The sequence below is a fragment of the Neorhizobium sp. NPDC001467 genome (assembly GCF_050275975.1).
Classification (GTDB): domain Bacteria; phylum Pseudomonadota; class Alphaproteobacteria; order Rhizobiales; family Rhizobiaceae; genus Neorhizobium.
The window spans coordinates 114,321-229,663 of the sequence record NZ_JBNNPS010000002.1 but is presented as its reverse complement, the minus strand read 5'-3'; the positions used below and the strand labels follow the sequence as shown (position 1 = coordinate 229,663).

Sequence of the window (115,343 nt, the reverse complement as noted above, 5' to 3'; positions counted from 1 at the left end):
GCCATCGCATCAGGCGTGAAATAGAAGCCGGCGAGATATTGCACGCCTTCCTTGACGATCAGTTCCTGCGCCAGCGCCTTGGATTGGGCGGGATCGGCCTGCGGCACGTCGCGGTAGATGATCTCGACGTCGTTATCGCCGGCCTTGGCGCCATTGACCGCCATATAGGCGTCGATGCCGGCCTTGAAATTCTTGCCCTGCAGGGCGAACGGACCCGAAAACGGACCAATGACGCCAACCTTTATCGTGGCGGCTTCAGCGCTGACGCCCAAAGCCAATGTGGCGATGGCCGCATAAAAAAATTTCTTCATGTCACCCTCCCTGATGCGGAAGATCTCCGCACTCCAATTTGCAGTCTGTCATATGGTTCGGCCAAGTAAAGTGAATTGGCCGAGATGCGAAGCACATATTCGGCGGTCGCGCCGCCACATCAATCCCGTCCGAGCGAACGGATATTGCCGGCCAGTTCCAGGGCAAGCCTCAGCGACGCCCCGGTGGCGACTGCCATCTGCGGCAGCGTCAGCCATTCCAGGGTCCAGGCCGCGCCGGAGCGTTCCTGTTCATGCACGAGCGCCTGATGCATGCCGGAGAGCTGCGCGGCATTGAACCGCGCAAGCGACACGAGAACTTCCGCCGCTACCGGATTCTGCTTATGCGCCAAAGCCGAAGACGCCCCGCCGCCGGCCAGCACGATTTCAGATGCCGCTTCCGCCAGAAGCGCGATATCCTGACCGAATTTGCCGAGACTTCCGGTAATAAGGGACAGAAGGCTGGCAAGTTCACCCAGGCGGTCGCGCTGGCTCTGCCACTGCGCGTGATTGCCGAGACCAAGATCTTCCGCCAGCGCCTCGCGCACCACGACACCATCCTCGCCCAACGCATCCAGCGTTCCGGCAGCGCCGCCAAACTGCAGCACAAGTGCGCTTTCGGCAAAAGCCTCCAGCCTCGCGCGGTGGCGGGCCAGCGGCTCGCACCATGCGCGGATGCGATCGGAGACCTTGATCTCGATCGCTGCCTGCATGCGGGTGTGACCCATCATCACGCGATGGCCGAAACGGCTGTCGAGGTCGGCGAAGGCGGAATCGAGCCTTTCCATCCGGTCCTCGAGGAGCGCGGCGACACCGCGCAGGCGCAACATCAGGCTGGTATCGATCACATCCTGGCTGGTCGCGCCCTTATGAACATGCCGGCCGACATCCGGCCCGCAAGCCTCACGGAGTTGCCGGATCAGCTCCGGCACGACGACGCCATCGCGCGCCGTCGCAACCCTCAGCGCTTCCATGTCCGGTTCGAAATGCGCGCAGACCTCGGCAATGCGCTCGGCCGCGCGCACAGGAATCGAGCCCTCGGCGGCTTCGCTGGATGCCAGCGCCATCTCGAAATCCAGCATGGCCTTGATATCGGCTTTCGCGGTGAAGAAGGCCGCCGTTTCCCGATCACCCACCAGGCCGGACAGAAAGGGATGGTCGAAGGCGGATACGCTCATGAGATGCCGTTGCCCTTGTCACAATCAAATGTCGAAGAAGACCGTTTCGTTTTCGCCCTGGAGATGAATATCGAAGCGCACCGTGTCACCTTCGCGACTGCCGATCAAGGTTTTCACCCGGCTTCGATGTTCCAGCCGCATCAGGATCGGGTCCTCTTCATTGGCCTTTTCCTCATCGGAGAAATACATGCGGGTGTGCAGCCCGATATTGATGCCGCGCGCGACGATCCACAACGTCACATGCGGCGCCATCATACGCCCGTCCGGAAACGGCACCCGGCCGGGCTTGATCGTTTCGAAGTGGAATTCGCCGGTTGCCATGTCCGCGGGACAGCGGCCCCAGCCGAAGAAGTTCGGATCGGCCTTGCCACGCGTTTCCGACGGGCTGTTATAGAACCCGTCCGAATCGGCCTGCCAGATTTCGATCAGCGCATCCTTGAGCGGCGTGCAGGCGCCATCAAGAACGCGGCCGCGGATGGTAATGCGCTCGCCACGGGTCCCCTCCGAAGCCAGCGGGCCGGAACCCAGATCGGTTTCGTAAACGCCTTCGATACCGGTGAAATTCGGCGTACAGCCGATATGGACATAAGGGCCGGCGGTCTGCGAGGCGGATTCCTTCAGGTAACCGAGAGGCTGGGGCATGTCAGTTGCCCTCCCTGCGGTTTTCGAAGAGGGTCGAGCGACGGCCACGCAGGACAATGTCGAACTTGTAGGCGCGCATATCCATCGGGATCGCCGCCTTCATGTCGAGCGGCGCAATCAGCTGATGGATCGCCTGCTCGTCAGGAATCGTCTTGACGATCGGACATAGCCAGATCATCGGATCGCCCTCGAAATACATCTGGGTAATCAGACGCTGCGAAAATCCATGCCCGAACACGGAGAAATGGATATGCGCCGGGCGCCAGTCGTTGACGCCGTTGGGCCAGGGATAGGCACCCGGCTTGATGGTCTTGAACCAGTAATAGCCGTTCTCATCGGTGATCGTGCGGCCGAAACCTCCGAAATTCGGATCCATGGCGGCGAGACAGGTTTCCTTCTTGTGGCGATAGCGTCCGCCGGCATTGGCCTGCCAGAATTCCACCAGCGCACCATCGACACCGCGGCCGCGCTCATCGAGCACGCGACCATGAACGAGAATGCGCTGGCCGATCGCCATCTCGCCGGGGCGGGCATAGTTGACGATCAGGTCGTTATCGAACTCGCCCAGAATGTTGTGGCCGAAGACCGGGCCGGTAATTTCGCTCTTCGTGCCGTCCAGCGAGATCAGTGCCTTTTGCGGCGAACGCAGCACGGATGTCTTGTATCCGGGCGTGTAGGCCGGCGGATGGATCGAGCGGTCACGGGCGAAAAACGCACCGGCTTCTGGTCTTTCGTTCTTCACCCTGCCTCCTCACCCGCGTCGCCACCACGCGCATCCATCTCGGCATAAGCTGCCTTGACGATCTTGAACGCGTGGTTGGCGGCCGGCACGCCGGCATAGACCGCCACGTGCAAGAGCGCCTCGCAGACATCCTCCCGGCTCGCGCCAGTATTTTTCGTGGCGCGCACATGCATCGCCACTTCCTCATGCTGACCGAGTGCCGCAAGCAGCGCGATCGTAACGATCGAGCGTTCGCGTTTCGACCAGGTCTCCCTCGACCAGACATTGCCCCAGGCGGTTTCGGTGATCAACTCCTGAAACGGCTGGTCGAACGGGGTTTCATTGGCCAGCGCCCGGTCGACATGGGCATCGCCGAGAACGGCGCGCCGCGTCGCGAGACCCGTTCTATAGCGCTCGGAAAATGGTGGGGTTTCAGCCATTGTTCACTTTCCGGGCAATTGGGTGAGGAAATCGCGAAGGACGGCGGCAAACGCCGCTGGCGCCTCGACGCAAGGAATATGCGCGGTGTCTTCGATGACGTGGTAGCGGCTGCCGGGCACCAGATCGGCAAGGGAGCGCACGAGCGCGGGCGATGTCGAGCCATCTTGTGCGCCGGTTATGCAAAGCGTCGGCACGGCAATCTTGCGCGCCACTTCGGTGAAATCGGCATCGCGAAGGGCCGCGCAGGTGCCGGCATAACCGGCCACAGGCTGGCGCAGCAGCATGTTGCGATAGCCGCGATAGCTCGCATTTTCCGGCGTACGATAGGCGGCCGTGAACCAGCGCGCCATCGTGCCATCGACGATGGCGGCCAGCCCCTCAGCCTCGACACGGGCGATCCGCTCGGCCCACATCTCGGCCGTACCGATCTTGTGCGCCGTGTTGGAAAGGATCAGTGCGCGCACCAGGTCCGGCCGCGACGCATAAAGCGACTGCGCGATCAACCCACCGACCGACAGGCCGCAGAGGATGACGTTGGAATAGCCAAGATAGTCGATCACTCCCGCAAGATCGGCAGCGTGATCTTCGATACGGTAAGGCGGGTTGCCGAGGTCCGAAAGGCCGTGGCCACGCTTGTCATAGGTGACGACCGTATAGTCGTCGATCAGTTTTGGCAGGACGAGATCCCAGATGCGGGCATCGGTGCCCACGGAATTGATAAGGACTATGACGGGCTTTGCGTCGCCAGCATCCGTCACCTCGTAACGGATGACAATGTCGTTGATCGAAACGAACTGCATGCCAAATCTCCTCCGAAACGGAGATTGTCACCGTCATATGGTTATGTAAAATGATTTTTGAAGCAATATTGTTAATTCAGGGGTTATTGGTTGAGAGCCAGTCGCATCAAGTTTCGGCATTTGCAGACCTTTCTCGAAGTCGCGCGCCAGAAGAGCGTGGCAAAGGCCGCCGGTCTTTTGGGCGTCAGTCAGCCGGCCGTGACCAAGACCATTCGCGAACTGGAGGAGGCGCTTGGCGTTGCGGTCGTGGAGCGTGACGGGCGTGGCATTCGCCTGACGCGCTATGGCGACGTCTTCCTTCGACATGCCGGTGCTGCGCTGACCGCGTTGCGGCAGGGCGTGGACAGCGTATCGCAGGAACTGTTCGAGGCTGCCCCACCGGTGAGGGTCGGCGCCCTGCCGACCGTTTCCACCGGCATCATGCCGCGCGCCATGTCGATGTTTCTGCAAGAAAAGACCGGCAGCCGCATCAAGATCGTGACCGGCGACAATGCGGTTCTCCTGGAACAGTTGCGGGTCGGCGATCTCGATCTGGTGGTCGGGCGGCTGGCGGCGCCGGAAAAGATGGCTGGATTTTCCTTCCAGCACCTGTATTCGGAGCAAGTCGTGTTCGTGGTGCGCACCGGCCATCCGCTCCTGGCGAGCCAAAAATCCGTATTCGATGGATTTGCCGATTATCCGGTGCTGATGCCGACGCGCGGCTCGATCATCCGGCCCCATGTCGAACAGTTTCTGATCGCCAACGGCGTCCCCAACCTGCCGACGCAGGTGGAAACGGTGTCCGATGCCTTTGGCCGCGCCTTCGTGCGCCAGAGCGATGCAATCTGGATCATTTCGCGGGGCGTGATCGCCACCGACCTGGCCGACGGTTTTCTGGCCGCCTTGCCGATCGATACATCGGAAACGCGCGGGCCGGTGGGATTGACCATCCGCGCCGATGCCACGCCATCCTTGCCACTGACGATCCTGATGCAGACGATCCGGCAGGCAGCAGAGGAATTGGTTGCCGGCGCATAGAGTCAACGCCGGCAACCGCAAGAGATCAGAGCCGTTTCACACCCGACGAGATGATGTCGAGGTAAACGGCGATGACGAGGATGATGCCCTTGATTATCTGCTGCCAGAACGTATCGACGCCCATCATCGACATGCCGTTATCAAGGCTTGCCATGATGAGCGCACCGACCAGCGCGCCGATAACCGAGCCGACGCCGCCGCGCATCGACGTGCCGCCGATAAAGCACGAGGCGATCGCATCCAGTTCGCCGCCGAAGCCCGCCGATGGCGTGCCGGCCGCAAGGCGGGCCGTGGTCGTGAGACCGGCCAGCGCCGCCATCAGCCCCATCATGCCGAACACGGCCATCTTGACGAAATTCACGTTGACGCCTGACAGGCGCGTGGCTTCAGCGTTGGATCCCGTGGCATAGATATAGCGACCGAAGACCGTGCCCTTGGCAATGACAGTGAATATGGCCAGCACCACGAGCAGCAAAAGAACCGGCACCGGAATGCCCTGATAGGAATTCAGGACCAGCACGAAGCCGAGAATAAGAAGCCCGGTGCCGAACAATCTTGCGGCCTCCATGGCCGGTGTCGGCACTTTGAGATCATGCTGAAGGCGCTTTCGGCGCGTTCTGACCGCCATGAAAAGCAGGACGGCGAAGAGCAGGATCGCGCAGCCATTGCCGAGCCAGCCCGGCAGGTAGCCCTGGCCTATATATTTGAGGCCAGGCGAGACCGGCGCAATCGTGATGCCGCCGGTAATGCCGAGCACGGCGCCGCGAAAGGCGAGCTGCCCGCCGAGCGTGACGATGAAGGAGGGGATGCCGAGATAGGAGGTCAGCCAGCCGTTCATCAGGCCGAGAACGGCGCCGGCCAGGAGCACGAAGGCGATCGTTCCCGCCAGCGGCCAGCCATAGACGACATCCAGAATAGCGGCGACACCGCCCAATAGGCCAAGCAGCGAGCCAACGGAAAGGTCGATTTCGCCTGCTACAATGACGAAAACCATCGCCGCCGCCAGCATGCCTGTAATCGCCATCTGCCGCAGCAGGTTAGAAAAATTGCGGGCAGTGAGGAAGCCGGACACGCCGGTATCGGCATTGTAGGTCAGGTATCCGAACAGGGCCCATATCAGCGCCACCACGATCAGCAGTGCGACGATCTTGTTCTCGGAAAGAAATTTTCTGAAACGTCTGCCGGTCATGTCGAGGCCTTCGTCAGCGATGAGATTGGGATCAGGCGACCTGCGCGGCCTGGCCGATGGCGGCCGCCAGCACCTGTTCCTGGGTGAGGTTGTCGTTGACGAAATCGCCGCGCAGCTGCCCCTCGCCGATCACGAGGACACGATCGGAAATGCCGAGAACCTCGGGCAATTCGGAAGAGACCATCAGGACCGCCACGCCGGTCTTGGCGAGCGCGAAGATGAGCTTGTAGATCTCGTATTTGGCACCGACATCGACGCCGCGTGTCGGTTCGTCGAGGATCAGGACGCGCGGTTCCGGCAGCATCATTTTCGACAGCACCGCCTTTTGCTGGTTGCCGCCCGAAAGCGACGCGATCGGCAACATCGGATCGGCGGTCTTGATCTTCAACGCCAGAATTTCCGCCTGGATCTGGGCTAGTTCCGCATGTTCGTCAATCAGGCCGAAACTGGAGAACCGGCTGACAACAGAGACCGTCATGTTGTGGCCGACCCCGATGATCGGCAGGATACCGCTCTTCTTTCGATCCTCCGGCACCATGCAGATGCCGGCCCGGACGGCGTCGCGCGGCGTCCTTATCGTGATCTCCCGGCCGTCGAGATGGATCGTGCCCCTATGGGCGGTCGGATAGGCGCCGAACAGGGTGGAGACCAGTTCGGTGCGTCCCGCGCCCACGAGACCGGCAATGCCGAGGATTTCTCCTTTGCGGATTGTCAACGAGACGTCGTCAACGACCTTGCGCTGCGGGTTGTTGACATCCCAGCAGGTGATGTTGCGCGCCTCGAGAATGACCTCGCCGATGGTATGGTCTTCCCTCGGGTAGAGATTTTTCATCTCCCGGCCGACCATCATCGTCACGATACTGCCAGTGTCGAGCGCCGCCATCGGTTTCGTGCCGATATGCGTGCCGTCACGGATGACGGTGACGGTGTCGGCTATTTCCGCGACTTCTTCCAGCTTGTGGGAAATGTAGACGCAGGCCATGCCCTGCGCCTTGAACTGCTTGATGAGATCAAGCAGCGTGCGGATTTCCGTGGAGGTGAGCGCCGAGGTCGGCTCGTCCAGGATCAATAGCTTGGCGTTCTTGTTGAGCGCCTTGGCGATCTCGATGAGCTGCTGCTTGCCGCCGGAATAGTTCAACACCGGCAAAGCCGGATTGATGTCGTGGACATTGAGTTTGGCCAGCAGTTCCTGAGCGCGCGCATTCATCGCGTCGTAATCCAGAAAACCGCGATTGCTGATCTCGTTCCCGAGGAAGATGTTTTCCGCCACCGAAAGATGCGGCACCATCATCAGTTCCTGGTGAATGATAGCGATGCCGGCCTTTTCGGTTTCGCGTATGGAGGTCGCTTTCAGCGCGCGCCCCTCCCAGAAAATTTCACCTTCCCATGTGCCGTGGGGATAAACGGCGGATAGGACCTTCATCAGCGTTGATTTGCCCGCACCGTTTTCGCCGCACAGCCCCACGCATTCGCCGGGACGGACCTGCAGATGAATGCCGTCGAGAGCCTTCACGCCTGAAAAGCTCTTCGAAATGTTCTTCATCTCAAGAAGATAATCGCTCATGACACCTCGCAAACAGACGGAGGCCCCGGAACCGAGAGGTCCGGGGCCGACCGGCGTGATCATTTCATGCCGATCTGCTCCTTGGTGTAGAAGCCGTCCTTCACGTAGATATCGACATTGTCCTTGGTGACGGCGGTCGGCGTCAGCAGGACCGTATCGACATCCTTGGTGCCGTTGTTGATCTTCGACGTGAAGGCCGGTTTTTCGCCCTTGACCATCTGCACAGTAAGCTTCGCAGCTTCCGACGCGATCAGCTTCAGCGGCTTGTAGACGGTGACCGTCTGCGTGCCGTCCAGCAGGCGCTTGACGGCGGCAAGGTCGGAATCCTGGCCGGAGACAGCGGTCTTGCCGGCAAGGCCCTGAGCTGCCAGCGCCTGAATGGCGCCGCCGGCGGTGCCGTCATTGGAAGCGACCACTGCGTCGATCTTGTTGTCGGCCGCCGTCAGCGCGTTTTCCATGATCGACAGCGCTTCGGTCGGGCTCCATTCCTTGACCCATTGCGAGCCGACGATCTTGACCTTGCCGGAATCGACCGCGGCCTTGAGCGCCTTTTCCTGGCCCTCGCGAAGGTATTTGGCATTGTTGTCGGTCGGCGAACCGCCGAGCAGGTAGTAATTGCCCTCCGGCTTTGCCTTCAGCACGTTTTCGGCCTGCATGAAGCCGACCCGCTCGTTGTCGAACGAGATATAGGCATCGACATCCGCGTTGAGGATCAGGCGGTCATAGGACAGGATCTTGATGCCGGATGCCTTGGCATCGGCCACGACCGCATCGAACACCTTCGAGTTCATCGGCACGATGACAATGGCATCGACGCCCTGCGCGATCAGGTTCTCGACCTGCTTGACCTGCTTTTCCTCATTGCCATCGGCCGACTGCACGCTGACCTTTGCACCGAGTTCTTCGGCAGCCGCGATAAAGTAATCGCGGTCGCGTACCCAACGCTCGACACGCAGGTCGTCGATCGAGAAGCCGATCACCGGCTTGTCGGGCGATGCGTTTGCTGTACCGCTCCAGGCCCCGGCCAGAAAGCCGACGGCTGCGCAGGTGACCATAAGTGACTTCATCATGATATACCCTCCTCCTTTGTCGCCGCCAGCATGGCGTGCGTTCGCGCCGCATGCCCCATGAGCATGCCGAACTGCGGCGAGCTTCCGCCCGACCCGCAGCACCCTCCTCCTCGCACGGCTCTCGCCATGCCCGTGACCGACAGCCCTCAAGGCGGCGGAAACAGCTCCGGCATGATTGATACGACGAACCGTCATGGTTGCAAAGTCTTTTTGACTTACGTACCTCACGCTTGATGCGAGAACGCGTTTTTTCCACCGCTGGCTTTCTGTGAACGGTCTGTTTGCGCCCGCGTGAACAGCCTGCGCTTAAATAGCGACGTCCACCTCTTGCTTTTTGAGGGGTGAAGATCTTATCTTTGAGCTGTTCTCAGGGCGGGGTGCAATTCCCCACCGGCGGTATCGGAAGACATTCCGGAGCCCGCGAGCGCCCTCAACTCGTTGAGGGGTCAGCAGATCCGGTGAGAGGCCGGAGCCGACGGTATAGTCCGGATGGAAGAGGATATGCAGAAGGCACCATTTCCGGGTGCGTAATGCCTGTTCGCCCAAGGGATGTCTGCGTCCGTCTGTCAGTGACACGGTCGCGAGTCTGGTGTCGGTTCGCCGGCATAACCCTTGAAAGGCCGTAGTATGACTATTTCAAAAATCGAAGACGCGATCGAAGCCATCCGCCGTGGGGAGATGGTGATCGTGGTAGACGACGAGGATCGTGAAAACGAGGGCGATCTGGTAATCGCGGCCGATGCCGCCCAGCCGAAGGATATCGCGTTCATGATGAACCACGCACGCGGCCTCATCTGCGTGGCGATGGAAGGCGAGCGGCTGGACGCGCTCGATATCCCGTTGATGGTGGCGCGCAACACCGAATCGTTGAAGACCGCCTTCACCGTGTCCGTCGATTACATCCCCGGAACCACGACCGGCATCTCGGCCGCTGACCGCGCTGCCACCGCGCGGGCGCTTGCGAGCGGCGATGCGAAGCCGGACGCGTTCGCACGGCCGGGCCATATCTTTCCGTTGCGCGCCCATCCCGAGGGCGTACGCGCACGCCCCGGCCATACCGAAGCGGCCGTCGAACTGGCGCGGCTTGCCGGCCGTGCCCCGTCCGGCGTGATCTGCGAGGTCGCCAATGACGACGGCACGATGTCACGCCTCCCTCAGTTGGAACAGTTTGCTGACAGGCACGGATTGCCGGTGGTCACGATCAAGGACCTGATTGCCTATCTGGGCACGACGGCGAAGGTAGACGTCGCCGCCTGACGAGAGGGTTGGGGATCGCGAGATCGCGAGCCCCTCATACACCACCCTATCCCGCCACCGGATTTTGCACGGAGCAGCCGATCCTGAAAAAGAGGATTGCGGTTGACTTTTGCCGGCGCGCGTAGAAATCCAAGCCAAGACGTGAGATGGGTCTTGCCGTGAAGGCGGGCCCGCCTTTCCAGCCTTCCGGGAGTAAGAATGGCAATGGCATGGACCCGTAATATTCGCAGGCCAGTACGCATCGGCCCGTTCCTGGCCGGCATGTTCGCCCTTCTCGCCGCAGCCCTTTTTGCAGGCTCCGGCGCCTCGGCGCAGGGCGAAAAGCCGCTGCGCATTGCGCTTGCCACCAGCATCTCGAACGAGGCCGTGGAGATTGCAGCTTCCGAAGCCGAAGCCGAGGGATTGAAGGTCGAGCTCATCGAGTTCAACGACTGGAACACGCCTAACCGCGCCGTAGCGGACCGCGAGGCGGACGCGAACCTGTTCCAGCACATTCCCTTTCTCGCCTTCACCAACGCCAATACCGGTGGTGACCTCGTGGCCATCGCGCCCGCCTTCAGCACGCCCTTCGGCCTCTATTCCAAAAAGGTGAAGACGCTTGCCGAACTGCCGGACAATGCCGAGATCGTGTTTTCCGGCGACGCCGTGAACACCGCCCGATCCCTGCTTCTTTTGCAGCAGGCAAAGCTTCTGGACCTGAAAGCCGGTGTGGGCACCCAGGCGACACTGGAGGACGTGGTCGTCTGGCACAAACCGCTGAAGATCACCCTGCTCGATGGCCCGCAGATCGCCCGCGTGCTTGACGATGTGGATGCGGCTGCCACCTATCCGACCTTCGCCAAGCTGGCGGGCCTCGATGCGTCCTCCGGGCTGATTTTCGAAAATGACCCGATTTACGCCTTCCAGTTCGTGACGCGACCGGATATGCGCGACGACAAGCGGCTGCGCCGTTTCGTGGACATCTATCGCAATTCGGCCGCCGTCAAGGACAAGCTGCGGTCGCTCTACGGCACGATGGTGTCCTTCCCCTGAAGGCCGGCTGCAGCGCATCATCGAACAGGACAATATCCATGCATGGTGAATACAAGGTCCAGGGTGGCAAGCTCGTCGTTGTCGATTTCGATACCGCCGATAGCCGGCTTTCCAACGTGCAGGTGTCGGGCGACTTCTTTCTCGAACCCGCAGAAGCACTGGAAGACATAGGCGGCGCGCTGGAAGGCCTGCCCATCACCGTCAAGGTTGAGGACATTACCGCGGCGATCCGGCAAAATCTGCGTCCGGGCGCGGAAATGATCGGGTTCAGCCCGGAAGCTGTGGCCATTGCCGTACGCCGTGCGCTGGGCATTTCCGGCACGTGGCGCGATTACGAATGGCAGATCATCGAGGCGCCGCCGCAGCGACCGGCCATGCACTTGGCGCTTGACGAAGTGCTGGCCCGCGAAGTGGCGGCCGGACGGCGCGGACCCTGCCTGCGGTTCTGGGAATGGGAACGTCCGGCCATCATCATCGGCGGTTTTCAGTCCCTGCGCAATGAAGTCGATCTCGAGGCCGCCAACCAGTTCGGGGTCGAGACCGTGCGGCGCATAACCGGCGGCGGCGCAATGTTCGTCGAACCCGGCAGCGCCGTCACCTATTCGCTTTATGCGCCTGCCGAACTGGTGCGCGACATGAGCTTCGCCGACTCATACGCCTTCCTCGACGACTGGGTCTTGAAGGCGCTGAACGAACTCGGCATCGACGCCTTCTACAAGCCGCTCAACGACATTTCGAGTTCCAAGGGCAAGATCGGCGGCGCGGCGCAAAAGCGTTTCTCCTCGGGCGCCGTGCTGCACCACGTCACCATGTCCTACGACATGGATGCCCAGAAGATGGTGCAGGTTCTGCGCATCGGCCGCGAAAAGCTTTCCGACAAGGGTACGGCCAGCGCCGTCAAGCGGGTCGATCCTCTCCGCAGCCAGACGGGCCTACCCCGCGAAGAGATCATCCGCCGCATGAAGGAAACGTTCGTGTCGCTGAATGGCGGTACGCCTGGCGGCATTTCTGAAGAGGAATATGCGGCTGCCGAAAAGCTCGCGGCGGAAAAGTTTTCAACCGAGGAATGGCTGCGGCACATTCCGTGAGGGGCAGCGGGACAGAGATTCACGCACCAAACAGATGACGAAGGCTTTATACCCCGCCTCCGTCATCCTCGGCCTTGAGCGAGGATCTGCTGTCGGTTCATGTCATCACGTGATCAGATCCTCAGGACGGACCCGAGGATGACGCCTGACGAAAGGCCTTGATCAGACTGGCTGCTTGGTCTTGCGCAGATACGGCAGAACCGTATCGAATTCACCAAATCGCTGAACGGCGTCCTCGTTGGAAACAGCGGCGGTAATGATGACGTCGTCGCCCTGCTTCCAGTTGGCGGGTGTCGCCACCTGATGTTTCGCCGTCAGCTGGATACTGTCGATGGCGCGCAGAATCTCATCGAAATTGCGGCCGGTCGTCATCGGATAGGTGAGGATCAGCTTGATCTTCTTGTCGGGCCCGATAACGAAGACCGACCGCACCGTGGCATTATCGGCTGGCGTGCGGCCTTCGGAACTTTCGCCCACGCCTGCGGGCAGCATGTCGTAGAGCTTGGCGACCTTGAGGTCCTTGTCACCGATCAGCGGATACTCGACATCGTAGCCGGTAGCGGTTCGGATATCGGCCTTCCACTTTTCGTGACTTTCGACCGGGTCGACAGAAATGCCAATGATCTTGGTGCCGCGCTTGTGAAACTCGGCTTCGAGACCCGCCATTGTTCCAAGCTCGGTGGTGCAGACCGGGGTGAAATTTTTCGGATGCGAAAACAGCACCGCCCAATTGTCGCCGATCCACTGATGAAACGAGATCGGGCCCTGGCTGGTATCCGCCTCGAAATCCGGTGCGATATCGTTGATGCGCAAGCTCATGTCGGTTCTCCTTTTACCATCAAGTAGATCGCAAAACCGGCTCGGAAAGGAGCGCTGGCATTCTCAATTGTGTGAGGGATGGAAAATAACCGGCTTTGAGCGCCTGCGCGGGCGAGAAGATTTTATCGATCGCCGGCAAGATCGCGATTTTGTTCGAACATCAATCCGATGAGTTGTGCCGCCGGCCACGAGCAGCCGGCGACAGGTTCAGCGGATTTAAATTGCGCACGAAATGGCGTGCGGCAGACCGTGTTTCCTGCCCGCAGGGCATGAGTCAAGACGCCCGAAGGCCCATGCCCCTCTCAGGAAGGCGTTCGGGCGATCACGAATGGCCGCCCGACGCTTTTCAGCCACGCAGATCGGCCGGCAGCAGGGCTTCCGGGAAGTTCTGGTAGGAGACCGGGCGCAGGAAGCGGCGGATCGACATCGTGCCGACGCTGGTCGCGCCGAAATTGGTCGAGGCCGGGTAAGGGCCGCCATGGACCATCGAATCCACCACTTCGACACCGGTCGGGAACCCGTTGACCAGAACGCGGCCGGCCTTGCGCTCCAGAACCGGCAGCAGTGCCTGTGCAAGAGGCAGATCGCTGTCGTCCATGTGGATGGTGGCCGTGAGCTGACCTGCGAATTTTTCGGCAAGTTCCACCATCTCGTTGGTCGAGCCGACGCGCACGACAAGTCCGAGCGGACCGAACACTTCCTCGCCGAGCGAGTGATCGGCAAGCCATGTCTCGCCGGTCGTTTCGAACAGATTGGGTGTGGCGGTGCGGCCTTCGCTCTGCGTCGAAAGGACGGCGGACACAGCATTGCTTTCCCGCATGCGCTCGACACCGTTCTTGTAGGCGGCGGCAATGCCATCGGTCAGCATGGTCTGTTCCGCGACCTTTTCCAGGCCGGCCTTGGCGGCCGCCACGAAAGTATCGGCATCCGGGCCTTCCACCACGACGGCAACGCCGGGATTGGTGCAGAACTGGCCGGCGCCCATGGCGAGCGAACCGGCCCAGCCGGTGCCGATGTCCTGCCCGCGCGCCGCGGTGGCGTCGGGCAGCAGGAACATTGGGTTGACGCTGCCGAGCTCGCCGAAGAACGGGATCGGTTCGGGACGCTGGGCGCAGAGATCGAACAGTGCGCGGCCACCCGCCAGGGAACCGGTAAAGCCGACCGCCTTGATGGCCGGATGGGTGACAAGCGCGGCGCCGACGTCACGGCCCCCGCCCTGGATCAGGCTGAATACGCCAGCCGGCATGCCGGTGCGCTCGACGGCGGCAGCGACAGCTTCGGCAATGATTTCGCCGGTGCCGGGGTGCGCGGAATGTCCGCGGACCACGACCGGGCAGCCGGCGGCGAGCGCTGCAGCCGTATCACCACCAGCCGTGGAAAAGGCGAGAGGGAAGTTGGAGGCGCCGAACACGACAACCGGACCGATCGGCCGCTGCACGAGGCGGATCTCGGGACGGGCTGCCGGCTGCCGATCCGGCTGGGCAGCATCGACACGGACATCGAGATGGGAACCCTTGCGAATATGGTCGGCAAACAGTTTCAACTGCCCGGTGGTACGCCCGCGTTCACCATTGAGGCGACCTTCCGGCAGACCGGTTTCCTGCGTGCCGATCAGGGTTACGGCTTCGCCACGCTTGTCGATTTCCTCGGCAATGGTCTCGAGAAAGACGGCCCGTTCCTCGCGTGATTTCGCGGCATAGGCTGCAAAAGCAGCTTCAGCGGCACGGCAGGCCTGATCGACGAGATCATTGGTGCCCTCAGCGAAATCGTGAGCCGGGCCATGTGCCGGCTCCGACTTGAACGTCGAGGCACCGGCGACCCACTGGCCGGCGATAAGGTGTTTTCCCGAAGGGGTCCAGGTCATCATGCTCTCCTTCCGAAGACTGCGCTTCGGTTTCCTGTGATCTGTTGCGAAAGAAGGCGTACCACGCGGATGCGCCAGTCTCCATGCCGGAAGGCGCGAAATGCGCCAGTTGGTTCTTGTTGTCAGCCGCCAAAGCTGCGGGTCTCGACCGTCCAGTCGCACGCCTGACCTGTGAGGCTGCAGCCAAGGCCGGGGCGACCGGGAACGATCATGCGGCCGTCCCGGATTTCCAGTTCCTCGTTGAACAGCGGCGCAAGCCAGTCGAAATGCTCGACCCAAGGCTCATGCGCATAGGCGGCAGCCAGATGGACATGGATTTCCATGGCGAAATGCGGGGCAAGCCGCATGCGCTTGGCTTCCGCCTGCGTGCAGATACGCAGAAAGGGTGTGATACCGCCGACACGTGGCGCATCTGGCTGGATGAAATCAACCGCATCGGCGCGGATCAACGCCATATGCTCCTCTGCGCTGGCAAGCATTTCCCCGGTCGCGATCGGAGTAGCGAGTTCGCGCGCAAGCGCCGCATGCCCTTCGGCATCATAGGCGTCGAGCGGTTCCTCGATCCATTCGAGGTTGAGCGGCTCGACCAGCCGGCCGAAACGAAGCGCGGTGGTGCGATCCCATTGCTGGTTGGCATCCACCATCAGCGGCACACGGCCACCCAGATGCGTGGTGATGGCGTCAAGCCGACGGATATCCACCATCGGATCGGGCTGGCCCACCTTGATCTTGATGCCGCCGATACCCGAGGCCAGCGAATGATCGATCGCATCCCGAATTTCATCGACGCTGGAGGACAGGAAGCCGCCCGACGTGTTGTAACATGCGACGCTGTCGCGATGCGCGCCAAGCAGTTTGGCAAGGGGCAAACCGGCGCGCTTGGCCTTCATATCCCACAGGCAGATATCGATGGCGGCGATCGCCTGGGTCGCGATGCCGGAGCGCCCCACCGAAGCACCGGCCCAGCACAGCTTGTCCCAGAGACGGGCATTGTCATTAGGATCTTCACCGATCAGATTATCGGCGATTTCGCAGGCATGGGCATAAAGACCGGGGCCGCCGGCGCGCTTGGAATAGCTGAAGCCGAGACCACTATGGCCGGCCTCGGTAGTGATTTCACAAAAGAGAAAAGCGACCTGCGTCAGGGGGTTCTGGCGGCCGGTTAGCACTTTGGCATCGCTGATCGGCCGCGCCAAGGGCAGATAGGCAAGGGAAAGCGTGACCGAGCGAATGGCATCCAGCTTCGACGGACCCGCGGCAAGACCTGCTTTCGGCGGCTGGGCGGGAATCAGACGTTTTTCCAGATCGAACATTGGCTTCCTCCTCCGCTCTGCGTCAGTCGGATGGTGTCGCAAAGTTGCGACAGGCGAATGCGACCGACGCCCGCCCTAACTGATATTTCAGTTGGGCTCGTATATCAATGTCAATTTGGTATTCTTGCGGCCCGGCGTTGTCACCGCTGGAACAACGAAAAAGGACCATGCCCGATGACCTCGCAGCTTGCCGCAACCTTTGGCCTCCCAGCGACGGCATCCTCGGCTAACTGGGGAGGCACGGTGCAACGGGTTTACGATGACCTGCGCCAACGCATCATCACCATCCAGCTGCCGCCTGACACCACGCTTTTCCGGGCTGACCTTACCCAGACCTACGGGGTCAGCCAGACACCAATCCGCGAGGCATTGCAGCGCCTCAGGCAGGATGGCCTCGTGCGCATCTACCCACAGTCGCGCACGGTGGTGACCCGTATCGATGTCACGCAGATCTACGAGGCCCATTTTTTGCGCGTGGCGCTGGAGACCGAAGTGTGCCGGCATCTCGCCAGCGACCCGGACCGCGATCCGGCGACGCTTTCCCGCGCACGGGAGATCATCGACATGCAACGGACCGTTATCGACGATCCGCAACAGATCGGTGTCTTTCAGGAACTGGACGAGCTTTTTCACCAAACCCTGTTTGCCGGCGTCAGACGCGCCAACCTGCACGGACTGGTGCGTGAGCGCTCCGGCCATCTGGACCGGATCCGCCGACTTCATCCGCCGCAAAAAGGCAAGATCGCCAGCATTCTCGCCGGCCATGATGCCATTGTGGAAGCGATCGACGCCGGTCACGAAGCCGCGGCGGTGAATGCCATTCGCGAACACCTGAGCCGCACAGTCGACAAGGTGGAAGACATGCGGGAGGAGTTTCCGGATTATTTCATCTGACGCCTCGTCGTCAGCAGGATAGGCCGCGCGATTGCTTCGAGGCGGATTGCAGGCCCCGACGTCCTTCAGGACATTGCCAAATGCGGATGTGAAAATCCCCGGACGCGAGGATCGCGTCCGGGGATTTCGGTTCGATCAGCGAAGATCGAAACGGTCGGCGTTCATCACCTTGTTCCAGGCGGAAACGAAATCGCGAACGAATTTTTCACCGGCATCCTGCTGCGCATAGACTTCCGAAATCGCTCGCAGCTGCGAATGCGAGCCGAAGATGAGATCGACCCGGGTACCGGTCCATTTCAGCTCCTGGCTCTTGCGATCGCGGCCCTCGTAGATGCCTTCCTTGCCGGCAAGGGGGCTCCAGACCGTGTCCATGTCGAGCAGGTTCACGAAGAAATCGTTCGACAGGATTTCGCGCCGCGCGGTGAACACGCCGTGTTCGGGCTGGCCGACCGTCAGCACGCGCAGGCCGCCAACCAGAACCGACATTTCCGGCGCGGTCAGGGTCAGCAGTTGCGCCCGATCCACCAGAGCCTCTTCCGCCTTCATGAACTGGATGCGTTTCTCGTTCACATAATTGCGGAAGCCATCGATGCGCGGTTCGAGCGCCGCGAAGGAATCCACATCCGTCTGCGCTTCGGACGCATCGGTTCTGCCCGGCGTGACGGGCACGACGACGTCGTGGCCGCCGGCCTTGGCAGCCTTTTCCACACCTGCCGCACCGGCCAGCACGATAAGGTCTGCGAGCGAAACCTTCTTGCCCCCCGTCTGGGCGGCATCGAATGCCTGCTTGATGCCCTCGAGCACGTCCAGAACCTTGGCAAGCTGCGCCGGCTGGTTCGCTTCCCAATCCTTCTGCGGCGCAAGGCGGATGCGCGCGCCATTGGCACCGCCCCGCTTGTCGGAGCCGCGGAAGCTGGAGGCCGAAGCCCATGCGGTCGATACCAGTTCCTGCACGGAGAGACCCGACGCCAGAACCTTTTCCTTGAGGGCGGCGATATCGGCATCATCGACAAGCGGATGATCGACGGCGGGAACCACGTCCTGCCAGATCAGGTCTTCCGCCGGCACTTCCGGGCCGAGATAGCGGACCTTGGGACCCATGTCGCGATGGGTCAGCTTGAACCAGGCGCGTGCGAAGGCATCGGCAAACTCCTCCGGATTTTCCAGGAAACGCCGCGAGATCTTTTCATAGATCGGGTCGACGCGTAGCGCGAGATCCGAGGTCAGCATGGTCGGCAGGCGATTGGGTGAATTTGCCGCCGGACCGGGAATAACCGCTTCGGCATTCTTGGCGACCCATTGATGCGCACCGCCCGGGCTCTTCGTCAGCTCCCATTCATAACCGAACAGGTTCTCGAAGAAGTAATTGCTCCACTGCGTCGGCGTCTGGCTCCAGGTGACTTCAAGACCGCTGCCGATCGCGTCGGCACCGACGCCGGTATTGAACTTGTTCGTCCAGCCGAGACCCTGCGCTTCCAGCTCATCGCCCTCTGGATCGACACCCATGAAGGACGGATCCCCGGCGCCATGCGTCTTGCCGAACGTGTGTCCGCCCGCCACAAGCGCCACGGTTTCCTCGTCATTCATTGCCATGCGGGCAAAGGTGCTGCGAATATCGCGCGCCGAGGCGAGCGGATCCGGCGTGCCGTTTGGCCCTTCCGGATTGACATAGATGAGCCCCATCTGCACCGCACCGAGCGGTTCTGCGAGCTGACGCTCGCCGCTATAGCGTTCGTCCCCCAGCCATGTGCCTTCCGGCCCCCAATAGAGCTCTTCCGGCTCCCAGACATCGGCGCGACCGCCGGCAAAACCGAAGGTCTTGAAACCCATGGATTCCAGCGCGACATTGCCGGTAAGGATGAGAAGATCGGCCCAGGAGATGCTGTTGCCGTATTTCTGCTTGATCGGCCACAGAAGACGGCGCGCCTTGTCGAGATTGACGTTGTCCGGCCAGCTGTTGAGCGGTGCGAAACGCTGCTGGCCCATTCCGGCCCCGCCACGACCATCGGTGATGCGGTAGGTGCCGGCGCTATGCCAGGCCATGCGGATGAAAAGACCGCCGTAATGACCGAAATCCGCCGGCCACCAGTCCTTGCTGTCGGTCATCAGCGCATGCAGGTCCTGCTTGACTGCATCAAGATCCAGCTTCTTGAATTCCTCCGCATAGTTGAAACTCTTGCCCAGCGGATCGGACAGCGAGGAATGCGTATGGAGAATCTGCACATTCAGCTGGTTTGGCCACCAATCGCGATTGGACCTGCCACGCGGGGCGGCACCCCCGGCATCCTTACCACCATGTGCGACGGGACACTGTCCCGTTGCTTCTGTTTTCGTGTCCATGACGTTCTCCTTGGTTGCGCGCAAATGCGTAATCGATCCGGGCGGTCAACCTGACCGGACCGTGCCTGACGAGCGAAGCAGAGATACGGCGCTGCCGGCACGGTTCGCCGCCAGCACCTGCCAGCGCTTCCCTCAGTCAGTCTTAGCCCAGGGTCATGATCGGTTTAAGTCGTATTTATGGATCACTGCGATAAGATAGGCTGATCGACGGAGATGGTCCAGCTACCGGGTTAGTTTCGTTTCTCAACGATGATCCGATGTCCCTTCGAGTTGGTGAGAAAGTCCTTCTAATGATGTCCCTTGTGCATCCCGCGACGCAAAGCCTCCCGCGAGTTCAACCAGCAAAGCTCACTTTCAAAATTCCTGCCAGTTATCGACGGCGAGAGCGTTTGCTCCCGCAACCATCGCGTATCGCGTCTTGTGCGAAGTTGCCTGATATACTGGCTGGTTCACTTTAGCCGTCTTATGCTCGACGTTGGACATTTTGAAGCGGCCAACGAGATCGGCAAGGGCGGCCGCCTCGACGGAAAGCTTGTGCGTGGCAGCGGATGTTTCTTCCACCATCGCCGCGTTTTGCTGCGTAACCTGATCCATCTGGTTAACCGCCGTGTTGACCTCTGCCAGCGCGGTAGCCTGCTCCTGAGAGGCTGTTGCGATCGAGTGGATGCGATCGTTAATCTGAGCGACGTAGCCACTGATCTCCGTCAAAGCGCCACCGGTATCTTCGACGAGCGTCACGCCGGATTGTACGCTGGTTGCTGATCGAGCTATCAATATCTTGATATCCTTCGCCGCGACAGCGGAGCGCTGGGCCAGTTCACGCACTTCCTGAGCGACGACAGCGAACCCCTTGCCCGCTTCGCCTGCACGGGCAGCTTCGACGCCTGCGTTGAGTGCAAGAAGGTTGGTCTGGAAGGCGATCTCGTCAATGACGTTGGTGATTTGCGCGATCTCATTAGAAGCAGTCTGAATTTCTGCCATGGCTGTGACGGCGCGGCCGACGACGTCTGACGATTTCACCGCGCGCTCTTTTGCCTCGGAGACAATTCGGGTGGCTTCGTGTGCCCGATCGGTGGACGTCCGCACCACGGTCGTGATCTGATCGAGCGCGGCAGACGACTCTTCCAGTGCCGCCGCCTGTTGTTCTGTGCGCTTGGACAGGCTGTCTGAGGACGAGCGAAGCTCCTCGCTATTGCCATTCAACGTGTCACTGGCAGTTCTGATTTCGCCCACCGTCCGCTGGAGGCTCGCGATCGTGTTGTTGACGTTTTGCTGAAGCTGAAGAAAGACACCCTGGAAGTCGCCAGCCATATTCTGGGTCAGGTCACCATCCGCAAGAAGACGGACAACACGGTTGGTTTCGTCGATGCCGTTTTCAACGGACGAGACCAGCGTGTTGATGTTTGCTGCGAACTGGTCGAGGCCCTCGTCGCCATAGTTCGTACCCACGCGCTTCGAGAAATCGCCGGCTGCCGCGGAGGTGACGACGACCGCCATACCCTGCTGCAGGCTATCGCTCTTCGCCCGCATCGCCGTCTCCTGGGCATTCATCCGCTGGACTTCGAGGCCGTTCTGCTTGAACACCTCGACGGCTCCCGCCATCTCACCGATTTCATCGGTTCGTCCCTGGAAAGGCACTTCCGTATGAAAGTCACCGCTGGCGAGCGACTTCATGACCGAGGTCACGGTGCGAATAGGATTACTGATCTGGTGGGTCGCGATATAGAACGCGATCGCGCAGCCGCCAGCCAGACCAGCGAGGGTAACGGCGGCCATGATCATCAGGACATTCGCCTGAAATTCCTTCAGATCAGCACTGATCTGGACCAACTTAGCGTCGTCCTGGCTGACGACGTCGTCGATATTTTTCTGGTAGCTTTTACGGTTTGCACGGTTGGCGTCCGTATTGCCGTGAGCGTTCGACGCAGCCGGTCCTTGGCTCACCGCAATACGCGCGGTTTCGGTCCGGAATTGCGTGAATGCCGCGGCTCCTTGGCGCAGTTCAGCGAAATCCGCTTTCTGGTCTAAGGGAACCAGCGGTTCCCATGCATCGAGCAGTGCGTTCATTTTCTTGAGAGACGCCAAAGCGCCATCAGCAAAAGGCTTGGTCTCTTCGGCGGAAGTTGCTGCGTAAGTTCCGCGCAGATCCATAACGACTGCAGTTACGAGACGGTTGAGAGCTTCTCCGTTCTGCGCGCGGCGGGCTGCGTTCTCCAAACGGTCGACGCGGGTGTCGTAAACGCTAAGCGTATAGAAGCTGATAGTGCCGATAGCGAGCGCAGTAAGCGCCATCACCGCGACGATCGAGTAGATCTTGCCACGAATATTCATGGATGCTCCGAGGTTTTTTTTGGGGGGGCAGCCATCATGGCTTCGATGTCGCTTGATTAGCGGGAGATGATTAACGAACCATCAAAAGCGCGTGACCGGACGCAGCACAAAAGACGGGGTATCGTTCCACACGGCACGCTCCCCAGGACCGCGTTCACGGAAGATCTCAAGTGTTATCGGACTGAGCGCGTCCGAATCGATCAGCCGAAATACAGCCCCGCTAGCTCCATCGCCTTCGGCAGAGCTCGTCGAGCGGCCGAAGCCGGAGTGATTACTGCCGCCGTCGCCTCTCCGCGATCGCCACTGGGAGCGCCATCGCCAGAACCATGGAAGCCGAAAGCGACCGGAACCCCGCAAAATCCGCCTCGGACACTTCGAACCACACACTGGAAAACGATGCCAGTGGTGAAAACGCGGAATCTGTCACGGCGACAACGGGCACTCCACGCGCGGCGAGAGCTCTAGCGTGATCAAGACTGTCGGCAGCATAAGGCGAGAAGCTCGCTGCGATTGCTGCGTCGCCGGAGGACGCAAACTGCACGGTCTCAAGATCGACACCGTTGGGAGAAGCAACGATCTGATGCTTTATGCCCAACTTGGAAAATGCGTACGCCATGTGAGCCGTCAGAGGGTAGGACCGCCGCTTGGCGATCAGATAGATGGTATCTGCCTTTGCGAGGAAGTCTACCGCCCTGGAGAAATCTTCAAGCGTGACCGAGGATGCCAGTTCCGCCACCGACCGGCTCGCCGCACCGATAAACCCCGACAACAGGGCCGCATCCTCGCCCTCTTCATGGGACCGTTCGATATTGATCAAGCGTTCCTCGTAACTCGAGGTGCGATCACGTAACTTGTTCTGGAAGACAGTCTGAAGATCGGAAAAACCGTCGTATCCGAGGAAATGCGCCAGCCTTATCAGAGTCGACGGCTGCACCTCGGCTCCCGCCGCAATGCTTGCCGTGGTTCCGAATGCGACATCCTCCGGGTGCGCGAGAGCGAAAGCCGCCACCTGCGCAAGCCTCTTTGGCATCTCCGCTCGCTTCTCGATCATCAGGCTGCGGAGACTCTCGTAATCTCTCGGGACGTCTGACTTCATATCCATCTGGACCTACCGTTATTCCGAGCGGGGACGCAGAAACCTGCGTCCCCGCGTAGCCCGTCAGCTTTGTTTCTGGAAGATTGATGACACGTGGGCATACGCGCGCTTCACCGCAGGCAGGGGTTCGGCGATCTTCGGATCCTGCTCTGCTTCCACAACGAGCCATCCTCGATATCCGCTGCTCTTCACGTAGCGGGCTATAGGACCGAAATCTACCATACCGTCACCGGGGACAGTGAACATTCCCGACCGCACGGCGTCGTTGAAGCTCAAGTCTGCCGCCCTCACCTCCGCGAGTTCCCGTTCGCGGACATCCTTCAGATGGATGTGAACAATACGGTCGCCGAATCTTTCAATCGGCCGCGTATACTCGAAACCGCCAGCAACCGCGTGTCCGGTGTCCAAGAGCAGTCCGACCTGCGGGCCTGTAGCATCGAAGATGGCGGAGATGTCGTCGAACGTCTCGGCAACCATCATCAGATGGTGGTGGTAAGCGAGACGAAGTCCGAACCGATCATGAAGCCGTTTCGAGAATTCGGTGAGTCTTTCCGCATACGCCTTCGCGTCAGCCCCGCTCATGATCAAGCGGCCCGACATGGGCGCATCGAGTGGCGATCCCGGCGGCATCATTGCCACCTCACCGTAGACCATAACCTGGCAGCCCATCGCCTGAAGAAGGCTGGCATGCGCTGTCACAGCTTCAACTTCTGCTTCGACGGTTCGCTCGGCCAGTTCTCCGGAATACCAGCCCGAGGCCAATGCGAGACCGTTTTTCTCGAGCAGCGGCTTCAGAAGCGAGACCTCGCGAGGAAACTTTCTACCCAGCTCGACACCCTGATATCCCGCCGCCGCCGCCTCCGACAGGCAAGTTTCGACCGGGATGTCGCCGCCAAGGTCTTCAAGCACATCGTTTGTCCACGAAAGCGGGCTAACGGCAAGACGAACGCCTTCCGGCAGGCCGATGATGGTTTTATTCATTTCACTCCTCCTCTTGTGATTGCTGGTTTACCTGATCAGGTCGAACGACGAACCACGAGCCGCCCCGGGAGCGACATCGTAGCGATCTCCCTGCGGCCCATGACCATATCGATGAGCGTCCTGACCATATGTTCTCTCGGTTGCTCGTATGTGGTCAGACTGAAGGCTTCGGTTCCGCCGAGGTCGAAGTTGTCGAACCCGACGAAGGCGAGGTCCTCTGGAACTCTGAGCCCTCTCCTGCCGCGGGCCTCGTCCATCGCACCGATGGCCAGAATGTCGTTTTCACACATGAGTACATCGACCCGATCGGATGCAGGAGTAGCTTCGAAATACTCCGCAAAAGCATCCGATCCGGCTTGGTAGCTGTATCTATCCGCAGAAATCACAGCCTTCGTTGCGATGCCCTTCCGGCTCCAGAACTCTTCATAAAATTGGCGTCGCTTCAAAGCGGTGGAAAGGACTTGAGCCCCGGTCATGAAACCCGGCTTCCTGTAACCCCTTTCATGGAGATGATCGACAATGACCCGGATCGCGTGTTCAGCATCGCATACGATCGCGGGCACGTCGGCCAACTGACTGTCGCGTGCCAGCACGAACACGGGCGGCAGGGCGCGACCGTCCCGCAGTTCGGGCAGGGTTTCATCCCTGAATGCCGTTCCGAACAGAATGACCGCATCCACCTGCCGCTGATCCGCGTGCAGGAGAGCATCGACATGGTCGAAATGCCTGTTGATGTTGATGAGTAGAACGGCGATCCCCTCAGCTTGGAACTGATCGGTCAACGTTTCCAGAAACGGCAGCTTCTGGGGGTTGCTGAAGTCGTCTACCAGGACAGCGACCTGCTGCGTTTTGTTAGTGGCGAGACTGCGTGCAAGAAGGTTCGGCGAATAGTTCAGGGACGCCGCCGCTTCCATGACCTTGGCCTTGCTCTTGTTGGTGATTGAGGCTCCTGGCGTGAACGCGCGGATCACCGTCCATTTGGAAACTCCCGCAACATCAGCCACTTGCTGAGCCGTCGATCGCTTGCTCATGCCAACTCCAGAAAATGAAACGTACATTCCATAACGTAGTTTTTTTGAAATGAATACTTGATTTTGTAAAAACGACCGATAATATCCGCTGTGCTTGCAACCGGTAGCAAAAATGGCTGCTAGTGGATTGCAACGTCAACCCGCCCTGAGGAGAGGCGGTCAACGGAGGAGGAACCAATGAAGAGCATCTGGAAGAAATTCGCATCGGTCGCGATTGCCGCCAGCCTTGCAGGCGCCTGGTCGGTTGGCGAGAAAGCGGACGAGCAGCCGAGCGTCATCGCAGTCACTCACGGCCAAGCCTCCGACCCGTTTTGGTCGATCGTGAAAAACGGAATGATGCAAGCTGGCAAGGATAGCAATGTCCGTGTCGATTACCGCGCGCCGGAAACGTTCGACATGGTCGCGATGGCGCAGTTGATAGAGGCGGCGGTCAACCAGAGCCCGGCTGGAATAGTGATCTCAAACCCGGATCCCGACGCACTCGGTCCGGCGATCGAAAAGGCTGTCGCTGCAGGCATCCCGGTCATTTCGATGAACTCGGGCATTGCCTCTGCGGAGAAGCTCGGGATCAGACTTCATGTCGGCCAGGATGAATTGCCAGCAGGCGTGAAGGTCGGCGAGAAGCTGAAGTCCCTCGGCATGAAGCACGTTCTGTGCGTTAACCAGGAGGTCGGAAACGCGGCGCTGGACCAGCGTTGCGCCGGAACCGAAAAGGGTTTCGAGGGTGGCAAGGTCACAATCCTGCCGACCACAACCGAGCCTTCGGAAATCGAAGCGAAGATTCAAGCCGCACTGACATCGGATCCATCGATCGATCTCGTCCTCGGCCTGTCTGCTCCTCTGGTTGGCGAACGCGCCGTCGCGGTCGCCGAGAAGATGGGCAATGGCGACAAGGTCAAGGTGGCTTCCTACGACCTCTCGGCAGGCTTCCTTCAGGCGATTGCGGACGGAAAGGCAGTGTTCGCGGTTGACCAGCAGCCATATCTGCAGGGCTACCTTCCCGTCACCTTCCTTGCATTGAACTCCCGCTACGGCACCATCCCCGCCGGCAATGTCGCGTCCGGCCCCAGCTTCGTCGAGAAAGACACGGCCGCACAGGTCATCGAAAAGTCCTCCCAAGGCATCCGTTGATCGGAGCCGCGCAGCTTCCGCTTCGGCGGGAGCTGCACCCATCGCCCGGAGACCGACGCCGATAACGTGCGTGTCGACAGAGTACCGGCGCCCTCAAACCACGAAATTATCTGAGGTACGACCATGACGCTGGCCAATGAACAGAGCGGGTCTCCGACTCGACCAGATGAACGGCTGAGAAAGGTGTCGACCATCACCGCGCTTGCGCGCCGTCCGGAACTGGGCGCTGTCGCGGGGTTGGTCCTTGTTACAATATTTTTCATCCTGACCGCCAATCCGGCGATGTTCACTCTTGCCGGCGTGATGAACTTCATGGTTCCAGCGGCCCAGCTAGGTATTCTGGCGGTTGGCGCGGCACTGCTCATGATCGGAGGCGAGTTCGATCTTTCCATCGGATCGATGGTCGCTTTTGCGGGCCTCGTCTTCGGCACCGCGCTGGTGGTGCTGGACCTTCCCTTGAGCGTTGCGATCCTGATCGCACTTGCTTTCGCCGCTGCCATCGGCGTGACAAATGCTCAACTCACGATGCGCACAGGCCTGCCGTCGTTTATCGTGACGCTAGCCTTCCTGTTCATTCTTCGCGGGCTGACATTGGTCGGCCTCAAATGGGCAAGCGGCGGGGCTACCCAGCTTCGCGGGATCAAGGAAGCGGCTGCCGGAAGCCCTATCGCCTTCCTGTTCTCCGGCGATGCTCTCCCGGGACTGTTTACCTGGCTCGGCACCAACGGAATCATTGAAACCTATCCCAACGGCACACCCAAGGTGCCCGGCATTCCGGTGGAGATCCTCTGGTTCGTCCTGATCGCACTTCTCGCGACCTGGATACTGCTTCGCACCCGTTTCGGGAACTGGATCTTCGCTGCAGGCGGCGATCCGCGCGCAGCGCGCAAATCCGGAGTTCCTGTCGCCCGGGTGAAGACCACTCTCTTCATCGTGACGGCAATGTGCGCAACCCTGGTGGCTATCCTGACGGTACTAGATGCGGGATCGACCGACGCCCGACGCGGCTTCCAGAAGGAATTCGAAGCCATCATCGCTGCCGTTATCGGTGGATGTCTTCTGACGGGCGGATACGGATCGGCGATAGGCGCATTCTTCGGGTCAATCGTCTTCGGCATGGTTCTGATCGGTCTCACCTACACGTCGATCGACCAGGACTGGTACCTGGTGTTCCTCGGGGGCATGCTTCTCACCGCCGTCATCTTCAATAACATCATCCGCAAGCGTGTTACGGGAGAACGCTGATGAGCACCAACCAGACGCCTCTCGTCGAGGTAAAGAACCTCGTAAAGCACTTCGGCTCAATCATTGCCCTGAACGGCGTTTCGCTCAGCGTACATGCAGGTGAGGTTCTGTGCCTTCTCGGAGACAACGGAGCGGGCAAATCGACCCTGATCAATACATTGTCGGGTGTGTTCAGGCCCACCTCCGGTGATTTCCTGGTGGAGGGTAAGCAGCAGTCGTTCGATGGACCGCGCGACGCACTCGATGCGGGCATCGCGACGGTTTATCAGGATCTCGCGATGATCCCCCTCATGTCGGTGACCCGGAACTTCTTCATGGGCCAAGAGCCGCTCAAGGGGTTCGGGCCGTTCAAATACATGGGCATGGACCTGGCCGATCGTGTCACCAGTACGGAAATGAAGAAGATCGGCATCGACGTACGCGAGCCGGATCAGGCCGTTGGCACGTTGTCGGGCGGCGAACGTCAATGCGTTGCGATCGCCCGTGCGGTCTACTTCGGAGCCAAGGTGCTGATCCTGGACGAACCTACCTCCGCGTTGGGCGTCGCGCAGACCTCGATGGTCCTCAAATACATTGACCAGGTTCGCAACAAGGGACTTGGCGTGATCTTCATCACCCATAACGTCCGCCATGCATATGCGGTCGGAAATCGTTTCACTGCGCTTAATCGCGGGAAGACGTTGGGCACGTTCACCAAGAATGAAACGAATATCGACGACCTGCAGAATCTGATGGCTGGCGGGAAGGAACTTCAGTCCATCTCTTCGGAACTCGGCGGCACCATCTGAACAATCGTCTTTCCATCCAGCACCGGCCCGGCAGCGCGACCGCCGGGCGAGGACAACCGCATTCGTCTTTCAGGGATCAAGCAATGAGTAACGCCTCAACCTCCCCCTTCCCACTGGCCGCCTGCGCAGAAATGTTGTGGCGCGACAGGCCGATAGAATGGCGAGCCTCACGCCTCAAGGAACTCGGTTTCGGTGTGGGTCTGTGGAACTGGCCGGAACATGACATCGGAAAGCTGGAAGCGACCGGTGCCAGCTTCACCATCATGAACGGCTATCTTACCGGACGCCTCACAGACGACGAGGGTGCGGATGAGCTAATCAGAACTGCAAGAGAAACAGCGCAGATCGGAAAAAGGCTGGGTGTTCAGAGACTCAACCTGCATGGCACGGGTCTCGGAGACCGGGGGCTGCCCGTGCAGCCGATCCAAGTCGTGACTGGCGTGATGTGGTTGAAGGCGCGCGATACTCTGAGCAGGATCGTGGAACTGGCGGAACAGGAGGACGTGACCTTCACGCTCGAGAACCTGAACCTACCCGTCGATCATCCGGGGACGCCGTTCGGACGGGCCGAAGACACGCTGGCCCTGGTCTCCAGCATCGACCACCCTCGCCTTCGTCTCAACCTCGACCTTTACCACGCTCAGATCGGCGAGGGTAATCTCGTCGAGTTGTGCCGCAAGAGCCTCCCGTGGATCGGAGAAATCCAGGTCGCGGATGTCCCCGGCCGCTTCGAACCAGGAACGGGTGAGGTCAACTGGAACGGCATCGCCAGAGCACTCAAGGCGATGGGCTATTCCGGACCGATCGGCATGGAAGCCTGGGCGTCAGGCGATTCCGAGGAGGCTCTGGAAGCCTTCCGCGCAGCTTTTACCATTTGAACAAGAACCATCTCAGGAACATTACCATGACATCCAAAAACCCTGTCAGAGTTGGCCTTATCGGTGCTGGCCGCATCGGATCCTTTCACGGTGAAAGCGTCGCCCGTCGATTGGTGGATGCGGGGCTGGTCGCGATCGCGGATCCCGCCGAAGGAGCCGCAGCCAAACTCGCTGCCACACTGGGCGTAGATAATGCCTATACGGACGTCGGGGCGATGTTGGCACAGCCGGATCTCGAAGCTGTCATCATAGCCACCCCTGCTCGGTTTCACACCAATATCCTCGTCCAGGCAGCCGAAGCCGGAAAAGCGATTTTCTGCGAGAAGCCTATGTCCCTGACATTGGAAGACGCCGATCGGGCGATCGCAGCCGCGAGGTCCTCAGGCGTGCCGCTCCAGGTCGGCTTCAATCGGCGCTGGGACCAGGCATTCGCGGAGGGACGGGCAGCGATAGACGCTGGCAAGATCGGTGCGCCTCAGCTAATTCGCTCGCTTACCCGCGACCCCGGCCCATTCGGTGCCGATCCCGACAAGATCCCCTTGTGGACGATCTTCTATGAAACCCTCATCCATGACTTCGATACGCTTCTGTGGCTAAATCCGAACGCTACGCCCGTGGAAGTGTCCGCGATGGCCGATGCTCTCGTCCGTCCCGATGCCCGCGACAAGGGTTTCCTCGATACCGCCGTCGTCAACATCCGCTTCGACAACGGTTCTATCGCCGTCGCGGAAGCAAACTTCTGCGCGATGTATGGTTACGACATCCGCGGCGAGGTCTTCGGTTCCGGCGGCATGGTCACGATGGGCGACGTGCGTCGTTCGAGCATGACGCTCTTCGACAAGAATGGTGTCTCAAACGACACCTGGCGCCGTGACACCGAGCATTTCGTCCACGGCTATACCGCGCAGCTTGCATCCTTCGTGAATTCCGTGCGCAGTGGCGACATCGGCGACGCGCCATCCGGCATCGACGCTCGGAATGCACTGGCCATCGCGCTGGCTGCGATTGAATCCGTCTCGAAGAATGCTCCCGTTCGCCTCGGCTGATCTCATCGGAGCGAGGCGGCCTCGGATGTCGCCTCGCCCCTCCTCCGGATTGTCCACATCAATCAGACGACCACATCGTTGAAGGAGATAGGCAAGGTGTTGCGAATTGGAATCATAGGAACCGGAGCAATCGGCAGCGATCATGCCCGGCGGATCAATCATGTTCTCACGGGTGCGCGGATTACCGCTCTTACCGATGTCCACCAGCCGTCCGCGGAAACCGTACGGGATACGATCGCTCCGGACGCCAGGATTTTCAATTCGGGCGAAGAGCTTATTTCTTCTGCTGAAATTGATGCCGTACTCGTCACTTCGCTCGGGGCGACCCATGAAGCCTACGTCCTGCAATCGATTGCCGCGGGCAAGCCTTGCTTTTGCGAGAAACCGTTGGCCCACACGTCCGAAGGGGCGAAACGGGTGGTCGACGCGGAGACCGCTTACGGAAAGCGGTTGGTTCAGGTCGGTTTCATGCGACGTTTCGACCGTGGCTACATAGCCCTGAAGAATGCCGTCCGGCACATCGGGTCTCCCGTCATGATCCACGCGGCCCACCGCAACCAGTCGGTGCCGGGTACATACACCACACCGATGGCCATCCATGAAACGCTCATACACGAGATCGATGTCCTCCGCTGGCTTCTCGAAGACGACTACGTCTCTGCCCGCGTGGTGTTTCCACGTTCGGCGGCCCGCAGTCATTCCCAACTGAAGGACCCGCAGATCGTCTTGCTTGAAACCGCGAACGGCGTGGTCATCGACGTGGAAATCTTCGTGAACTGCCACTACGGCTACGACATCCAGTGCGAGATCGTCGGAGAGGATGGCGTGGCCAGGCTTCCAGAGCCGTCGGCAGTCGAGATGAGAGTGAACGGTACACGCCAGAACTCGATCCTCACAGACTGGAAGGATCGCTTCGTCGACAGCTATGATGTCGAGTTGCAGGCCTTCATCCGATCGGCAAGTTCCGGCGTGCCGGGCGGCCCCAGCGCGTGGGACGGATATGTGGCGGCGATCACAGCCGATGCCTGCGTCAGGGCGCAGGAGAGCAATGGCGCCGAGGTCAGGATCGATCTGCCGCCTCGCCCTTCCCTATACGATTGAAGACACCACCCGTTCAGAACTGGAAACGTCCATGACCAGAAATCTTGATGTGATTACGATCGGCCGGAGCTCGGTCGATTTATACGGCGCACAGGTTGGCGGCCGTCTGGAAGACATGGGGTCTTTTCGCAAATACATTGGCGGCAGTCCGACCAATATCGCCTGTGGGGCTGCAAGACTCGGCCTGCGGAGCGCGGTTATCACCCGGGTGGGTGACGAACACATGGGGCGGTTCATTCGCGAGCAGCTAGGCCGCGAGGGGGTCGACACTCGTGGGGTGATCACGGACCCGGAGCGTCTGACCGCGTTGGTGCTGCTTGGAATTCGCGATGAAAATCAGTTTCCGTTGATCTTCTATCGCGAGAATTGTGCTGACATGGCGCTGGACGAGGGTGACATCGATGCCGCGTTGATTGCCGATGCCCGCTGCGTCGTCGCCACCGGGACCCATCTTTCCCATCCCAACACCGCCGCGGCTGTCATGAAGGCGCTGGATCTGGCCCGTCGAGCCGGGGCAAGAACGGCGCTGGATATCGACTATCGACCCAATCTGTGGGGAGTGGCCGGGCACGGAGACGGCGAGAGCCGTTTTGTTGAAAGCCGCGCGGTCACCGAGAAGCTGCTGTCGACGCTTGGGCTGTTCGATCTCATCGTCGGGACAGAAGAGGAATTCCACATCGCCGGGGGTTCTACGGATACGATCGAAGCGCTTCGTGCCGTACGCTCGGTAAGCGATGCGATACTGGTCTGCAAGCGCGGCGCGCTCGGAGCCGTGGCCATGGAAGGCGATATCCCCGACGATCTTGACGACGCACAGGCGGGACCCGGGTTTCCAATTGAAGTCTTCAATGTTCTCGGAGCCGGCGACGGCTTTTTCGCGGGGCTGCTCCGGGGATGGCTCGATGACGAACCGTGGTCGGTGACACTCGGCTACGCGAACGCCTGTGGCGCATTTGCCGTAAGCCGTCATGGCTGCACGCCCGCCTATCCTAGCCTCGAGGAGCTGAGGTTCTTCCTGAAGCGCGGCGTCCGGAGACCGGACCTTCGCAATGACGTGGAGTTGGAGCAGCTACACTGGGCGACGAATAGAAAGGGTGACTGGTCCACGATGCGCGTCTTTGCGTTCGATCATCGAATGCAGATTGAACAGATGGACGGTTACTCGCTGGAAAAGGCCGGGCTTTTCAAAGAGCTCTGCCTGAAGGCCGCTCTGGCGGTTCAGAACGGGCGGCCCGGCTACGGTATTCTCTGCGACAACCGGATCGGTCGCAAAGCCCTGCACGCGGCAGCGGGAACCGGGCTGTGGGTAGGGCGACCTTGTGAGTGGCCGGGATCGAGGCCTCTGGAGCTTGAACCCGAACTGGGTCTTGACTGCGGCGGCCTGGAGGAATGGGCGCGGGACAACGTTGTCAAGGTCCTTTGCTTCTGTCATTCGACCGACACGCCGGAAACCCGTGCAAGGCAGGAAGAGACGATAAAGCGCCTATACCTCGCCTCGCGCAGGAACGGCCTCGAGTTTCTGCTTGAGATCATCCCCTCCAAGGTCGCCGAGGTGGATGAAGGCACCACGGCCGCACTCATCCGGCAATTCTACCAGGCGGGTATCTATCCGGACTGGTGGAAGCTGGAGCCGATGACCACGCCGCAGGCTTGGAAGAACGCGATTGCCGCAATCGAGGAATACGACAGACATACCCGGGGGATCCTGGTTTTGGGACTGGAAGCGCCCGAGGATCAACTGGCGGCATCTTTCCGTGTCGCTGCGTCATTCGATCTGGTCAAAGGGTTCGCGGTTGGCCGGACGATTTTCGGTGATGTGGCTCGCCGATGGTTCTCCGGCGACACCAATGATGACGAAGCAATAGGAGAGATGGGCCGTCGCTATGGCCGCCTGTGCGAAATTTGGGACGCCGCGCGTCACTCAAGCGAGGAAGCAGCATGACAAAGACGATCCGGCTTACCGCGGCGCAAGCTATGATCCGGTGGCTTTCCGTTCAGATGACGGAGGATGGCGACCGCTTTATCGAGGGTATGTGGGCGATCTTCGGACACGGAAATGTCGCCGGGATCGGTGAGGCACTTCAGGGTATCGGAACCGCGTTTCCTACCTGGCGCGGTCAGAACGAACAGACCATGGCACACGCCGCCATTGCGTATGCGAAAGCAAAAAAGCGAAGAGGGGCGCACGCCGTCACCTCTTCGATCGGTCCCGGTGCGACGAACATGGTCACTGCGGCAGCGCTTGCGCACGTCAACAGACTTCCCGTCCTCCTGATCCCGGGAGACGTGTTTGCCAGCCGTAGACCGGATCCTGTCCTCCAGCAGGTCGAAGATTTCGACGATGGCACCGTATCGGCGAACGATTGCTTCCGTCCGGTGAGCAGGTATTTCGACCGCATCACCCGTCCGGAACAGTTATTGAGCGCTCTTCCCAGAGCTTTGCGGGTGATGACGGATCCTGCGGCGTGCGGTCCCGTCACACTGTCATTCTGCCAGGACGTGCAGGCGGAGGCGTACGATTGGCCGGAGGCGTTTTTCGAGCCTCGGGTATGGATCATCCGTCGCCCGGAACCCGACCGTGCCGAACTCGCGCAGATCGCTGATATGATCCGACGGGCAAAGGCACCTGTGCTCGTCTGCGGCGGCGGGGTGATCTACTCGCAGGCTGAGCAAGCACTGTCGGAATTCGCCACTCGCCATGGCATTCCGGTCGTGGAAACGCAGGCTGGGAAATCGGCTCTCGCGCAGAAGCATCCGATGAACTTCGGAGCTGCGGGCGTCGACGGATCCGCGGCTGCTAACGCTCTCTGCGAAAAGGCTGACCTGGTGATAGGTGTCGGCACCCGCTTCCAGGACTTCACCACGGGGTCCTGGACACTATTCAGCGAGCCTGATCGCAAGATGGTGTCGATCAATGTACAGCCGTACGACGCCTTCAAACACGGTTCGGCGGGCCTTGTAAGCGACGCACGCGTCGCATTGGAAAAGCTTTCTGAAATGCTCGAGGATCACAAAGCGCCCAGCTACGACCCCGAGACGCGGGAACAGTGGCTTGAACAGGTGGACGCCCATTGCGCCGCTCCGCTTGCTTTGGGAAAAGATCATCTTCCGACGGATGCTCAGGTGATCGGCGCGGTCCAAAGGGCTTCCACGGACAAGACAGTCGCCATGTGCGCGGCAGGCACGATGCCCGGTGCTCTCAAGCTTCTTTGGCAGCCTTCGCAAGGCGGCTATCACATGGAGTATGGCTATTCGTGCATGGGCTACGAGGTTGCAGGCGCGATGGGCATCAAGCTGGCTCTTCCCCACAGAGACGTCGTCTGCTTCGTCGGAGACGGCAGCTACATGATGGCAAATTCCGAACTCGCCACGGCGGTCATGCGGCGCATTCCCTTCACCGTCGTCCTCACTGACAATCGTGGATACGGGTGCATAAACCGTCTCCAGATCCATTGCGGCGGCGAAGAGTTCAACAACATGTACAAGGACTGCGAGATAGACCAGCAGCCTGAGATCGACTTCGTCAAGCAAGCAGCCTCCATGGGCGCTCATGCAGAGAAGGCGAAAGACATCGCTGATCTTGAAGCCAAGGTCGTGGCGGCCCGAAACCGCGACATCCCAACCGTCATAGTCATCGATACGGATGCCCGTCCGGATCCCGGAGAAGCTGGCGGCGGTCACTGGTGGGACGTTGCCGTGCCAGAGGTCGGACAAACTACGAAAAGCAGAGACGCAAGGTCACTCTACGCCCAGAAGCAGACACTGCAAAACCTGGTCAACTGACCCCGCGTCACAGGGTTCGACAGACAGTTTCATCGGAAAGAGAAAAATGCCCGATCTTCTTCGCAAACCTTTTGGCACTCACGGCAGGGTCCACGAGATCACTGCAGCCTCCGCAGGCTGGCGCTACGTCGCTTTCTCGCTTTATCGGCTTCGAACCGGAGAGAAGGTTTCGGAACTCACGGGTTCGAACGAGGTGATCCTTGTCATGGTGGAGGGCAAGGCCTCGTTTTCTGCGGCAGGAACCGAATGGGGTGTCTTGGGCGATCGTATGAACGTCTTCGACAAAACGCCGCCGCATTGCCTGTATGTCCCCAATGGGACCGAATGGGAGGCGGAAGCGGCTTGCGACTGCGTCATCGCAGTTTGCGGCGCGCCGGGGTTCGGTGGTCATGAGGCCAGGCGAATTGGCCCCGAAGGTATTACCCTGACCGAGCGGGGAAAAGGAACGAATACGCGCTACGTCAACAACATCGCCATGGAGAACGAGGACTTCTGCGACTCGTTGCTGGTGACCGAAGTCTTCACGCCCGCAGGGCATTGGTCGAGCTATCCTTCGCATCGCCATGATGAGGATGACTTTCCCCGTATTACCTATCTTGAAGAGACCTACTACCATCGGCTCAATCCTGCGAACGGGTTCGGCATCCAGCGTGTCTACACCGACGACGGCAAGCTGGACGAGACGATGGCGGTTTCCGACGGAGACGTCGTTCTTGTTCCAAGGGGCCATCACCCCGGCGGGGCACCATACGGGTTTGAGATGTATTATCTCAACGTGATGGCCGGACCATTGCGAAAGTGGCGCTTCATCGCCGCGCCGGAAGTCGTCGAGATCATGGAACGAGACGCTCAGTCCTGAGGGATTACAACATGCCTTTAATCAAGATACACACGGCAAGAGGGCGCGGTCGTGAGGAGATCGACGCGCTGCTCGATGCCATCCACGAGGCGATGGTGGCAGCTTTCAAGGTGCCTGAACGAGATCGCTATCAAATCCTTATGGAACACGAACCGACGCATATTCGTGCCCTCGATACAGGTTTATCGATCCAGAGAAGCGCGGCGTTTGTTCTCCTGGAGGTCGTGAGTCGGCCGCGAACCCGGGATGAAAAAATGAATTTCTACGCAGGTGTCTGTGCTGCGCTGGAAGCGAGATGCGGCATCGCGCCGAGCGACGTGATGATCACGTTCGTCATCAACAGCGATGACGACTGGTCGTTCGGGCTGGGGCGCGCGCAATTCGTCACCGGAGACCTGTAGACTGGCCGTTCCCGGCATGCCTGTGTTCGCGCGAATGAAATGCAGAGCTTCCTCCGAGCGCAAGACAGCCGTCAGGGTCGGGGGGCTATCGACCGACGCAACTGCAGTTCAACGGGAAGGAGCTGAGATCGAGCAACGGGATCGCCATCCTCCAGCAGGTGCAGCATCGCAGCGACGGCAGCACGTGCCTGGGTCGCGGGATCCTGGCGCAATGTCGTAAGCGAAAGCATGTCTGCCGCCGCATACGGGATGTCGTCGAATCCCACAAGGGAGACGTCGTCCGGAACCTTGAGACCCCATTCCTGTACAGCGGCTGCAGCACCCATGGCGACCAGGTCGTTGTGCGCGATTATCGCCGTCGGCCGGGGTGTTTCGCCCATCAGCTTCAACGCACTCTCGCGCCCGACGGCAAGGGTCGCTCCGCCGATGATCTCGCGCGGTGTCAGCGAGGCGGCAGACATGGCATCCCTGTAGCCATCAAGGCGTCGCGCACTGCCCGGAGAGCTGCCGCCGCTGATGAATGCGATGTCTTTATGACCGGACGATATCAGATGAGCGACCGTCGTGCTCACTCCTACACGGTCGGCCCCGGTGACAGTGTAAACACGCTCGTCATCTACTTCCTTGCCGATGTAAACGCACGGCAACATATCCGCTATCCTGCGGATCGTTTCGTCTTCATGCGGTGTGGATATGCATATGATCCCTGCGACCCGCAGCTCTCGCAGTCGTTCGGCTTCTGAAAGAACCGGGCCCTCGTGATACGCGCGTAGGGACACGACCGCGTCATAACCTGCTTCACCGAGAGCGATATCGACCTGCTGCGCCAGAAGCATCTGGAATGGATTGAAGGGTTCCCCGATCATGATTCCGATATTGCGCGTCCTGGTGGACGCGAGGTTGCGGGCGGCAAGGTTCGGTCTGTATCCGATCCGATTAGCGACGTTCTGGATATGCAGACGGGTTTCCGGTGTCACTCCGGGATGATTGCTCAAGGCTCTCGACACATGGGAACGGGATAGCCCGGCCGCGGCGGCGACGTCATCGAGTGTCGCGAACCTCTTGTTCAAAACTGGCCTCATGAAACGTGGAGTGGCGAAAAGGCATAGCGCTCACAGCCTATCTTGTCACCTCCGCACCGAAAAGTGAATGCGACATGAGAGCGCTCCCATTTTTTGACTTTACGCAAGGGAGCGCTTCCATTAGAGCCACCGTGGGAGGAGGGAACGGATTTGGAGCCCTCCATGTTTGGGGAAGCATCACACAACCGCGGTCACTGTCCGGCCAGGACATTCGCCGCCAACAGACCGATTCCACCGCCCTGAAGCACGGGCGGTTCGATCTGCTTCGATTGGGGCATGAATGCCCGAGCGTCAATCAAGCCGCTAATCAGACCAGCGGGTTCATTCCAGACGCAGCCTCTGAATCTCATTCCAAACCGAGTTTTGCTTGCGACGCATCCGTGCCGCAAACGCACCCATTTTGCCATCGCGTGCCTGCATCTTCCCCTGTCTTTCCGGGGTAGGCACCAAGACCGGAGACATCATGTCAATCAACCAACAGAGTGAGGGACCCGCCCGCTTCGAGATCAGCAGGCGTGGCCTTATCCGTGCTGGCCTTCTGGCCAGCGCCGCAGCGGTCGTTCCGTTCGCATCGCCGTTTGCAGCGGATGCCGCCAACCTATCTGCTCCGTCCGACTTCGCGGCCATGTCGCAACTTCTTACTGGCCATCCTGTCCGGACCGAGCTGGTAGAGCGCGCCTGGCTGGCGCTCATTGGTCGCGAACAGGACTTCGGGTCCCGGTACGCCGCGTTGTCACGCGCCATTGCTGCAGCGGACTTCAAGGACATGAAGGACTGGAGCACCTTTTCTGCCGCTCTTGACGAGCCGACCAAGAGCGCCGCGGTCGCGGTCATCAGCGCTTGGTATCTCGGCGTCGTCGGCAAGGTCGATGACGAAGGTGAGAACGGTCCCGACTTCATCACCTACGAGAACGCCCTGATGTGGCAGCCGACGATCGATGCGACCGTCATCCCGACCTACTCCAAACTTGGACCCGGCTGGTGGGGTGAAGTCCCGTCGACCGTATCCACCGACTGAAGCTGTAAGGAAAAACAATGTCCGACAAAATCTTTGATGCTGACGTGATCGTCGTTGGCTCGGGCGCGGTGGGGAGCCTCGCAGCCCAGAAGATCGCCAAGGCCGGAAAGGCCGTCATCATTCTTGAAGCGGGTCCACGAGTCCCTCGCTGGAAGATCGTCGAGGCGTTCCGGAACTCCGGCAACACCTACGCGGGCGGCGGCAATCGCAACGCTCCTTACCCGAACGTCCCGTGGGCGCCGACGTCCTTCACGCCGAACTATGTCGAGAACACGGGGCCGATCCAGTACAATCCCTATACCCTTCGTCTGGTGGGCGGAACAACGTGGCACTGGGGCGGCGCGTGCTGGCGCAACCTGCCGAACGACTTCAAGCTCAAGTCCGTCTACGGCGTCGGAAGGGACTTTCCGATCACCTATGATGATCTCGAGCCATTCTATTATGAAGCAGAAGTCGAGATGGGCATCTCGGGCGACGACAATGCCGACTACTCGGGTCACGGCGGCGCACCATTCCCTCCGCGTCAGCACCCCTACCCGGTCCGTCCCCAGGCTACGACCTATTTTGCGAAACGCTTCGCCGAGCGCCTTGGAGCGGGAGGATACCATTATACGTATCAGCCGAACGGACGCGCGACGGATCCTTACGGAGAGCGGCCCGCTTGCGTCGGCAACAACAACTGTTCCCCGATCTGCCCGATCGGCTCGCAGTATAGCGGCGACCGCGACACCACCAAGGCGGAGAAGCACGGCGCCAAGGTCATATCCGACGCGCCGGTCTACAAACTCGAGAAATCGGCCGACGGAAAGTCGATCGTCGCCGTGCACTATCACGACAAGGAAGGCAACACGCACCGCCTGACTGCACGATACTTCATCGTCGCTTCCAACGCGATCGAGACCCCGCGTCTGCTTCTGCTCTCGGATGTTGCAAATTCGTCTGACATGGTCGGCCGCAATCTTATGGACCACCACGCTTTCTCCATGAACCTGATCGCGGATGAGCCCATGTGGTCCGGCCGCGGCCCCATCCAGCAGGGCGACATCCTGAACCGTCGCGACGGTCCATGGCGCTCGGAGTACAGCTCGATCCGTTATGAGATCGGGAATGGCGTGGGCAATGTCGACATCACGCGCGCGCTCCTCGCCAAGGGTGTCGTCGGTCCCGAATTGGACAAGCAGATCAGACATATGTCCGCGCGCTGGACACCGATTTCCGCACAGCTCGAACATCTGCCGCTTCCGGAAAACCGCATCACCCTGTCGTCGAAGAACAAGGACATGTTCGGCCTTCCTCTTCTCAAAATCCATTTCGACGTCACCGACTACGAAAGGCGCGGCTACGACGTCGTCATGCAGGATTACCTGGAATTCCAGAAGCTGCTCGGCGCGGAAGTCTTTTCCAAGAACACGACGGTCTGGGAGAACCGGGCCCATCCAATGGGAACCGTGATCATGGGGGAGGATCCGAAGGACTCGGTCGTCAACCACGAATGCCGGACATTTGATCATCATAACCTGTTCCTCGCCACGACCGGCGTCATGCCGGCGGCCGCGTCGAACAATCCGACCGTCACCGGGTGCGCATTGTCGCTCAAGGCAGCCAGCCATATTCTTGCGGAGATCTAAGATGAAAACGCTCCACCTGAACTTTGCATTGGCTGCCGTCGCTTCGCTTACGATGGCTACGTCGGCCAGCGCCGACGAGAGCGCTGATCGTGGTGCCTACGTCGCCATTCAGGCAGATTGCAACGCATGCCACATGAACCCTGAGCGTAAGGATCAGCCCTTCGCCGGAGGCTACAGGATTCACTCTCCCTTCGGCGAGATCGTCGCGTCCAACATCTCGCCGTCCAAGGAATTCGGTATCGGGACATGGACGGAGGCGGAATTCGCGCGAGCCATAAGAGAGGGCGTCTCGAAGGATGGAAGCAATCTCTATCCCGCCATGCCCTATGTCGAATACTCGCAGATGAGCGATGGAGACATCCACGACCTCTACAACTACTTCATGAAGTCGGTGAAGCCTGTCGACGCCGCCCCCGAGGCGAAGACATCTCTGGAATTTCCTTTCAACTTCCGCATCGCAATGACGGGCTGGAACATGTTGTTCCGCCCGACGCCCGGGTCCACCAAGTTCGATCTCTCAGACGAGATCTCACGCGGCAAATATCTTACGGACGTCATGGGGCATTGCACGACGTGCCACACGCCTCGCGGATTCTCGATGAATTCCGACAACGCGCAATACCTTGGCGGCAGCGATCTCGGCGGCTGGTACGCCCCCAACATAACCTCCGACAAGATGTCCGGTGTCGGGAGTTGGTCGATCGATGAGATGGCGAGCTACCTCAAGAACGGCAGGCTGGCGGGCAAGGCCCAGGCCGCAGGTCCGATGGCGGAAGCCGTCGAACACAGCTTCAGCAAAATGCGGGACGAAGACCTGCATGCAATCGCTGCTTACCTCAAGACGGTGCCCGCGATCACGAGCCCGGCAGAGGCGACGAGTCCGGCTTCCTCGGCCGATCGCGCCCATTACGATTTCGAAGGTGCGAAAGCACAGTCGGTGCTGATGGCGGCCGTTGCAACTACCCCCATCGGCAAGGATTTGCTCGAGACGAGGATTAATACCGACACTTCGGGCGTGACGGATGGGGCCCGGCTCTACGTGAACGCATGCGCCACATGTCACATGCCAAATGGTGCGGGCACTTCGGATACCTACTATCCGTCCCTGTTCAACAACGCCACGGTCGACACGGCCATCCCGAACAATCTCGTGATGACGATACTCGAGGGCGTCCATCGAGATGCCAACGGACATCACGCGTTCATGCCCGGGTTCAGAGAAGACTTCACCAACGAGCAGGTAGCCTCGCTCGCAAACTATGTCTCTCAGACTTATGGCGGGGGCAAAATGAATGTCACGTCGGACAAGGTGGAGGAGATAAAGAATGGCGGCGCTACGCCTTTGATCAAGAAGCTGGTGCCTTGGGCCATCGCCGCAGGACTGTTCTTGGCCGCCGCTATTTTGGCCCTGCTTGTCATGTTGAGATTGCGTCGCGCATCCCCGGCGACGTAATGACACTCCGCGATCGGTTATCCCGGCCGATCGCGGATCAATTCGCTATGCGCAACGGCGGCCCTGGTATCATGCCGGGCGAGCAGTGAGGCAAAGCCCGTTGTCAGTTCCCGACGGGACATCTTGGTAGATCGTGACGGCCCTCTTGGGCAGATCGATGCCTCTCGACAGTAAGGAACAAAGATGACTCTTCATTTCTCAGGCGTTGTCCTCGATCTGGATGGGCTGCTTCTCGACACGGAGAGACTCCAGTTCGAAGTCGGGCCAGCAGTCTTGAGTAGCCTCGGCTATGATCTCGAGCCCACATTCTTTCGGAGTCTTGTTGGCATCGACCGGACTGAAAGTGCGAGGCTGATCAATCTTGAACTCGGCGCGACTATTGACACGGCGGAACTCGATCGTGTCTGGAACGAAGCCATGGATGACAGAATGCGGGACGGCATCCCTTTGCGTCCAGGCGTTCATGACTTCCTAGACGCGCTGGACCAACGCAGTTTGCCTCGGGCCATCGCGACGAATAGCGTAACCGCGCGAGCAGAATGGAAGCTTGAACATGCAGGCCTTCTTCGCCGAATCGACGCTGTCGTGGGTGTTGACAAGGTCGCGCGCGGAAAACCCGCTCCAGATGTCTATCTTGCTGCGGCCAAGGCGCTCGGCTTGGAGCCATCCCAATGTATCGCATTGGATGACAGCGATCTCGGTGTGCGGGCTGCGATGGCGGCGGGCATCGACAAGGTCATCCAGATTCCTGATCTCGTTATGAGTAAGGATTTGAGTGCTCATCATCAGGTCGAGTCGCTATCGGACGCCCGCACCCTCCTGGGCATCTAGGTATCAAGGGGCTAGCGTCAGCCTGAGTGCTGAAAATCGTTTAATCGCTTCTGGCGCTTTTGCGCCACGAGGGCGGATCGGCCAGTTGCGGACGTTTCTCTAGCAATCCATCCTCAATCAAAGTCTGTCGCAAGATTTGGTGCTTGGCGATGGTCAAACATATACGCCTGTGTCGCTTGGGTGTCCTCGCCAGTTCCATGTCAAGTTTCGTTGCGAGATCAGGCCTGGTTGCAGACGGTGGAAACTCGGCGGTTAAGTAGGTCTAATCAGCGGACATCGCCACAGCGTGTGGCGATGTCCTTCAGCGTCGTCCGCTTTTGCCGCTGTCGCGCACTGGCGGACCCGGCCCAAACAAACCGGTCATCGGAGTGCCCGAATGTTAGTGGGCCTTCATCTCGCTGACGATCTGCTCCGCATTCATCGAAGACGGATAATAGGTCGGCCAGTTTGTCACTTCGTTGAGAAGTGCTGCACGATCATCGCCCCAATAGAGGTGGTAGTGATCGGCTTTGCCGGGAGCGATGCCGTGATCGCTGAACTGGATGAACTGCGGTGCGGCAGCATCACCTTCAGTCTTCTTGAAGATAAACCGCACGCCGCGATTGCCCTTCTTATAGGTCAGGATTTCCTTGCCGTCATAGGCATAGCTCGCCTTGGAAGGTTTTCCATCCTTGTAGAATGTCACGGCTTCGCCTTCGATGGTGATGCGATCGACGTCGGTCTTGTAGCCGACTTCGTATTCCTTCCGGATATCCTCGACGCTCGCAGTGCCCTTTTCGGCCTTGTGCTTCCATACCGGATCAAGCGTGCCGTCCTTCAGGAAGGGATAGACCGACTGCCAGTCCCCGGCGTAGTCGGCAAGCGGACGATCCATGACCTGGCTGTCCTCGAAGTAGCCTGCGTAGATCTTCGGGTCGCCGTGGCTGTGACCGTGGGCGTGATCATGGCCGTCGTGGTCGTGGCCTTCGCCATGTTCGTGGACCTTGCCGCTGCCGCCGGCGACAGCGATGTTGTACGGCTTGCCTTCAACCTTGATAGTGCCGACTTCCTTGAGCTCCGTCTTCGAGATTCGGCGCACGACACCTGCATTCGGATCGCTCATGACAATCTCGTCACCGGCCATGGCGATGCGCGGACGCGGATCGTTCCAATGGCCGTCCATGGAATAGGGTTCGGTGACCTTGGCGGTCTTGGAGACCTTGCCGTCGAGAACGTCAATCTGGTTGAGCGAGCCATCTTCAGTCAGAACGTAACCGAAGCGCGCGTTCGCTGGATCGAGCGCGAAATCAATGCGACGGAATGGCAGTTCGATATAGCGGAAGTTCGGGGCATCGACCGGATCGACGATCACGAGGCCCTTGGCACCATAGTTGCCCATGAAGACCTGCATGCTTTTTGCGCCGAGCAGAGTGCCGGTAGTCTGTCCACTCGGCAATTCAGCCGGGTACGGCAGCATCTTGGTGACCGGACCATCCGCGCTCGCGGTAACGGTGAGAATTCCTTCCTTGCAGCCTGCAGCCAGGTAGGCGCCCGAGAATGCTTCGCCGTGAATTCCCGTGCAGGTGGCAACGTCCCCGGCAGGGGTGCCGTCGGCCTTGACTGCCTGTAGGCCGACGCGCGTCGGAGCAGCGTCACCTTCGACCGGAGCATCGGATGCGACGGTCGTGACCCAGCCGTTGCCGACGGGAGCTGCAAAGCCATGGTGAGCGCGCGCCTGCTTCAGGCGAACGGATTCGATTTCACCATGCGAGAGCTCGTGCGCATCGACGATGTCGTTGTAACCGCCCTTGTCGAAATTGATGACGATCTTGCCGTCGTGATCGATGACGTGGAATGGTCGCGGACCAGTCAGGGGTTTTTCCACGGCCTTGGGATCGGAGATCTCGATATCGGCATGGTCGCCATGCGCATGCAGCGATATCCCGCTGTTGATGAAGTTGACCGCATCATCATCCGACTGGACCGAAACGATCGCTGCGCCCTCGTTGGCACTGTAGAGCTTGTTCTGACCTTTAGTCTCGAAGGTCCAGCGGTTCTCGGGTTTGCCCAGGTCGAAGGCGGTTACTTTCCCTGCTTCGTGATCGGCGACGAATACGCGATACAGCGTAACGTCTTCCTCGTCGTCGTGCGCGAATGCCTGGTGGCCGATGGCACCTCCGGAAAGGGCCATGGCCGACACCCCGATGATCAGATTTCTAACGTTAGTCACGCTTCTCTCCTATTAAATGATATATCGTAACGCTCGTGGATCGCAGCGATGCTGCTTGGTGTTGGTTTCACGCGCCGTTGATCGCGGCCGCGATGGTTCTGACATTGTATTTCATCATCTCGATATAGCTCGCGGCCGGGCCGCCCGGAGGGGACAGAGCGTCCGAGTAGAGTTTGCCGCCGAGCTTGAGTCCCGCCTCGGAAGCAATCTGCTGCACGAGGCGGGCGTCCGAAATGTTTTCGGCGAAGACCGCGGCCGCACGCTTCTCACGGATCTCGCGAATGATCGAAGCTACATCGGCGGCAGATGCTTCCGACTCCGTGGAAACACCCTGCGGTGCGAGAAAGGTTACGCCGTAGTTCTGTTCGAAATAACGGTATGCGTTATGAGCGACCACAGCGACCCGACGGTCCTGCGGAATGGCATTGATCACGCTCTTGATATCACTATCGAGCGCGGTCAGCTTCTCATCATATGAGGCGGCATTCTTCTCGAATATCGGGCAACCCGCAGGGTCGGCTGCGCAGAATGCCTTGGCGACGTTCTTTACGTAGACTTTGGCATTCGGGATGGATTGCCATGCATGGGGATCGTTGGGCGTGGCATGAAAGATCGCCTTCCCGTCAACGTAGTGATAGTGCCCGCCCTTGGGATCGTTCAGCACTTCGGCGCCGTCTGTCAAAACTGTGACGGGAGCCTTGGCCTCGCTTGCTTCGATAAGGCGATTCATGAACCCCTCGAACATCAATCCATTGGTCAGGATTACGTCAGCGCGCGCAAGCGCCAGTGCGTCCGCCGGACGGGGCTCGTAGACGTGTGCGTCGCTGTCGGGGCCAACGAGTGTTCTCAACTCAACACGATCCCCGCCGACAACGGTGGCGAAGTCACCGATGATGGAGAAGCTGGCGACGACCGAAAGCTTTCCGTCCTGTGCGTGGACCGGCAGTGCCAGAGCCATCGGACCGAGCGCCATGAACGTAAGGCTGGCAAATAATCGAGACATTTTTTTCATTTCAAATTCCAGATCGGTTCGAGTTCATGCCGCCCTGTGAGCAGACCGGGGCAGTCGGGAAAGAAGCAGCCCGCGAGGACTGGCAACGACTGAGACAAGGTAGAAGACGCCCGCAGACAACATGATGGATGGGCCGGAGGGCAGAGAGAGATGGTAGGAAAGAAGCAACCCGCCGATCGACGAAAAGAGTCCGATGGCGATTGCCATCATGCACATGATCGAAACCTGCTGCGTCCAGAACCTGGCAGCGGTCGCCGGAAGGATCATCAGCCCCACCGCAAGCAAGGTACCAAGAGCCTGAAAACCCGCGACCAGATTGGTAACGACCAGACCGAGGAAGACAAAGTGGACAGGCGATCCCAGCCTGGATACCGACCGCAGGAACAGGGGGTCCATACATTCGGCCACCAAGGCGCGCCAGAATATCACGAGCGCAGCAAGGGTGAGGACGCAAACCATTCCGATCAGGATCAATGCGTCGTTGTTCAACGCCAACACAGTGCCGAATAGAACATGCATGAGATCGACGCTCGATCCGCGTAGCGACACCATCAGCACGCCAAGAGACAGAGAGATGAGGTAGAAAGCCGCCATCGAAGCGTCTTCCTTCTGCACTGTGAGGCGCGCCACCACCCCTGCTCCAAGGGCGACGATTATTCCGGCGATGAGGCCGCCGATCGTCATGGGCACGATCTCCAAACCGTACAGAAGAAATCCGGCCGCGGCACCGGGGAGGATCGCATGCGCCATGGCATCGCCGGTCAGGCTCATACGCCGAAGCGTGAGGAACACTCCGACCGGGCACGCGCTAATCGAGAGCATGACCGCGCCCGAGAGTGCTCTTTGCATGAACGCAAACTCGACAAACGGCTGGATGACTGCGTCGTACAACAATGTCATAGCGCCCCCACCCGTGCGGCATCCCGCTTGTGTGCGTGGCCCTCGAAGTGGTTTGCGAAGTCCGAGCTGCCGATGCCCCCGCACCAGGCCGCGCTGTCGTCCCAGGCCTGACGGTAGCGCCGAGCCATGAGCAGGTGTTCCTCAGACAATGTCTGGCGAGATGCGCCCCAGGCCACCGGGTGGCGCGCAAGCAGCAGCGCTTCCGGGAAGTTCTCCCTCACGAGCTCGAGATCGTGAACGACGACCATGATTGTACGACCTTCGTTGTGCCAAGCCTTGATCAAGGCAATGAGATCGACAATCGTCTGCTCGTCGACGGCGTTGAAAGGCTCATCGAGCAGAATAAGGTCTGCATCCTGGACCAGAACGCGGGCGAAGAGTGCGCGCTGCATCTGACCGCCGGACAGCGTGTCGATCGCGCGTTTCTCAAAACCTTCAAGGCCTACGGAAGCGAGCGTCTTCGATACCACTCGCATGTCTTCGGCCCTGTGGCGGCCCAGCAACCCACGGCGGGGCCAGAGACCTAGAGAAACCAGGTCGATGACACGGGCGGGAAAGGAACGGTCAATTTCGGACTGCTGCGGAAGATAGGCGAGCCGCGTTCCCGGGGCGATCGAGCACGTGCCGCCCATCGGCTTCAGCAGTCCTGTGATGCCCTTCATTAGGGTCGACTTGCCGGAGCCGTTTCCCCCAACCACGGCCAGAAGGCTTCCCTTGGCCACATCGCCACTGAGGTGATGTACGGCCGGGTGCTGGCCATAGCCCAAGGTCAGGTCGCGGAATGTCAGGCAGGCGTTCGGCACGTCGGGAATGTCTCTCATCGATCCAATAGGGGGAGCCGGAGAATACCCGCTCATGTAATGTTATATCGTCTACAGGCCGATTTTCGGCGAGGCAATCCATAAAATTGCCTGCTCACTGAAAATCAAAAATTCCGCTCCGAACGGCGGCTGATGGCCACAAAGACGGTTCGGACAGCCGGGAAGCGATGTATTTGGCTTCCGCAACTAAAGAGCGCCCGCTAAGGTCGCCCTGGTCACGTCCTCCATTGCCATATGCAAGGAAACCTGACTCGTCTCGCCGTCGTGCATCACCAGCACCACGGTTTCCTTAGGCGGGCAGTCGGGCAGTGAACAGGAAAGCTCGTTCACTGATACGACTGCGTCCTCTGGCAGAGCCAGAAGCTCCCGTATCCAGGCTTTGATCTCCCCTGCTTTGGCGACAAGGTTTGGTGATCGCCGCCCCAGGGGATTATTGAAGGGACTGTTCATCGTGATCTCCGCCTTTTCCGTGATTGCCGTGGCGCCAGGACTTCGAACAGATCCCGGATCGGACCGAGCGGCATATCCTGACCAATCAGAACGACCCGCGTGGAGCGATCATCGTCCGGCCAAGCATCGAGCCGCTGCAGGGGATAGAGTTTGTGCTGCACGGCGTGCGCGACGATGGGTCGGTCGGGATCGTCGGTGACAGCGAAGATCCCCTTGAGCCGAAGCAGCCCGGAATTCACATTGGTCGTCACGATATGAAGGAATGTCATGACCGCCTGAGGATCGAGGGGTACGTCGTGGACAAGCGGAACCGCTTCGATCTCATCACCGTGTCGGTTTCTGTCGTGCAGATGGTCGGCGTGACTTGTGAGTGCCTCCATGGCAATCCAGCCGCGAACGTCCTCGTTGCGTCCAGCGAGCGAGTACCGTCGATGGTCGAACAGATCACTCAGCACAAATGCAGGATCGTTGCGATCGTGATACCGGGCAGCGGGATTAAGGACACGCAGTTCGGCAGGCCAGTCGTGCGCGTCTGGAACCAGATCGGTCTTCGTGAGAACGACATGGTCCGCGAATGCGAGCTGCTTCCAACCCTCCATGATGCTTTGCAGCATCGTTCGACCACTCAGGACATCGAACGCGGTGACGACCCCAGCGAGATGGAAGTTCCGGGCGACGATGTAATCGCGCAGACCGATGGCAGGAGCTCCGCCGGGGATGAGGCTGTTGATGATTGGAGCCGGGTCGGCGAGACCTGTCGTCTCGATGATCACCCGATCGACAGGCGATACCTGCCCCTTCTCCACCGCATCGTGAAGCTCGTGCAGCGAAGCTCTGATATCACTGGTCGCGGTGCAGCAGATGCACCCTGTCGTGGTCTGAAAATAGGTTTCGGATCCCGTTCGAACAAGCACGTGATCTATTGCGACACTACCGAACTCGTTCACGATGACAGCCGCATGCGCCATTGCGGGATCCTGAAGAATCTCGTTGAGCAACGTCGTCTTCCCCGCACCGAGGAACCCCGTCAGCAGCGTAACCGGGATGGATTCTTTGGCTGGCCGGGATGGAGCGTGCGACGTTGGCGTGACGATTTTCCGCTTCGCAAAAGGGTTGGTGAACATGTCTCCTTGCTTGGTTTGCTGCGTTTCGCGTTCGCGGAGCCTCCGCTGGATCGCATCCGATGTTGGGCGGACGTGCATCGACCGCGAAAGGCCTTGACAGTCGCGTCATATGTAATGGTATTACGTCGGTCAACGATTGTTTTGTTATAACATAACGTTCGCCGTCATCATGCGATGCCACGCTCGGCGGTTCCTACCCATGGAGGATGAGGCGCGTGCGTTCAGGCAAATTTGCAGAACTGAGGTTGACCCGGCATCAGCACCTGGTGCTTTCGGCACTCGAAGGAACGCCGCTCACGGCATATCGCCTACTCGATGCGCTCAGAGACGGTGGCCTCAACGCACCTTTGCAGATCTATCGTGCTCTCGGACGCGTACATCGGCTCGAAAGCTTGAACGCATTTGTAGCCTGCGGCCACGCATCGCGTGGCCATGGGCGCGATCAGATTGCAGCCTTTCAGATCTGCGCGGATTGCGGCAGGGCCCAGGAACTCCACGAGGAACGCGTCGCTCTCACGCTCAAGCGCCATGCCCGGATGAATGGCTTCGAGATAAGCCACAGCAGTCTGGAAATCCACGGTGTCTGCGAAGAATGCAGAATATCGGAGCGACCGTCCATCTGCGAACGGTGACACAAAATCCGTGTGCGACCGAAATGCGAGCCGCACCTATATTCCCTACAAACGACGGAGATGCAAAAGATGTCCAAATTGCCGGTCACGGTATTATCCGGATTCCTTGGTGCCGGGAAAACGACTCTCCTCAATCACATCCTCACAAACCGCGATGGTCTACGCGTTGCCCTCATCGTAAACGACATTAGCGAGGTCAATATCGACGCCGCGCTGGTGCGCGATGGCGGAGCCAACCTCTCGCGGACACAGGAGCAGCTCGTTGAGATGACCAACGGCTGCATTTGCTGCACACTGCGCGACGACCTGCTTCAGGAAGTTCGCTCACTCGCTGAGCAGGGGCGGTTCGATTACCTACTGATCGAATCCACTGGTATTGCCGAGCCGCTGCCTGTCGCCGCAACATTCGATTTCCGCGACGAGAACGGCCGCAGCCTGTCGGATGTGGCAAGGCTCGACACGATGGTGACCGTCGTCGACGCAGCCAACCTGCTGAAGGACTACAGTTCCTCCGACTTCCTGTCCGACCGCGGCGAGACGGCTGGCGACGGCGATGACCGCACGCTGGTGGATCTCCTTGTCGAGCAGATCGAGTTCGCCGACGTCGTCATTCTCAACAAGATCGGGACGGCCACAGCGGAACAGCGAGATGCTGCTCGCAAAATCATCACCAGCCTGAACGCCGACGCAAAACTCATCGAGGCCGATTTCGGCAAGGTCGATCTCAAGGAAGTGCTGGGTACCGGACGCTTCGATTTTGCGAAGGCGGAGACACACCCGCTCTGGTTCAAGGAGCTTCACGGTTTTACAGATCACGTTCCCGAAACAGAAGAGTACGGAATCCGGTCCTTCGTCTACCGTGCCCGGAAGCCCTTGGATCCTGCGAAGTTTCAGTCCTTCATCAATCGCTCATGGCCGGGCGTGGTGCGCGCGAAAGGCTTCTTCTGGCTTGCCACGCCTCCGGATCACGTTGGCGAGCTCAGTCAGGCGGGCGCCCTTGTGCGGACGCAGAAGATGGGACTGTGGTGGGCCTCGGTTCCGAAGGACCAGTGGCCCCGCGATCCAGGTTTCATGGACATGATGAAACCCTACCTTGATCCCGTCTGGGGCGACCGGAGGCAGGAGATCGCTTTTATCGGCGCAGACCCCATGAATGAGGAAGCAATCAGAGCGGAGCTGGATGCATGCCTGATCGAGACGACCGAGTTTGCCCCTGATCGCTGGCGCGCCCTGCGCGATCCGTTCCCCTCGTGGCAAAGGCAGGCGGCGTGAAGGCTGTCAGGGCAATCGCTGAACCGAGGCGGTCCTCAAGGTTAGCGGGTGGCCTAGTTTTCGTCATGATGTCAATCGGCGCGGAATGTTGCCCCCTCATCGGCTTTCAATATCAACCCCTGCGGGCGATCAGCGCTTGGCCTGCCCGCCGCGGGCCGGGTCGCGGAGGGTAGACCAAGTGCGGGTGATGGCTATCTTCGGCTTTAGCTTTGAGAGCGGTTTCTAAAGCGCCAGGACTCGTTTCGGTTTCCACGATCTCGCAGTGATGGGCCAGACGGTCGAGGAGTGCCGTCGTCATCTTGACATCACCGAACGCCGGTGGCCATTCGCCGAAGGCAAGGTTCGTCGTAGCGATGATCGAGGTGCGCTCGTAAAGCCTGCTGATCAGGTGGGAGAGGAACGGACCTCCGGCCTGCGAACGGCAGATAGCCGAGTTCATGGAGGATGGTGAAGTCGAGGAGCATGAGGTAATCGGCTATTCGGCCCAGCTTGCCGTTGCGTGTTTCCGTTTCCAGGCGGTTGACCAGATCAACGACATTGTAGATGCGCCCACGTGTGCCGTTGGGATGAACGCACGGGCAATCGCATCATCCGGCGCCTTGCTGCTCGATGCATGTGCGAGCAGCTCCGCGTTCCGCGATCAGCCCAGGGCTCCGTTGTCCCATGGCACAACCGCCCGCACGTCTGAGGTTAGCCGCCGATACGTGTGGCTGCCCAGTAGAGCCCGATGACGGCAATGATCACCGATGCCGGCCAGACGACCCGGCGTCGATACCACGACTGGGATCTTAAGGGTCGCAGGAGCAGCGTATGGACAAGGAGAACGATGGCAAGCTGCGCCGCCTCGATGCCCAGATTGAACCCGACCAGGGCCACAAGCCTTTGCTGCGCGGGCAAGCCGAGATCGGCCAGGACCCCGGCGAAACCTAGACCGTGCAGCAGCCCGAAGCAGAACACCAGCAGCGGACGCCAGAGTACTCGTCGCAGCCGCGACGCCTGTGCGCGGGGCGGCAGCAGGTTTTCGGCCGCAACGATGGCGATCGAAACGGCGATCAGAGGCTCGACGATCGCCGGAGAGACGCTGATGACGTCTTCGGTTGCAAGAAACAGGGTGACACTGTGCGCCACCGTGAAGGCGGTGATCTGCCAGGCAAGCAGACGAAAGCCTGCGGCACCGAAAATCAGCCCGAGAACGAACAGGACATGATCCGGACCGGCCGGGACGATATGTGCAAATCCCTGCCGGACATATTCGAAAAAATGGCGATGGCGGTGGGCGGCGGCTCTGCCTTGAGCGGAAGCGGTGGGCTTTCCTCCCCGCCATCGAGCCAATAGACCCTGTCGTTGAAAGATAGCGCATAGCGGCTTGCCGGCAGATCGAAACGCCATGAGATGGCCTGGCTGTTGGCGAGAACCGTGCCGTGCAGGCCGATCGTGACTTTGGTCGGGAGTGCCGGGTCCGAAGGGACATCGAGATCCACTGTGGTTTGAAAGTCGACCGACCGGCCGTCGAAGGAGACGGCGATATGGTCCGCCAATGCTGCAAGCGATCCTTTCAGACGCTGTTCCAGACTTTCGGGAGCAAGATCGCGGCTCGGCCTTTGGCCCGCGTCAAGCTCGAGACGATTGAGCAGCGGGCTTGGCGCCGTCACGATGGCGGCGGTCCAATGAGTACCGGAAACATCAAGGGCCACGCGAGTTTCCCCGATCTCATGCGCCAGCACCGTGACTGCCCCTAGCAGCAGGAGGACGAAAGACGCCGCGGGCGCAAGAAGACGATGTATCATTGCCCACCTGCCTTGAGAAAAGTGAGGGACGCCCATTCGCTGTGCCAATCCGCATCGCTGAACCAGCCTCCGCGTTCCATCCAGACCGCTTGGAGCAACCATATGCCATGGCCAAGCGGCAGGGTCAGGTGACCTTGGGCATCGCTGCGTGCGGAAAGAGCTTTAGCGGGATTGTCGCGGGAACGGGCAAGCACCAGGCAGCCGACGAGCGGAGCGCCGCGCCAACGGACCATCAATTCGACCTGTGAAGGACCGGCACGCGTGGGGTCGCCGACCGGCACCAGCTCGAGCGTCTGGTCAAGGACCATCCCGAAAATCGAGGCTTGCCCGCCGTGCCCCAGCAGCGCCTTTGCATGGCGGCGAAACCGTTCGCGAACCGGCCTGTCCGTTTCGCCAGCCCTGGCTCTTCCTTCCACGACCCATTCCAGACCATGCGCACGCAAATATGCCTCAAACCGGACCGCATCGAGAGACGTTGTACCGCCGCCGCCGTCATAAACGACGATGGCAGGCTGTCCTGCGGCCGGGCTTGCCATCCCCGCCGGCACAACCCCTTCACTTCCGGCGACCGGAACCGTTCGATCGGCCTCGACAACCGAAAATCTCTCTATCGCCTCCGAGCGGCGTGGTATGGAATCGCCGACGAACATTTCACCAACCTTGAGGTCGATGGAAATGGCCTGGCCATGGCCCGGTCGAAAGCTTGACGGTTCGATCCAGAAATCATGCGCACCGGCCCTCTCCACCGATGTTACGAGTGACAGGCCGGCCAGAAGGACAAGCGGCATACGCCCGTATCTTTTGTGCAGCCGGGCGCACCTTCGCGCTTTCCGACGCTCAAGCAAGTTCATAGGACGTAGCTCGCCGCGGCAGGTAAGCCTCGGCGCGCCTCGCCGCCCGGACTGCTCGTGATACTCCTGCTGCTGTGGCGATAGGCAGCGTCATGTGGCCGGTCCCATCCTCTTTGCCGCCAGCCGTCGAAGAAGAAGGCACAACAAGCCTCTTGCCGCCTCCACTACCGCCCAGGCCAAGAGAATGAGAACGATCGCACCGACGACGAGATAGGGCGTCAGCGATCGACTGGGTGGAGCCGGCGGCTGCTTGTCCGGCCACGGCTCGGCAAGAAACGGAAACTGCGGCAGAAACGGCTTGTCGTTATGCGTCGCGCGAGGAAAGCCGCCTTCGATGAAGGCTATGTCCTGAAGCAGGCAATCTCCGAAACTGCAGGTCTGGGCCACCACGTCGTCGTCGATCCGGCGTCCGTTGGGATAGCCCGAGGGGAAGCGATCACTATAGATCATCACATCCGGCTGAGCATCGTACTTGCGAATGAGGAAGGTCGTCTCCATCAGTTCCGCAATGGCTGCCGACCACCACTCGCGATTGCCTTTGAGGAAATTATATAGTCTCGAGGTTTTGTCTGCCTGCTCCATCAGGGCACCAACCTGATCCTTTGGCTCGACCGTGTTCAGAAAGCCGAACCTCGGCAGTTGCGTGCGGATCGAGCGGCCGACATGGTCGACCTTCTGGCCGTCGCGCTCTGTCGTGCCCCATAAAATGAAATCCTGCTGGCCGACCGGAAAGGCGCTGCGCGGCAGATCGAGGGCCATGGAAATTGCGTTGACGCCGAAGAAACGCGGGAAATTGAACGGGTCGTCGCGAACGCCGAAAAAGGTGGCGATCTGATCCGTATCGTTCAGCCCGCGATACTCGATCTGTGCCAGACCAGCATTGTCGTTGAGCCGGATACTGACCGTCGCGTCTGCATGCAGCGCGGCCGGCTGCGCAATGGTGCCGCCATATCGGGCCCTGTCGCCCGCATCCGTGAAATCCACCGGTGTCGAGAAATCGAAATGGATTTCGTAGGCATAGGGCTGAAGTTCATAGGGCGGCGGGGAGGAAAGCGCGCGCCGGACATTGAAGATGAGGATCATCCGGTCGCCGTTCGGAAAGAAGAACAGGTCCGTGATGTTGGTCTCGGGTCCGCGCAGATGCGTTGGATCGGCATGATCGGAAGCAGAGGACGTTCTGACCAGGAGGGAGGCTGGAACCAGAATCACAATCAAAGTGGTAAGGATCCGAAGAATAGCGGTGAAATCGGTAAGCCCGGATGTTTGCAACCCGGCTTCACCCTTTGAGCCAGCTTCCGGGCCGGCGTCCGTCGCCGCATGAAGACGCTCCTGGCTGCCCGACAGTTTCGCCCTTCGCTGAACGCAAAACCATGTCATCGCATCCCCCTGCCCAAAGGATTACTTTCGCAAATCATAACGCAACCTAGGCGCTAGTCAACTGCTTCACTCTCCCGCAGGATGCATTCCTGGCAGACTTTAGAAAGGCACGGGTAATGAACGCGGCGACGCGGTTTGTCGGAAAAGTACTTGTCGTAAAACGGATTCAGCCACGAAAACTACAGGTGGTAGCCCGTCGGCGGTGAGGCGGGTTTTGTATGCGTTTCCTGTCTGGACGGACATTTCCGTCATTCGACGTCCGCTATTCAAAGACGCGACACCGAGGACAACTCGACGCTACGCATGACAGAACGCGAAAGTTTACGGGACGCGCGACATGCACATGTTCGGCAGGACGCTGACGGCAAAAGCTTACGCGACACCATCGGGATTGGGGTCTGCCGAAGCCATGTCTGACGGCTACCGCCGTTCCTTGCCGTGAGAAACAGCATTCGCGCCGCTCTGCCGATAAATCTACCAGGTTCGACCTGCCTCACGGCGGATGACGTGGGAGATCCTTAAAATCTCTGGCTTATCGGGCAGCGATTGGTCGCGTGAACAGGCCTGACGGTCGAAGGGAACGGAGACTTTCATCGAAGCCGTCCGGTATTGCGTCACGCTCGACATGCGGCAGGACAACTCATCTATTGACCGGTTCATGACCAAGGCACCGCCTGCGGGCACGGCGGATTGCCGAGCGACTTGCAATCTTCGAAGACGCTCGCAAGCTGCAAGTGGCGAGCCAGATCAAAAATGTCGATGAAGGCGGCGACATGGCCACCTTCATCGAAGTTGAACGCGGGAGCGGTCTTACTTGTCGAGGTCCTGTGCCATCTTGTAGTGATGCTCGAGCGCAGGCAGCGTCTTGGCGGCCCAAGCCTTCAGATCGGCATTTTCGCCCTCTTCGGCATAGCGCTTGAAAAGATCGACGGCATCTTCGTGCGCGTCCACCTGATCGTCCACATATTCCTCGTTGAACTCGGCGCCCTGCAGCTTGGCCAGTTCGTCGATTTCGCCCTTATGCGCTTCGGTCAGGGCGGTGACCGGTGCCCCCTGCACCTTGCCGCTCGCCAGAAGACCCTTGAGCTCGGCGGTCGTCTTTTCATGATCGGTGATCATCTGCTGTGCGAAGGTCTTGATCTTGTCGTCGCCCTTCTGAAGGGCCAGTTTCGACGATTCCAACTCGAAAAGATCGCTTGCAGATGCCTGCATGATGAAATCTTCAGTCTTGGGCGCAACGCCGAGAGCGGAGTTCACACCGGTCTTTTCGGCAGCCGACTGGGCCAGCGCCGCGCCGGAAACGCTCAGGGCAAATACGGTGGTGAGCAAAAGCTTCTTCATTGGGTTCGGTCCTTTCTTGAGCGGGGCCGGAAATCTCCGGATCAGCTTTCTGATAGCTATAGAGGCACAGATGAACGGCCCGCTCCCCGCGAAGTTCCTCGGAAAACCGAAGCTTTTTTTCTCATGACCGATTTTGTACGGAATCGTACAGGGGCTGCGCCCGTCAGTCGACACATTCCATAAACTGTTCGCTCGTCATGACATCCAGCTGGGTCGAAAAACGGTCACCCAGCAAAGTCAGCGCGGCATCGTGGGTAGCATCGGCACCGCTGCAAACCGCATCGGAAAGCACGACGACCTTGTAGCCGAAATCGATCGCCCCCAGCACGGTGGCTAGAACGCAGACATCGGTCTCGCCGCCTGAGACAACGACGCTGGTGACATTCTGGCGATAGAAGCTGACATGCAGACGCCCGTCGGTCCACGGACTGTAGGTTGCCTTGTCGAAGACGGTGGCCGGCGGCACCAGTCGCGCCAAGGGTGCCACCAGATCGACGAGCTCGAGCGGCAGGTGTTCGAGCGTCATGTTCTGCCATTTCCGGTAATAGGCCTGCCAGGCCCCGTTTGCCTGCTCCGAATTATCCGGCGGCACAAAACGGGTAAAAACCGTCTTTGCGGCAAACCGCGAGGAAACGGCCTCGATCTGTGGAAGGACGCGGTTCATCCAGCCGACGTGCCACGGCGTATCTTCGGCAAACATGCGCTGCATATCGACACAGAGGTGCCGCCAATTACCGTCCACGATTATCATCCCATTTACGCATCGGCAGCGCCGGTTGCGCTTGCCTGAAGAAGAAGGCGCCGGGTTGCGGAACCCACGGTCGCCTCAACCCGCCGCAAACGGGTTGGTTCCTTGCAGCCTGCATGCGGCGACCCTACAGGTCCGGAACTGCGACGGAACGAAGTACCCTTGCGCCCGTTGACTTGGGCAACAGGGAGATGACCATGGACCATACAAATCACATCCGCCTCAGGGCTGACGAACTTACGCCCGCCGTTCTTGAGGGTGCAACCGTCTACGGTGCCGACGACCATAAGGTAGGCAAGGTCGACCACGTTCATAGCACTGGTGCCGCGGGCAAGGTCATCATCGATGTCGGCGGCTTTCTCGGCATAGGCGCAAAGCCGGTCGCCGTCGCGCTCACCGATCTTGACTTCATGCGCGACGAGGACGGTGAAGTTCATGCCGTCACGTCCTGGACCAAGGATCAGCTCAAAGCGATGCCCGAGCATCATCACTGACGAGATCGATCGGCCCGGCTCCTGCCGGGCCGGCCTCGTCATGGCTGTCAGTGCGGAACCAAAACGGGTCTAGCGCGTTCATGCCGCGACCTTCTTTATCCGTGCTGAAAACATGGTTGGACAATGTTTCGCAATACGCCAATTCTGAGCCAGATCGGCCGAACGGCCACGTCGTTGATCGAGGATCTCGGACCATCCATGGTAGTGATGGTGGCGACGCTTGCTGCTGGCGCATGGGCACTTGGTATCCGGTTCGAGACGGAACTTCACACTACAACGCAAATGTGGTGACCGATCGGGGCCACGATCGTGCGCATTGCAATCGGGCCGTCCGTTGTGGACTTCGAGCCCCGAGACTGCCGGACTGCCGTGAGACGTTTCGGCCCTTGCTTCCGGTGACCCTCGGTCGTCTGGAACTATTTGACCTTTGATCGCTTTCTTACGGGTGAAACGCCGCAGCTGTTTCGCAATTTTTGCCGGGCCTCCAATGCTTGCACTGCATCTGGAACGCGAGCGGCAGGAACAGGGCCCGGACAATTGCCACTCGGAAAAGGATTTCAGATGACAAACTACCCAGCTCCGCCGTTCGACACCCCTATGCAGACCATGCCCGGCAAGACCAGCGAGATGTCGCCGCGCCCGGATCATGGTGAGGAAAGCTACCGCGGATCGGGTCGGCTGGCCGGTCTCAAGGCCATCATCACCGGTGGGGACAGCGGTATCGGGCGTGCCGTCGCCATTGCCTATGCGCGCGAGGGGGCCGACGTTCTGATTTCCTATCTCGACGAAGACGAGGATGCGCAGGAAACCAAGGCCTGGATCGAAAAGGCCGGCCGTAAGGCGGTTCTCGTGCGGGGCGACATTCAGAGCGCACAGCATTGCAGCCACATCGTCGAAACGGCCGTGGCTGAACTTGGCGGCATCGATATTCTAGTCAACAACGCCGCTCATCAGGCGACGTTCAGCGACATCGGCGAGATCAGCGACGAGGAGTGGGAACTCACCTTCCGCGTCAATATCCATGCGATGTTCTATCTTACCAAAGCTGCCGTCCCCCACATGAAGCCAGGAAGCTCGATCATCAATACCGCATCGATCAACTCCGACAGCCCATCGCCTCATCTTCTTACCTATGCGACGACCAAGGGGGCAATCCAGAATTTCACCGCGGGCCTTGCCCAGATGCTGGCGGAAAAGAACATTCGCGCCAATGCCGTCGCACCCGGCCCGATCTGGACGCCGCTCATTCCATCCACCATGCCGGAAGAAAATGTCAAGAACTTCGGCAAGCAGGTGCCGATGCAGCGCCCGGGCCAGCCAGTGGAACTGGCGTCAGCCTATGTCATGCTGGCGGAACCCCTGTCGAGCTACGTTTCCGGTGCTACAATTGCGGTCACAGGTGGCAAGCCCATCCTGTAATCACTGGGCAGCTCTTTGCTGGAACCGTTCCTTCCGGCGGCGCCGACGGCGACCGGAAGAATAATCGGTTCCGATGGGCCGCGATAGACATGCCGTTTTCGGCGGCCCGTACTTGAGAAAGGGTCATCCTTGAATTCCATCTCCGCGCAAAGAGAGCCGCTTGTGCCAGCGGCGGCTTTCGAAACGGACGATCCCCTTATGCTGCTGGAGTTCCTCCGAGCGAGTCTGGCCGACGGTGTCCCTGCGGCACTCGTGACGCTGGTCGAGGTCAGAGGCGGCTCCGCCCGACCCGTCGGCGCGCAGATGGTGGTCAGGGCGGATGGCTTTTACTGCGGCTTCGTTTCTGGCGGATGCACCGAGGCAGCAATTGCCGGAGAGGCCCTGCAGGCACTTGAAAGCGGTCAGGATCGCTTCCTGAAGCTCGGTGAGGGATCTCCGTTTTTCGACATCGTCCTGCCCTGCGGCGGCGGCATTACGCTGTCGATCCATGTCGTCAGCAGCCTCTGTCCCATCAACGACGTGCTGGCCCGGCTCGCCGCCCGCCAGCCCGCCGCTCTGTGCTACGATCCCGGCCGGAAGATCCTGGCCGCGATCGATGATGCGGATGTCACCGGCTGGCATGGCGATACTTTCGTGACAATCTACCTGCCGAAAACCCGGCTCCTCGTTCTTGGCCGTTCGCTGGAGGTGTCGATCATGTCGCGGCTTGCAGAAGCGGCAGGCTATGATGTCATCGTGGCAGATGACGGCGTAAGCCGGCCCAAGATTGATCACAATCTGGACCGCAACAGCGCGGTCGCCTTGCTATATCACGACCTGGATCGGGAACTGCCTTTGCTGCGCGCAGCGCTCGACGCTTCGCCCTTCTATATCGGCGCGCTCGGCAGTCAGCGCACCCATGAACGCCGCTGCGAAGCACTGAGAGATCTTGGTTACGGTGAGGCGGATATTGCGCGCATCAAGGCGCCGATCGGCATTTTCGGCAAGGCTCGCGATGCCACTTCGCTTGCCATTTCCGTTTTGGCGGATATTGCTTCGAGCCGGAAAGGCATGTGAAACTCATCCGCGCAGGATGCCGCCGTGCGCCATTACGGCCTCCGGCGTATCCACATCGATGCCGGCCGCGGAACCGATTTCGACATCGAGCACCGGCAGACCGCCGCACTGCACGATCCCGCGGGCACCGACATCCCCCTGCAACTGCCGGATACCGTAGAACACGGCTGCCGGAAAGATGACCGGGTGACCGGGCTGCGAGCCAGATGCGGCGCGGACGATGGCACCCCCGCCTGCCTGGCGAAAACGTCCGATCAGATGATCGACATGCGCGCTCTCGATCGCTGGCATGTCGGCGAGCATCACAAGAAGTCCGGCGCATTTGGCAAGCTCTGCGTCGCTCAAGCCGCAGGTCAGCGACCCCGCCATTCCAGAGCGGTAGTTGGCGTTGAACCGGATTTGCAGATCAAGGCCCGAAAGCTGCGCCTCGATCTCGTCGCGGCGGTGCCCGGTCACCACGACGACCGGTCGCGCCAGCGATGCAAGCAGCATTTGCGCGGAGCGGCGAACCAGCGGAATGCCGTCGAACTCAGCAAGCAGCTTATGCTGCCCATTCATGCGACGTGACTGCCCGGCTGCAAGAAGGACGGCACCAATGGTGAGGACGTCCCTATCATCTCGTCCGTTCGCCAAAACGCCCTCCTCGTTACTCATCGATGTAAATCCGTTGCTCGCCCGTCGGTCTCGCATGGCTATATCTGGCGCGATGCCGGCGCGGAACAATCGTCTGGGCCTCCCGTTAGTCTTTTCATCCGGATAACGAGAAAGGCAGAACAATGGATCTCGCGAACACGCAGCCGCATGCGCCGCTCTGTCCCACCACACTTACTGTCAATGGCAAGCAGCACCGGCTCGACCTGCAGCCCTGGGTGACGTTGCTCGACCTGTTGCGCGGCCCCATGGCGCTTTCCGGCACCAAGAAGGGCTGCGATCACGGCCAATGCGGCGCCTGCACGGTTCTCGTGGACGGCGAGCGCGTCAATTCCTGCCTGAAGCTGGCGGTGTCTCTGGACGGCGCCGAGATCACGACGATCGAGGGGCTGGGAACGCCCGAAGACATGCATCCGATGCAGAAGGCCTTTGTCGAGCACGACGCGTTCCAGTGCGGCTATTGCACCTCTGGCCAGATCTGTTCAGCCGTCGGCATGCTCAAGGAAGGTCACGCGCACAGCCGCGCAGACATCCGCGAACTGATGAGCGGCAATCTCTGTCGCTGCGGGGCCTATACCAATATCGCCGACGCCATCGAATCCGTGCGCGACGCCGAAGCCGCCGGCGATTTCCAGGAGGCCGCCGAATGAGAAACTTTGCCTATACGCGCGCGCAGACCGTCCACGAGGCCGTCACTGCGCTCATGGCCGACCCGCGGGCGCAGCTTCTGGCCGGCGGCACGAACCTCGTCGACCTGATGAAATACGAGGTCGAAAAACCCTCCAGCATCATCGACATCAACCGGTTGCCGCTGAAGAACGTTGAAACCCTGCGGGATGGCGGCTTGCGGATCGGCGCGCTGGCCAGCAACGCCGCAGTCGCCTACGATCCGCGCGTCCAGTCGGCGTTTCCCCTCCTGTCGAGTGCCATTCTGGCCGGCGCCTCCGCACAGCTGCGCAATGCCGCGACGACCGGGGGCAATCTTTTGCAGCGAACCCGCTGCTATTACTTCTACGATCCGTCCACCCCCTGCAACAAGCGGGAACCCGGTTCCGGCTGTTCTGCAATCGGTGGCGTCAACCGCATTCATGCCGTTCTCGGCGCCAGCGAGGCCTGCATCGCGGTTCACCCGTCCGACATGTGCGTGGCACTTTCCGCGCTTGGTGCCACTGTGGAAGTGGAGGGGCCGCAAGGCGGGCGCGACATCGCCTTTTCTGATTTCCACCGTCTGCCGGGCGATCATCCCGAACGCGACAACACGTTGCAGCAGGGCGAAATCATTACCGCGGTGCGTCTCGAGGCAAACCGGTTTGCAGGCCACTCGACCTATCTCAAGCTCCGTGACCGCCAGTCCTATGCTTTCGCGCTGGTATCGGTGGCGGCAGCGCTCGATATCGAGGACGGCAGCATCGTCGATCTGCGAGTGGCGTTGGGCGGTGTTGCCCACAAGCCTTGGCGCGACCCGCTGGCGGAAGCCGAATTTGCTGGACGGCCGGCAGACGAGGAGACCTTCCGCGATGTGGCCGAGCGTCTGATGGCAGGCGCCGTCGGCCAGGGCGACAATGATTTCAAGATCCCGCTTGCCAGACGCGCAATCGTGCGGGCGCTCCGCCAGGCCGCATCCGGCCGATCACAGATCCCGTCGGTCAAGGCGATCCAGTAAGGAGGCGAACCATGCTTTACCAATCGAAAGTCGTGGGGCTTCCGCTGCCCCGTATCGACGGGCCCCTGAAGGTCACCGGGCAGGCCCGCTATGCGACCGAGCATTACGAACCCGGCATGCTGCACGGCTATATCTCGCTATCGACCGTCGCGACCGGTCGCATTACCGAGATCGATACCAGCCAGGCGGAACGGTATGCGGGCGTGGTGAAGATCTATACCCATCGGAACCGGCCGGCGGTTGCCGAAAAGGACGACAAGTGGAAGGACGAGGTCGCCTTGCCCGGCCACCCGTTCCGGCCGCTGGAAAACGACCGCATTCTGTTCGACGGACAGCCGGTGGCGCTGGTTATTGCCGACACGTTCGAGGCGGCGCGGGGCGCCGCATCGCTGATCCGCGTGACCTATCAGCCCGACGAACCCCATACTGACCTGCGTCAGGAAGAAGCCAATAGCTATGTCCCGCCGGTTCCGCGCATGGAAGCTTTCATGCCACCGCCGCCGCGCGGGGATGCCGAAAAGGCGTTTGCGGAGGCACCTTGCAAGATCGCCGCCGATTATTTCATCGAGGGCGAGCACCACAACCCGATGGAACTATTCGGTTCCACCGTGCTGTGGGAAAAGGACGGCGAACTGACCATCCACGACAAGACCCAGGGTTCCCAGAACAGCCATGATTATGTCTGCAACGTCTTCGGGCTGGAACCGGATAAGGTGACGGTCAAGAACAGCTTTGTGGGTGGTGCATTCGGTCAGGCACTGCGGCCCAAACATCAGTTGTTCCTCGCGGTGATGGCAAGCCTGGACCTCAAACGCTCGGTGAAGCTGGAAATGAGCCGCCGGGAGATGTTCTATCTGACATGGCGCCCGACGGCCATTCAGGCGGTATCTTTGGCAGCGGACCGTGATGGTTATCTGCAATCGGTCATGCACCATGCCGTCCATGCCACCTCGCGCTACGAGGACTACCAGGAAAACGTCGCCAACTGGTCGGGCATGGCCTACGCCTGCGACAATGTCAAAATCTCTTACGAGATTGCCAAGCTCGACATGTCGACGCCGGGCGATATGCGCGCGCCGGGCGCCGCAACCGGCGTGACGGCTCTGGAAACGGCGATGGACGAGCTTGCCTATGAGGTCGGCATCGATCCGCTTGAACTGCGGATCCGGAATTTCTCACATCGCGACCAGAACATGGATAAGGACATCACCTCCAAGGCCCTGCATGCCTGTTACCGCGAAGGCGCCGCACGGTTCGGCTGGAGCGAGCGCAAGCCTGCGCCACGCTCCATGCGGGATGGCAACGACCTCGTCGGCTGGGGCATGGCAACGGGCTTCTGGGAAGCGCAGATGTCGCAGGCGGAAGCAAAGGTGCGGCTTACGGCGGACGGCAACGTCACCGTCTCGGCGGCGGCCTCCGACATCGGTACCGGCACCTACACCATCCTTGCCCAGCTTGGTGCTGAAGCCTTCGACATTCCCGTCGATCAGGTAACCGTGCTGATTGGCGATTCAACGCTGCCGAAAACGGCTGTCGAAGGCGGTTCGTGGACTGCCGCCTCCACCGGCTCCGCAATCCAGGCAGGGGCTCGGATGGTGATCGCCACGCTGCTGGGCCACGCGAAGAAGATAGACGGCTCGCCGCTTGCGCACGCAACCGAGGATCAGGTCGAGGTCGCGGATGGCCGTCTGGTGCTTGAAAGCAATCACCAGATCGGCTTGGCGATCTCCGACATCATGCAGGCGGCCGGTATCTCCTTTATCGAGGAGCACGGAAAGGCCGGGCCGGACAACACGATCATGAAGAAGTTTTCGGCCTACACCCATTCCGCAGTCTTTGTGGAAGTGAAGGTTGACGAGGAACTCGGTATGGCCCGCATTACCCGCGTGGTCAGCTCGATCGCCGCCGGGCGGATCCTCAACCCGAAAACCGCTCGCAGCCAGATCCTGGGGGGCGTCGTCATGGGGATCGGCATGGCGCTGCACGAGGAAGGCATGGTCGATCATCGCACGGGGAGGATCATGAACCACAACCTCGCCGAATATCATGTGCCGGCCCATGCCGATATCGAAGAGATTGATGTCATCTTTGTCGAAGAGGACGATGACAAGGCAAGTCCGATCGGCGTCAAGGGGCTGGGCGAAATCGGGATTGTCGGCGTGGCAGCCGCCGTATCGAATGCCATCTTCCACGCAACCGGTACCCGCGTTCGCGCGTTTCCGATCACCATCGACAAGATCCTGAATGGGGAAACGACACAATGACCGGCTTTGCGCCCCTCACTCCCGTCCACTTTTCGCCAGCTGTGGAGGACATCCAGCCCGACGAACCAGCCACGGCGCGAGAGCTTGCCGATACCATGCTGCAGATTGCGGAAAAAACCTATTCCGACAGCGGCCATGCAATCCGTTGCGTGCATGCGAAAAGCCATGGCCTTCTGGAAGCGCGTGTGGAAGTTCCCGAGGGTCTGCCGCCGCATCTGGCGCAGGGGCTGTTTGCGCAGCCCGGCAGCTATCAGGCGGTCATCCGCCTGTCCACCACGCCGGGCGACCTTCTTCATGACAGCGTTTCCACCCCAAGAGGCATGGCGCTCAAAATCCTGGATGTCGATGGAGCGCGGCTGCCGGGATCGGAACGGTCGACGAGCCAGGATTTCGTCCTGGTCAACGGTCGCGAATTCAATTCGCCGAGCGGAAAAGCCTTCCTGAAGAACCTCAAGCTTCTGGCAAAGACGACCGACCGCATGGAGGGCACCAAGGAATTTCTCGCCAAGATATTGAAAGGCGCGGAAGCGGCACTGGAAGCGGTGGGGCGCGAAAGCGCCGTGCTCAAGGCTATGGGCGGCAACCCCGAAACCCATATTCTGGGTGAGGAATTCTATTCGCAGCTACCGCTTCGCTATGGCGATCATATTGCCAAGATCCGCGTCGTGCCCGCCTCCGAAAACCTCAAGGCTCTGGCCGGCACCAAAGTCGATACTTCCGACGACGGCAACGTTCTTCGCCATGCCGTGCAGCAGTTTTTCGAGGACGAGGCCGCCCGCTGGGATCTGCAGGTGCAGCTCTGCCTCGACCTCGAGGAAATGTCCGTGGAAGGCGTCGAGGCCTGGGACGAGGAGAAAAGTCCGTTCGTGACCGTTGCCCATATCATCGCCGATTCGCAACCGGCCTGGAATGAGCAGCGCGCCGACACGGTAGACGACGGCATGCATTTCAGTCCCTGGAACGGCCTGGCCGCGCATCAACCGCTCGGGTCGATCATGCGGCTTCGCAAGCTTGCCTACGAACGCTCGGCCGCCTTCCGCTCGCAGCGCAACCAAATCCCGGTTACCGAACCGCTGACCTGTCCCTTCGGACATGGCGCCCCGGGGCAGTCAATCCGGCCTCAAGCCGGCCTGTGAAGACGCAAGGCGAGGAGAAGCCGATGACTGCTGCGCGAGCCAATTGGAAGGGCCATTTGAAATTCGGCGAGGTCTCCTGCCCGGTGGCGCTCTATAGCGCCACCTCGTCGGCCGACCGTATCAGCTTCAACATTCTCAACCGCAAGACGGGCAACCGGGTCCGTCGCGAATTCATCGACAGCGAAACCGGAGACCCGGTCGAGCATGACGATCAGGTAAAGGGCTATGAGGCGGGCAATGGCCGCTATATCGTGCTTGAACCCGAGGAAATCGCCGCCGCCATTCCCGACAGCGACAAGATGCTGGCGATCGAGGCCTTCATTGCCTGCGACGAGATCGATAACGTCTATTTCGACCGGCCCTATTACCTGACGCCGCAAAAGACCGGCGAAGAAGCGTTTCGGCTCCTCTGCCAGGGCATGGAGGAAGCGAATGTTGCGGCGATTGCCAGTACCGTGCTGTTCCGGCGGTTGCGAACGGTGCTGCTCCGGCCCCATGGCGACGGCCTGATCGCCACGACGCTGAATTTCGATTACGAGGTCCGCTCGGCCGACAAGGCCTTCGACGATGTATCAGTACCCAAGGTCGATAAGGAAATGCTCGATCTGGCGGCCCACATTATCGGCACCAAGAAGGGCCATTACGACGCCGGCGCGTTCGACGATCGCTACGAAGAGGCGCTGGCCGAACTGGTGAAAGTCAAAATCGAGGGTCGGCCGATCAGGAAGCGCGCGCCGCCGAAAGCGTCGAAACCCAGCGATCTCCTGCAGGCTTTCCGCGAAAGTGCAGGCATGGGGAACGCTCAGTCCTCCAAACGCAAGCCCGGCAAAAGCCATTCCGCCAAAGGCAAGTCCGTCAAACCGAAATCGGCCAATGCCAACCCGCCGCCGAAAAAGACCAAGCCAGCCGCCGCGAAATCGGCAAAGTCCCATAAGGCGGCCGGCTCGGCGCAGCGCAAGGCCGGTTGAGGAGAGGTGCGATGGCAAACCGCCCCTATTGGAAAGGCTACCTCAAACTGTCGCTGGTGACCTGCTCGGTCGAAATGACGCCGGCGACGTCGGACAGCGAGAAAATCCGCTTCCATACGCTCAACCGCGACACCGGCAATCGCGTGCTGAGCCGCTATGTCGACAGCGTCACCGGCAAGGCCGTGCGCGATAGCGACGAGGTCAAGGGTTACCAGCGTGGCGAGGACGATTACGTCATGCTGGAAGATGAGGATCTCGAAAACGTAGCGCTGGAGAGTACCCGAACCATCGACATCGCGACCTTCACGCCCCGTGGCGAGATAGACTGGATCTGGCTCGATACGCCCTATTACCTTTCCCCGAACGATGCGATCAGTCAGGAAGCCTTCGGCGTCATTCGCGCCGCAATGGAAAGCCAGGGCATGGTCGGCATTTCGCGGCTGGTTCTGGGCAGGCGCGAGAGGGCCGTCATGCTGGAGCCGCGCGGCAAGGGCATCGTCTTGTGGACCTTGCGTTACGGCGACGAAGTGCGCGAGGCCAGGGATTATTTCGACGGTCTGGCCGACATCGCGCCGGAAAAGGAAACGCTGCCGCTGATCCGCAAGCTGATCGCCAAGCAGACGCGTCCTTGGGATGCAAAAATGGTATCCGATCCGGTTCAGGATAATCTGCGCGATATCATCAAGTCGAAAAAGGCCCGCCGCGGCAAAACGTCGGCCAAGCCGAAAACCCCCGAACCGGATACATCCGAAAAGCCCGGCAATGTCATCAGTATCATGGATGCGCTGCGCAAGTCGATCGACGCAGACAATCGCCGCAGCGGCCGAAAGTAGCCCGCTGCAGCTTTCAGTCCCGCGACGCCTCGACCTTTTCCAGCCGCCGGATCGCTTCTGCGAGCGACCGTTCAGCCTTGCAGTAATCCTTCCAGGCATCGCTGGCGCCGATCAGCGCGGGGACGGTGCGAATGGTGAAGCGTTTCGGATCAAGATCGGCTTTGACCTGCGACCACGTCAGCGGCATGGAGACGGTGGCGCCGGGCCGCGCGCGGGGAGATAGCGGCGCGACGGCGGTCGCCATCCGGTCGTTGCGCAGATAGTCCAGGAAAATCCGTCCGTTCCTGAGCTTCTTGGACATCTTGGTCACATAAAGATCCGGAGCGTCGGCTGCCATCCAGTCGCAAACACGGCGGGCGAAATCCTTGGCCTCATCCCAGTCGGGAGCGCCGCGTTTGCCCGGCGAAAGCGGCGTTACCACGTGCAACCCCTTGCCGCCGGTGGTCTTGCAGAAACTCACCAGACCAAGTTCGTCGAGGCGATCGCGGATATCGCGCGCGGTCTTCACCACGGTGGAGAATTCCACGTCGGGGCCGGGATCGAGATCGAAAACGAGCCGCCCCGGCATGTCGGGCTGCTTCGGTTCGCAATTCCACGGATGCAGCTCGACAGCACCGATCTGCGCCAGCGCCGCAAGCGCCTCGATACGGTCGACCTGAAGATAAGGCTTCTTGTCTCCCGTCACCTTGACGAGTTCTAGAAGATTGGACGTGCCACGCATCGCATGACGCTGGAAAAACTGTTCGCCCTCGATCCCGTCGGGCGTGCGTATGACGGAGCAGGGACGGCCACGGATGTGTTCGATCATCCAGCCGCCCACAGCTTCAAAATAGCGGGCAAGGTCTTCCTTGGTGACCGGGTTTTCGCTGTCGGGCCACAGAACCTTGTCGGGGTGCGAAATCAGGACGCCCATCACATCGGCCTTGCCGCCGGTCCTGCGGTCGGATGGCTTCCTCGTGGTGGATGCGGGCTGTGGTGGCGGCGTGGCATTCTGCGGCGATGCCGGCGCTTCCGTTTCGACCTCGGCGGCGGCCTTGTCCTGCCGCAGACCCTTGAATGCGGCCTGTCGCACCTGACCATCCCCGGTCCAGCCGGCGAACTCGATCTCGGCCACCAGTTCCGGCTTTACCCAGTGAATGCCGGCTGCCTTCTTCGGCGCGCCGATCCCCGTAAAGGCCGAGGTCTTGACTTCGAGGGGTTTCAGTTCTCCGAGAAGCATGGCGGCGCGGCCGGCCCCGAAACCGGTACCGACACGCCCGACATAGACAAGGGACCCATCGCGATACACGCCGGCGAGAAGCGAACGAAACTTGATACCCGACATCGTGTAGCCGCCGATCACCACTTCGTGGCCTGCCCGGCATTTCGACTTTACCCAACTGTCGCTGCGACCGGAGCGATAGGGTGCATCGGCCATTTTCGAGACCACCCCTTCCAGCGACAGCCGACATGCTGAGCGCAGGACTGCATCCCCACCCGTCGAGAAATGGTCGACATACTGAATGCGGCTGCCCGGCTTGGCCGCAGCAACAAGTTTCGCCAGCCGTTCCTTGCGCTGTTCAAGCGGCAGATCGCGAAGGTCCTCGCCGGCGTGGAACAGGAGATCGAAGGCAAAATAAACAAGATTGCCGGTCTTCTCCTGCGAAAGCGCCGCCTGCAGGGCCGCGAAATCGGGAGCACCGTCGTCGTCCAGCGCACAAATTTCACCGTCGATGATCGTGTCTTCGAAAACGGCAGCAGCCGCATCGGCAATCTCGGGAAACCGATCGGTCCAGTCGAGACCCTTGCGGGTCCGCAGTTCTGTAGTGCCATTCTCGGTGCGCATTTGCATCCGGTAGCCATCGAACTTGATCTCGTGAAGCCAACCATCCGCTATGGGTGGCCTTTCCTCGATCCGGCACAGTTGCGGCGCGATGAATGCCGGCATGGCGCTTTGCGTCGTCGCCCGAGCGCCGGCTGCTGCACGGCGCTTGCCTTTCCGCTCTTCGGCGGCAAGCCCCTCGCTGCTGTCCCAGACTGCGTCCGCCGCGACCACCGCTTTGTCGAGAATGAAGGGCTTGGGCTTGCCACCCTTGCCGCCTGCAATCTGCGCCATGGTCCGACCAGAGGCAACGGATTTCGTTTCCTTCTTCAAGATCGCGTCGCCGTCAGCATCGACCGCATGGCCGTCGCGATGCTTGATCAGCAGCCAGTTCGTCCGTTTGCCGCCATTGCGATCGTTCTTCATCCGCACGAGGACGAAACTGCCCTGCAAACGCGCGCCTTCCAGAACGAACTTCAGGTCGCCCTTTGCAAGGGCCCGTTCGGGAGACTGGTCTCCCTCGACGTCCCAGTAGCCCCGGTCCCACAGCATGACCGTGCCCCCGCCATATTCACCCTCCGGAATGGTGCCTTCGAAATCCCCGTAATCCAGCGGATGGTCCTCGACCTCGACCGCCAGCCGTTTGTCCTGCGGATCGAGCGAGGGTCCACGCGTCACCGCCCATGATTTGAAGACACCATCGAGCTCGAGCCTCAGGTCGTAATGGAGCCGTGTGGCATCGTGTTTCTGGATTACGAAACGCCGGCGTTGCGAGGCTGCGACCTTGGCCTCGCCGCTCGGTTCGCTGGTGCGGGTGAAATCCCGTTTCTTGCGGTATGTCGAAAGAGTGTCGGCCATCGTGCGCTCCCGCTGCGATCTTTCCGAATGCCCGAGGGCCGCGTTGGTTCCATTCCTTGACCACGGGTTGCGCGACATGCCCTGGCAGCGCTCCGACAGGCTTTTTGTTTTCGCAAAAGCGCCACGCCACCAGCCCAGCGGTAAGGCCAGATCGATCGGGAACATAAGTCCGCCCCCACAGTTCCGGCGGCATGACCCGATATCATTTTCATATCCGCCATCGGGACGGCTTGACGAAGGACATCGACGGCGCCGAATTCGCCGATCTTGAGCAGGCCCGCCTGGAAGCAATCCGATCGGCAAGGGAAATCATTGCCGAACGCGTCAAACGCGGCGACATTGTCAATGGCGACGTCTTCGAGATCACCACCAGCGACGGCGAGATTGCGGACCGCTTATCGTTCCGTTCGACGATGCGACTGGAATAAGCGCATGCCGGCAACCGTTCTATCCCGGTCCGGGTGTACAGCGGTGCATACGCGCCGGACCCATCATGTGGGCATGCAATCCGGCTGACAGCTATCTGAAGGCAGCGCGGCTGTCGTGCCGGGCAATGCGCGACAACAGGTAATCCACCTCGGCCTTTGCGGTCGCAGATAACATCTGTCCCGGCTTGCGTTGCGCATCGCAGGCAATCGCGCCGCGGCGCATCAGAACATGCTTGCGAACCGCAAGGCCGATGCCCAGTTGCTGCTCGTAGCGGATCAGCGGCAGATGCAGGTCGAACAGGTCATGCGCCTCATCGCGCTTGCCTTGCGCAAACAGCGAGACGAGTTCCGTGAGCATGTCGGGAAAGCCGTAACCGGTCATGGCTCCGTCGGCCCCACGTTCAGGCTCGAAATCCAGGAACATGCCGCCATTGCCGCAGAGGATGGAAAATGGCCGCAGCTCCCCGGCATTCTGGAGCGCGCGCAATTTCGAAATCTTTTCGAGACCCGGCCAGTCTTCATGCTTGAGCATCAGGCAGGACGGGTGATTGGCGATGATCTTCGCAATAACGGCCGCAGAGATGACGACATTGAGCGTCAGCGGATAATCCTGCAGAACCCATGGCACGTCCACGCCAATCGCTTCGACCGCCCCGGCGAAATAGGCGATGATCTGCTCGTCGGTGCGAAGGGCGGGGGTCGGCGCGATCATCACGCCGGCGGCGCCCATGTCCATTGCGCTGCGCGCAAGCGAGGTCATGCCGGCAAAGCCGGGCGCGGAGACCCCAACAATGACTGGGATCCTCGCCCGCGAAACGACCCGCTTGATGATGGCACGGCTTTCCTCGGGTTCCAGCTTGGGCGCTTCGCCCATGATGCCGAGGATGGTAATGCCGGTACAGCCGCTGTCCTGATAGAAATCGGTAAGACTGTCGACCGAATTGAAATCGATCGTGCCATCCTTGAGAAAGGGCGTGGCGGCGATTGCATAGACGCCCTTGGATGCGATGCCGAATGTCATGCCTTTTCCTTCACTTTTGCCGGTCGAGCGACGGTTGAGCAATCCTCTTGCGCGCCGTGGGCAAGCCTTTTCGCAATCCGCCCGCTTCAAGCCTACGCGCCACGGCGCCTCTCCGAAAGCACAACCTCGAGCGTGTCGAGGAATAAATCGGCATTATCCCGGCTGAAAGGCAGGGGTGGCCTGATTTTCAGGACATTGCCGTTCTTGCCCGAGGCGCTGATCAGCACGCGCCGTTCCCGCAACGCATTGACGACCCAGAGCGCGGCGGCACCATCCGGTTCATGCCCATGCTCGTCCCGGACGAATTCCACGCCAAGAAACAGGCCAGTCCCCCTGACGTCGCCGATCACGGGAAACCGCTCCTGCAAACGGACAAGGCCCGCATGCAGGTGATCGCCCACTGCCTTAGCATTCTCCATCAGCCTCTCGTCATCGATGACATCGAGCACGGCGGAGGCGGCGGCAATCGACACGTTGTTTGCGCCGAACGTATTGAAATAGCGGATATCCTGCCCGAACCGTTCCTGGATATCGGATTTCGTCACGACCGCCGCAATCGGCATGCCATTGCCCATCGGCTTGCCCAGGACAGTTATATCAGGCGTGATGCCGTGGCGTTGGAAACCCCACATATGCGAACCGAGGCGGCCGAAGCCCGGCTGCACTTCGTCGGCAATGTAGAGAATGCCTTCCCTCCGCAGCAGATCCGCCACCGGTTTTAAAAACCCGGCGGGATCAGAAAAGATGCCGTCGGTGGAGAAGATACTGTCGGCGATGAAGGCGGCCGGCACGATGCCGCGGCGGCGCATATGGGCAATGGCCATTGCGACATCCTTCGCCAAGGCCGCACCGGCATCATGGCCGTGCGCGCAGCGGGCATCGGGGGCCGACACCGTCATCACATGCGGGCCAAGCGGCAGGTTGGGGCCGAGCGACGGCGATATTTCCGCGGCCGCTGCCGTGACCCCGTGATAGGCGTTGTCGGTGATGATGATGCCGGTGCCCCCGGTATGATACCGGGACAGACGCAGGGCGAGGTCAACGGCTTCGCTGCCGGTGCAGGTATACATGACCCGGTCCAGTTCGTCCGGAAACGTCGAAAGCAGGCGCTCGGAATAATCAAGGACCTGTTCGCCGAGATAACGCGTATGCGTATTGAGTTCCGCTGCCTGGCTCGCGATCGCTTTGACCACATGCGGGTGGCAATGGCCGACCGAGGGCACGTTGTTATAGGCATCGAGATAGGCCTCGCCATCCGGACCGAACAGCCATACCCCTTCGGCCCGCACGACATGCACCGGGGTTTCGTAAAACAGCCTGTAGGAGGGGCCGAGCAAAGCCTGGCGCCGCTCGATCAGCTTTCGCTCGCGTTCCGGCAGACTGCCGAGCCGGGCGGCATCGAAACCGTTGACCATGGCGGCCGGGGATGCGGGCGCGATCGGCGGCGTATCGGCTGGAGGGTTATTCATGGGACCTCTGATCCTTATCGGTTGGCGGCACGCAGCCTTGCAACGGCCTCGGTCCTCGGAATGGCGTCGAGCCGCGCCAGCTGTTGCCACACACTGGCGCTGCGAACGGTCAGGCGCGCCGCATCCTTGGGAAACAGCCGTGCCCTCCACGCCGGGATTGCAAGCCGCATCACCAGACGCATCACGGCCGCGGTGTGAAGCCTTGCGATTTCCATATCGGATAGCGTGCATTCGCGGCGATAGCCTCTGACCAGATCGCACATCGCCTCGACCGGATCGGCCTCGCCGCCGATCTGATAGGCCGCCGCGATGCCGACATCGAAAAGGACCGGCGCATGCACCATGTCGCCGAAATCGATGATGCCGGTGATCTCGTCCGGTCTGCCCGGATCGACCAGAATGTTTTCCATGTTGAAATCGTTGTGGATCACCTGCGCCGGCAATGACGCCATCACCGGCACTATCTCTGCCTCGAAATCGTCGATTGCGCGTTCCAGCCGCCCTCGCTGACGGCTGTCTGTGAAGGCAGCCATCAGGTCGCGCATGCCCGTCGCATGTGTCATGTCCCAGGTGATGCGGTGGGTCGCGGCCGGGTGCTGGAAACTTTTCAGAGCCTTCTGCATGCGCCCCAACAGCGCGCCGATCCTTTCCCGTTGCAGCGGCGAGTGCGGTGCCGTGCGCTGCGCCATGCCCGGCACGAAGGTAACCATGCGCACGCCACGCTCGCCGCCATCATCCGCTGTGAATCGGAAATCCGCTGCACCCTCGCGGGTCGGAATAATGCGCTGGATGGGCAGAGTTGGATCCATGACCTCCACGTGCAGAAGCGCCTGGCTATGCATCGCCGTCACCTGCGGATCCTCGGCAGGGTTGAGGATCTTCAGGAGATAGGCCGTGCCGTCCTCAAGCGTCAGACGATAATTGCTGTCCTTTTCGCCCCACAGCCATTCTGCCTTGCCGACAAGGCCGTAATGCTGGCGCGCGATCCATTCCGCCTGATGCGGCGGCACGGCATCGGCACCGGTTTTCAGTTCTGCGCCGAGCACGGTTGCGGCGGGATGGGTCGTCATCGACGGGCGTCCTTCAAGCGTTCTCGTCCCATCCGCCGGCACGCGATGCGGTGCAGCCGGATGACAATACGGCGGAGGGGCTTCTGCGCTGAAGATGCCCCTTCCCCGGGATCAGCCGCGCGCGGCGGCAACGGCATCCAGCGCACGGCCGAGCGCACCGAACATCGCGTCGAGCTGCTCGGCAGTGATGATCAGCGGCGGGCAGAAGCAGATGGCCTCGCCGACTGCACGTGCAATCACGCCCTCTTCCTCCAGCGCGGCGGCCACGGCAATCGCCGCATTGCCCGGCCCGGCATCTCTCCAGGGTTTGATTTCCAGCGCCCCCAACAGGCCGACGCCGCGCGCGGAATGGGCCAGCGGGTGTCTCGCCAGTTCGGCCAGGCGGCCAAGGAATTTTTCCTCCAGCCGGGCGGCGTTGCCGACCAGATCGCGCTCCTGGATGATCCTGATATTCTCCAGCCCGACTGCCGTCGCGACCGGATGGCCCGAGGCGGTAAAGCCGTGGCCGAACACGCCGATGCGATCGCTTTCGTCTGCGATCGGCTGATAGAAACGATCATTCATCAGGATGGCGGAAAGCGGCATGTAGGACGAGGATATCTGCTTCGATAGGACCAGCACATCCGGTTCGATGCAATAGGTCTCGCAGGCGAACATCTTGCCGGTGCGCCCGAAACCGCAGATCACTTCATCGATCACCAGAAGGATATCGTGCTTCTTGAGAATGGCCTGTACGCCTTGCCAATAGCCGTCCGGCGGCACGAGAACGCCACCGGCGCCCATCACCGGCTCGCCCCAGAAGGCGGCGATCGTCTCAGGCCCTTCGCGCAGGATCAGGTCTTCCAGATCCGTCAGCATTCGCGCCGTGAAATCTGCCTCGCTTTCCCCGTCCCGGGCGAAATGCACATACGAGGGACAGGACGTATGCACCATCCGGTCGAGCGGCAGATCGAAGCTTTCATGGTTGCGCGGCAGGCCGGTGATCGAACCGGCAGCGATCGTTACGCCGTGATAGCCCTTGATGCGGCCGATAATCTTCTTCTTGTCCTTTCGACCGAGCGCATTGGAACGATACCAGACCATCTTGGCGGCAAGATCGTTGGCTTCCGACCCCGAGGAGGTGAAATGCACTTTCGACATCGGCACCGGCGCGATCTTGATCAGCAGTTCGGCAAGCTCGATCGAGGGCGCGTGCGACTTGTAGGCGAAGCTGTGGTAATAGGGCAGCTTTTCCATCTGCGCTCTTGCTGCCTCGACCAGACGCTTTTCGCCAAAGCCGACAGCCACCGACCACAGGCCGGCCAGACCTTCGATATAGCGCTTGCCATTGTTGTCGAACACATAGATGCCGTCGCCGGATTCGATGACCAGACCGCCGGTCTTTTCGAATTTGCGGTGATTGACCATTGGGTGCATCTGATAGGCAGCGTCGCGGCCTTCGATGGAATTCGGCATGATGGTCATCGTCTGTCCTTCGTTCCCAGATTATCATTGCCGGCATCGCCGCCGGGTTTAAGCCATCGGCCGGTCAGACGTGTTGCCCGCCATTGATGTGGATTTCCGCGCCGTTGATATAGGACGACGCCTCGGTGCACAGGAAATGGATAGTCTGCGCCACTTCGCGGGTTGTGCCCAGCCGGTTCATGGGGACCTGCGCCTGAACCAGTTCCGCCGTGCCGGGCGACAGGATGGCGGTATCGATCTCGCCCGGCGCGATTGCGTTGGCGCGAATTCCCATCGGGCCAAATTCATGCGCCAGTTCGCGCGTCAGTGCCGCAAGTCCAGCCTTTGACGCCGCGTAGGCGACCCCGGCGAAGGGATGCACGCGCGAACCGACGATCGAGGTGACGTTGACGATCGATCCCCGCGCGGCGCGCAGTTCGGGCAGGAGCGCCCGTGCCAATAGCGCCGTCGAGACAAGATTGACGTTGAGGACGCGCATCCAGGTGGAAGCATCCGTATCGGCAACGCCCAGCCGCGTGCCACCTGGCCCTTTGGGCGAGATGCCGGCATTGTTGACCAGCGCCGCCAGCTTGCCGTCGGGCAGGCGCTCGCGAACCATGGCCGCCAGCGCATCGATGCTGTCGACATCCTCGAGATCGGCCTGGATATGGCTTTCACGGGCGGAGGGCCAGCGGCATTCCTCCGAGAAAGCCTGCCTCGAAACCGTCAGGATGCGCCATCCATGCTCCTGGAAAAGTTTCACGGTGGCGTGTCCGATGCCACGGCTGGCGCCGGTGAGAAGCATATAATTGGTGGCCATGGGCGCTCCGCATTGCATGCAGCTTGGCTGCGATAACAGCATGCTAACGTGCGGCCGCCCCTTCTCAAGATATTTCTTGGACAGTCTTTGATGGGCCACCACCCAAAGATGCATGAATGCAATAAAACATCACCCGAAGATGCATTTGGCGCCGCCATGGTAAAATCCAAAATCGGAATAAAATTCTATAAATACCGGACAAAAGGATCTCATAGAAAAAAATAATTGTCTGACTTCGTTGTTGAGCGATAATTTTCTTTTTCTTAAAATATCCTTCTCGGAAAGAATTTCTGAACACGCAGTAGATTTTAGTCGTTGGACCCTTCTCAGAGCGCTGCCTATCGTTTCCCCAACAACAAGAGTGCCAAAGCCGACAAGGGGAATACCGATATGAAACGCATCTGCTTCCGTGTCCTTTCTGCTCCGCTTTTTGCCGCGACAATACTGTCGGGAGTTTGCGCGAACGCCGCGGATATCACCGTCATGGGGTATCGCGGTCCGTTCGAAGACAATTACAAGAAGGCCGTCATCGAGCCCTTCATGAAAGCCCATCCCGACATCAAGGTGAACTATTACGGCGTCCAGAATGCCGCCACCTCGCTCGGCAACATGCGCGCCCAGCGCGATGCGCCGCAGGTGAACGCCGTGATCTATGACCTGTCGGTCGCCAAGATCGCCAAGGAAGAAGGCCTCGTTGCCGAACTCGATACGTCGAAACTGCCGAATTATGCCGACGTCTCCGATATCGGCAAGGATCTCGGCGGCGCTGCTATTCCGGTCACCTATGACACGCTGACGCTGATCTACAATTCCAAGGCTTTCCCGACCGCCCCGACCAGCTGGGAAACGTTGTGGGACAAGGCGCAGGATGGCAAGGTGGTGCTGCCTGCACAGGGCGGCGGCGACATTCAGGCGATCCTGCTGACGATCATTTCCAACCGTCTGGCTGGTCAGCAAGACTACAAGGACACGATCGATCCGGGCGTCGACAAGCTGGTGGAACTGGCGCCGCGCGTGCAGACATGGGAGCCGAAGCCGGACGCCTATACGCTGGTTGCCAACGGCACCGCGAATGTCTCGATCGGCTGGAACGCCCGTTCACAGTTCTATTTCGACCAGACCGAAGGCCGCATGGGATCGGTTGGTCCGACCGAAGGCACGGCATCGCAGATCAACGTCGTCAGTGCCATCGAGAAGGCATCGGAGCCTGAGGCCACGCAGGCCTTCATCAACTACGCGATCGGTCCAGAAGCACAGGCAGCCTTTGCCAAGGCAATGTTCTACGCTCCGGTGAACAGCAAGACTGAAGTTGATGAAGCCACCGCCAAGCGCATTCCGATGATGGACCCGGCCCAGCGCGAAAAGCTGATCGCCGTTGACTGGATGACGATCGGCGACATGCGCGACGATATCCTGCAGCCCTGGCGCCGCAAGATCATCCCGGCCGGACGTTAAGCCCAAAAAGCTCCGGGCAGATCGAGGCCCGGAGCCCGTCCATTTCACGAAAACTGCCCTGCGGCACGCGTCCTCCCACGCGTGATCGAGCACCCACGCCATCGTGACGGGACCTTGGTCCCGTTGCCCTCGACGACCTCAAATCCGCACATGGTGACGACATGCAAACCCAGGAACTGCGCCAGGAAACCCCGGCCGCTGAAACCAACACTGGCGATCAGGCCTTTCTCAGGCTGAAAGGCATAACCAAGCGCTACGGCGTCGATTACATGGCCGTCGATGATCTTGATATTGACGTGCCGAAGGGCAAGCTGCTAGGGCTTCTCGGTCCTTCCGGCTGCGGCAAGACCACGACACTGCGCATGATCGCCGGTCTTCTGGATATCACCAGAGGCAAGATCACCATCGACGGTGACGACATTTCCCACAAGCCGCCGCACAAGCGCGATATCGGCCTCGTGTTCCAGAATTACGCTCTGTTTCCGCATATGACGGTGGCGCAGAACGTGGCCTTCGGTCTGGAAATGCGTGGCATTGGCCGCACCGAGGCGCGTGACCGTGTGGAAGAAGCGCTCGAAATGGTGCGCCTGCCGGGTTACGGCGACCGCAAGCCCAAGGAAATGTCCGGCGGCCAGCAACAGCGTGTGGCGCTTGCCCGCGCGCTCGTCATCCGCCCCCGCCTTCTCCTTCTAGACGAGCCGCTGTCCAACCTCGATGCCAAGCTGCGCGACGACATGCGCATCGAAATCCGCGAGATCCAGCAGCGCCTGCAGATCACCACCGTGTTCGTGACCCACGATCAGGTGGAAGCACTCACGATGTGCGATCTGGTCGGCGTCATGCATCGCGGCAAGCTTGCCCAGCTCGGCACGCCGGAAGACATTTACGAGCGTCCCGCCGATCTGTTCGTCGCCGATTTTGTCGGCCGCACCAACATTCTCGACGGCGAGATAGAGGCGCTCGACCGCGTGCGTATCGGCGCGTCGGTTTATCCCTGCAACACACGCGGCCTCGCCTCCGGCAAGGCGAAAGCCGCCATCCGCCCGCACCGCATCAGCCTGACGCCAAGCCGCGACCGTTCGCTGGTCAGCATGGCCACCAATGCCGCGCATGGAAAAGTCACGCGCGTCACCTATATCGGCGACGTCGTGCAATACGACATCGATATCGGCGGCAATACGCTAACCACCGAAGTGCACACCGCCAGCGCCGGCCACAGCTTTCAAAGCGGCGAAAAGCTTCTCTGTGAGTGGAAGCCGCAGGACATGCAGGTGTTCGATCAAGGTTCAAGGAACTGAACCATGGCAGCGATCACCTCATCCGTCCCGATTGCAGAAGGCACCGCCCGTAGGAAAAGCTTTCCCTTCCTGCTGATCGCGCTGCTTCTGCCTATGGCGATCATCAATTTTGTCGCCTTCGTCCTGCCGGTCATCCGGCTCGGCATGATTTCCTTCATCGAAAGCCGCAGCGGCGGTGTTCTGACCAACAATTATACGCTTGAAAACTACGTCGATTTCTTCACCGACAGTTTCAGCTTCGAACTGGTCTCCAATTCGCTCATCCTTGGTTTCGGCGTCACGCTGATCACGCTCTGCTGCGCCTATCCGATCGCGCTATTCCTGCACCGGGTTTCGCCCAAATGGCGCAACATGCTGTTCGTCATCACCGTCTCGCCGCTTCTCGTCAGCAGCGTCGTGCGCACCTATGGCTGGATGGTCATTCTGGGTGATCAGGGCGTGGTCAACGGCATCCTGATGTCATCGGGCGTAATCGACAGCCCGCTACGGCTGACCAACAACACGCTCGGCGTCTTCACCGGCATGGTTGAAGTGCTGATTCCCTACATGGCGCTATCTTTGATCGCCGGTTTCGGCCGTCTCGAAAACGTCTATGAGGAAGCCGCCGCCTCGCTCGGCGCCAACCGCTGGACGCGTTTTCGCCGCGTAATCCTGCCCTTGACCGCCCCCGGCATCGCGCTCGGTTGCCTGCTCTGCTTCGTTCTTTCGATCAGCTCGTTCATCACGCCAAAGCTGCTCGGCGGCGGACGTGTCTTCCTGCTGGCGACAGAGATCTACGACCAGGCCGTCATCCAGCTGGAATGGCCCACTGCCGCGGCAATCTCCGTCATCGTGCTCATCATCTTCGGCCTTGCGCTCGCGGTCTATTCCCGCGTCGTCAAGCGCTTCGATTAAGGAGGAACCTGACATGATCGGCCAATTGACCCTTCCGTTCAGGCTCCTCGTCGCCTGCATCTATCTCTTCCTGCTGGCACCCATCCTGATCGTGCTGCCCTTGTCCTTCAGCAATGACAGCTACATCACTTTCCCGCCGGAAAGCTGGGGCCTTCGCTGGTATGCCGCGATGTTCTCGCATGCTGGTTTTGCGCAGGCGCTGTGGATCAGTTTTGTCATCGCCATTACGGTGACGGTGCTGGGCCTTGCCGCCGGCGTGCCCGCCGCCTTCGCCATCCGCCGGAGAAAATTCATCGGTCGCGAATTCCTCTTGAACCTGTTCACGGCCCCTCTCCTGCTGCCATCCATCGTGCTCGGCCTCGCTATCCTTCTGGTCTTCGTGCAGGCACGCCTGCTCGGCACCTATACGGGCCTGATCATCGCCCACCTGATCATCACCACGCCTTACGTGATCCGCATCATGCTGACGGCATTTTCCACCCTGCCGCCCTCGGTGGAGGATGCGGCCACCATGCTCGGCGCTTCACCCTTCACGGTGGTTCGCCGTATCACCCTGCCCTTGATGATGCCCGGTTTCATCGCCAGCGCCGCGCTTTCCTTCCTCCTTTCCTTCGACGAAGTGGTGATCTCGCTGTTCATCACGGGCCCTCGCCTGCGCACGCTGCCGGTCGAAATTTTCGACTATGTCGAAAGCCAGACCGACCCGATGACGGCCGCCGTATCCGTCGTCCTCGTCGCCGCCACCCTTGCCATCATCTTCCTCATCGAACGTACGCTCGGTCTCTCCAGGACCATGGGCAAATAACTGAATTGCAATGGAGACTACTGAAATGGACAATATCGCGCTCTGGATGTCGCAACCGCATTTCGGCTTTCTCGAAATCGCCAAAACCTGCGGCGTCAGTCAGCTCGTCATCGAACTGGAACATGGCACGTTCGATCTCGCCACGCTCGACCAGTTCCTGGCCTTCTCCAACTCACTCGGCATTCCGGCCCTGACTAAGGTCATCGCGCCGACCACAGAGGCGATCCAGCAGGCCCTCGACTTCGGGTCCGATGGCGTGATCCTGCCGCATATCCTCGGCGTCGATCATGCCCGCGAGGTGACCAAGGCGGCGAAATATCCGCTGCTCGGCATCCGGTCCTATGCCGGTGGACGCGTGTTCGGTTACACCCGCCCGTCTTCCGATGCCTTCGAGAAGGAAAACAAGCGGACCAAATGTTACGCGATGATCGAGACGGCCGAGAGCCTTGCCGATGTGGAAAAGATCGCAGCGCTCGAAACCGTCGATGGCCTGTTCCCAGGACCGTCCGACCTGGCGCTTGCCTGCGGCCGTGGCGCCTATGCCTTTAACGATGAAGACCGCCGCGACCTGTCCCGCATCGCCAAGGCCGCCCGCGACGCCGGCAAGAAGTGGATCATGCCTGCCTGGACGCCTGCGGAGCGCACCTTCGCGCTGGAAGAAGGCGCAGAAATGCTGGTCGTCGCCACCCAGAACATGGCGCTGCGCGCCGGCATCATGTCCACGATCAACGCACTCAAGCAGGAAAAGATCGTCGCCTGAGCGACATCGCCATTCGGAGGAATTGTCCATGAAAATCAGCCTGATCCAGACCAACCCGCAGCAGGACCGCGCCGCCAACCTGAAGATCACCTACGATCTGATGACCGAGGCACTGAAGACCGACCAGCCGGACCTGATCGTCCTGCCTGAATATTTCGAGCTGCTCGGCACCACGACCGAAGAAAAGCTGGCTTTGGCCGAACCGGCCGGCGGTGCCGCCTACACGATGGCGCAGGATTTTGCCCGCGAGAACAAAGTCTTTGTCCATGCCGGCACGATCATGGAAAAGGTCGAGGGCGAAAACCGCATTTATAACACGTCTTTCGTGTTCAACCGCGAAGGCAAGGAAGTTGCGGCCTACCGAAAAATCCACATGTTCGACATCGTGGCACCGGATGGCACAGCCTACAAGGAATCTGCCACCGTCAAGCCGGGCGATGATATCGTCACCTATGAGATCGATGGCATGAAGGTCGGTTGCGCCATCTGCTACGACATCCGCTTCTTCGAACTGTTTTTGCAGCTCGAAAAGGCCGGTTGCGACGTCATCGTGCTGCCTGCCGCCTTCACGCTACAGACCGGCAAGGACCATTGGGAAGTGCTGGCGCGTGCGCGTGCCATTGAAACCCAGACCTATTTCGTCGCCTGCGGCCAGACGGGCAGCGTCACCGTCAACGGTGAAAAACGTTCCTGCTACGGCCACTCGCTGGTCTGCGATCCATGGGGCCACACAATTGCCCGCGCTTCCGATCCGGTCGGTTTCGTCACTGCTCGCATCGACGCCAAGGAGATCAGCAGAGTGCGCAACCTCATCCCGATGACGCAGCATCGCCGCCTCGCCTGCGCTTGAACCAAGGAGATCTTGACCATGTACGTCATCAAGGACATGCCCGAGCAGATCCCCCAAGAAGACCTCGATCTTCTCGCCGGCGTCGAAACCGCGACTGTCGGTCACTGGCGTCTGTTCGGCTTCATGGACCGGCAGATCCAGCCGCTGCTGCCCGGTCGCCGCGTCGTCGGCACCGCCGTGACACTGGCCATTGCCGGACCTGACTCGACCCTGCTGCACCACGCAACCGGCCAGCTGCGGCCGGGCGACATTCTCGTCGTCGATCGTCTGGGGGATGACAAATACGCCTGCTGGGGCGGCGGTGTGACCGTTGCCGCCAAGGCATCGGGTGCTGTTGCCGGTATCGTCGACGGCCCCTGCACCGACCTCACCGAAATCCAGGATTCGGATTTTCCGATGTGGTCGCGCGGTCTCTCGCCGATCACGACACGGCTTTACGATCTCGGCGGCGGTTTCAACATCCCGGTCAGCTGCGGCGGTGCCGTGGTGATGCCGGGTGACGCGATCCTTGCAGATGAAAGCGGCGTCCTGGTCATCCCGCGTGATGAAGTGCGTGCGGTTTCGCAAGAGGCGCTGAAACGTCAGGAAACCGGCAAGAAGCGCGAAGCCAGCGTGCGCGACAAGGTGCAGAAGCTGGGTGACATGACCGGTGCCACCGCAAAGGTTCTGGCCAAGCTCGCCTAAGCTTTTCGACAGTCGGGGTCCGGGTCAAATCCGGACCTTCTTTTTGCGATGATAACGCTAACTCAACCGGCCCGCCGTTGCCATCTCACCCCTACGGTGTAACGTGACGGTCGGGAACATAGTCTGTGAAAAACAGCAGCTTACGACAATCTGGACGCGAATAATGCGCATGATCGGTCGACAAAACGGTGAGGCGCGTTCACGCGATGAATATTCGTTTCCTTGAAACCGTGGTCTGGCTTGCGGAACTTCGAAGTTTCCGCGTTACCGCCGACCGCATGAACATTACCCCGGCCGCCATTTCCAACCGCATTTCGGCCATCGAACAGGAACTCGGTATCCGCCTTTTCGAACGTGACACCCGCGACGTGCACCTGACCCGCGAAGGGCGATCCTTCGTGTCCGGCGCGCGCGACATCATTGCCCGCTACAATCGCCTTGTCAGCGATGTTGCCCCGCCCGAAACCGTGGAAGGCACGGTGCGCATCGGCCTTGTGCCCTCCATGGCGCTCGCCATTCTTCCCGGCATCATGGAAACGCTCCGGCAGCGGTTTCCGCGTGTGCGTGTGTCCGTCACCACGGATGCCTCGCAAACGATCCTATCCAAGCTGGAAAAGCGCGAACTCGATATCATCCTCGGCTTTCATGGCCCCAATGTCGAGAAATACCGGATTGTCGATCTGTGTACGCTGGGCATGTTCTGGATTGCCAACAGCGCCTTTCCCTCAGACGAAGAGGCGATGACCCGCGCCGACCTGATGCTGAACCCGATCATTTCCTATGAAGTCGGCACGCAGGCTTACAAGCGCATGGTCGAATATCTGCCGACCAATTCTCTCGGCCAGGGCGTCGTGCATTATTCCAACTCGCTGGCAACGACGATCAGTATGGTGGCGGCCGGCATCGGCATCGCCGTACTGCCACCCATCGTCATCCAGAACGAGCTGAGACTCGGCACTCTGAAAGTGCTGAACGTCCGCCACCCCTTTCCGGCGACCGATTACTTCGCCGTCTATCTCGACAATCCGTCGTCGCGGCTGTCGCCGCTGATCGCCTCCATCGCTTCGGATGTGTCTGCCGAATTCTGTTCGCTCTACGACAATGCGCTTGCCGTTCATCGCTGATAACGATCAAGGAGAATTTCATGGCTCACGAACTGAAGACCATCTCCACCCCGGCCGTCCTGCGCAACCTGACGCTGGACAGCAACGCCATCCGCGAGGCGCGTATCGATCTCGCGGCATCTTTCCGCATGGCGGCAAAACTGGGCCTGCAGGAAGGCATCTGTAACCACTTTTCAGCCGTCGTTCCTGGCCACGAGGACCTGTTTCTCGTGAACCCCTATGGCTGGGCCTTTGCCGAAATCACGGCCTCCCAGCTTCTGGTCTGCGATTTCAACGGCAATGTCGTGGCCGGCAGTGGCAAACCGGAGGCAACCGCCTTCTACATTCACGCGCAGCTTCACAAGACCCTGCCGCGCGCCACCGCCGCCTTCCATACCCACATGCCCTATGCCACGGCGCTTTCCATGCTGGAGGGCGAACCGCTGGTCTGGGCCGGCCAGACGGCGCTGAAATTTTATGGCCGCACGGCCATCGACGAAAACTATAATGGTCTGGCGCTGGATGACAGCGAGGGCCTGCGCATTGCGCGCGCAATGGGCGATGCGGATATCGTGTTCCTGAAAAACCACGGCGTCATGGTGCTCGGGCCGACCATCGCCGAGGCATTCGATGATCTCTATTATCTGGAACGTGCGGCGGAAGTGCAACTGCTCGCCATGTCCACCGGCCGCGAACTGAAACCGGTGCCGGCCGATATCGCCCAGAAAACCTATCTGGAAATGCGCGAGGGCGATCCGGAAAGCGCGCGCCTGCATATGGAAAGCATCCGCCGGCAGCTGATGCGCACCGAACCGGAATTTGCCGACTGAACGGGGGAGAGGTCGGTGAGATGCTTAGACCGGCACGGTTCCGCCTCCGGCGGCCGCGCGCAGAATTGCGGAAATCAGGCGGTGCGCCTTGAGTGCGTCCTCGCCGGAGGCCGGCGGGTCCCGTCCTTCAGCAATCGCATCGATGAACGCCTCGTGCAGGGCAAGATGATTGTGGTGGGAAAAGGCCATCGGATCGGCGCCCGTGCCGCCGGCCTCGGTGCTGTCCGTCAGTTCGATCCGGCGCCCGTCCATCAGCATGATCAGGCCATTCTCGCTGCCCAGCCGGGCCGAGCCCCTGGTGCCGAGAATTTCGATCTCGTCCGGGTAGCCCGGATAGGCGGCGGTGGTGGCGCTGAGAGAACCGATCGCACCGTTCTCGAAACGCAGGACGGCATGCACAAGATCCTCGGTTTCCATGCGGTGCAATGCGCTTGTCACCGCAAGGCCGCTTACCTCGGTCGGCAGGCCCGCAAGCGTGATCATCTGGTCGATCGTATGGATTGCCTGCGTCAACAAAACCCCGCCGCCATCGCGTGAAAGCGTGCCGCGGCCCGGTTCGTCGTAATAGCTCTGAGGGCGCCAATTGCTGAGCCGCATCGACACCGAGACGATGTCGCCCAGTTCGCCTTCGGACAAAAGCCTGGCTGCCTGCACGAATGTGGGTCTGAATCGCCGCTGAAAGACAATCCCCAACCGGATTCCGGCCTGTCGCGCTGTCTCTACCAGTTGCTGCGATCGCGCCAGCGTCACATCCAGCGGCTTTTCCAAAAGAACATGTTTGCCACATGCCGCCGCCTTCCGAACCAGCTCCAGATGGCTGTTCGGGGGCGTCAGGATGATGACGTAGTCGATCGAAGCATCCTCGAATATCGCTTCTGCGCTGTCAACGACCGGCAGCTCGAACTGTTCGGCAAACGCGGCGCGGCGGGAAGCCGTCGGGCTGAAGACGCCCGCCACTTCCACGCGGTCGTGCAGCGCCAGCAGGCTCAGCGCATGCGGCGGGGCGCTCATGCCAAGGCCAATCACGCCGGTGCGCAATTTTTTCGGATGTGACACAGACAACCCTCCCTGCTGCAGTCTCGTCGCCAAGACTAGCGCACCAACAGAAGACAGGCGACCGAAAAGTCATCATACATCTGATACGTTTTGGTATGTTGACATGATCAATTTTGTCTTTTACCTCTTGTGCTCAACCGTAGGAGGAACGGCTGAAACAATCCACTGCCGAGGCATAAGCACGTCAGGACGCATGTCCTGATGATGTCTTGCCGTGGGATGTCGATGATTGCAACTGCGCGGGCGATCGTCCGCGATCTGGGAGGAAATACATGTTTCACATGACCAAACTGATGACCGGTGTCGCCATCGCTTCGCTGATGATGCTGGGCTCGGCTGCCGCGCAGACCGTGCTGAAATCGTCCGACACCCATCCGGACGGTTATCCGACCGTCGAGGGCGTCAAATATTTCGGTGAACTCATCAAGGAACGCACAGCCGGCCGCTATTCCGTCGAGGTCTATCACTCGGCGCAGCTGGGCGAAGAAAAGGATACGATCGAGCAGGTCCGCTCCGGCGTGATCGAACTCAACCGCGTGTCGATGGCGCCGTTCAACGGCACTGTCAAGGAAACCATCGTACCGGCGCTCCCATATATCTTCCGTTCGGAAGAACACATGCACACGGTGATGGACGGACCGATCGGCGACCAGATCAAGGCGGCTTTCGAGCCGGCCGGCCTGGTGGCGCTTGCCTTTTACGACGCCGGTTCGCGTTCCTTCTACAATTCGAAAAAGCCGATCAAGACCGTGGCCGACATGAAGGGTCTCAAGTTCCGCGTCATCCAGTCGGATATCTTTGTCGATATGACCGCAGCGCTCGGTGCAAACGCCACGCCGATGCCCTATGGCGAGGTCTATTCCTCGGTCGAAACCGGCGTTATCGACGGTGCTGAAAACAACTACCCGAGCTACGACACCGCCAAGCATTTCGAAGTCGCCAAGTATTTCTCCGAGGATCAGCACACGATCCTGCCGGAAGTGTTCGTCATGAACAAAGCCGTCTTCGACAAGCTGACGCCGGAAGATCAGGCGCTGTTCAAGCAGGCCGCCAAGGACAGCGTTGCCAAGCAGCGCGAGCTTTGGGCAAAGAAGACCTCGGAATCTCGGGCTACCGTCGAAAAGGCGGGTGCCCAGATCAACGAGGTCGAGAAGCAAGGCTTTATCGACGCGATGAAGCCGGTCTATGAAAAGCACGTCAAGGACCAAGTGCTGAAGAAGCTCGTCGCCGACGTTCAGGCGACAAAGTAACAGCTGACAGTTCGGCCGCCCCTGGCGAACCGACCGGGGGCGGTCAGCGCATCACCGATCATTCCAGGACTTCGTCCAGCCTTTCACTGAAAGGTCAGGAGACGCTTACCCATGTCTGCGCATTTCAAGACAGGACTGCCCATTCTTTCCAGGCTCAACACGTTGGTTCTATACCTGGCGGGGGTTGGTCTGGTCGTCATGACGGCGGTCGTCGCCTGGCAGGTTTTCTGCCGCTACGTTCTCAACGATTCCCCCAGCTGGACGGAACCCGGCGCTGTCATCCTGATGAGCTGGTTCATCTTTCTCGGCGCCGCGGTCGGCGTGCGTGAAAACAACCACATGGGTTTCGACGTGCTGCTTTACGTGCTTCCTCCGGCAGCCAAGAGGTGGCTGCGGATGATCTCCGACATCGTCATTCTCGCCTTCGGCATCGGCATGATCTGGTATGGCGGCAGCCTCATCAGCCTTACCGCGGCAACCACCATGCCGGCGCTCGGCATTTCCGGCGCCTGGGACTATGTGCCGATCGTCGGCGGCGGCATTCTCATCACCTTGTTTGCCTTGGAACGGGTCGTGGCCCGCGCGCTCGGCGCGCCGGTCGATGAGGCGCTGGACGAAATGGCACCGACCGAAATTGCGGTCGAACTCGAAAATATCGAAGACGTCCGCAAGGACGCAGCCAGGCTGAATACGCCAGGCAAGGCAAAGGGGGAATAAGACGATGGAACTCTGGATTCTTTTCGGGAGCTTCACGCTTCTCATGCTGATCGGCACGCCGATCGCCTTTTGCCTCGGCATTTCAAGCCTTGCGACGGTCGCCTATATGGGCCTGCCGCCGCTTGTCGTGTTTCAGCGCATGAATTCCGGCATGAGCGTGTTCTCCATGCTCGCCATCCCCTTCTTCATCTATTCCGGCGACCTGATGGTGCGCGGCGGCATTGCCGGACGCATCGTCGCCTTCGCGGCCTCCATCGTCGGGCATCTGCGCGGTGGACTGGGCCAGGTAAACATCCTGACGTCGACGCTTTTCGGCGGCATTTCCGGCTCGGCGGTGGCGGAAGCCGCAGCTGTGGGTGGCCTGATGATCCCGCAGATGAAGGCGCGTGGTTACGGCGCCGATTATGCCGTCAACGTCACATCCATGGCGGCGCTGATCGCGCTTCTCCTGCCGCCCTCGCACAACATGATCATCTACTCCATCTCGGCCGGCGGCAAGATTTCCATTGCCGACCTGTTTACGGCGGGCGTCATTCCGGGCCTGCTGTTTGCCGCGGTGCTGATGGTGACGGCCTATATCGTTGCCAGCCGGCGCGGATATCCGACCGAGCCGTTTCCCGGCCTGATGGTGGCGCTGCATCTGTTTGCCGTGGCCATTCCCGGCCTGCTGCTGATCGCCATCATTTTCGGCGGCGTTCGCTCCGGCATCTTCACCGCCACGGAGAGTTCCTGCATTGCGGTCATCTACGCGCTTCTGGTCACGCTGTTCATCTACCGGCAACTGAGCTGGAAGGATTTCGTCCATGCGACGATGGGTGCCGTGCGCACCACCGCCATGGTGCTGCTGATCATCGGCTGCGCGGCTTCGTTCTCGTGGCTGATGGCCTTCCTGCGCGTGCCTGCCACCCTGGTTGCCTGGATGCAGACCGTCTCCGACAACCCGATCATGATCCTGCTTCTGCTCAACGTCATCATGCTGGTGCTCGGCACGTTCATGGACATGGGGCCGACGATCATCATCACCACGCCGATCTTTCTGCCGATTGCCGTGGCCTATGGCATCGATCCCGTGCATTTCGGCGTCATCATGATCCTCAACTACGGCATCGGCCTCAACACGCCACCGGTTGGAGGGGTGCAGTTCGTCGCCTGCGCGGTGGGCAAGATATCCGTCTGGGAGGCGATGCGCTCAATCTGGCCCTTCTACGGCGCGGGCATCGTGGTGCTACTGATGGTCACCTACATTCCGGCCCTGTCACTCTGGCTTCCGAGCGTCTTCCGATAGGGGCAGTGACATGCGTGCTAACCCATCGGACATGCGCGTAGAACGAAGGCCGAAACTCTTCGAAAATGTGGCACAGCAGCTGCGCGCAAAAATTCTCGCCGGCGATTTTACCGTCGGCGAGAGGCTGCCGACGGAAACCCGCATGACCGAGATATTCGGCGTCAGCCGCACGGTCGTGCGCGAAGCGGTCGCAGCACTTGCGGCCGACAGCATGGTGGAGGTGCGCCATGGCGCCGGCGTCTTCGTCATCGACAGTCCGACACTCAAGATCAGTGCGATCACCGCAGACATGGGCAATCGCATCAGCCGTGCCGTTAACGTGCTTGAAGTGCGCATGGGGATCGAGATCGAGAGTGCCGGCCTCGCGGCCCAGCGCCGCAGCCCCTCGCAGGAGGCGCGCATTCAGGAAGCCTTTTTCGCCTTCGAGGCACTCCTGAAACAGGGCGAACCCACCGGCCGCGCGGATTTCGAATTTCACCGTGAAGTCGCGGCCGCGACCAATAACGAGTTCTATGTCGAAATTCTCGACGCGCTCGGTGACCGCACCATTCCCTGTGACCGCAGTTCGCCGTGGTATTCGATCGAAGTCCTTTCGGCGGACTATCTCAATGGCCTGCAAAGGGAGCATCTGCGCATTCTGCAAGCCATTTCTGCCGGCGATGCCGACGCCGCCCGCGATGCGATGCGCGCGCATCTGGTCGCCGCGCGGGACCGCTACCACCAGCGCCTTTCCGGCCAGCAAGCCGATTATTTTCAAAGTCGGACGGAACAGGACGACGTATCAGGCGACGTTTGACGCACGGGCGATAGTGCGGCTCCCAGCCATCCGACGCGCGGCCGGCTTGACCTTCACGCGACAAACGACTGTGTTGCGCCGGCCGAAGGGCCATGTCGGTCCGCGAGGCTCGTGGGCGCCGCAGTGTTTCTGCCCGGCAAGGGGGGCGTCCCTGGTCAACGGGCACACGCTTTACGTCGATGGTCGGGTCACCATCAGCCCGTGACGTAACCATGCAACCGCAACGCCTTGCGAGGCCGCACACTCTTCGGAAATTTCCGGCGGGCTTGGATTTCTGCGCAGGCCCGATGCTGCGCCCCGTGCCCGCACTTTGCGGATGCTCATCCCGCTTTTCGCATCGGAGGCAGGATCCGGTCGCCATCCTTGAGGTCCTGGACAAGTTTGGCCAACCAGTCGACGAACACCCGCACCTTGTTGCTGAGATGGCGGGTTTGCGGATAGACGATGTAAAGCGGCAACTTTTCGCAATCCCAATCGGTCATGATCTCGACCAGTTCGCCGCGCTCGACAGCATCGTTGGCCATGAAGCTGAGCGACTGACCGACGCCGATCCCGGAAATCATCGCGTTGAGATAGGATCGGGCATCGTTGACCGAGATGGCGTAACGCGGATTGACCTCGATGACTTCGTCGCCGCGACAAAACTCCATGCTCAACACCCGGCCGACGGTGGCATTGAGATACCCGACCGAGAAATGCCTGTCTTCGAGCTCGCGCGGATGGGTCGGCGTGCCGAATCTTTCGAGGTAGAAGGGCGCTGCAAACGTGCGCAACCGCATTTCACCGACCTTGCGGGCAATCAGCGACTGATCCATCGGCGTGCCGCCGCGCAGGGCGCAGTCGACGTTCTCGGCAATGTAATCGACAAGCCGGTCGCCGACCCCGATATCGAGCTGGATCTGCGGATAACGCTGGTAGAAATCACACAGGTTGGGAATGACGATAAGATCGGCAAAGGCGCCCGCCATTTCCACGCGAAGCCGCCCGGAAGGCTGGGTTTGCGAATTCGACATCGAGCCGTCAAGCTCGTCGATTTCCGACAGGATCTGGATGGCGCGTTCGTAATAGAGTGCGCCGTCGGTTGTCACCATGACGCGCCGGGTGGTACGGTTGAGAAGCGTAGTGCGTAAATGCGCCTCAAGTGACTGCACCATGTTCGTCACCGTCGTCTTCGGCATGTCGAGCGCCGTTGCCGCCCTCGTGAAATTGCCGGTTTCCACGACGCGGACGAAGACGCGCATTGCCGACAGTTGATCCATGATGCCCTCGTTTGCAATGCGGTATTATCCGCGAATTTGGAACAGTGTTGCCGCCAAACGCATGCTTGTGCCGTTTGCGTGGGATAATAATATCAGACACAGAATTTTCGGCAACCCAGGCTGCACTGTCTGACGCGGTAAGGCAACCATGACGACGCAATGGGAAAATATCGTTTTCGACAGGTCGGTGAAGCCGCCTGTTCCCATGCGCCTGTATGACGGAGCCCGAGCCGCCAAGCTTGCCCCCATCGTGCTCTACCTGCGCGGCCGCGCCTTTCTCGACCGCGACCGCGGCGAGGCCGAGCGGCCGATTGCGAAAGCGCTGGCGGAAACCGGCGCCGTGGTGCTGGAGGCGGATTACGCGGTTGCCTCGCAGAACATGTTTCCGAAGGCGATGGAATGCGCCTTCCAGGCCCTGCTCTGTCTGTCGGGAAAGCGCAAGCAGTTCGGCAGCGCCAAGTCGCCGCTTTTCGTGGCAGGCGACGAGGCGGGCGGCAATGTGGCGGCGGGCGTGGCGTTGAAGGCGCGGGATCTTTTGCCCGGCGAATTGAAAGGCCAAATGCTTTTTTCGCCGATGATCGACCCGAAGATGACCTCGGCATCCTTCCGGGAGGCGGACAAGGTCGGAATGCGGGAAAAATGGTCGGATGGATGGGGCCATTATATCGGTTCCTTCTTCCAGCATCCTTATGCTGCGCCCTGTCTGTGTTCGCGCCTCAACAATCTGGCGCCGGCGTTGATCGTCACTTCCGAGGACGATCCGCTGCGCGACGAGGTGATCGGTTATTCGGACCGCCTGAAAGCGAGCGGTGTGACCGTTCGCGAGCGGATCTTTTCGGCCGATTGCGGCTGGACGAGCGTCTACAAGGAGGGAACCGGCAAATGGCTTCCTTCCTTGTGCTCAGAATTTACCGGGTTTGTCGAGAAGCTGCACTGACAGCAGGTTTGGCACCCAGTCCATACAGGCATGAAAATTCCACGGTCGAAGGAGACCCATCATGATCAATGCGGAATTTTGAGTTTTAGACTGAGGCCCTGATCTCCCATCAGGCCAATCCCGGCATCAAGGACACGGAATTCACGGAGGCATGTCATGCCGCCGACAGTGTTTCTTTGTCTTTTCAGGGCCTCGGCAAAGATTTGAGTTGAACGATCAGGCGGCAAAGCGTCCGCCAGGAGAGAAAAATGACATCGAAGATCAAGAACTGGGCCCTGTGGGGTTCCGGACTGAGCGTTGCTGCGCTGATTGCAGGCGGCGCCCTCTATCTTGACGCACCGAAGGGTGCCGTCGCTGCCCCTGCGGCTGCCGCTGCCCCCGCCGTGCCGGTCAAGGTCGCGTCCGTCGAGCCGCGCAGCGTCACCACATGGCAGGAATTTTCCGGCCGTCTGGAAGCTGTTGACCGCGTGCAGCTGCGTCCACGTGTTGCCGGCGCTATCCAGTCGGTGCACTTCCGCGAGGGTGGTCTGGTGAGGGAAGGCGACGTCCTGTTCAGCATCGATCCGGCCCCTTATCAGGCAGCGGTTGCCGAAGCGCAGGGCCTTGTTGCCTCAGCGCAAGCCAAGCTTGAACTCGCCAATACCGAGCTGGAACGCGGCAAGACCCTATCTGCGAAAAACACCATTTCGCAGAGCGATTTCGCCCAGCGCCAAAGCACCCAGCAGGATGCGCTGGCAAGCCTGCAATCGGCCAAGGCCGCCTTGAAGGTTGCCCAGCTCAACCTCGACTATACCGAAATCCGTGCTCCGATCTCCGGTCGCGCCGGTCGCATCGAAGTGACGGTCGGCAATCTCGTGGCCCAGGGTTCGGCCTCGACACCGCTGACGACGATCGTGTCCATCGATCCGATCTATGCACGCTTTGACGCCAGCGAGGAACTGGTTGCCCGCATCCTGTCGGAAGTCCCATTGGAGAACGGCATTCCGGCTCTCGACAAGGTTCCGGTCGAGGTGACGACACTTGCCGCCAATGCCGCGCCGATCCGCGGCAAGCTGCAACTGATCGACAACCAGGTGAATGCCGCCAGCGGCACGATCCGGGTTCGCGCCGAGTTCGGCAACAATGATGGACGCCTGATCGCCGGCCAGTTCGTGCGGGTGCGCATGGGCCAGCCCAAGGCCGAAGATCGCCTGCTGATCAGCGAGAAGGCTGTGGGCACCGATCAGGACAAGAAGTTCGTCTTCGTGGTCGACCAGGGCAATACCGTTGCCTATCGCCCGGTTCGGCTTGGCTCGGCGGTGGACGGCATGCGCATTGTCGAGGACGGGCTGAAGGCCGGTGACCGCATTGTCACCAGCGGCCTGCAACGCATTCGCCCGGGCGCCGTCGTGGCTCCCGAGGACGACGCGAAGATGGCATCGAAATAACATCATCCCGACCGGCGGCAGTCCGGTCGGTTTCCATCAACGAGACTTTGGTCGCCCGCACTCACCTGACTGCGGGTCGGGACCTTTGTGCCTCGCTTTACCCCTGGAGAGAGGGTTTCGTCATGAACATTTCCAGATTTTTCATCGACCGACCGGTGTTTGCCGGCGTGCTGTCGGTGCTGATCGTGGTGGCCGGCCTGCTTGGCATGCGCGCGCTGCCGATCTCTGAATATCCCGAGGTCGTGCCGCCGTCCGTCGTCGTGCGCGCCACCTATCCCGGCGCCAACCCGACGGTCATTGCCGAAACGGTGGCGACACCGCTTGAGGAACAGATCAATGGCGTCGAGGACATGCTCTACATGTCCAGCCAGGCAACCTCCGACGGCGTGCTGACGCTGACTGTTACCTTCAAGCTGGGCACCGACCCGGACAAGGCGCAGCAGCTGGTGCAGAACCGCGTCAGCCAGGCCGAGCCGCGTCTTCCCACGGAAGTGCGCTCGCTCGGCATCACCACGATCAAGGCCTCGCCGGACTTCATCATGGTGGTCAATCTCGTCTCCAGCACCGACCGGTATGACCTCACCTATCTGCGCAATTATGCGACGCTCAACATCAGGGACCGTCTGGCCCGTATCGAAGGCGTCGGCCAGGTCCAGGTTTTCGGGTCCGGCGATTATTCCATGCGCATCTGGATCGACCCCCAGAAGGCCGCCGAGCATTCGTTGGCAGCCAGCGACATTACCAATGCCGTGCGCGGCCAGAACGTACAGGCCGCCGCCGGCATCATCGGCGCCTCGCCGAGCCTGCCGGGCGTCGATCTTCAGCTCAACGTCAACGCACAGGGCCGCCTGCAGACTCCGGAAGAATTCGGCAATATCATCGTCAAGACCGGCGAGAATGGCGAAATCACCCGTCTGCGCGATGTCGCCCGTATCGAACTCGGTGCTGCCGACTATACCCTGCGCTCCCTGCTCGATGGTCAGCCAGCCGTCGCCATTCCCGTCCTGCAGGCGCCGGGTTCCAACTCCATCGAAATCGCCGATACGGTTCGCGCCACGATGGACGAATTGCAGAAGGCCATGCCGGAAGGCGTGAAATACGAGATCGTCTATGACACGACCGAATTCGTTCGCTCATCGATCGAAAAGGTCATCGATACGCTCCTGGAAGCCGTAGCCCTGGTCGTGCTGGTTGTCATCGTCTTCCTGCAGACGTGGCGCGCGTCCATCATTCCGCTGATTGCCGTTCCGGTCTCGGTCATCGGTACCTTTGCCGTCATGTACATGTTCGGCTTTTCGGTGAACGCGCTAACCCTGTTCGGGCTTGTGCTGGCAATCGGTATCGTCGTGGACGATGCGATCGTCGTCGTCGAAAACGTCGAACGCAACATCGAGAATGGTTATGCGCCGCGGGAGGCGACCTATCGCGCCATGAAGGAAGTGTCGGGCCCGATTATCGCGATCGCGCTGGTTCTGGTCGCCGTCTTCGTGCCCCTCGCCTTCATCTCCGGCCTGTCCGGCCAGTTCTACCGCCAGTTCGCCTTGACCATCGCGATTTCGACCGTCATCTCGGCGATCAACTCTCTGACCCTATCTCCGGCGCTGGCTGCCCTGCTCCTCAAGGGCCACCACGCGCCAAAAGACCGGCTGACGCGTGGCATGGACTTCCTCTTCGGCTGGTTCTTCCGTGGCTTCAACCGTGCCTTCGGCGCTGCATCCAACGGTTACGGCCGCACGGTCGGCGGGCTTCTGTCGCGCAAGAGCCTGATCATGGTGATCTATCTGGCGCTGGTCGGCCTCACCTACAGCATGTTCAATGCCGTACCGGGCGGTTTCGTGCCGAGCCAGGACAAGCAATATCTGGTCGGTTTCGCACAGTTGCCAGACGGCGCAACGCTTGACCGCACGGAAGACGTGGTCAAGCAGATGAGCGACATCGCGCTCAAGCAGCCCGGCGTGAAGCACGCCATCGCCTTCCCGGGCCTCAATATCAACGGTTTTACCAACGGCTCGAATTCGGGCGTGGTGTTCGCCGTGCTGGACGATTTCGAAAACCGCAAGACCAAGGAGCTTTCCGGTGACGGCATCGCCATGGCGCTGAACGGGCAATATGCCGGCATCAAGGATGCGTTCATCGCCATCTTCTCGCCGCCGCCGGTCAACGGTCTTGGCACCACCGGCGGCTTCAAGCTGCAGATCGAGGATCGCTCGGGCTACGGTTACCAGACGCTGGACGAAGCCACCAAGGCGGTCATCGCCAAAGCATATCAGACACCCGAACTGGCCGGCATCTTTTCGAGCTATCAGATCAACGTGCCGCAGCTTTACGCCGATCTCGACCGCGCCAAGGCCGAACAGCTGGGCGTATCGGTGACCGACGTTTTCGAAACGTTGCAGATCTATCTCGGCTCGCTCTATGTCAACGACTTCAACGCCTTCGGCCGCACCTATAGCGTCCGCGTTCAGGCCGATGCCAAATTCCGTGCCAAGGCGGATGATATCGGCAACCTGAAGGTTCGTTCGCAATCGGGCCAGATGATCCCGCTGTCGGCGCTTCTGAAGGTTGATGAAACGGCAGGTCCGGAACGCACCACGCGATACAATGGCTTCCTTGCGGCAGACATCAACGGCGCACCGGCACCGGGCTTTTCCTCCGGTCAGGCGCAGGCGGCGATGGAAAAAATCCTCGACGAGACCCTGCCGTCCGGCATCGACTATGAATGGACGGACCTGACCTATCAGCAGATCCTTGCCGGCAATTCGAGCATCATCGTCTTCCCGCTCGCCCTGCTTCTGGTCTATCTCGTGCTGGCCGCCCAGTATGAAAGCCTGACGCTGCCACTTGCGATCATCATGATCGTGCCGATGGGCGTGCTGGCGGCGCTGACCGGCGTGTGGCTGACCGGTGGCGACAACAACATCTTCACCCAGATCGGGTTGGTGGTGCTGGTGGGGCTATCGGCAAAGAACGCGATCCTGATCGTGGAATTCGCCCGCGAACTCGAATTCGAGGGACGGACGCCATGGCAGGCCGCGGTCGAGGCAAGCCGCCTGCGTCTGCGCCCGATCCTGATGACCTCCATGGCCTTCATCATGGGCGTCGTGCCGCTGGTCATCTCCACCGGCGCGGGTGCGGAAATGCGCGCCGCCATGGGTATCGCGGTGTTCTCCGGCATGATCGGGGTAACCTTCTTCGGCATCTTCATGACCCCGGTCTTCTACATGCTGGCCCGTGCTGTGACCGGCAACCGGCCGCTCACCCAGCACAAGGATGACATCGCGCAGCCGGGTCATCCAGCTTCGGAGGCAGCTCCCGCCCTCTCTCCGGCGGAATAGCGGGCTGCCTTCCCGGTCGGGGTCGCGTCCTGGTCTGCCGCTTGGATGCGAACCAGCCCCGATCTGCCGCGCGGATCCACCACCGCCGATCCGCGCGGCGTCCCGTTCCTCTCAGTCGATCGGGCCTTCGCGTGCATCGATCATCGCCGTCAGCGTAGACAGTCTGTCGGCATCGCGCGGGAGCTTGTCCTGCCGCAACCGGGCAATGCGCGGAAACCGCATGGCAACGCCGGACTTGTGGCGCGCCGAGCGATTGATACCCTCGAAGGCGACCTCCAGAACGAAGCCAAAATCGGCCTGCGCCTTCACAGCCCTCACCGGCCCGTAGCGATCAACCGTGTTGTCGCGCACGAACTTGTCCAACACTTCTAGTTCGGCATCGGTAAACCCGAAATAGGCCTTCCCGACCGGCACCAGATGCTCGCCTTCCGGCCCGTCTGCCCAGACGCCGAAGGTGAAATCCGAATAGTAACTGGACCGCTTGCCATGGCCGCGCTGGGCATAAAGCATCACCGCGTCGATGTTGAACGGATCGCGTTTCCACTTGAACCACGGCCCCTTGAGGCGACCCGCCTGATAGACGCTGTCCTTGCGCTTGATCATCACGCCCTCGATGACCGGATCGGGGGGATCGCGCCTACGGGCATCCAGTTCATCCCAGCTGTCAAAAGGCACGAGGTCGGACAGGTCGAACCGATCATGCGGCGCCCGATCGATAATGTCGCCCAGGCGGCCGCGCCGTTCCAGAAACGTCTTGGCGCGGATGTCTTCATCGGCTTCGAAAAGGAGGTCATAGGCGCGCACAAAGGCCGGATAGTCTTCCAGCATTCTTGGCGTCACGCTCTTGCGATTGAGCCGCTGCTGCAGGTCGGAGAAGGTTCTCGTCGGACTGTTGGAACGGGCGGTGCCGCCGACGAGCAGTTCTCCATCGATCACGCCGTCGAAGGAGATGGCATCGACGATATCGGGAAAGGCGCCGGTAATGTCGTCGCCGGATCGCGAATAAAGCTTCCTGGTTCCACCGTAACTCGACATCTGCACGCGAATACCGTCCCACTTCCATTCAGCGGCATAGTCGGCAGGATCGATTTTGGCCAGATCGCCGTCTTCGACCGGATTGGCAAGCATGACGGAGTGAAAGATGGCGGGTGTTGCGAGAACCGGGCGCTCCGCCCTGCCTTCCAGCCATGCGAAGAGCGGTTCATAAGGCGGTGCAAGCCCGTGCCAGAGTGTCTCGATCTCGGTGACATCCTTGCCCGACATGTCCGACAGCGCCTGTTTGGCAAGCCGCGCCGACACCCCGATACGCAGAGAACCGGTGGCAAGCTTGAGGAAGGCAAAGCGCGCCGACGGATCGAGATGATTAAGCAGGTCGCGGACGGCGGAGCGGACTTCGGTGCGGCCGAGCGCGTTCATGCGGGAGACGACATCGCCCAAACGCGGCTGCGCCGCGTCATCAACCCGCTCCTTGGCACCGCCATCCCAGACCAGGGCGATGGTTTCGGCAAGATCGCCGACATAATCGTAGGAGTAGCGAAACAGGATGTCGTCCATGCGCTCCATCACCAGCTCCCTAAGCAGGGCGGGTTTGACGCCCTTCAGATCGAGCGTGCCGGCAAGGGCGGCCAGCCCGTAGCCGCGATCGGGATCCGGCGTGGTGCGGAAATAATCGGCAAGCAGTTTCAGCTTGCCATTGCGCGAGGGGGTAAGAACGAGACGATCGAGAAGGGTCGCGAAAGCTTTCATGGCCCTACCCTCCCGACCCCGGATTGCGCGCAGAGGATACCGCTCACCATCAATCGCCCTCGTCTTCGTAACCGACCAGATGCAGCGGCTTGGCGGCAATCCCCTGCAGCTCGCACCAGCGTACCAGAGCTTCCTCGCGCCCATGCGTGACCCAGACTTCCGAAGGCGCGATCTCCTTGATCGTCTCCAGAAGCTCCGGCCAGTCGCAGTGGTCGGAAATCACAAGCGGCAGTTCCACGCCGCCCTGTTTGGCACGCTGCCGAACCATCATCCATCCGGAAGCAAAGGCGATCAGCGGTTCATTGAAACGCCGCGCCCAACGATCCTGAAACGCCGAGGGCGGCCCGACGACGATCGCACCCTTGAAGAGATCCGGCGTGCTCTTGTCGATCGTTGCCGGACGCAGGTCGCCAAGCGCAATCCCCTGCCTCTCGTAATAGTCGCAGAGCTTGGCGAGCGCGCCATGGATATAGATAGGCTTGTCCCAGCCGCAATCGCGGATCAGCCGGATGACCCGCTGCGCCTTGCCCAGCGAATAGGCCCCGACCAGATGCGTGCGTTCGGGAAATTGTTCGATCGAGGTGAGCAACTTGCCGATTTCGCGACGCGGTTCCGGATGATGAAAGACCGGCAGTCCGAAGGTCGCTTCGGTGATGAAGACATCACATGCAACCGGCTGGAAGGAGGCACAGGTGGGATCGGTTCCGCGCTTGTAATCTCCGGAAGCAACGATGCGCAGCCCATCCTTTTCGACAGCGATCTGGGCCGAGCCCAAGACATGACCTGCCGGATGAAACGTGATGGTGACGCCACCGACATCGAGAACTTCGCCGAATTCCGCCGCCTGCTCGCTTTCGCAGAAATCTTCGCCGTAGCGGATACGCATGATGTCGAGCGTCTGGCGTGTCGCCAGGACGTGGCGGTGGCCGGCACGGGCGTGATCGGAATGACCGTGGGTGATCAACGCCCGTCCGACCGGGCGCACCGGATCGATGTAGAATTCGCCGACCGGGCAGAACAGGCCGGCGGGCGTGGGATGAAGCAGGGCCTCTGGTTTCATCCCATCGAGATAGGGCAGTGCACGGCTTTGGTAAGCCCGGCTAACCGCGAAACGGCAACCGCACATTCTTCATCGCGATGGCGGCGGCGAGGCCGAGAGCGGCGATGCCCGATGCGGTCAGGAACAGGTTGGTAAAGGCTGCCGCATAAATGTCGGCCACGGACAAGCGCGCGGCCTCTGGCAGGGATGCGAGCAGCTTCGGCGTCAGCGCGCGAATGTCGGGGACGCCCGGAATGTTGAATGCGGCACCTTCCAGACAGGCCGAAATGATGGCGCCGTAAAGCGAGATCGCAATGGCCGCCCCGCCCATGCGCATCAGCGTGACCGTTCCGGTCGCCGTGCCGATATCGCCTTTCGGCACGGTGTTCTGCACGGCGATGATCGGCGCCTGCTGACCGAAACCGACAGCCAGTCCCTGGAACAGCATGATCAGCGCGATGACCGGCAGCGGGGTGCCCGCATGCAATTGCGAGAAGATGCCGAGCATCAGGCAGTTGAGGGAAAGGCCGAGCACAAGAAACGGCTTGTAGCGTCCGCTGAGCGCGATCAGCCGGCCCGCCGAAATCGAGCCGACGACAAGGCCGACGGTGACGGCGATGAAGAAGGAGCCGGCCGCGGTGGGCGAAAGCCCGGCGGTGGTCTGCAGAAACAGCGCGAAGTAGTTGACCATGCCGATTGCGACCGATCCGCTGGCGGCGGAAATCACCAGGGAGAGCGTGAAGGTCGAATCCCTGAACAGCCGCAGCGGTACGATCGGTTCGGCGGCGCGACGCTCGACCGACACCCAGGCGACAATGCAGGCGGCGCAGAAAAACACGACAACGAGACTCTCGGTCGAAATGATCGATCCGAACAATTCGCGGCTGTCGGCAAACAGCACGAAACAGGAAATGGCGGCGGCAAGAAGGATGGCGCCCGGGTAATCGATCTTCGGCTGGCGCTGTGGCCGTCTATAGGGCAACAGGATCGCGAGGCCAGTCAGAACGACGATGCCGATCGGCAAGTTGATGAGAAAGATCGAGCGCCAGCCGAAGAGATCGCTCATGGTCCCGCCGAGCAGCGGTCCGACACTGCCGGATGCCATGATGACGAGGCTGGTATAGCTCTGATATTTCGCCCGCTCGCGCGGTTCGAACAGGTCCGCATTGACCGAAAAGATCGAAACCATGATACCGCCGCCGCCGATGCCTTGAAAGACGCGCGCAGCGATCAGCGATTCCATCGACCAGGCCATGCCGCAAGTCAGCGAGCCGAGCGTGAAGAGCAGAATGGCGGCGATCATCACGTATTTGCGGCCGAACAGATCGCCGAGCTTTCCATAGATCGGCATGACCGCGCTGCTGGCCAGAAGATAGGACGAGCCGATCCAGCCGAAACGTTCCATCTGGCCGAATTCACCGACGATGGTCGGCAGCGCCGTCGAGACGATCTGATTGTCCAGCGTTGCCATGAACAACGACAGCATCAGGAAAAAGAACAGGAGCAGGCGCTGGCGGGGATCGGAGACCAGCGACTGGAACGCCGGCTTTGACATGTCCATGGGAATACCTTTTGCGGCAAAGCGCAACAATGTGCGTTTAGCATATAATAGTCAATGGCACATTATTGCACATTGCAATCATATCTTCACCTGCCGTCACCGATTTGGTATGAACGGCCATGAGCAAACAGTCTTCTTCTCCCAGGCCCGGCCTGGCATCCCATTCCGGCCAAACGCGACATGACGACGCCATCCTCGAGATCGGCCAGACATTGACCCGCATGCGCTTCCTCATCGGCCGGCGCATTGTCGGTCGCATCGCGATCGCCAATATTGCGCCAGGGCTGGAACTGACCGATCTCGACGTGCTGGATGTCAGCCGTCGCATTGCCCAATCGGGCGGAGAAGTCACGGTCGGCGCGATTGCTGAAGCGATGCGCATCGACCCCTCCCGCGGAAGCCGGCTGGTGGCCGATCTGGTGGCGCGCGGCATCCTGCGCCGCGACGCCTCGCAGGAGGATGGTCGGCGCTCCCTGATCGCACCGACGGCGCTCGGCGAACGGCTTTTGGGTGAAATCCGCACCGTCAAGCATGGCCTTATCGCACAGATGACGGCGCAATGGAGCGACGCGGACCGCAAGGCCTTTGCGCAATTGTTCGCCCGTTTCGTCGACGGTTTCGAGGATGTCTACCGGTCGACGGACAAGACGGGCGAACCGGCAGGACTACCGCCCGCAAGCGACATCGTTCCCGAATAGCACTGAAACCTATATGCCCGAACCATCCGCCAGCCACATGTGCGAGACCCGCAACCGGTCGCGGCCGAGTTGCTTGGCTTCATACATGGCGCGATCGGCGCTGGCGAGCAAGGCTTCCGGCGTATCGCCGTCCTGCGGAAAGAAGGCGGCACCCATGCTGCAGCTAGGTCGGATCAGGTTGTTCTCGACAACGATCGGCGATGACAGCGCGGTGCGGAGCTCCTGCAGACGGCGCACCACACCTGGTTCGTCCTGAAAACTGTTTGGAAAGACGATGGCGAATTCATCGCCGCCAAGGCGCACGAGAAGATCGCTCGCCCGCACGCAGGCCGCCATGCGCGTAGCCAGCGTCTTCAGCACCTCGTCACCCGCCGCATGGCCGAAGCGGTCGTTGATCTGCTTGAAATTGTCGAGATCGAGATAGGCGACCGTCACCTTGTGCCCGGCCCGCCGCGCCTCCTTCAGGATGCGATGAAACTGCGTCCAGAACAGAGCCCGGTTGGGCAGGCCCGTCAGGGCATCGTGATGCGCCATGTGACGGATGCGCTCTTCGCTGCGCGCACGCTCGATGGCAATCGCCGCAATGTCGGTTGCCACGGCAAGCAGGTCCAGTTCGGCGGCGGTCGGCTCGCGCACGCTGCGGGCATAGAGTGCGACCGTGCCCAGAACCTCGCCGCTCGATGCCAGTATCGGGTTGGACCAGCAGGCGCGAAATCCGAAGACGAGAGCAAGGTCGGCAAAGGCGTGCCAGAGGGGATCATGCTCGATATCGCTGACGATGACACGCGCCCGACGCCACGCCGCCGTGCCGCAGGAGCCGACCCGCGGGCCGATTTCGATGCCGTTGATCAATTTCACATAGGTTTCGGGAAGGTTCGGGGCCGAGCCGTGCCGCAGGCGCTCTCCGCCCTCCTCCATCAACAGAACAGAGGCGCAGACATCGCTAAGCTGCTGTTCGACCAAACCCGTCAGGGCGTCGAGAACTTTCGGCAGGGGCTGGCCGCGCGCGATCATTTCGAGAAGCGTTGCCTGACATCGGCGCAGCTCTTCCTGGCGCTTGCGCTCCGTAATATCGCGCGACAAGCCGATAAGACCGATGACCTCGCCCGCCTCGTTCCGCAATGGCGCCTTGGTAGTCAGGAGCCAAATCGGGTCGCGATCCAGAACCTCGATGAATTCCTCGCGTTCGACGACACCGCTTCCGGCTGTCATCAACTGCTGCTCGATCATGAAGATCTCTTCGGCCTGCTCCAGCCGGATGTGATCGAAAATCGTGGTGCCGACCATGCCGTCCGCACCGTAGGCGCGGCTTGCGGCTGCGGTGGCCGCGTTGACATAGACATAGCGGCTGCGACGATCCTTGACGTAGAAATATTCGGGGAAATCGTCGAGGATGGTGGCCGCGTCGAGCGCGCGCGTCAGCAGGTGGTGCTGATCGTCGTCCTGTTCGCCACAGGTTGAGATCCGCAGCAGCTGGAAGCGCAGTTCATCCAGCGCGTCGGCCTGTGCATCGGACACGACCTGCCGTAACATGGCACTGCTCATCCATGTCCTCCTTTTGACTATCGTCGGGAGTCCCACCACCCGGACCGGAATGATGGGCGACAAGTCCTTACCGTTCATTAAGAACATAAGGACATTTTGAAACTTAAGCGCGCTTCGAAAAAACGATTATTCCGGCGCGTGTATCAATTCGAAACGGCGCAGCAAGCACAGGAAAACCACGGCCGCATATGAACTCTTCCTTAGCGATATCACGCCGCGGGGCGCTGTCTTTGGCGCTGGCGGGAGGGGCGGCCATGCTTGCGGCGCGACCGGCGGCAGCGGCCTCGCAGCAGCTTTTCGACGGGGCCGGCTTGCGGGGCGGGATCGATGCCGCCGCCCGCGGATTGGTGCCCGGCGCCCCTGACGATCAGGGGACAAAACTGTCCGCCATCATCGGCCGTGCCGCCCGTGACAACCAGCCGATATTCCTGCCGCCCGGGACCTACAGGGTCTCCAATCTCGACCTGCCGGAAGGAACGCGCCTCATGGGCGTCGAGGGTGCAACACGTCTGGTTCATAACGGCGGCGGTCCTTTTATGCGCGCCAGCGGGGCCGGGCGCATTGCGCTCTCAGGCCTCGTGCTCGACGGCGCCAACCGGCCGCTTGGGGAACCCGCGGCAGCGCTGATCGACATGCGCGATGTCGCCGACGTCGCCATCGAAAATTGCGAAATCATCGGCTCCGGCAAATCCGGCATTCAGCTCGAGCGCTGCGGCGGCAGGATCGACCGCTGCCGCCTTGTCCGGGCCGCCGATTACGCCCTTCTTGCGATCGATAGCGTGGGCCTCTCAATTACCGGCAACAGCGTGACCGATTGCGGCAATGGCGGCATTCTCGTGCACCGCCGGACCAAAGGCCCGGATGGAACCCTCATCGCCGGCAACCGGATCGTCGGAACGCGGGCGACGAATGGTGGGACCGGCCAGTATGGCAATGCCATCAACATCTACCGTGCAGACAACGTTCAGGTGATCGGCAACCATATCAATAGATCCGCTTTTTCCGCCATCCGATCGAATGCCGGATCGAACGTGCTGATCGCCAACAACCAATGCCTGGCGTCGGGCGAGACCGCGATCTATTCGGAGTTCGGCTTCGAAGGCGCCATCGTCAGCGGCAATTTGGTGGACGGCGCCGCCAACGGCATTTCGATCGTCAACTTCAACGAGGGCGGTCGACTGGCGAGCGTCAGCGGCAATGTCATCCGCAACCTCTCGCTGGTTGCCCCCTACGAACAGTCCGATACTTTTTTCGGCCTGGGCATCAGCGTCGAGGCGGATACGGTTGTCACCGGCAACGTGATTGAAAACGCGCCCCGTTTCGGTCTGCTTCTGGGTTGGGGACCGTTTCTGCGCAATGTCAGCATGACGGGCAACGTCGTGCGGCAGGCGGCTACCGGTTGTGCCGTATCAGTGGCGCCGGGGGCAGGAAACGCCATCATCGCCAACAACCTGTTCGAACGCGTTTCATCCGGCGGCATCAAGGCTTACCGATGGCACGACGCCGCGAGCGGCGAACTCGCCGGCAACACCCCGGCCTTCCCGCAGCTCACGATTACGGGAAACCGGGTTGTCCCTGCAAATTAACGCGGCCCCTGCGAAGAAATAGTCGCGGCGCCCCGTCGATCGGGCTTCCCCTCCTGCGCAAGCCCTCCTAGCCTTGCGGGGCAATCACGGAGGATTCGCATGCTGACAATCTATGGCGTCTATCGCTCGCGCGCCACGCGGCCGCTTTGGCTTCTCGCCGAAATCGATCACCCGTTCCGGCTGGTCCCGGTCATCCAGGCCTATCGCATCAGCGAGCCGATGCAGCCCGAGGCGCCGCTTAACACCCTTTCCCCGGATTTTCTTGCCATCAATCCCATGGGCTCGATCCCGTCCATGGAAGATAACGGTCTGGTGCTGCATGAATCGCTTGCCATCTCCCTCTATATCGCCCGCAAATACGGCGGCGATCTGGGGCCGAAGGATATCGACGAGGAAGCGCTGATGGTGCAGTGGTCGCTGTTTGCCGCGACCAGTATCGAGACGCCGGCGCTCAAGATCAACGTCGCGATTTCCGGCAACAGGCAGGACAGCCCGGATGGAAAGGCCGAGATCGAGGTGGCGGCGCGCCAGCTCAAGCGGCCCTTCGATGTGCTTGACAAGCACCTGTCGCAACACGGCCATATCGTCGGCGGCCGCTTCACCGTCGCCGATATCAACGTCGCCGAATGCGTCCGCTATGCCCAGGGAGAGTTGTCGCTTCTGGACGGACGCCCGGCACTGAAGGCCTGGCTCGAAACCTGCCAGAACCGCGCAGGCTTCAAGACCATGTGGGACACCCGCAGCATGGAACCGGCATAAGCTGCTTTGCGCAGGCGCCGCCTCAGCCGCGGCTGCGCGAGATGCCGGCGCGGGACAGGCGCCCGCCGGCGGTTTGCCGCAGTTCTGAGGGTCCGCGCTTTAAAGCGCGGCCTCTTCCTGCAGGGCGCGCCGCACGGCCGGCCGTTCGCCAATCCAAGCAAAATGGTCTGCGACCCTCGGAAATTCCGAGATCGCGACCTTGTTGCTGCCAAGCCAGCCGGACAGCACGAAGAGATAGGCGTCAGCGACCGTGTACTGCTCGCCCATCACGTGGGGCCCGACGAGGAATTCGTCTTCGATCAGGCGAAAACACGCGCGCATGTTCGCCGGAACCTTCGCCGTCATGTCGGCCTGCGATGCCGCCTCGTCGGCCCAGCGATAGCCACGCCGGCCATGGGCATGTGCCACATGAACGGTTGAGGCAAGATAGGCGTTGAACGCCTGCATCCGGGCGAAATCGAAGGGATCGGCTGGGGCAAGTGCGGGGCCCGCGTCAGCGGCAAGCTGGGCGAGATAGGCGAGGATCGCCACCGTCTCCGTCAGCACGCCACGTTCTGTCTCGAGCACAGGAACGCGTCCGTTCGGATTGACCTTGAGGAATGCGGGCGAGCCTTGCTCCTCCTTGGCGAAGTCAACACGCCTCAGCGTATAGGGCAGGCCGGACTCGGCCAGTACGATATGGCTGGCGCGTGAACAGGCGCCCGGCGAAAGATGCAGCGTCAACATCGATTTCCTCCTCGTGTCCGCCATGGTTTTTTTACCACCGCAGACACGAGGCGCCACAACTTTCGGGCCTTCGCTCAGGCGAATAGGGCGTCGGTCACGCGCACGTCGCCGACATGAATGCCGTTCCAGTTCTTCATCGGGCGGCTGGCCATGGCAAGAAGCTGGTCACGCAGTGTGTCGCCCTTGTCGAGGCAGCGGGCTATCAACGCGAAGATCATGGCCTCGGCGGCGCGTGTTGTGCCATCCTCGCATTTGGTTGCGATCGCCACGCCTTTTTCGGGCAATGCCGCGACAAACACGCCTTCCGCCCCGGTCTTGGCGAAAATGCGGCCCGGTGCCAGTTCCATCAGTTGCGTGCAGGCCCGCTTGGTTCCCGCGACATAAAAGGGTTGCGCCATGCAAGCATCGAACAGGCGTTTCGATGCCTTCGCGCGCTCGGCGCCGAGACCGTTACCGGTCAACATCTTGGCAAAGCCGTGGGCAAGGCCCTTTAACGGTGCCGCATAGGTCGGGATGGAGCAGCCGTCGGTACCGCAGTTTTCGTGCCCGAGTGAGGCACCGGTCAGGCTTTCCATCACACCACGGATTTCTGCCTGCAGCGGGTGATCGTAACCGACATAGCCTTTCGGATCGACGCCCATCTTCACGCAGGTGCAGATGAAGCCGGCGTGTTTGCCCGAGCAGTTGTTGTGCAGCGCCGTCGGCGCGCTCAGCGTACGGGCCTGGTGGATCAGCGTCTGCTGGTCGCTGGACCAGTGCGCGCCGCATTCGAGAACGGAGAGATCATGGCCGGCCTTGGCCAGCATGCCTGCCGCGGTTTCCACATGCAGATCCTCACCGGAATGCGAGGAGCAGGCAAGTGCCAGTTCGCGCTCCGTCAGGCCAAAGGCATCGGCAGCACCGGTTTCGATCATCGGCAGCGCCTGCATCGCCTTGCAGGCCGAGCGCGGGAAGACGGGGGCGTCTGCATCGCCAATCGAAAAGACCAGCTTGCCGTCACCATCCACAATGGCGGCGAGGCCACGGTGAACACTTTCGACACGGTCGCCACGGGTGACTTCGACGGTAACGGGGTTTTGCATGGCTCTCTCGCTCATTTGCTGCTGTCATTCTCCCGGAGCGGGCAGGGCCCTGATCCGCTTACTCCAATAACGGATGGGGACACTAGGTGAAATGTCTGAAGCGATTGTTGCTTTTGATCTTCGTGGTCTATCTTCTGCCGACCTTTGCCGCCGCCGGTCTCTGGGCAGTCAAGGACAGGCCCGCTCGCTGGAGCGATGCCAACTGGGGGTCGGCGCATATCCTTCCTGAAGCACGCGATGCGCCGGATGCGGCGATCTTCATATTTGCTGCAGCGACAGGCGGCATGAAGGGTGCCGTCGCCAGCCATTCCTGGATCGTCACCAAGGAAAAAGCCGCAGACAGCTATACGCGTTACGACAAGGTCGGCTGGGGCAGCCCGATCCGTCGCAACCATCGCCCGCCCGATGCCTACTGGTATTCGAACCCACCGCAACTGGTCGTGGAGATAAAGGGCGCGCGGGCGGAGTTGCTCATTCCGAAAATCGAAGGCGCAATCGCTGCCTATCCCTATTCCGAGCCCGGTGCCTACAGGATTTGGCCGGGGCCGAACTCCAACACCTTCGTCGCCTATGTGCTGCGCAACGTGCCGGAACTGGGCGCAGTCCTGCCGCCGCATGCCGTCGGCCGCGATTACCTGCCCGACGGGGAACTTTGGCATCTCGATCCGGACGGCCGCGACCTGCACGTCACATTACGCGGCCTTTTAGGGTTTTCGGCGGGCCTGCGGAGCGGCTTCGAAATGCATCTTCTGGGCCTGGTTGCCGGCATCGATATCGCCAATCCCGGGATCAAGGTGCCAGCGATCGGGCGGATCGGCCTGTAGTGGCCAGTCATGCGCCCAACGCAAAACGCCCGCGAAACGGCGGGCGTTTGAACGATCGTTGTGTAGCAGGCTTAGAGGCCGTTTGCCGTGCGTGCGAAACGACGGATGTCGTGACGCTCGATACCGAGATCGCGCAGTTCCCGCGACGACATGCGGTCGAGTTCCGACTTGGTCTGACGAAATTTGCGCCAGTTGTTCAATGTGCGAACGACGTTCATGACAATCCCCTTTCTATGACTGCCGAAGGCTGGCCGCCGGTCCTCGGCGCTCTATCTTCGATGACCCTTATATAAACGCAGGGTATCTGCACCAAAAGCGTTCAATCGTCACGTCACCCATGCGTAAATGCATGGGACATGGTTCACCGTGCACATGGCGCTTTGATAAACCGGCACACGTTCAGCTGCCATGTATGAGGTCACATGCGCACAGCAAAAAGGGCCGCTCGCGCGACCCTTCCATGAGTTTGGTCCGTCTTTCGAACCCGGCCGGCACTTTGCCGACCGAAGGAAGATGTGGTTCAGGCCGAGGGCTGCCCCGTCAAGACCGCCACCTTTCCATTGCCCGTAACACAGACCGAAATCTCATTAGACATTGGACCACCTTCCTTTCTTTACGTTGATGATGAACAGAAGGTAGGTGGCCGCCCTGCATGTTGCAAGGCAAGATATGTAACGAAATGCGAATATATGTGCATTGCAAAACAGATCGGCCGGACTTACCATGCGCAAGCTTTCCGAAGTCGCTTCCCGCGTGGCCGTACCGCGATGATCGGGACTGTCAGCCGGGAACTGTCAGAACCTGAGCACGATCTTGCCGATATGGCTGCTGGTTTCCATCAGCCGGTGCGCTTCGCCGACCTTCTCGAAAGGCAGGACCGCGTGCACGACGGGGCCAATCGTGCCGGCGTCCAGAAGCGGCCACACTTGAGCCAGTAGATCGTCGCGGATGGCGCGTTTTTCCTCTGCCGTGCGCGGACGCATGGTCGAGCCGGTGACCGTCAGACGCTTGACCATGATCGGCGTCAGATCGACGCTTTCGGCGACATTGCCGCCGAGAAAGGCAATGATCGACAGGCAGCCGTCCTTGGCAAGGATCGACAGGTTCTTCTGCAAATAATCGGCGCCGATCATGTCGAGCACGACATCCACGCCTTGCCCGCCGGTCTCGGCCTTGACGACTTCGGCGAAATCCTCGCTCCTGTAATTGATCGCACGGTTCGCACCGAGTTTCTCGCAGGCCTCCTGTTTTGCCTGAGATCCCACCGTGGTGAAGACAGTTGCGCCAAAAGCTCTGGCGAGCTGGATGGCCGTGGTACCGATACCGCTCGATCCGCCATGGATGAGCACGCTTTCACCTTCAGTAAGGCCGGCCATCTGGAAAAGATTGGCCCAGACGGTGAAGAAGGTTTCGCACAGGGCCGCGGCCCTGACCGCGTCATAATGTCTTGGCCATGGCAAAGCCTGGCCGGCCGGAACCGCGCAATATTCGGCATAGGCGCCACCGTTTGCCAGCGCACAGACCTTGTCGCCGATCTTGAAGTCCGTAACGCCTTCACCGACGCTGACGACTTCGCCGGCAAGCTCCAGACCGAGGATCGGACTTGCGTCCTTCGGCGGAGGATAAGCGCCCTTGCGCTGTTGCACATCGGGTCGGTTCACGCCTGCCGCCTCGACCTTGACCAGAATTTCGCCGCCACGGACCGCCGGCAAACGCCCGGTCGCCATGGTCATCACCTCGGGACCACCGAAGGTTGGCAGGTCGATATGGCGCATCTGCGTCGGCAACATCGTAAACTCTCCCATGACATTAGCGACAACCGACTTAGGGCAGTGCCGGAACCATGGGAAGGTGACGTTACGTCGCTCCCCCGCGCAGATTGGTCAAAAGATCCGGCTCGCCATCGCCGAAGACCTTAAACACGAGGCCGCCATCGCTTTCCTTGGACGCCGCCTTGACCGCGGCGATTTCGGCACTGACCCGCCCGACATCGTCGAGAAGCAGGCCCTGCGGCAATTCGATGACACCGATGGAACAGCGCAGCAGTGGAAAATACCGTTCCATGCCGGACCGGTCATGCCCCTTGATGCGGCCTTCGGCACGTTCCTGCGGCGAATAGAACTGCACCACATCGTCATGGAAATCGCTCAGCAGCCGTTCGAGAATTTCGGTGATCTCGTCCATCGACCAGCCGCTGACGCCGATGAAGAAATCGTCTCCGCCGACATGGCCGAGAAAATCGCCCTCGGAGAAGAAATAGCGCTTCATCAGCGCGGCGAACAGGGAAATGGCATGGTCGCCGATCTGGAAACCGTAATGGTCGTTGAACGGCTTGAAATTGTCGAAGTCGCAATAACAGAAGAAGCGTGTCTGCTCGTCGTCGCGGCCCGCGCCCTGCATGAAGTCGCGGATGGCCAGATTTCCGGGAAGACCGGTCAGCGGGTTCTGGTCCTGCGCGCTCTTGAGGCGTTTTTCGTTGATGACCTTGATGAGCGAGGCGGCCGACACGATGCCGGCATAGCGCATGTTCTCGGTCAGGATGACGCAGTCGCTGCCGTCCATATTGGCAAAGATCGACATCAGCCGTTCGGCATTGGCATCGAGACCGACGGTCGGTGCGTGATCGACGAAGTGCGAAATGGTGCGCTCATAGACCTTGTTCTTCAACAGGTCGCGGCCAAAGGGTTGGTAGATGAATTCTTTCAGATGATATTCGTGGATAATGCCGCGGGGCTCGCCATTGGCATTGAGGACCGGGAAAAACGGCTGGCGCGGATTGCGCCGGAATAGCTCGAAAACGCTGTCGATCGATTCATGTTCATAAACAGTCGGCAGACGCTCGATCTGCTTGCGGATAAGGATCTCGTCGAGGGACTGGTTGTTGCGCCGGGTGCGACCGAGATCGGCAAGATGCGCGAAGGACGGCTGCAACTCGTTGATAAAAGTGGTCGGCCGGGCGACGAACCAGCCCTGGATGAGATCCACCCCGAGTTCCCGACAGGAGAGGAATTCCGCTTCCGTTTCTACCCCTTCGGCAATCACCCGCACGCCGAGCACATGGGCGATATTGACGATATTCTTGACGAGATGGCGCTTGCGCGAACTTCTGTCGAAGCCGGCGATAAAATGCCGGTCGATCTTCAGATAATCTACCTGATAGTCGCTCAGCAGTTTCATCTCGCTGTGCCCGACGCCGAAATCGTCGATGGCGATCTTGAAACCGACCTTGCGCATCGTCGTCATCAGGGCCGAAAATTCCGGGACGCTGGTGTTGTCGAAGCGTTCCGACAGTTCGAAACAGACCGACGAAGGCGGCACATGCGCATTGCGCAGATGCTGGACCAGTTTTTCGATGAACTCCTCGCCCTGACAGATCAGCCGGACATCGAGATTGAGAAAAAGCGTGGCGTCCGAGAAATCCGGAAGAGTGGCGAATTTAGCCAGCGCTCGGCTGGCCATCATCTGTTCGAGCGGCAAAAGCTGGCCGGTATCGGCCGCCTGATCGAGAAGCTGCAGCGGCGTCTCGAAGCCCAGCCGGTCACAGCCGCGCATGAGCGACTCATAGCCGAACACGGTGCCGGTGCTGACTTCGACAATGGGTTGGAAGGCATTTTCGAGAACGAGCTTGCCCAGAGCCACAAGCTGGTCGTTGGCGTAACGCCGGAACATGTCCGGTTCGAGTGACGTCGCTGCCGACATCGGCATCTCCAAATCAATAGGCACTGAAATCTGGCCGGACGCTCGCAGCAAATGGTCAAAAATGACTTAGTGTTACATGAAGTTTGGATGAAGCTTTTGTGACAGTAACAATCGTTTTTAAACAAAGGGTATGGGAGGCTTTCCTGATATGTCAGAAGCGGAAGTAACCCGTCTCCAGCGGCGGCGCTATCGCGCGTTCGGATCTCTCCAAGGTCGTTGAGTAATCGGCGGCAAAGCCGTCTTTCCCATAATATGGTCTGCAGCCTTCTCGCCAGTCATGATCGACGGACCATTGAGATTGCCATAGGTAATATGCGGAAATATGGAGGAATCCGCGACCCGCAGCGCGTCGACGCCGATGACCCGGCACTCAGGATCGACGACCGCGTGCGGATCGTCAGCGCGCCCCATGCGACACGTGCCGCAAGGGTGGTAGGCGCTTTCCAGATGTTCCCGCAGGAAGGCATCGATCTCCTCGTCCGACTGCACATTTTCTCCCGGCTGGATTTCCGGGCCGCGATAATCGTCGAATGCCTTTTGTGCGAATATCTCCCGGGTCAGACGCACGCATTGGCGGAATTTTTCCCAGTCCTCCGGGTGGCTCATATAATTGAAGCGGATGACCGGATCGTCCTTCGGATCGGGCGAGCGCAGGGTGACGTTGCCGCGCGACTTCGACAGATTGTAGCCGACATGGACCTGAAAGCCGTGGCTTTTCGCTGCCGCCCTACCGTCATAGGAGATGGCGACGGGCAGGAAGTGGAACTGGATGTCGGGCTGCGCGACACCGGGGGCCGAGCGCAGGAAGGCGCAGGCCTCGAACTGGTTGGAGGCGCCAAGCCCGCCCTTGGTCACAAGCCACTGCGCGCCTGCAACCCCCTGCCAGAACCATGGCAACCAGGAATAGAGCGAGACCGGCTTGGTCGAGACCTGCTGGAAATAGAACTCCATATGGTCCTGCAGGTTGGCGCCGACCCCTGGCCGGTCGACCTTGACCGCGATGCCCATATCCTTCAGGTGCGATGCGGGCCCGATGCCTGACAGCATCAGCAGTTTTGGCGAATTGAACGCGGATGCTGCGATGATGACCTCGCGGTTCGCCCTCACGACTTCGGTCTTGCCGCGCCGAAAAATCTCGACGCCGACGGCGCGACCGTTCTCGATCAGCACCTTGTTGGCGAAACCGTGGACCACCTCGACATTCGGCCGTTTCATCGCCGGCCGCAGATAGGCATTGGCGGCAGACCAGCGACGACCGTTGTGGATGGTCTGCTCCATCAGGCCAAAGCCTTCCTGTTTTGAGCCGTTATAGTCCTCCGTCGTCTCGAACCCTGCCTGCGCCCCTGCCTTGATGAAGGCATGGAACAGCGGATTGGTCACCGGACCGCGCCGCACATGCAGGGGACCATCGGTTCCGCGCCATCCGGCCTCGCCGCCAGCAGACGTTTCCATGCGCTTGAAATAGGGCAGCACATCCGCATAGGCCCAGCCATCGGCCCCCAACGCTTCCCAGCGATTGTAGTCCTCGGCGTGACCGCGCACGTAGACAAGGCCGTTGATGGAGGACGAGCCGCCGAGAACCTTTCCACGCGGCGCGGTGATGCGGCGGTTGTTCAAGCTCGGCTCGGGCTCGGAAAGGTAACCCCAATTGTAGCGTTTCATGCTCATCGGCCAGGCAAGCGCACCCGGCATCTGGATGAACGGCCCGATATCCGACCCACCCGCCTCGATCACGATCACCGAATGTTTCCCGTCTTCCGAAAGACGGTAAGCCATGGCGGACCCCGCCGAACCGGAACCGATGATGACGAAATCTGCCTGCATTATTCAATCCATGGTTGGGTCAATTATAGCGTCCGGCTATATTGATGGGATGAAGCCGGTTCAGTATTCTCATGTCGCGCAAAAGAGCGTGAACCGGATGCAGCCGAAACGACGGGCTGCTATCAGGGCGAAGATCGATGCGTTCGCGCGTGGCGAAAGGGTCGATCCCAAAGAGCTGTCGGGCAGTCCCCTTGTTCGCATTCGGGTCGGCGTTGACAGGGTCGTCATCGACGAGCAGACAAACCTCGTCCTTGTTGTCGATGTTGGTCCCAGAGGCGGTATCTACAAGGAGTGAATGATGGGTGTCTTCAGCCGAACCGTCATCGACGGAAAGCCGTTCGTTCTCGTCCCGGAAGAGAAATTCGAGGACATGATGGACATCATCATGGCCAAGGAAGTCATGGCCCGCATCGAGGCAGGCGAAGAAACCTGGCCGGCCGAACTTGTCTATGAATTGTTCGACACCGACAGCCGCATCCGCACCTATCGCAATTACCGCAAGATGACCGTCGCCGAACTTGCCGAAGCCGCCGAACTCGCAGAGGCCACCATGTCCGATATCGAAAACGGCAAGAAAACCGGTTCCGTCGATGAGCTGAAGCGCATCGCAGCGGCCCTCAAGGTCGATTTCGACGATCTTGTCGTGGAGATGGTGGACTGACGCCATCCTCAATACGGCGCCTCGACCTTGCCCATGCCGACATAGACCGTCTTCAGCTGCGAGTAATGCTCCAGCGCCGCCAGCGAGTTTTCCCGCCCGAAACCGGACTGTTTCGAGCCTCCGAAAGGAATTTCCACCGGGCAGAGATTATAGGTGTTGATCCACAAGGTGCCGGCATCCAGCTGATCCGCCACCCGGTGACCACGCGAAAGGTCGGCGGTGAACACGCCCGCCGCCAAACCGAATTCCGTCGTGTTGGCGCGGGCAATCACCTCCGCCTCGTCATCGAAATCGAGCACGCACATGACCGGGCCGAAAATCTCCTCGCGGGCGATCGTCATGTCGTCGGTCACATCGGCAAATACGGTCGGCTGGATGTAATATCCTTCGCCGGTAATATCGTTCGGAATACCGCCGCCCGTCAGCAGCGTTGCGCCCTCCGCCCTGCCCTTGTCGATATAGGAGAGCACTTTCTGGCGCTGGTCGAAGGAGATAAGCGGTCCCATCTGCGTTGCCTCATCCAACGGCTCGCCGATGACGATGTTTTCGGTACGCGCCTTCAGCTTGGCAAGAAACGCCTGCTTGATATGGCGCTGCACGAACAAGCGCGTGCCGTTGGAACAGACCTGTCCGGTCGAATAGAAATTGCCAAGCATGGCGCCGCCGACGGCACTGTCGAGATCGGCATCGTCGAAGACGATCAGCGGCGATTTT

At 60.4% G+C, this 115,343-nt stretch carries 104 protein-coding genes, 1 pseudogene and 1 riboswitch (2 of these 106 cut by a window edge); of the genes and pseudogenes, 53 read left to right on the top strand and 52 right to left on the bottom strand.

The features are described from left to right. The 6 genes from ACQKKX_RS05985 to pcaD form a co-directional block, all read right to left on the bottom strand. On the bottom strand, nt 1–311 hold the 5' portion of the coding sequence (locus ACQKKX_RS05985) for an ABC transporter substrate-binding protein (RefSeq protein WP_427569552.1). Its footprint begins 862 nt before the window's first position; the window shows 311 of its 1,173 coding nt (coding positions 1–311); its start codon is at nt 309–311; its stop codon lies off the left edge, out of view. A 119-nt stretch (nt 312–430) separates the two neighbouring features. After that, the gene (locus tag ACQKKX_RS05980) at nt 431–1,486 is read right to left on the bottom strand and encodes a 3-carboxy-cis,cis-muconate cycloisomerase (RefSeq protein ID WP_427569551.1); all 1,056 of its coding nucleotides are present in this window, start codon (nt 1,484–1,486) and stop codon (nt 431–433) included. Nucleotides 1,487–1,510: 24 nt separating this feature from the next. After that, nucleotides 1,511–2,128 (bottom strand): protocatechuate 3,4-dioxygenase subunit alpha, encoded by a 618-nt coding sequence (gene pcaG, locus ACQKKX_RS05975; RefSeq protein WP_427569550.1) that lies wholly within the window; start codon nt 2,126–2,128, stop codon nt 1,511–1,513. A 1-nt stretch (nt 2,129) separates the two neighbouring features. Then, entirely contained in the window at nt 2,130–2,870 is a 741-nt protein-coding gene (gene pcaH / locus ACQKKX_RS05970; protein ID WP_427569549.1) for a protocatechuate 3,4-dioxygenase subunit beta, read from the bottom strand. Continuing rightward, nucleotides 2,867–3,289 (bottom strand): 4-carboxymuconolactone decarboxylase, encoded by a 423-nt coding sequence (gene pcaC / locus ACQKKX_RS05965; protein ID WP_427569548.1) that lies wholly within the window; start codon nt 3,287–3,289, stop codon nt 2,867–2,869. Before pcaC ends, pcaH begins: the two co-directional genes overlap by 4 nt. A gap of 3 nt (nt 3,290–3,292) precedes the next feature. After that, a complete protein-coding gene (pcaD, locus tag ACQKKX_RS05960) occupies nt 3,293–4,090 on the bottom strand; it encodes a 3-oxoadipate enol-lactonase (RefSeq protein ID WP_427569547.1) in 798 nt (265 codons plus the stop codon). 90 nt (nt 4,091–4,180) lie between these two features. Between pcaD and pcaQ the strand changes: the two genes are divergently transcribed. Then, on the top strand, nt 4,181–5,107 hold the full coding sequence (pcaQ, locus tag ACQKKX_RS05955) for a pca operon transcription factor PcaQ (protein ID WP_427569546.1): 927 nt from the start codon (nt 4,181–4,183) through the stop codon (nt 5,105–5,107). Between the two features lie 25 nt (nt 5,108–5,132). Here the strand turns inward: pcaQ and ACQKKX_RS05950 are convergent, their stop codons facing one another. From ACQKKX_RS05950 to xylF, 3 genes are read right to left on the bottom strand one after another with little or no spacing between them, the layout of a single operon-like run. Further along, a complete protein-coding gene (locus ACQKKX_RS05950) occupies nt 5,133–6,296 on the bottom strand; it encodes a sugar ABC transporter permease (RefSeq protein ID WP_427569545.1) in 1,164 nt (387 codons plus the stop codon). A gap of 31 nt (nt 6,297–6,327) precedes the next feature. Then, nucleotides 6,328–7,860: a xylose ABC transporter ATP-binding protein gene (locus ACQKKX_RS05945; RefSeq protein ID WP_427569544.1), complete on the bottom strand. Its 1,533-nt coding sequence runs from the start codon at nt 7,858–7,860 to the stop codon at nt 6,328–6,330. Between the two features lie 59 nt (nt 7,861–7,919). Next, nucleotides 7,920–8,930 (bottom strand): D-xylose ABC transporter substrate-binding protein, encoded by a 1,011-nt coding sequence (gene xylF / locus ACQKKX_RS05940; RefSeq protein ID WP_427569543.1) that lies wholly within the window; start codon nt 8,928–8,930, stop codon nt 7,920–7,922. Nucleotides 8,931–9,289: 359 nt separating this feature from the next. Continuing rightward, a riboswitch (FMN riboswitch) is annotated at nt 9,290–9,435 on the top strand. Between the two features lie 122 nt (nt 9,436–9,557). On the opposite strand from xylF, the gene ribB reads away from it, so the two are divergent. The 3 genes from ribB to ACQKKX_RS05925 all read left to right on the top strand — a co-directional run bounded on the left by ribB (nt 9,558) and on the right by ACQKKX_RS05925 (nt 12,307). Further along, nucleotides 9,558–10,187, top strand: a complete 630-nt coding sequence (gene ribB / locus ACQKKX_RS05935; protein WP_427569542.1) for a 3,4-dihydroxy-2-butanone-4-phosphate synthase — start codon at nt 9,558–9,560, stop codon at nt 10,185–10,187. 198 nt (nt 10,188–10,385) lie between these two features. Continuing rightward, nucleotides 10,386–11,219 (top strand): MetQ/NlpA family ABC transporter substrate-binding protein, encoded by an 834-nt coding sequence (locus ACQKKX_RS05930; RefSeq protein WP_427569541.1) that lies wholly within the window; start codon nt 10,386–10,388, stop codon nt 11,217–11,219. A 38-nt stretch (nt 11,220–11,257) separates the two neighbouring features. Further along, nucleotides 11,258–12,307 (top strand): lipoate--protein ligase family protein, encoded by a 1,050-nt coding sequence (locus ACQKKX_RS05925; RefSeq protein WP_427569540.1) that lies wholly within the window; start codon nt 11,258–11,260, stop codon nt 12,305–12,307. A 162-nt stretch (nt 12,308–12,469) separates the two neighbouring features. On the opposite strand, the gene ACQKKX_RS05920 is transcribed toward ACQKKX_RS05925, so the two are convergent. From ACQKKX_RS05920 to ACQKKX_RS05910, 3 genes are all read right to left on the bottom strand, one after another. Continuing rightward, complete coding sequence (locus ACQKKX_RS05920; protein WP_427569539.1) at nt 12,470–13,126, bottom strand: peroxiredoxin; 657 nt, start codon at nt 13,124–13,126, stop codon at nt 12,470–12,472. A 346-nt stretch (nt 13,127–13,472) separates the two neighbouring features. Next, on the bottom strand, nt 13,473–14,990 hold the full coding sequence (locus ACQKKX_RS05915) for an aldehyde dehydrogenase (NADP(+)) (RefSeq protein WP_427569538.1): 1,518 nt from the start codon (nt 14,988–14,990) through the stop codon (nt 13,473–13,475). A gap of 122 nt (nt 14,991–15,112) precedes the next feature. Then, complete coding sequence (locus tag ACQKKX_RS05910) at nt 15,113–16,303, bottom strand: L-talarate/galactarate dehydratase (protein WP_427569537.1); 1,191 nt, start codon at nt 16,301–16,303, stop codon at nt 15,113–15,115. Between the two features lie 174 nt (nt 16,304–16,477). Between ACQKKX_RS05910 and ACQKKX_RS05905 the strand changes: the two genes are divergently transcribed. Beyond that, nucleotides 16,478–17,197: a GntR family transcriptional regulator gene (locus ACQKKX_RS05905; protein WP_427569536.1), complete on the top strand. Its 720-nt coding sequence runs from the start codon at nt 16,478–16,480 to the stop codon at nt 17,195–17,197. Between the two features lie 135 nt (nt 17,198–17,332). On the opposite strand, the gene katG is transcribed toward ACQKKX_RS05905, so the two are convergent. The 5 genes from katG to ACQKKX_RS05880 form a co-directional block, all read right to left on the bottom strand. Then, the gene (katG, locus tag ACQKKX_RS05900; protein WP_427569535.1) at nt 17,333–19,537 is read right to left on the bottom strand and encodes a catalase/peroxidase HPI; all 2,205 of its coding nucleotides are present in this window, start codon (nt 19,535–19,537) and stop codon (nt 17,333–17,335) included. Between the two features lie 354 nt (nt 19,538–19,891). After that, nucleotides 19,892–21,868 carry a methyl-accepting chemotaxis protein gene (locus tag ACQKKX_RS05895; protein ID WP_427569534.1) on the bottom strand — a complete coding sequence of 659 codons (1,977 nt, stop codon included), beginning with the start codon at nt 21,866–21,868 and terminating at the stop codon, nt 19,892–19,894. Nucleotides 21,869–22,139: 271 nt separating this feature from the next. After that, nucleotides 22,140–22,970: a MurR/RpiR family transcriptional regulator gene (locus ACQKKX_RS05890; RefSeq protein WP_427569533.1), complete on the bottom strand. Its 831-nt coding sequence runs from the start codon at nt 22,968–22,970 to the stop codon at nt 22,140–22,142. 57 nt (nt 22,971–23,027) lie between these two features. Continuing rightward, nucleotides 23,028–23,945: a myo-inosose-2 dehydratase gene (iolE, locus tag ACQKKX_RS05885; RefSeq protein ID WP_427569532.1), complete on the bottom strand. Its 918-nt coding sequence runs from the start codon at nt 23,943–23,945 to the stop codon at nt 23,028–23,030. A 35-nt stretch (nt 23,946–23,980) separates the two neighbouring features. Continuing rightward, nucleotides 23,981–24,976, bottom strand: a complete 996-nt coding sequence (locus tag ACQKKX_RS05880; protein ID WP_427569531.1) for a LacI family DNA-binding transcriptional regulator — start codon at nt 24,974–24,976, stop codon at nt 23,981–23,983. Between the two features lie 177 nt (nt 24,977–25,153). Here ACQKKX_RS05880 and ACQKKX_RS05875 point away from each other — a divergent pair, with 177 nt between their 5' ends. The 10 genes from ACQKKX_RS05875 to ACQKKX_RS05830 all read left to right on the top strand — a co-directional run bounded on the left by ACQKKX_RS05875 (nt 25,154) and on the right by ACQKKX_RS05830 (nt 36,208). Then, nucleotides 25,154–26,107 carry a sugar ABC transporter substrate-binding protein gene (locus tag ACQKKX_RS05875; RefSeq protein WP_427569530.1) on the top strand — a complete coding sequence of 318 codons (954 nt, stop codon included), beginning with the start codon at nt 25,154–25,156 and terminating at the stop codon, nt 26,105–26,107. Between the two features lie 123 nt (nt 26,108–26,230). Next, nucleotides 26,231–27,352, top strand: coding sequence for an ABC transporter permease (locus tag ACQKKX_RS05870; RefSeq protein ID WP_427569529.1), 1,122 nt, complete (start codon nt 26,231–26,233; stop codon nt 27,350–27,352). After that, nucleotides 27,352–28,140, top strand: a complete 789-nt coding sequence (locus tag ACQKKX_RS05865) for an ATP-binding cassette domain-containing protein (protein ID WP_427569528.1) — start codon at nt 27,352–27,354, stop codon at nt 28,138–28,140. The genes ACQKKX_RS05870 and ACQKKX_RS05865 overlap by 1 nt, the downstream gene beginning before the upstream one ends. 83 nt (nt 28,141–28,223) lie before the next feature. Then, entirely contained in the window at nt 28,224–29,018 is a 795-nt protein-coding gene (locus ACQKKX_RS05860; RefSeq protein ID WP_427569527.1) for a TIM barrel protein, read from the top strand. Between the two features lie 26 nt (nt 29,019–29,044). Then, nucleotides 29,045–30,064, top strand: a complete 1,020-nt coding sequence (locus ACQKKX_RS05855; protein WP_427569526.1) for a Gfo/Idh/MocA family oxidoreductase — start codon at nt 29,045–29,047, stop codon at nt 30,062–30,064. A 78-nt stretch (nt 30,065–30,142) separates the two neighbouring features. Next, nucleotides 30,143–31,165: a Gfo/Idh/MocA family protein gene (locus ACQKKX_RS05850; protein WP_427569525.1), complete on the top strand. Its 1,023-nt coding sequence runs from the start codon at nt 30,143–30,145 to the stop codon at nt 31,163–31,165. Between the two features lie 31 nt (nt 31,166–31,196). Then, entirely contained in the window at nt 31,197–33,107 is a 1,911-nt protein-coding gene (locus ACQKKX_RS05845; protein ID WP_427569524.1) for a bifunctional 5-dehydro-2-deoxygluconokinase/5-dehydro-2-deoxyphosphogluconate aldolase, read from the top strand. Then, complete coding sequence (iolD, locus tag ACQKKX_RS05840) at nt 33,104–34,948, top strand: 3D-(3,5/4)-trihydroxycyclohexane-1,2-dione acylhydrolase (decyclizing) (protein ID WP_427569523.1); 1,845 nt, start codon at nt 33,104–33,106, stop codon at nt 34,946–34,948. The genes ACQKKX_RS05845 and iolD overlap by 4 nt, the downstream gene beginning before the upstream one ends. A 46-nt stretch (nt 34,949–34,994) precedes the next feature. Then, nucleotides 34,995–35,807 carry a 5-deoxy-glucuronate isomerase gene (iolB, locus tag ACQKKX_RS05835; protein ID WP_427569522.1) on the top strand — a complete coding sequence of 271 codons (813 nt, stop codon included), beginning with the start codon at nt 34,995–34,997 and terminating at the stop codon, nt 35,805–35,807. 11 nt (nt 35,808–35,818) lie between these two features. Then, nucleotides 35,819–36,208, top strand: a complete 390-nt coding sequence (locus ACQKKX_RS05830; protein ID WP_427569521.1) for a tautomerase family protein — start codon at nt 35,819–35,821, stop codon at nt 36,206–36,208. Nucleotides 36,209–36,279: 71 nt separating this feature from the next. On the opposite strand, the gene ACQKKX_RS05825 is transcribed toward ACQKKX_RS05830, so the two are convergent. Continuing rightward, nucleotides 36,280–37,278, bottom strand: a complete 999-nt coding sequence (locus tag ACQKKX_RS05825) for a LacI family DNA-binding transcriptional regulator (protein WP_427569520.1) — start codon at nt 37,276–37,278, stop codon at nt 36,280–36,282. A gap of 475 nt (nt 37,279–37,753) precedes the next feature. Between ACQKKX_RS05825 and ACQKKX_RS05820 the strand changes: the two genes are divergently transcribed. The 4 genes from ACQKKX_RS05820 (at nt 37,754) to ACQKKX_RS05805 (ending at nt 42,220) form a co-directional block, all read left to right on the top strand. Further along, nucleotides 37,754–38,308 carry a sugar dehydrogenase complex small subunit gene (locus ACQKKX_RS05820; protein WP_427569519.1) on the top strand — a complete coding sequence of 185 codons (555 nt, stop codon included), beginning with the start codon at nt 37,754–37,756 and terminating at the stop codon, nt 38,306–38,308. Nucleotides 38,309–38,325: 17 nt separating this feature from the next. Further along, nucleotides 38,326–39,936, top strand: coding sequence for a GMC family oxidoreductase (locus ACQKKX_RS05815; protein WP_427569518.1), 1,611 nt, complete (start codon nt 38,326–38,328; stop codon nt 39,934–39,936). Between the two features lies 1 nt (nt 39,937). Continuing rightward, a complete protein-coding gene (locus tag ACQKKX_RS05810) occupies nt 39,938–41,389 on the top strand; it encodes a c-type cytochrome (RefSeq protein WP_427569517.1) in 1,452 nt (483 codons plus the stop codon). 183 nt (nt 41,390–41,572) lie between these two features. After that, a complete protein-coding gene (locus ACQKKX_RS05805) occupies nt 41,573–42,220 on the top strand; it encodes an HAD family hydrolase (RefSeq protein ID WP_427569516.1) in 648 nt (215 codons plus the stop codon). A 379-nt stretch (nt 42,221–42,599) separates the two neighbouring features. Here ACQKKX_RS05805 and ACQKKX_RS05800 read toward each other — a convergent pair whose 3' ends face one another. The 7 genes from ACQKKX_RS05800 to ACQKKX_RS05770 all read right to left on the bottom strand — a co-directional run bounded on the left by ACQKKX_RS05800 (nt 42,600) and on the right by ACQKKX_RS05770 (nt 49,296). Next, nucleotides 42,600–43,289, bottom strand: coding sequence for a metal-binding protein ZinT (locus ACQKKX_RS05800; protein ID WP_427570099.1), 690 nt, complete (start codon nt 43,287–43,289; stop codon nt 42,600–42,602). A gap of 1,207 nt (nt 43,290–44,496) precedes the next feature. After that, nucleotides 44,497–45,441 (bottom strand): zinc ABC transporter substrate-binding protein AztC, encoded by a 945-nt coding sequence (aztC, locus tag ACQKKX_RS05795; protein WP_427569515.1) that lies wholly within the window; start codon nt 45,439–45,441, stop codon nt 44,497–44,499. Between the two features lie 24 nt (nt 45,442–45,465). Then, nucleotides 45,466–46,341, bottom strand: coding sequence for a zinc ABC transporter permease AztB (gene aztB / locus ACQKKX_RS05790; protein WP_427569514.1), 876 nt, complete (start codon nt 46,339–46,341; stop codon nt 45,466–45,468). Next, nucleotides 46,338–47,144 carry a zinc ABC transporter ATP-binding protein AztA gene (gene aztA / locus ACQKKX_RS05785; protein WP_427570098.1) on the bottom strand — a complete coding sequence of 269 codons (807 nt, stop codon included), beginning with the start codon at nt 47,142–47,144 and terminating at the stop codon, nt 46,338–46,340. The genes aztB and aztA overlap by 4 nt, the downstream gene beginning before the upstream one ends. Nucleotides 47,145–47,348: 204 nt before the next feature. Then, nucleotides 47,349–47,612, bottom strand: a complete 264-nt coding sequence (locus tag ACQKKX_RS05780) for a hypothetical protein (RefSeq protein WP_427569513.1) — start codon at nt 47,610–47,612, stop codon at nt 47,349–47,351. Beyond that, nucleotides 47,609–48,736 (bottom strand): CobW family GTP-binding protein, encoded by a 1,128-nt coding sequence (locus ACQKKX_RS05775; RefSeq protein ID WP_427569512.1) that lies wholly within the window; start codon nt 48,734–48,736, stop codon nt 47,609–47,611. The genes ACQKKX_RS05780 and ACQKKX_RS05775 overlap by 4 nt, the downstream gene beginning before the upstream one ends. A gap of 308 nt (nt 48,737–49,044) precedes the next feature. Continuing rightward, nucleotides 49,045–49,296, bottom strand: coding sequence for a hypothetical protein (locus ACQKKX_RS05770; protein ID WP_427569511.1), 252 nt, complete (start codon nt 49,294–49,296; stop codon nt 49,045–49,047). 141 nt (nt 49,297–49,437) lie between these two features. On the opposite strand from ACQKKX_RS05770, the gene zigA reads away from it, so the two are divergent. Beyond that, a complete protein-coding gene (gene zigA, locus ACQKKX_RS05765) occupies nt 49,438–50,640 on the top strand; it encodes a zinc metallochaperone GTPase ZigA (RefSeq protein WP_427569510.1) in 1,203 nt (400 codons plus the stop codon). Nucleotides 50,641–50,843: 203 nt separating this feature from the next. Here zigA and ACQKKX_RS05760 read toward each other — a convergent pair. The 7 genes and pseudogenes from ACQKKX_RS05760 to ACQKKX_RS05730 all read right to left on the bottom strand — a co-directional run. Further along, a pseudogene (locus tag ACQKKX_RS05760) lies at nt 50,844–51,203 on the bottom strand (ATP-binding protein); the annotation flags it as partial. A 127-nt stretch (nt 51,204–51,330) separates the two neighbouring features. Continuing rightward, a complete protein-coding gene (locus tag ACQKKX_RS05755; RefSeq protein WP_427570096.1) occupies nt 51,331–51,840 on the bottom strand; it encodes a HupE/UreJ family protein in 510 nt (169 codons plus the stop codon). After that, complete coding sequence (locus ACQKKX_RS05750) at nt 51,822–52,427, bottom strand: hypothetical protein (protein ID WP_427569509.1); 606 nt, start codon at nt 52,425–52,427, stop codon at nt 51,822–51,824. The genes ACQKKX_RS05755 and ACQKKX_RS05750 overlap by 19 nt, the downstream gene beginning before the upstream one ends. Further along, nucleotides 52,424–53,215: a DUF4198 domain-containing protein gene (locus ACQKKX_RS05745; protein ID WP_427569508.1), complete on the bottom strand. Its 792-nt coding sequence runs from the start codon at nt 53,213–53,215 to the stop codon at nt 52,424–52,426. The genes ACQKKX_RS05750 and ACQKKX_RS05745 overlap by 4 nt, the downstream gene beginning before the upstream one ends. Nucleotides 53,216–53,368: 153 nt before the next feature. Further along, nucleotides 53,369–54,493, bottom strand: coding sequence for a hypothetical protein (locus ACQKKX_RS05740; protein WP_427569507.1), 1,125 nt, complete (start codon nt 54,491–54,493; stop codon nt 53,369–53,371). Between the two features lie 972 nt (nt 54,494–55,465). After that, nucleotides 55,466–55,996 carry a DUF4142 domain-containing protein gene (locus tag ACQKKX_RS05735; protein WP_427569506.1) on the bottom strand — a complete coding sequence of 177 codons (531 nt, stop codon included), beginning with the start codon at nt 55,994–55,996 and terminating at the stop codon, nt 55,466–55,468. Between the two features lie 163 nt (nt 55,997–56,159). After that, entirely contained in the window at nt 56,160–56,705 is a 546-nt protein-coding gene (locus tag ACQKKX_RS05730; RefSeq protein WP_427570095.1) for a cysteine hydrolase family protein, read from the bottom strand. Nucleotides 56,706–56,941: 236 nt separating this feature from the next. On the opposite strand from ACQKKX_RS05730, the gene ACQKKX_RS05725 reads away from it, so the two are divergent. The 4 genes from ACQKKX_RS05725 to ACQKKX_RS05710 all read left to right on the top strand — a co-directional run bounded on the left by ACQKKX_RS05725 (nt 56,942) and on the right by ACQKKX_RS05710 (nt 59,713). Continuing rightward, a complete protein-coding gene (locus tag ACQKKX_RS05725; protein ID WP_427569505.1) occupies nt 56,942–57,238 on the top strand; it encodes a PRC-barrel domain-containing protein in 297 nt (98 codons plus the stop codon). Nucleotides 57,239–57,361: 123 nt separating this feature from the next. Further along, nucleotides 57,362–57,529, top strand: a complete 168-nt coding sequence (locus ACQKKX_RS05720; RefSeq protein WP_427569504.1) for a hypothetical protein — start codon at nt 57,362–57,364, stop codon at nt 57,527–57,529. Nucleotides 57,530–57,799: 270 nt separating this feature from the next. Further along, entirely contained in the window at nt 57,800–58,657 is an 858-nt protein-coding gene (locus ACQKKX_RS05715; protein WP_427569503.1) for an SDR family oxidoreductase, read from the top strand. 129 nt (nt 58,658–58,786) lie between these two features. After that, the gene (locus tag ACQKKX_RS05710; protein ID WP_427569502.1) at nt 58,787–59,713 is read left to right on the top strand and encodes an XdhC family protein; all 927 of its coding nucleotides are present in this window, start codon (nt 58,787–58,789) and stop codon (nt 59,711–59,713) included. A gap of 3 nt (nt 59,714–59,716) precedes the next feature. Here ACQKKX_RS05710 and ACQKKX_RS05705 read toward each other — a convergent pair whose 3' ends face one another. Continuing rightward, nucleotides 59,717–60,367 (bottom strand): nucleotidyltransferase family protein, encoded by a 651-nt coding sequence (locus ACQKKX_RS05705; RefSeq protein ID WP_427569501.1) that lies wholly within the window; start codon nt 60,365–60,367, stop codon nt 59,717–59,719. A 122-nt stretch (nt 60,368–60,489) separates the two neighbouring features. On the opposite strand from ACQKKX_RS05705, the gene ACQKKX_RS05700 reads away from it, so the two are divergent. From ACQKKX_RS05700 to ACQKKX_RS05675, 6 genes are read left to right on the top strand one after another with little or no spacing between them, the layout of a single operon-like run. Then, complete coding sequence (locus ACQKKX_RS05700) at nt 60,490–61,014, top strand: (2Fe-2S)-binding protein (RefSeq protein ID WP_427569500.1); 525 nt, start codon at nt 60,490–60,492, stop codon at nt 61,012–61,014. Beyond that, nucleotides 61,011–62,027, top strand: coding sequence for an FAD binding domain-containing protein (locus tag ACQKKX_RS05695; RefSeq protein ID WP_427569499.1), 1,017 nt, complete (start codon nt 61,011–61,013; stop codon nt 62,025–62,027). Before ACQKKX_RS05700 ends, ACQKKX_RS05695 begins: the two co-directional genes overlap by 4 nt. An 11-nt stretch (nt 62,028–62,038) precedes the next feature. Further along, complete coding sequence (locus ACQKKX_RS05690; RefSeq protein ID WP_427569498.1) at nt 62,039–64,291, top strand: xanthine dehydrogenase family protein molybdopterin-binding subunit; 2,253 nt, start codon at nt 62,039–62,041, stop codon at nt 64,289–64,291. Continuing rightward, complete coding sequence (locus tag ACQKKX_RS05685) at nt 64,288–65,427, top strand: catalase family protein (protein WP_427569497.1); 1,140 nt, start codon at nt 64,288–64,290, stop codon at nt 65,425–65,427. Before ACQKKX_RS05690 ends, ACQKKX_RS05685 begins: the two co-directional genes overlap by 4 nt. 23 nt (nt 65,428–65,450) lie before the next feature. Further along, nucleotides 65,451–66,395, top strand: a complete 945-nt coding sequence (locus tag ACQKKX_RS05680; protein WP_427569496.1) for a Ku protein — start codon at nt 65,451–65,453, stop codon at nt 66,393–66,395. Nucleotides 66,396–66,406: 11 nt separating this feature from the next. Beyond that, the gene (locus tag ACQKKX_RS05675) at nt 66,407–67,228 is read left to right on the top strand and encodes a Ku protein (protein ID WP_427569494.1); all 822 of its coding nucleotides are present in this window, start codon (nt 66,407–66,409) and stop codon (nt 67,226–67,228) included. A gap of 13 nt (nt 67,229–67,241) precedes the next feature. On the opposite strand, the gene ligD is transcribed toward ACQKKX_RS05675, so the two are convergent. Beyond that, a complete protein-coding gene (gene ligD / locus ACQKKX_RS05670) occupies nt 67,242–69,887 on the bottom strand; it encodes a DNA ligase D (protein WP_427569493.1) in 2,646 nt (881 codons plus the stop codon). A 191-nt stretch (nt 69,888–70,078) separates the two neighbouring features. Between ligD and ACQKKX_RS05665 the strand changes: the two genes are divergently transcribed. Continuing rightward, on the top strand, nt 70,079–70,315 hold the full coding sequence (locus tag ACQKKX_RS05665) for a DUF6894 family protein (protein ID WP_427569492.1): 237 nt from the start codon (nt 70,079–70,081) through the stop codon (nt 70,313–70,315). A gap of 91 nt (nt 70,316–70,406) precedes the next feature. Here ACQKKX_RS05665 and ACQKKX_RS05660 read toward each other — a convergent pair whose 3' ends face one another. From ACQKKX_RS05660 to ACQKKX_RS05640, 5 genes are all read right to left on the bottom strand, one after another. Continuing rightward, nucleotides 70,407–71,336 (bottom strand): dihydrodipicolinate synthase family protein, encoded by a 930-nt coding sequence (locus ACQKKX_RS05660; RefSeq protein WP_427569491.1) that lies wholly within the window; start codon nt 71,334–71,336, stop codon nt 70,407–70,409. Between the two features lie 92 nt (nt 71,337–71,428). Further along, entirely contained in the window at nt 71,429–72,751 is a 1,323-nt protein-coding gene (locus ACQKKX_RS05655; protein WP_427570094.1) for an aspartate aminotransferase family protein, read from the bottom strand. A 68-nt stretch (nt 72,752–72,819) separates the two neighbouring features. Next, complete coding sequence (locus ACQKKX_RS05650; RefSeq protein ID WP_427569490.1) at nt 72,820–73,875, bottom strand: phosphotransferase; 1,056 nt, start codon at nt 73,873–73,875, stop codon at nt 72,820–72,822. A 111-nt stretch (nt 73,876–73,986) separates the two neighbouring features. Continuing rightward, nucleotides 73,987–75,339, bottom strand: a complete 1,353-nt coding sequence (locus ACQKKX_RS05645; protein ID WP_427569489.1) for an aspartate aminotransferase family protein — start codon at nt 75,337–75,339, stop codon at nt 73,987–73,989. 64 nt (nt 75,340–75,403) lie between these two features. Next, the gene (locus tag ACQKKX_RS05640; RefSeq protein WP_427569488.1) at nt 75,404–76,138 is read right to left on the bottom strand and encodes an SDR family NAD(P)-dependent oxidoreductase; all 735 of its coding nucleotides are present in this window, start codon (nt 76,136–76,138) and stop codon (nt 75,404–75,406) included. Nucleotides 76,139–76,528: 390 nt separating this feature from the next. Here ACQKKX_RS05640 and ACQKKX_RS05635 point away from each other — a divergent pair, with 390 nt between their 5' ends. From ACQKKX_RS05635 to ACQKKX_RS05595, 9 genes are all read left to right on the top strand, one after another. Next, nucleotides 76,529–77,593, top strand: a complete 1,065-nt coding sequence (locus tag ACQKKX_RS05635; protein WP_427569486.1) for an extracellular solute-binding protein — start codon at nt 76,529–76,531, stop codon at nt 77,591–77,593. 161 nt (nt 77,594–77,754) lie between these two features. Next, nucleotides 77,755–78,891: an ABC transporter ATP-binding protein gene (locus tag ACQKKX_RS05630; protein WP_427569485.1), complete on the top strand. Its 1,137-nt coding sequence runs from the start codon at nt 77,755–77,757 to the stop codon at nt 78,889–78,891. A gap of 3 nt (nt 78,892–78,894) precedes the next feature. Further along, entirely contained in the window at nt 78,895–79,785 is an 891-nt protein-coding gene (locus ACQKKX_RS05625) for an ABC transporter permease (RefSeq protein ID WP_427569484.1), read from the top strand. Nucleotides 79,786–79,798: 13 nt separating this feature from the next. Next, the gene (locus tag ACQKKX_RS05620; protein ID WP_427569482.1) at nt 79,799–80,590 is read left to right on the top strand and encodes an ABC transporter permease; all 792 of its coding nucleotides are present in this window, start codon (nt 79,799–79,801) and stop codon (nt 80,588–80,590) included. Between the two features lie 25 nt (nt 80,591–80,615). Beyond that, nucleotides 80,616–81,350, top strand: a complete 735-nt coding sequence (locus tag ACQKKX_RS05615; protein ID WP_427569480.1) for an HpcH/HpaI aldolase family protein — start codon at nt 80,616–80,618, stop codon at nt 81,348–81,350. A gap of 28 nt (nt 81,351–81,378) precedes the next feature. Further along, nucleotides 81,379–82,200, top strand: coding sequence for a carbon-nitrogen hydrolase family protein (locus tag ACQKKX_RS05610; RefSeq protein WP_427569479.1), 822 nt, complete (start codon nt 81,379–81,381; stop codon nt 82,198–82,200). Nucleotides 82,201–82,218: 18 nt separating this feature from the next. Beyond that, a complete protein-coding gene (locus ACQKKX_RS05605; protein WP_427569478.1) occupies nt 82,219–82,884 on the top strand; it encodes an RraA family protein in 666 nt (221 codons plus the stop codon). Between the two features lie 206 nt (nt 82,885–83,090). Then, nucleotides 83,091–84,008, top strand: coding sequence for a LysR family transcriptional regulator (locus tag ACQKKX_RS05600; protein WP_427569477.1), 918 nt, complete (start codon nt 83,091–83,093; stop codon nt 84,006–84,008). Between the two features lie 20 nt (nt 84,009–84,028). Then, on the top strand, nt 84,029–84,817 hold the full coding sequence (locus ACQKKX_RS05595; RefSeq protein WP_427569476.1) for an aldolase: 789 nt from the start codon (nt 84,029–84,031) through the stop codon (nt 84,815–84,817). Nucleotides 84,818–84,841: 24 nt separating this feature from the next. On the opposite strand, the gene ACQKKX_RS05590 is transcribed toward ACQKKX_RS05595, so the two are convergent. Then, complete coding sequence (locus tag ACQKKX_RS05590; protein WP_427569475.1) at nt 84,842–85,873, bottom strand: Gfo/Idh/MocA family protein; 1,032 nt, start codon at nt 85,871–85,873, stop codon at nt 84,842–84,844. A 281-nt stretch (nt 85,874–86,154) separates the two neighbouring features. Here ACQKKX_RS05590 and ACQKKX_RS05585 point away from each other — a divergent pair, with 281 nt between their 5' ends. From ACQKKX_RS05585 to ACQKKX_RS05570, 4 genes are all read left to right on the top strand, one after another. Next, nucleotides 86,155–87,123, top strand: a complete 969-nt coding sequence (locus ACQKKX_RS05585; protein WP_427570093.1) for a TRAP transporter substrate-binding protein — start codon at nt 86,155–86,157, stop codon at nt 87,121–87,123. Between the two features lie 111 nt (nt 87,124–87,234). Continuing rightward, nucleotides 87,235–87,840, top strand: coding sequence for a TRAP transporter small permease (locus tag ACQKKX_RS05580; RefSeq protein WP_427569474.1), 606 nt, complete (start codon nt 87,235–87,237; stop codon nt 87,838–87,840). 4 nt (nt 87,841–87,844) lie between these two features. Continuing rightward, nucleotides 87,845–89,125 (top strand): TRAP transporter large permease, encoded by a 1,281-nt coding sequence (locus tag ACQKKX_RS05575; RefSeq protein WP_427569473.1) that lies wholly within the window; start codon nt 87,845–87,847, stop codon nt 89,123–89,125. A gap of 10 nt (nt 89,126–89,135) precedes the next feature. Beyond that, on the top strand, nt 89,136–89,921 hold the full coding sequence (locus ACQKKX_RS05570; protein WP_427569472.1) for a FadR/GntR family transcriptional regulator: 786 nt from the start codon (nt 89,136–89,138) through the stop codon (nt 89,919–89,921). Nucleotides 89,922–90,241: 320 nt separating this feature from the next. Here the strand turns inward: ACQKKX_RS05570 and ACQKKX_RS05565 are convergent, their stop codons facing one another. Continuing rightward, nucleotides 90,242–91,180, bottom strand: coding sequence for a LysR family transcriptional regulator (locus tag ACQKKX_RS05565; protein WP_427569471.1), 939 nt, complete (start codon nt 91,178–91,180; stop codon nt 90,242–90,244). A gap of 148 nt (nt 91,181–91,328) precedes the next feature. Here ACQKKX_RS05565 and ACQKKX_RS05560 point away from each other — a divergent pair, with 148 nt between their 5' ends. From ACQKKX_RS05560 to ACQKKX_RS05550, 3 genes are all read left to right on the top strand, one after another. Continuing rightward, entirely contained in the window at nt 91,329–92,117 is a 789-nt protein-coding gene (locus tag ACQKKX_RS05560) for an alpha/beta hydrolase fold domain-containing protein (RefSeq protein ID WP_427569470.1), read from the top strand. 248 nt (nt 92,118–92,365) lie between these two features. Continuing rightward, nucleotides 92,366–93,544, top strand: a complete 1,179-nt coding sequence (locus tag ACQKKX_RS05555; protein ID WP_427569469.1) for an efflux RND transporter periplasmic adaptor subunit — start codon at nt 92,366–92,368, stop codon at nt 93,542–93,544. 122 nt (nt 93,545–93,666) lie between these two features. Then, nucleotides 93,667–96,879 (top strand): efflux RND transporter permease subunit, encoded by a 3,213-nt coding sequence (locus ACQKKX_RS05550; RefSeq protein WP_427569468.1) that lies wholly within the window; start codon nt 93,667–93,669, stop codon nt 96,877–96,879. Between the two features lie 111 nt (nt 96,880–96,990). Here the strand turns inward: ACQKKX_RS05550 and ACQKKX_RS05545 are convergent, their stop codons facing one another. From ACQKKX_RS05545 to ACQKKX_RS05535, 3 genes are read right to left on the bottom strand one after another with little or no spacing between them, the layout of a single operon-like run. Continuing rightward, a complete protein-coding gene (locus ACQKKX_RS05545) occupies nt 96,991–98,625 on the bottom strand; it encodes a cisplatin damage response ATP-dependent DNA ligase (protein ID WP_427569467.1) in 1,635 nt (544 codons plus the stop codon). Between the two features lie 49 nt (nt 98,626–98,674). Then, a complete protein-coding gene (locus ACQKKX_RS05540; protein WP_427569466.1) occupies nt 98,675–99,685 on the bottom strand; it encodes a ligase-associated DNA damage response exonuclease in 1,011 nt (336 codons plus the stop codon). Nucleotides 99,686–99,725: 40 nt separating this feature from the next. After that, on the bottom strand, nt 99,726–101,225 hold the full coding sequence (locus tag ACQKKX_RS05535; RefSeq protein WP_427569465.1) for an MDR family MFS transporter: 1,500 nt from the start codon (nt 101,223–101,225) through the stop codon (nt 99,726–99,728). Between the two features lie 119 nt (nt 101,226–101,344). Here ACQKKX_RS05535 and ACQKKX_RS05530 point away from each other — a divergent pair, with 119 nt between their 5' ends. After that, on the top strand, nt 101,345–101,923 hold the full coding sequence (locus ACQKKX_RS05530) for a MarR family winged helix-turn-helix transcriptional regulator (RefSeq protein WP_427569464.1): 579 nt from the start codon (nt 101,345–101,347) through the stop codon (nt 101,921–101,923). 9 nt (nt 101,924–101,932) lie between these two features. Here ACQKKX_RS05530 and ACQKKX_RS05525 read toward each other — a convergent pair whose 3' ends face one another. Then, nucleotides 101,933–103,468 carry a diguanylate cyclase domain-containing protein gene (locus tag ACQKKX_RS05525; RefSeq protein ID WP_427569463.1) on the bottom strand — a complete coding sequence of 512 codons (1,536 nt, stop codon included), beginning with the start codon at nt 103,466–103,468 and terminating at the stop codon, nt 101,933–101,935. A gap of 188 nt (nt 103,469–103,656) precedes the next feature. On the opposite strand from ACQKKX_RS05525, the gene ACQKKX_RS05520 reads away from it, so the two are divergent. Both ACQKKX_RS05520 and ACQKKX_RS05515 read left to right on the top strand, forming a co-directional pair. After that, nucleotides 103,657–105,054 (top strand): TIGR03808 family TAT-translocated repetitive protein, encoded by a 1,398-nt coding sequence (locus ACQKKX_RS05520; RefSeq protein ID WP_427569462.1) that lies wholly within the window; start codon nt 103,657–103,659, stop codon nt 105,052–105,054. A gap of 99 nt (nt 105,055–105,153) precedes the next feature. After that, the gene (locus ACQKKX_RS05515) at nt 105,154–105,813 is read left to right on the top strand and encodes a glutathione S-transferase family protein (protein WP_427569461.1); all 660 of its coding nucleotides are present in this window, start codon (nt 105,154–105,156) and stop codon (nt 105,811–105,813) included. A 99-nt stretch (nt 105,814–105,912) separates the two neighbouring features. Here the strand turns inward: ACQKKX_RS05515 and ACQKKX_RS05510 are convergent, their stop codons facing one another. Together ACQKKX_RS05510 and ACQKKX_RS05505 are read right to left on the bottom strand one after the other, a co-directional pair. Beyond that, entirely contained in the window at nt 105,913–106,539 is a 627-nt protein-coding gene (locus ACQKKX_RS05510) for a glutathione S-transferase family protein (RefSeq protein WP_427569460.1), read from the bottom strand. Between the two features lie 74 nt (nt 106,540–106,613). Continuing rightward, nucleotides 106,614–107,621, bottom strand: coding sequence for an asparaginase (locus ACQKKX_RS05505; protein ID WP_427569459.1), 1,008 nt, complete (start codon nt 107,619–107,621; stop codon nt 106,614–106,616). Between the two features lie 86 nt (nt 107,622–107,707). Here ACQKKX_RS05505 and ACQKKX_RS05500 point away from each other — a divergent pair, with 86 nt between their 5' ends. After that, nucleotides 107,708–108,445, top strand: coding sequence for a DUF3750 domain-containing protein (locus ACQKKX_RS05500; RefSeq protein ID WP_427569458.1), 738 nt, complete (start codon nt 107,708–107,710; stop codon nt 108,443–108,445). Between the two features lie 71 nt (nt 108,446–108,516). Here ACQKKX_RS05500 and ACQKKX_RS05495 read toward each other — a convergent pair whose 3' ends face one another. The 4 genes from ACQKKX_RS05495 to betA form a co-directional block, all read right to left on the bottom strand. Further along, on the bottom strand, nt 108,517–108,663 hold the full coding sequence (locus ACQKKX_RS05495; protein ID WP_427569457.1) for a DUF1127 domain-containing protein: 147 nt from the start codon (nt 108,661–108,663) through the stop codon (nt 108,517–108,519). Nucleotides 108,664–109,239: 576 nt separating this feature from the next. Next, entirely contained in the window at nt 109,240–110,250 is a 1,011-nt protein-coding gene (locus ACQKKX_RS05490) for an NAD(P)H-quinone oxidoreductase (protein WP_427569456.1), read from the bottom strand. A gap of 52 nt (nt 110,251–110,302) precedes the next feature. Next, nucleotides 110,303–112,144: a bifunctional diguanylate cyclase/phosphodiesterase gene (locus ACQKKX_RS05485; protein ID WP_427569455.1), complete on the bottom strand. Its 1,842-nt coding sequence runs from the start codon at nt 112,142–112,144 to the stop codon at nt 110,303–110,305. 186 nt (nt 112,145–112,330) lie between these two features. Beyond that, entirely contained in the window at nt 112,331–113,968 is a 1,638-nt protein-coding gene (gene betA, locus ACQKKX_RS05480; protein ID WP_427569454.1) for a choline dehydrogenase, read from the bottom strand. Here betA and ACQKKX_RS05475 point away from each other — a divergent pair. Next, nucleotides 113,919–114,263 (top strand): type II toxin-antitoxin system RelE family toxin, encoded by a 345-nt coding sequence (locus tag ACQKKX_RS05475; protein WP_427570132.1) that lies wholly within the window; start codon nt 113,919–113,921, stop codon nt 114,261–114,263. The genes betA and ACQKKX_RS05475 overlap by 50 nt on opposite strands. A 3-nt stretch (nt 114,264–114,266) precedes the next feature. After that, nucleotides 114,267–114,629 carry a helix-turn-helix domain-containing protein gene (locus tag ACQKKX_RS05470; RefSeq protein WP_427569453.1) on the top strand — a complete coding sequence of 121 codons (363 nt, stop codon included), beginning with the start codon at nt 114,267–114,269 and terminating at the stop codon, nt 114,627–114,629. 8 nt (nt 114,630–114,637) lie between these two features. Here the strand turns inward: ACQKKX_RS05470 and betB are convergent, their stop codons facing one another. After that, on the bottom strand, nt 114,638–115,343 hold the end of the coding sequence (betB, locus tag ACQKKX_RS05465) for a betaine-aldehyde dehydrogenase (protein ID WP_427569452.1). It continues 758 nt past the right edge of the window; only the last 706 of its 1,464 coding nucleotides appear in the window; the start codon falls outside the window, past its right edge; its stop codon occupies nt 114,638–114,640.

Bases quoted from the DNA above. Each gene is read 5' to 3' on its own strand.
- ACQKKX_RS05980 (WP_427569551.1), bottom strand. From the start codon at position 1,486: ATGAGCGTATCCGCCTTCGACCATCCCTTTCTGTCCGGCCTGGTGGGT.
- pcaG (WP_427569550.1), bottom strand. From the start codon at position 2,128: ATGCCCCAGCCTCTCGGTTACCTGAAGGAATCCGCCTCGCAGACCGCC.
- pcaC (WP_427569548.1), bottom strand. From the start codon at position 3,289: ATGGCTGAAACCCCACCATTTTCCGAGCGCTATAGAACGGGTCTCGCG.
- pcaD (WP_427569547.1), bottom strand. From the start codon at position 4,090: ATGCAGTTCGTTTCGATCAACGACATTGTCATCCGTTACGAGGTGACG.
- ACQKKX_RS05950 (WP_427569545.1), bottom strand. From the start codon at position 6,296: ATGACCGGCAGACGTTTCAGAAAATTTCTTTCCGAGAACAAGATCGTC.
- ACQKKX_RS05945 (WP_427569544.1), bottom strand. From the start codon at position 7,860: ATGAGCGATTATCTTCTTGAGATGAAGAACATTTCGAAGAGCTTTTCA.
- xylF (WP_427569543.1), bottom strand. From the start codon at position 8,930: ATGATGAAGTCACTTATGGTCACCTGCGCAGCCGTCGGCTTTCTGGCC.
- ribB (WP_427569542.1), top strand. From the start codon at position 9,558: ATGACTATTTCAAAAATCGAAGACGCGATCGAAGCCATCCGCCGTGGG.
- ACQKKX_RS05930 (WP_427569541.1), top strand. From the start codon at position 10,386: ATGGCAATGGCATGGACCCGTAATATTCGCAGGCCAGTACGCATCGGC.
- ACQKKX_RS05925 (WP_427569540.1), top strand. From the start codon at position 11,258: ATGCATGGTGAATACAAGGTCCAGGGTGGCAAGCTCGTCGTTGTCGAT.
- ACQKKX_RS05920 (WP_427569539.1), bottom strand. From the start codon at position 13,126: ATGAGCTTGCGCATCAACGATATCGCACCGGATTTCGAGGCGGATACC.
- ACQKKX_RS05915 (WP_427569538.1), bottom strand. From the start codon at position 14,990: ATGACCTGGACCCCTTCGGGAAAACACCTTATCGCCGGCCAGTGGGTC.
- ACQKKX_RS05910 (WP_427569537.1), bottom strand. From the start codon at position 16,303: ATGTTCGATCTGGAAAAACGTCTGATTCCCGCCCAGCCGCCGAAAGCA.
- ACQKKX_RS05905 (WP_427569536.1), top strand. From the start codon at position 16,478: ATGACCTCGCAGCTTGCCGCAACCTTTGGCCTCCCAGCGACGGCATCC.
- katG (WP_427569535.1), bottom strand. From the start codon at position 19,537: ATGGACACGAAAACAGAAGCAACGGGACAGTGTCCCGTCGCACATGGT.
- ACQKKX_RS05895 (WP_427569534.1), bottom strand. From the start codon at position 21,868: ATGAATATTCGTGGCAAGATCTACTCGATCGTCGCGGTGATGGCGCTT.
- ACQKKX_RS05890 (WP_427569533.1), bottom strand. From the start codon at position 22,970: ATGGATATGAAGTCAGACGTCCCGAGAGATTACGAGAGTCTCCGCAGC.
- iolE (WP_427569532.1), bottom strand. From the start codon at position 23,945: ATGAATAAAACCATCATCGGCCTGCCGGAAGGCGTTCGTCTTGCCGTT.
- ACQKKX_RS05880 (WP_427569531.1), bottom strand. From the start codon at position 24,976: ATGAGCAAGCGATCGACGGCTCAGCAAGTGGCTGATGTTGCGGGAGTT.
- ACQKKX_RS05875 (WP_427569530.1), top strand. From the start codon at position 25,154: ATGAAGAGCATCTGGAAGAAATTCGCATCGGTCGCGATTGCCGCCAGC.
- ACQKKX_RS05870 (WP_427569529.1), top strand. From the start codon at position 26,231: ATGACGCTGGCCAATGAACAGAGCGGGTCTCCGACTCGACCAGATGAA.
- ACQKKX_RS05865 (WP_427569528.1), top strand. From the start codon at position 27,352: ATGAGCACCAACCAGACGCCTCTCGTCGAGGTAAAGAACCTCGTAAAG.
- ACQKKX_RS05860 (WP_427569527.1), top strand. From the start codon at position 28,224: ATGAGTAACGCCTCAACCTCCCCCTTCCCACTGGCCGCCTGCGCAGAA.
- ACQKKX_RS05855 (WP_427569526.1), top strand. From the start codon at position 29,045: ATGACATCCAAAAACCCTGTCAGAGTTGGCCTTATCGGTGCTGGCCGC.
- ACQKKX_RS05845 (WP_427569524.1), top strand. From the start codon at position 31,197: ATGACCAGAAATCTTGATGTGATTACGATCGGCCGGAGCTCGGTCGAT.
- iolD (WP_427569523.1), top strand. From the start codon at position 33,104: ATGACAAAGACGATCCGGCTTACCGCGGCGCAAGCTATGATCCGGTGG.
- iolB (WP_427569522.1), top strand. From the start codon at position 34,995: ATGCCCGATCTTCTTCGCAAACCTTTTGGCACTCACGGCAGGGTCCAC.
- ACQKKX_RS05830 (WP_427569521.1), top strand. From the start codon at position 35,819: ATGCCTTTAATCAAGATACACACGGCAAGAGGGCGCGGTCGTGAGGAG.
- ACQKKX_RS05820 (WP_427569519.1), top strand. From the start codon at position 37,754: ATGTCAATCAACCAACAGAGTGAGGGACCCGCCCGCTTCGAGATCAGC.
- ACQKKX_RS05815 (WP_427569518.1), top strand. From the start codon at position 38,326: ATGTCCGACAAAATCTTTGATGCTGACGTGATCGTCGTTGGCTCGGGC.
- ACQKKX_RS05810 (WP_427569517.1), top strand. From the start codon at position 39,938: ATGAAAACGCTCCACCTGAACTTTGCATTGGCTGCCGTCGCTTCGCTT.
- ACQKKX_RS05805 (WP_427569516.1), top strand. From the start codon at position 41,573: ATGACTCTTCATTTCTCAGGCGTTGTCCTCGATCTGGATGGGCTGCTT.
- aztC (WP_427569515.1), bottom strand. From the start codon at position 45,441: ATGAAAAAAATGTCTCGATTATTTGCCAGCCTTACGTTCATGGCGCTC.
- aztB (WP_427569514.1), bottom strand. From the start codon at position 46,341: ATGACATTGTTGTACGACGCAGTCATCCAGCCGTTTGTCGAGTTTGCG.
- ACQKKX_RS05780 (WP_427569513.1), bottom strand. From the start codon at position 47,612: ATGAACAGTCCCTTCAATAATCCCCTGGGGCGGCGATCACCAAACCTT.
- ACQKKX_RS05775 (WP_427569512.1), bottom strand. From the start codon at position 48,736: ATGTTCACCAACCCTTTTGCGAAGCGGAAAATCGTCACGCCAACGTCG.
- zigA (WP_427569510.1), top strand. From the start codon at position 49,438: ATGTCCAAATTGCCGGTCACGGTATTATCCGGATTCCTTGGTGCCGGG.
- ACQKKX_RS05750 (WP_427569509.1), bottom strand. From the start codon at position 52,427: ATGATACATCGTCTTCTTGCGCCCGCGGCGTCTTTCGTCCTCCTGCTG.
- ACQKKX_RS05745 (WP_427569508.1), bottom strand. From the start codon at position 53,215: ATGCCGCTTGTCCTTCTGGCCGGCCTGTCACTCGTAACATCGGTGGAG.
- ACQKKX_RS05735 (WP_427569506.1), bottom strand. From the start codon at position 55,996: ATGAAGAAGCTTTTGCTCACCACCGTATTTGCCCTGAGCGTTTCCGGC.
- ACQKKX_RS05730 (WP_427570095.1), bottom strand. From the start codon at position 56,705: ATGCAGCGCATGTTTGCCGAAGATACGCCGTGGCACGTCGGCTGGATG.
- ACQKKX_RS05725 (WP_427569505.1), top strand. From the start codon at position 56,942: ATGGACCATACAAATCACATCCGCCTCAGGGCTGACGAACTTACGCCC.
- ACQKKX_RS05720 (WP_427569504.1), top strand. From the start codon at position 57,362: ATGTTTCGCAATACGCCAATTCTGAGCCAGATCGGCCGAACGGCCACG.
- ACQKKX_RS05715 (WP_427569503.1), top strand. From the start codon at position 57,800: ATGACAAACTACCCAGCTCCGCCGTTCGACACCCCTATGCAGACCATG.
- ACQKKX_RS05705 (WP_427569501.1), bottom strand. From the start codon at position 60,367: ATGAGTAACGAGGAGGGCGTTTTGGCGAACGGACGAGATGATAGGGAC.
- ACQKKX_RS05700 (WP_427569500.1), top strand. From the start codon at position 60,490: ATGGATCTCGCGAACACGCAGCCGCATGCGCCGCTCTGTCCCACCACA.
- ACQKKX_RS05695 (WP_427569499.1), top strand. From the start codon at position 61,011: ATGAGAAACTTTGCCTATACGCGCGCGCAGACCGTCCACGAGGCCGTC.
- ACQKKX_RS05690 (WP_427569498.1), top strand. From the start codon at position 62,039: ATGCTTTACCAATCGAAAGTCGTGGGGCTTCCGCTGCCCCGTATCGAC.
- ACQKKX_RS05685 (WP_427569497.1), top strand. From the start codon at position 64,288: ATGACCGGCTTTGCGCCCCTCACTCCCGTCCACTTTTCGCCAGCTGTG.
- ACQKKX_RS05680 (WP_427569496.1), top strand. From the start codon at position 65,451: ATGACTGCTGCGCGAGCCAATTGGAAGGGCCATTTGAAATTCGGCGAG.
- ACQKKX_RS05675 (WP_427569494.1), top strand. From the start codon at position 66,407: ATGGCAAACCGCCCCTATTGGAAAGGCTACCTCAAACTGTCGCTGGTG.
- ligD (WP_427569493.1), bottom strand. From the start codon at position 69,887: ATGGCCGACACTCTTTCGACATACCGCAAGAAACGGGATTTCACCCGC.
- ACQKKX_RS05665 (WP_427569492.1), top strand. From the start codon at position 70,079: ATGACCCGATATCATTTTCATATCCGCCATCGGGACGGCTTGACGAAG.
- ACQKKX_RS05660 (WP_427569491.1), bottom strand. From the start codon at position 71,336: ATGACATTCGGCATCGCATCCAAGGGCGTCTATGCAATCGCCGCCACG.
- ACQKKX_RS05655 (WP_427570094.1), bottom strand. From the start codon at position 72,751: ATGGTCAACGGTTTCGATGCCGCCCGGCTCGGCAGTCTGCCGGAACGC.
- ACQKKX_RS05650 (WP_427569490.1), bottom strand. From the start codon at position 73,875: ATGACGACCCATCCCGCCGCAACCGTGCTCGGCGCAGAACTGAAAACC.
- ACQKKX_RS05645 (WP_427569489.1), bottom strand. From the start codon at position 75,339: ATGACCATCATGCCGAATTCCATCGAAGGCCGCGACGCTGCCTATCAG.
- ACQKKX_RS05640 (WP_427569488.1), bottom strand. From the start codon at position 76,138: ATGGCCACCAATTATATGCTTCTCACCGGCGCCAGCCGTGGCATCGGA.
- ACQKKX_RS05635 (WP_427569486.1), top strand. From the start codon at position 76,529: ATGAAACGCATCTGCTTCCGTGTCCTTTCTGCTCCGCTTTTTGCCGCG.
- ACQKKX_RS05630 (WP_427569485.1), top strand. From the start codon at position 77,755: ATGCAAACCCAGGAACTGCGCCAGGAAACCCCGGCCGCTGAAACCAAC.
- ACQKKX_RS05625 (WP_427569484.1), top strand. From the start codon at position 78,895: ATGGCAGCGATCACCTCATCCGTCCCGATTGCAGAAGGCACCGCCCGT.
- ACQKKX_RS05620 (WP_427569482.1), top strand. From the start codon at position 79,799: ATGATCGGCCAATTGACCCTTCCGTTCAGGCTCCTCGTCGCCTGCATC.
- ACQKKX_RS05615 (WP_427569480.1), top strand. From the start codon at position 80,616: ATGGACAATATCGCGCTCTGGATGTCGCAACCGCATTTCGGCTTTCTC.
- ACQKKX_RS05610 (WP_427569479.1), top strand. From the start codon at position 81,379: ATGAAAATCAGCCTGATCCAGACCAACCCGCAGCAGGACCGCGCCGCC.
- ACQKKX_RS05605 (WP_427569478.1), top strand. From the start codon at position 82,219: ATGTACGTCATCAAGGACATGCCCGAGCAGATCCCCCAAGAAGACCTC.
- ACQKKX_RS05600 (WP_427569477.1), top strand. From the start codon at position 83,091: ATGAATATTCGTTTCCTTGAAACCGTGGTCTGGCTTGCGGAACTTCGA.
- ACQKKX_RS05595 (WP_427569476.1), top strand. From the start codon at position 84,029: ATGGCTCACGAACTGAAGACCATCTCCACCCCGGCCGTCCTGCGCAAC.
- ACQKKX_RS05585 (WP_427570093.1), top strand. From the start codon at position 86,155: ATGACCAAACTGATGACCGGTGTCGCCATCGCTTCGCTGATGATGCTG.
- ACQKKX_RS05580 (WP_427569474.1), top strand. From the start codon at position 87,235: ATGTCTGCGCATTTCAAGACAGGACTGCCCATTCTTTCCAGGCTCAAC.
- ACQKKX_RS05575 (WP_427569473.1), top strand. From the start codon at position 87,845: ATGGAACTCTGGATTCTTTTCGGGAGCTTCACGCTTCTCATGCTGATC.
- ACQKKX_RS05570 (WP_427569472.1), top strand. From the start codon at position 89,136: ATGCGTGCTAACCCATCGGACATGCGCGTAGAACGAAGGCCGAAACTC.
- ACQKKX_RS05565 (WP_427569471.1), bottom strand. From the start codon at position 91,180: ATGGATCAACTGTCGGCAATGCGCGTCTTCGTCCGCGTCGTGGAAACC.
- ACQKKX_RS05560 (WP_427569470.1), top strand. From the start codon at position 91,329: ATGACGACGCAATGGGAAAATATCGTTTTCGACAGGTCGGTGAAGCCG.
- ACQKKX_RS05555 (WP_427569469.1), top strand. From the start codon at position 92,366: ATGACATCGAAGATCAAGAACTGGGCCCTGTGGGGTTCCGGACTGAGC.
- ACQKKX_RS05550 (WP_427569468.1), top strand. From the start codon at position 93,667: ATGAACATTTCCAGATTTTTCATCGACCGACCGGTGTTTGCCGGCGTG.
- ACQKKX_RS05545 (WP_427569467.1), bottom strand. From the start codon at position 98,625: ATGAAAGCTTTCGCGACCCTTCTCGATCGTCTCGTTCTTACCCCCTCG.
- ACQKKX_RS05540 (WP_427569466.1), bottom strand. From the start codon at position 99,685: ATGAAACCAGAGGCCCTGCTTCATCCCACGCCCGCCGGCCTGTTCTGC.
- ACQKKX_RS05535 (WP_427569465.1), bottom strand. From the start codon at position 101,225: ATGGACATGTCAAAGCCGGCGTTCCAGTCGCTGGTCTCCGATCCCCGC.
- ACQKKX_RS05530 (WP_427569464.1), top strand. From the start codon at position 101,345: ATGAGCAAACAGTCTTCTTCTCCCAGGCCCGGCCTGGCATCCCATTCC.
- ACQKKX_RS05525 (WP_427569463.1), bottom strand. From the start codon at position 103,468: ATGAGCAGTGCCATGTTACGGCAGGTCGTGTCCGATGCACAGGCCGAC.
- ACQKKX_RS05520 (WP_427569462.1), top strand. From the start codon at position 103,657: ATGAACTCTTCCTTAGCGATATCACGCCGCGGGGCGCTGTCTTTGGCG.
- ACQKKX_RS05515 (WP_427569461.1), top strand. From the start codon at position 105,154: ATGCTGACAATCTATGGCGTCTATCGCTCGCGCGCCACGCGGCCGCTT.
- ACQKKX_RS05510 (WP_427569460.1), bottom strand. From the start codon at position 106,539: ATGTTGACGCTGCATCTTTCGCCGGGCGCCTGTTCACGCGCCAGCCAT.
- ACQKKX_RS05505 (WP_427569459.1), bottom strand. From the start codon at position 107,621: ATGCAAAACCCCGTTACCGTCGAAGTCACCCGTGGCGACCGTGTCGAA.
- ACQKKX_RS05495 (WP_427569457.1), bottom strand. From the start codon at position 108,663: ATGAACGTCGTTCGCACATTGAACAACTGGCGCAAATTTCGTCAGACC.
- ACQKKX_RS05490 (WP_427569456.1), bottom strand. From the start codon at position 110,250: ATGGGAGAGTTTACGATGTTGCCGACGCAGATGCGCCATATCGACCTG.
- ACQKKX_RS05485 (WP_427569455.1), bottom strand. From the start codon at position 112,144: ATGTCGGCAGCGACGTCACTCGAACCGGACATGTTCCGGCGTTACGCC.
- ACQKKX_RS05475 (WP_427570132.1), top strand. From the start codon at position 113,919: ATGGCGGACCCCGCCGAACCGGAACCGATGATGACGAAATCTGCCTGC.
- betA (WP_427569454.1), bottom strand. From the start codon at position 113,968: ATGCAGGCAGATTTCGTCATCATCGGTTCCGGTTCGGCGGGGTCCGCC.
- ACQKKX_RS05470 (WP_427569453.1), top strand. From the start codon at position 114,267: ATGGGTGTCTTCAGCCGAACCGTCATCGACGGAAAGCCGTTCGTTCTC.